The following is a 110,343-nucleotide window of genomic DNA, read 5'->3' on the forward strand; positions in this document are numbered from 1 at the left end:
ACCTCTACATCGGGGCCGTCGCCGTGTACGTGCTGGCGATGTTCCTGCACGCGTTCGAGTTCGTCGGCTCCCGCACCCCCCTGCGGGCCAAGGCCCTGGTGGCGACGAGCGGTGACGCGGTCGAGACCGCCCCGGAGGAGCCGCCCGCCCGTACCGTCCGCACCCGGTCGGACAAGTGCGGCCGCATGGGCGTCGCCGTCACGATCGTCGGGCTGCTGCTGCACGTGGGCGCGATCGTGCTGCGCGGCATCGCCACCGAGCGCTGGCCGCTGGGCAACATGTACGAGTTCACCTCGGCCATCTGCCTGGCCGCGGTCGTCTGCTGGCTCGTCGTGCTGCGCCGGTCGCCCCTGCTGCGGCCCGTCGGCGCCTTCGTGCTCGCGCCGATGCTGATCCTGATGTTCCTCGGCGGGACCGTCCTCTACGCCAACGCCGCGCCCGTCGTCCCTGCCCTGCAGTCGTACTGGCTCGCCATCCACGTGACCACCGTCACGATCGCGTCCGGCCTGCTCATGGTGGCCGGTGTGGCCAGCATCCTGTACCTGCTGGTCAAGGCCGGGAAGACCGGGAGGGTGTCGGTCAACCTGCCCAGCGCCGACGATCTCGACCGGCTCGCCTACCGGGTGACCGTCGTCGCCTTCCCCATCTACACCTTCGCCGTCATCGCCGGTGCCATCTGGGCCGAGTCGGCCTGGGGCCGGTTCTGGGGCTGGGACCCCAAGGAGACCGTCGCCTTCGTGGCCTGGGTCGTCTACGCCGCGTACCTGCACGCCCGTGCCACGTCGGGCTGGCGCTCCACCGGCGCCCCCTGGATCAACGTCGTCGGCTTCGCGACCATCGTCTTCAACCTCTTCTTCATCAACATGGTCGTGGCCGGGCTTCACTCGTATGCCGGGCTGAGCTGAGCACGTCCCTCGACGTCACCTCGACCAGGGCGGCACGCGCGACTACCGTCGGTGCACGTGAGCAAGGCTGCGTCGGACTTCCCGGACGGTTCCGTGGGCCGCTACGTCCAGGAGCGCTGGGGAAAGCTCTCCGGCGCGGCCGATGCGGCGCACCACGATGCCGACGGCGAGGCGCCGGCCGAGGACCAGCCGGTCGAGGAACCCCGCCCGGGTGAGGCGCGGCGCGCTGCCGACGAGCCGGGCCCGCCCGACGCCCGCGTCCCCGTCGACGCCCGGCGCCCGGCCGACGCCGTGCGCCCGGCGGACGGTCGGGGTCCGGTCGACGGTCGGGGCCCGGGGGACGGCCTGCGTCCGTCCGGGGCGGTGCGCGCGTCGGAGCCGCAGCGTTCGTCCGAGGCCCCGGTCCCGGTCACGGCGCCACGGCCGGCCGACGCGCCGCGTTCGGCCGGTGGGCGTGCGGTCGACGGCCCTGCCGCGACGGAGGCGCCGCGGCCCGACCCCACCCCGCAGGGAACCTGGGGCAGCGCGATCCCCGACCACCCCGACGACGACCTCGAGTCCGAGATCGACCCGGTGACGCCAGGGCAGGGCCTGCCCGCGGTCCGGCCCGGCGGCGGGTCGGCCGACACGGCGGAGCAGGACCCTCCGGCCGCACGGTGGGGCGGGACCAGGGCCTCGGCCGCCGACCGGTCGCGCACCGACCGGGCAGCCGACCGCTGGGGCGCCGACCGGACCGCACCACGTGCCGACGACGCCGCACCCACGGCCGGCGCGGGAACCGCGTCACACGTCCGGGCCGCGCCGACGCACGCCGGGACCGACCGGGACGCCGCTGCGGCCAGGGTCGCGGCTGCCCGCCGCGCCGCCGAGGCCGCACGGCTCGCCGCGACCCGCCGTCCGCCGGCCTCCGCGCTGCCCGAGGGCGACACCCGCACCTCCCGCACGTTCGGCGGCACGACACCCGACCGGAGTTCGACGACGACCCCCCGGCCGACCGGCAGCGGACCCGCCGAACCGGCCCGGTCGCCCGACGAGGAGCGGGTCGCCGATGCGGCGCGCACGGCCGCGGACGACGCAACCGCCCGGGACGGTGGGGGCGCGAGCCGCGATCCCGTGCGCCGCGGGGACGATCCGGCGGTCGACGCCGCCGTGGCCCGGGCCGTCGGTCGCCGGGTGACCGACGACGCGGGCCGCCCCTCCGGAGCAGGCGGCCCGGCGGCGGACGGTCAGCGCCCCGAGTCGCCCGGTGGGCGCCGCGCCGGCGCGGGCGCCACCGGTCCCGGGGCCGTCGGTCCCGCCGCTGCGGGAGCCGGGCCGGTCGAGGACGAACGGTCCGTGGACGCGGCCGCCGAAGCCCCGCCCGGGCCGCCGACCGCCGCGCAGGCCACCGTCGAGCAGGCCGCAGCCGCCCAGGCCACAGCCGCGCAGCGCGCCGCTGCGGCGTGGTCGACCCGGTCCGCCCCGCAGCCCGCCGACCAGCCGGACGCCGACACGTCCGGCGCCGACAGGACCGGTTCGGGGCCGGGCGGACCGGCCGAGCCGACCCGCGAGGGTGCGCAGCCGGCCGCCGCAGGGACGTCGGCTGCACCGTCAGGGGCCGCACCGGTGCGCCGCCCCGCCGACACCCCCGCACCAGGTGTCCCGCGCACCGAGCCACGCCGCGACGACACCCCGGCCCGCGGCGGCCGCCGTGCGGCGGGGGAGGACATGCCCGGCGGCGCCGCCCGCCGGCACCCACTCACCCCGCCCCGCGGCGCCGCAACCACCGGCGCCGTGACGAACGCCCCGGACGCCGCCGGGGCCGCGACGAACGCCCCGGACGCCGCCGGTGCCGCGACGAACGCCGCGGACGCAGCTGCCGCGCACGCCCCGGACACCGCCGGAGCTGTCGCGCCCCCGGACACCGCCGGGAGGGCGTCGGCGGCCACCCCGCCGAACGGGGTACGTCCCGCCGAGCCCGCCGACGGGCCGGCCGGGCGCCGGCCGGGCCCGCAGACCCCGCCACGACCGGATCCGCGGACCGGCGGGTCGCGCGTCGAGCAGTCCTGGCCGCCCCCGCCGCCACCTCCGTCGTGGCCGCGACCGCCGCGGGAGGACAACCCCCGTCGTCCGGTCGGCTGGACCGAGCCCGGCGCCGTCGCGGCCCAGGAGGCGCAGCGTGCCCGCACCGGTCAGCAGGTGGACCTGGGGGGTGGCGACCTGTCGTCGGCGCGGTTGTTGCGCCCGAGCAAGCGGCCGCCGCAGTCGGGGTGGCGGCGTGCCGTCTATGTGTTGTCCGGGAAGTTGATCAACCCGGGGGAGAGCCCGCTCGACGTCCGCCGCCGTGAGCTCACGGCACGGGTGAACCAGCCGTTGCTGGGCTGCTACAAGATCGCGATGCTCAGCCTCAAGGGTGGCGTGGGCAAGACGACGGTCACGGCGACGTTGGGCGCGACGTTCGCGTCGCTGCGCGGCGACCGTGTCGTGGCGGTCGACGCGAACCCGGACCGTGGCACGTTGAGCCAGAAGATTCCGCTGGAGACGACGGCGACGGTGCGCCACCTGCTGCGGGACGCGCAGCGGGTGCGGCGCTACACCGATGTGCGGGCGTACACGTCACAGGGGACGTCGCGGCTGGAGGTGCTGGCCAGCGAGCAGGACCCGGCGGTGTCGGAGGCGTTCAGCGAGGACGACTACCGCCGCACGGTGAACCTGCTGGAGCACTTCTACAACATCGTCCTCACCGACTGCGGCACCGGGCTGATGCACTCGGCGATGTACGGGGTGCTGGGGATGGCCGACCAGCTGATCATCGTGTCGTCGGGTTCGATCGACGGGGCGCGCAGTGCGTCGGCGACGATGGACTGGCTGGACGCGCACGGGCACACCGATCTGGTGGCCAACGCCGTTGCGGTGATCAACTGTGTGCACCGTTCGTCGGGCGGCGTGGACCTCGACCGGGTGGCGGAGCACTTCGCGCTGCGCTGCCGGGCCGTGGTGCGCATTCCGTTCGACGGGCACCTGGAGGAGGGCGCGGAGATCGACCTCGACCGGCTGCAGCCGCAGACGCGGTTGGCGCTGCTGGAGCTGGCGGCGTCGGTCGCGGACGGGTTCCCGTCGTAGGTCGCGCCAGGGCGCGCGGACGGGGTCCCGGTCGTGGAACGGGGACGACGGGCGTCAGGGCTGCTGGTCGCCCCGGGGCGGGTCCTCGCGACGCTTGACGGTCTCGTCGAGCTGGCGGAGGAAGTCGGGGTCGTCGTCGGGGCCGGTGGCTCGGCGCTGCGGCGGACGGACGGGCGCGGACCGGGCCGGGCCGGGTACCCCGGTGCGGTCCGATGTTCGTTCGGTGTTCATCGCTCGCCACATCAGCAGCGCAATCACCGCGGCGCCGACGAACGCGACGAGAAAGACCAGCACCACCACCACCTCCTCCCACGAGACTAGCGGAGGACACGCGAGGACCTCGTGAGAATCGTGTGAGGTGACCGGGCGACCGGCCGTGCGAAGCGACGCGCTGTCGGGCGTCGCCTCGCACGGCCGGTCGGACAGTGGCTCAGTGCGGGATGGTCGCCTCACTGGTGAGGTCGGCCAGCATGCCGCGGACCTCGGACTCGCGGAAGCGGCGGTGGCCGCCGGGGGTGCGGATCGAGCCGATCCGACCGGCGGACGCCCAACGCGTCACGGTCTTCGGGTCGACACGGAACAGGGTCGCTACCTCGCCGGGCGTCAGCAGGCGCTCGCTCTGGTTCTGGGCCGGGGTGGACATTCGTACCTCCCACATTCGTCGATTACCGGGCCATCGTGACACCTGGGATACCGGGTACTCGAACGGTTCTCGGGAGGTAAAGGGCTCTTAAAGGACTATTCGGACGTCGGTGCCCGACCTCGTCAAGGAGCCGATCGATCAACGTACGGGGACGTCCGGGAGTTCCCGGGCCAGGGAGCGCCACGTTTGCGCAGGTCAGTGCTGGGTCGAACGGGCTGCCGGCGCGCGTCGTAGGCTCGCGGCATGTCCACCCCCGCGCCCACGCCGCCGGAGGCCGGCGCCCCGGGCGACGGTCCCGGCCTCGCGAGCACCATCGCTCTTTACGCTGTGGCGAGAATCGCTGTCGTCGCCGTCGTCGCGGCCCTGCTGAGCCTCGCCGGTGTCCCGATCCTGCTGTCGTTGCTCATCGGTCTCGTGGTGGCGCTGCCGCTGTCGATGGTGCTCTTCCGGGGGCTGCGCCTGCGGCTCGACGCGGCGGTCGAGGCCGCACGTGTCCGGCGCGCCGACGTCCGCGCCCACCTGCGTGGCGACGGGGAGCCCGCGGCGGGGACCTCAGACGATGCGCCCCAGGGCGAGACCGACGGCCGTCGCGACTGACCAGACGAGCAGTACCACGCCCGTCTCCTGCAGGACCTTGACGAGCTTGCGGCCGTCGGCGCCCTGCAGCACCCGGCGCACCGGCGGCACGGCCAGCGGCGCGGCGAGCAGGCCCAGGAACATCGGCCAGCTGCGGGTTCCGGCGCCGACCGAGAGCACGAGCGGGACGAGGATCAGCCCGGCGTAGAGCTTGCGCGTATCGGCGTCGCCGAGCGCGACGGCGAGGGTGCGCTTGCCGGTGCGGGCGTCGGTGGGGATGTCGCGCAGGTTGTTGGCGACGAGCACCGCGCACGTGAGCAGGCCGACGCCGACCGTCGCGACGATCGCCAGCGGGCTGGGCGTCCCGCTCTGCGTGAGCACGGTGCCGAGGACGGCGACCGGGCCGAAGAACAGGAACACGGCGATCTCACCGAGTCCTGCGTAGCCGTAGGGCCGCTTCCCGCCGGTGTAGAACCAGGCGCCGAGGATGCAGACCGCGCCGACGGCCAGCAGCCACCACTGCCCGCTGATCGCGACGAGCGCCAGCCCGGCGACCGCGGCGACGCCGAACCCGACGAACGCGGCCCGCTTCACCTGGGCGGGTGCCGCGGCCTTCGACCCGACGAGCCGTAGCGGGCCGACGCGGTCGTCGTCGGTGCCGCGGATGCCGTCGGAGTAGTCGTTGGCGTAGTTCACCGCGATGACGAGGCTCACCGACACCACGAGGGCGAGCATCGCCCGCCACGGTGTGACGACGCCCGAGCCGAGCGCGGCACCGGTTCCGACAAGGACGGGGGAGATCGCTGTGGGGAGGGTCCGCGGACGGGCTCCCTCGATCCATTGCGCCGCTGTGGCCACGTCGTCGAATCTATCCGGCGGGGGTGCAGGTGCTCGCAGCCGTGGCCCCCGGGACCGCGCCGACGGGCAGGTACTGGCCCAGGCCGATCTGCAGCCAGGCCCCGGTGATGCACATGATCGGCACGGCGGCACCGTGGGCGGCCCCGCCCACGACGGCGGCGTCGTCGCTGGGACCGGAGCGGACCGGTACGGCTCCGGCGTCGCCTGCGGCGCTGGTGTCGACGTTCGACAGCTTCGTCGAGCCGGTCCACAGGTAGTCGACGGTCACGGTCGCGTTGTCCTTGAGCCCCAGGTCGTCCCAGAAGACGCCGTCGGCGAGGTCGATGCCGGCCGGGTTGAGGGCCTTGCGGCCGAACTGGTCGTTGCCACCGTTGTAGCCGTCGCGGTAGGCGGCCTGCGCCTGGGGGACGCCCTGCGGCAGGTCGGCCCAGTTCTGGCGGATGTTGCCCGGGTTCCAGTAGTCGTCGCGGGTGTTCCAGGGCCCGACGTCCCAGACGGGGGCGAAGGAGCAGCGGCCGTTGGAGGCACAGACCTTCACCGAGTAGTCGTTGGTGTTGCGGGGGGAGAGGGCGCGCCGCGAGGGCAGGGCGACGAACTTGTCGCGCTCGACGATGACGTGGCCGTTGGCGGTCGTGCCGCCGACGAGGCCCTCACGGGTGGCGAAGACGCTGTAGCGCAGGGGCGCGGTCTCGGTGGTGGCGTCCTCCTCGCCCTCCGGCACCGCTGTGGGGCGGGCGTCCTGGCGCAGGCCGTCGACGACCGGTTCGGCGCCGGGCGCGCCGGTGAGGACGAGCCGGCTCTGCACGACCGACGTCGTCTCCGGGAGCTGTGCGGTGCTCCGGGTCGGCGAGCTCGCGGTGCTGGGGACCCACTCGGTCCAGCCGCCGTTGGCGCTGCGACCGCGGACGTCGACGGTGACGTCGCTGCCGGGTGGCACGTCGGCGTCGAGGGTGGAGTCGACCTGGTCGGTGGGCCGGGACAGGGTGCGGGGCCCGAGCGTCAGGTAGCCGGTGGATGCGGCGTCGGCGCCGCCCTCGGCCCCGCGCGGGGCCCGGGCGTCACGGGGGGCCTCGGGGGCGGCGTCGGTGTCGAGGGTCACGGCGCCGGAGTCGGTGTCGACGCCGGCGGCGTCACCGGTCGTCAGGTCCGCGGTCCAGGAGGCGCCGCCGGTTCCCGGCTCGGCCGCGACCGCCGGGGTCACGGTTCCGGCGACGAGTGCCGCCGTCACGGTGGCCAGCAGTGCAGCCCGCAGTCCCGTTCGCATTCGACGTCCCCCCGACCCCGCTGACGCGTGTCAGCCGTGTGACTGGTGTGACGGCCGGTGTGCATGTGCCGTCTGACGCGAAGCAGACCGGATGAACGGAACCAGGTCAACCGACGGAGAGTGACGACCACCGAAGGTGTGGCCGCGATCATCACCGGATCGGGGAGGGCTACTCGGCGGCCGTGGTCGCGCTGAGGAGTCGTCGGACCTCGTCCCGGTCGGGTTTACCGATGCCGCGCAAAGGGATCTCGTCGACGGTGAGCCAGCGGTGGGGGACCGCGGCCCGGCCGAGCTCGGCCCGGACGGCGGCTGTCGCCCGGTCGCGCCGGAAGGCCTCGTCGGCCACGACCACCGCCGCCACGACCGCGCCCCACTCGGCGTCGGGCACCCCGACCACACACACGCCGGTGACGCCGGGCTGGGCGGACAGCACCCGCTCGACCGCGGCCGGCGCGACCTTCTCCCCACCGGTGACCACGACGTCGTCGGCCCGGCCCAGGACGGTCAGCCTGGCGGCGTCGAGCCGGCCGAGGTCGCCGGTGCGGAACCGGCCACCGGTGAAGGCGGCAGCGGTCGCGGCGGGGTCGCCGAGGTAGCCGGCGGCGACCGTGGGGCCGCCGAGCAGGATGCGTCCGTCGTCGTCGATGTCGACGGTGACGCCGTCGAGCGGGACGCCGTCGTAGACGCAGCCGCCCGCGGTCTCGCTCATGCCGTAGGTGGTGACGACGTGGACGCCCGCGTCGAGGGCCCGCTCGCGCAGCGCCGGATCGAGCGCGGCGCCGCCGACGAGCACCGCCGCACACCCGCGCAGGGCCTGCAGGGCAGCGTTGCCGTGCTGCAGGATCCGCAGCAGCTGCGTCGGGACGAGGCTCGTGTACCAGCGGGCGTCGCGGGGCAAGCGGGCGGTCGTGCGGGCGAACCCGGCGGGGCGGAAGCCGTCGCGGACGTCCTGGACCTCCGGCGGTGCCCCCGCGAGCAGCGCCCGCACGATCACCTGCACACCGGCGACGTGCTCGGCGGGCAGCGGCAGGACCCAGCGGCCCGGTCCGCCCAGCCGGGCCTCGGTGGCGCGGGCCGACGCCGTGAGCGCGGCGGCGGTGAGCACGACGTGCTTGGGCTCGCCCGTGGACCCCGACGTCGACACCACGACGGCCGCACCGGCGGGCAGCTCGCCGGTGGGCCCGGGGGTGGGTGGGGCGTCGGCGGCGACGGGGCGCACCGCGGGGCCGGTCCCGTCGAGCGCCGCGGCGAGCGCGTCGGCGAGGGCGGCGACGGACGCGGGGGAGCCGTCGACGGGAACGGTGCGCATGGGTCTCTCCGATCGGGCGTGCCGTGCCTCGCCAGGGTGTCACGCGCACCGCGGGCGTGTGATCGGCGCGGTCCGGGAACGCTCGTCACACGCTCGGCCGCGGCCCCCGAACGCGAGCGTGTCGTCAGCGTGGTCCGGGCGCTCTCACGTCACGTCCGCGGGCGGGGGGCAGACTTCGTGCCGATGCGCCTGCCCCGACTGCCCGACCTCCCCGTGCGCGACCACCTCGACGACGTCGTCGCCACCCTCGCCGCGCACGGCACCGCCGTGCTCGTCGCCCCTCCGGGAACCGGCAAGACGACGCTCGTCCCCCTCGCGCTCGCGGCGGCGACCGGCGGCCGGGTCGTGGTCGCCGAACCCCGCCGCCTCGCCACCCGCGCGGCGGCCGCCCGGATGGCGTCGCTGCTGGGCGAGCAGGTCGGCGCCACGGTGGGCTACTCGGTGCGCGGGGACCGCCGGGTGTCGGCGCAGACCCGGATCGAGGTCGTGACGTCGGGGCTGCTGCTGCGCCGCCTCGCCGGCGCCCCCGAGCTCGCGGGCGTCACGACCGTCGTGCTCGACGAGTGCCACGAACGGCACCTCGACGCCGACCTGCTGCTGGCCCTGCTGCTCGACGCCCGCGCCGGGCTGCGACCCGACCTGCGGCTGCTCGCGACGTCGGCCACCGTGGCCGCGACACGGCTGGCCGAGGTGCTGGGTGGCGCGCCGGTGCGGTCGGTGCAGGCGCGCACCTTCCCGGTCGAGGTCTCCCACGTCCCACCGGTGCGCGGGGAGCGGATCGAGGCGTGCGTCGCGCGCGCCGTCCGCGGGCTGCCCGCCGACGGCGACGTGCTCGCGTTCCTGCCCGGCGTCGCGGAGATCCGGCGGACCGCCGCGGCACTCGACGGGATCGACGCCGACGTCCTGGCCCTGCACGGACGGCTCCCCGCCGCGGAGCAGGACCGCGCGCTCACCCCGGGCCCGCGCCGGCGCGTCGTACTGGCGACGGCCGTCGCCGAGTCCAGCCTCACCGTTCCGGGGGTGCGCGCGGTCGTCGACGCCGGGCTGGCCCGGGTGCCGCGCGTCGACCACCGCCGCGGCCTCGCAGGACTGGTCACCGTGCGGGTGTCGGCGGCCGTCGCCGAGCAGCGGTCGGGCCGTGCCGGACGCGAGGCGCCGGGCCGGGCCGTGCGCTGCTGGCCCGCTGCGGAGCTGCTGAACCGCTTCCCCGAGCCGGAGATCCGTACCGCCGACCTCACCCGCCTCGCCCTCGACCTCGCGGACTGGGGCACCCCCGACGGCTCGGGCCTGACCTGGTGGGACCCGCCCCCCGAGGGCCCGCTCGCCGCCGGTCGCGCCGTCCTGCGGGCGCTCGGGGCCGTCGACGGCTCCGGTTCCGTCACCGCCCGCGGCCGCGCCATGGCCGGGCTCGGGCTGCACCCGCGCCTGGCCCGCGCCCTGCTCGACGGCGCCCCCGCCGCCGGCACCCGGCTCGCGGCCGAGACCGTCGCCCTCCTCGACGACGACACCCTCGCGACCGGGACGGACGTCGACGACGCCCTGCGCGCCCTGCGGTCGGGCCGTGGGCGGGCGGAGGTGCGTCGCCTCGAACGACTCGTCCCCGCCGTGCCCGGAACCGGTGCGGGCGCGGCGGAGGTCGTCGCCCTCGCCCACCCGGAACGGCTCGCCCGGCGACGCGTCGCGGGAGGTGGTGTCTTCCTCATGGCGGGAGGCACCGCGGTCGAGGCGCCGGGCGGGCTCGCCGACCACGAGTGGCTCGCCGTCGCCGTCGCCGACCGCACCCCCGGCGCGCAGCACGGGCGGGTCCGGCTCGCCGCCGTCGCCGACCGCGCGCTCGCCGAACGGGTCGGCGCGCCGCTGCTCGCCGACGACGACGAGATCGCCTGGGCCGACGGCGACGTCCGCGCCCGCCGCGTCCGCCGGCTCGGCGCGATCGTCCTCGACGAACGCCCCCTGCACGACCCCGACCCGGCCGCCGTCCGCGCCGCGCTCCTCGACGGGCTGCGCGCCGAGGGGCTCGCGCTGCTGCGCTGGACCGCGCACGCCCGGGCGCTGCGCGACCGCGTCGCCACCCTGCACCGCGTACTGGGCGAGCCGTGGCCCGACGTCTCCGACGCCGCGCTGCTCGACGACCCCGACCGCTGGTGGACCGGCCCGCTCGACCGGGCCCGCCGCCGCGCCGACCTCGGCAGGGTCGACGCCGCCCAGATCGTGCGCGGGCTGCTCGACCCCTCGGTCTCCTACCGCCTCGACGAGCTCGCACCCGAACGTCTCGAGGTGCCCACCGGCTCGAAGATCACCCTCGACTGGTCCGGCGACCAGCCCGTCCTCGCCGTCAAGCTCCAGGAGGTGCTCGGCTGGACCGCGAGCCCCACCGTCGCGGGCGGGCGCCTGCCGGTCCTGCTGCACCTGCTGTCCCCGGCCGGTCGTCCCGCCGCGGTGACCGCCGACCTGGCGTCGTTCTGGGCCAACGGCTACAGCGGTGTCCGCGCGGAACTGCGCGGCCGCTACCCCAAGCACGACTGGCCCGCGGACCCTCTCACCGCCACCCCGTCGCGCGGCACCCGCCGGCGGCAGTGAGGCCGCGCGCGAGCACGCACAGGAACGCGTCGTATCGTCCGTGGTGATCAGGCGGTCGGGGGCGCCGTCGGAACGCATGCACCCAGGGAGTTCGCACGTGCACGGTCACACCACGACGGTCCACCGCGGCGGCCTCCGGTGACGGAGACGACCGACGAGGCCGGCGCGCCCCCGCGCCCCCGCCGCCGCCCCCCACCCGGCACCGTCCGGCTCGTCCTGGTCGCCGTCGGGCTGCTCGCGGTCTGCGTCCTCGCCGCCACCGTGCCCGTCCCCATGGTCACGCTCGGCCCCGGGCCCACGTTCAACACCCTCGACACCCAGGACGGCCGACCGGTCGTCGACGTCACCGGCCTGCCCACCTACCCGACGTCGGGTCACCTCAACATGACCACGGTGTCGGTCACCGACGGCCTCACGACGTTCCAGGTCCTGCGCGCCTGGCTCGACCCCCAGCTGCAGGTCGTGCCCCGTAGCGCGATCTTCCCGCCCGGGCAGTCCCAGCAGCAGGTCGACGCCAAGAACGACGCCGACTTCGCCGACTCCGAGAGCTCCGCCGTCTCGGCGGCGCTGACCTACCTCGACGTGCCCGCGCAGGTCGTCGTCGGCCCCGACATCCAGGGCCTGCCCGTCAACCCCGTCCTGCGCCCCGGCGACCGCATCGTCTCGGTACAGGGCAGGCAGATCGGCCGGATCAGCGACATCCGCGCCGCCCTCGACGGCGCCGCCCCCGGCAGCCGGATCCCGGTGGAGACGACCCGTGGCGACGGCCCGGTGCAGTCCGTCACCGTCACCCTCATCGACCTCGGTAACGGGCAGGGCGGGCTCGGGATCGCCCCCGTCGCCCGCCCGGCCGCCGACGAGAAGATCACCATCTCGCTCAGCGGCGTCGGCGGACCGTCGGCGGGACTGATGTTCTCCCTGGCGGTCGTCGACCGGCTCACCCCGGGGGAGCTGACCGGCGGCGCGTTCGTCGCCGGGACGGGCGCGATCCAGGCGACCGGGCAGGTCATGGGCATCGCGGGCATCTCGCACAAGCTCTATGCGGCCAAGGAGGCCGGCGCCACCGTCTTCCTCGTCCCGGCGGCCAACTGCGTGGAGGCCCGCGGCTCGGCCCCGGAGGGCATCACGCTGGTCGAGGTCGAGACGCTCGCCGACGCCGTCGCCGACCTCGACACGATCCGCACCGGCGGCACGGCCCCGACCTGCTGAGGCTGGGGCCGTGCCCGCGGGTCAGTAGTGCCAGGGGTAGGGCGACCAGTCGGGCTCGCGCTTCTCCAGGAACGAGTCCCGGCCCTCGACCGCCTCGTCGGTCATGTACGCCATCCGCGTCGCCTCACCGGCGAACAGCTGCTGGCCGACGAGCCCGTCGTCGGCGAGGTTGAACGCGTACTTGAGCATCCGCTGCGCCTGCGGGGACTTGCCGTTGACCAGCGTCGCCCACTCCAGGGCGACCTTCTCCAGGTCGGCGTGCGGCACGACACGGTTCACCGCGCCCATCTCGTGCATCTGCTGCGCGGTGTAGGGCTGGCCGAGGAAGAAGATCTCGCGGGCGAACTTCTGGCCCACCTGGCGGGCCAGGTACGCCGAGCCGTAGCCGCCGTCGAAGGAGCCCACGTCGGCGTCGGTCTGCTTGAAGCGGGCGTGCTCCTCGCTGGCCAGCGTCAGATCGGCGACGGCGTGCAGGGAGTGGCCGCCGCCCGCCGCCCAGCCGTTCACCACAGCGATGACGACCTTGGGCATGAACCGGATCAGCCGCTGGCACTCGAGGATGTGCAACCGGCCCGCGCGGCCCCGGTCGACGGTCTCGGCCGTCTCCCCGGAGGCGTACTGGTAGCCGCTGCGGCCACGGATGCGCTGGTCGCCACCGGAGCAGAACGCCCGGCCGCCGTCGCGCGGGGACGGGCCGTTGCCGGTGAGCAGCACGCAGCCGACGTCGGAGGTCTGCCGCGCGTGGTCGAGCGCGGTGTACAGCTCGTCGACCGTGTGCGGGCGGAACGCGTTGCGCACCTCCGGCCGGTCGAACGCGATCCGCACCGCCCCGGTGGACACGGCGCGGTGGTAGGTGATGTCGGTGAAGTCGAATCCCGGGACGGCCGTCCAGGCCTCGGGATCGAACAGCTCGGAGACGGCGTCGCTCACGGCTCCCGACCCTACGGCGGGCCGCCGCCGGTGCTCATCGCCGGGGCGCGGCGTCGCCGTCACGGCGCGCCGCCTGCATCCGCTCGGTGGCCAGCGCCCGCGCCGTGTCCTCGGGGATCGGCCGGCCGGCCGACAACGAGTCGACGAGCTCCGCGGCGATGTCGCGCAGCTTGCGGTTGACGGCCTGCGAAATGCCGATGAGCAGCCGGAACGCGACGTCCTCGGTGCACCGGTGGTTCTGCATGAGCATGCCTTTGGCCTGCTCGATCACCGGCCGGCTCCGCAGCGCGGACTCGAGCTGGTCGATGCGGGCGCGCAGGTCCTCGTCGGTCGGCGCACCGTTGCGCGGTGCGGGGCCGAGGTCGACGACGGTGCCGGCGACCGCGGTCGAGGAGCCGTCGACGGGCTCGGGTTCGGGTTCGACGACGACGAGCAGTGTCCGGGCCGTCGCGTCGGCACCCGTGCGGAACACGGCGGCGGCCGGGGTGCCGGTGGTGGCGACGTCGAGCAGCGGCATGCTGCCGTCGTCACGGGCGGTGAGGAGTGCGACCGGGTCGACGTCGCGCGCGGGGCCGGTGGGGGCCACGGGCCACGAGCAGGCGCCGGTGGAGAGGTCGAGCCGGAACCGGCCGACGTGGTCGGCGACTCGGGATCGGCTCAGTGCCTCGATCGGACGTGACAGATCGAGGTCGTCGGGCATGGGCACCTGTCCAGCGGGCTCGGTCTGATGGTTCGGACCGCGGGCCTCGCTGCTGGACCTGCGCCGGAAGACGTTATCAAGCGCCGTCGGCGGGCCGGTCGACTGCTCCCGGTGGCCGTCCGAAATGTCGGGAAGTTCGTAGTAGTCCTGCTACGGTCGGAAGCATGACAGCGACGTCGACGGGACCCGCGATCCGGGTACGTGACCTGCGCATGAGCTACGGCAAGCACGAGGTGCTGCGCGGTGTCGACCTCGAGATCCGGCGCGGCGAGGTCGTGGCCCTCCTCGGGCCCAACGGGGCCGGCAAGACCACCACGATCGAGATCCTCGAAGGCTTCCGCACCCGGTCCGCCGGCGAGGTCGAGGTCCTCGGCGCCGACCCCGAACGCGGCGACGAGCACTGGCGCGCCGAGCTCGGCGTCGTCCTGCAGTCGTGGCGCGACCACGCCACCTGGCGGGTCCGCGAGCTCCTCGCCCACCTCGGCGCCTACTACGCGCCCTACTCGACCGCGACCCACCCGCGGCCCCACCCCGTCGACGACCTCATCGCGACGGTCGGGCTCACCGCCAGCGCGAACACCCGCGTCGGCGCCCTGTCCGGTGGGCAGCGACGCCGGCTCGACGTGGCCATCGGCATCGTCGGCCGGCCCAGCCTGCTGTTCCTCGACGAACCCACCGCCGGGTTCGACCCCCACGCCCGCCGCGAGTTCCACGAGCTCGTGCACCGCCTCGTCGACGACGACGCCACGACCGTCCTGCTCACCACCCACGACCTCGCCGAGGCCGAGATCCTGGCCGACCGCATCCTCATCCTCGCCGGCGGCCGCATCGTCGCCGACGGCACCGCCGAGGCACTTGCCCGCCAGGTCGCCGGCCGCGCCGAGGTGCGCTGGCGCGTCGGCGAGGAGAAGTTCGTGCACCCCACCGACGACGCCACCGACTTCGTCCGCGACCTGCTCACCGGCCCCGACGGCGCAGCCGTCGTCGACCTGGAGGTCCGGCGCACCTCGCTGGAGGACACCTACATGGAGATGATCAGGCGTCACGAGGACGACTCCGCCACCCGCGAGCACGCGGTGGCGTCGTGAACGTCCAGCCCGCGCGGCTCGGGCTCGCCCGCGGGTGGGTCACCTGGCGCAGCGTCAACACCACCCGCGAAGGCCTCGCCAACACCATCATCTGGAACGCGCTGCCCCTGGTGTTCCTGCTGATCTTCCGCAACGCCACCATCCCCGGCACCGACATCTCCCTCGGTGTCTCCCTGCTGCCCGGCATGCTGGCGATGCTCGTCATCTTCTCCGTCATGGGCACCGCCTACTACCTCGCCGCCGAGCGCGAGGACGGGACCCTGCTGCGCGCCAAGGCCATCCCGCGCGGCACCGCCGCCTACGTCGTCGGGCTGCTCACCGTCGCCGTGCTCGACGTCGCCGCCGCCGTCGCCATCGTCCTCGTCCCCGGCCTGTTCATCGTGCCCGGCGTCCCTCTCGGCGACGCCACGATGTGGCTCGGCCTCCTCGGCTACATCCTGTTGGGGCTCATGGCCTGCGTGCCCCTCGGCGTCCTCGTCGGGTCCGTAGTGCGCAGCCCTCGCGTCATCGGCGGGCTCGGCTTCTTCGGCATCACCGGCCTCGCCTCGATCTCCGGCCTCTTCTACCCGATCACCGTGCTCTGGGACTGGGTCCAATGGCTCGTCCAGATCTTCCCGCTGTACTGGCTCGGCCTCGGCATGCGCTCGGTGTTCCTGCCCGCGGAGGCCGCCGCGCTCGAGTTCGGCGGCACCTGGAACACCCCCCTCACCATCGGCGTGCTCGCCGCCTGGGCCGTCATCGGGTTCGTCCTCGGGCCCGTCCTGTTGCGGCGCATGGCCCGGCGGGAGTCCGGGGCCGCGGTCGCCGAACGTCGTCAGCAGGCGTTGCAACGGGTGTGACCGGCACCGGCGACGACACCGTCCACAACCGGATCGCGATGCTGCGCGCCGAACGCGGCGTCTCCCGCCGGCAGCTGTCCGAGGCGCTGGGCGTGCACTACCAGACCGTCGGCTACCTCGAACGCGGCGAGTACAGCCCCAGCCTGCACCTGGCGCTGCGCATCGCCGAGTACTTCGGGGTGGCGGTCGAGATCGTCTTCTCGACCCGCCCGTTCCCCCGGTTGGGAACTCCCGGGTAGGTGCAGGCCGTTGACGTCTCAACGGAGCGGGGGGACCTCGGTGACCGAGCAGACCGCGGGCGGACGGCCCGGCGGCGACGGCGTCGCCCGCGCACTCGCCGCCGTCGGCGGGCTCGGCGTCGCCGCCGCGATCCTGCTCGTCGGCGCCCTCCACGTCGTCGCCGCCGGCCAGGTCGACCCCGTCCGCCGCACCATCAGCGAGTACGCCCTCGGCGCCGACGCCTGGATGTTCGACGTGGGCGTCGTCGCCCTCGCCGTCGGCTCCGTCGCCGTCATCCTCGCCCTCGCCCGCGCCGGGGTCCTGCGGCCGCTCTCCGGCGCCACCGTGCTGCTCGCGGTCTGGGCCATCGGGATGCTGACGGTCGTCGTCTTCGAGAAGACCAACTGGTCCGTCGGCCCCAGCCTCGGCGGCTACATCCACCGCTACGCCAGCCTCGTCGCCTTCCTCGCACTGCCCCTCGGCGCGCTGCTGATCGCGCGGGCGCACCGCGCAACGCCGGGCTTCCGCTCGAACCGTGTCTGGACGAGAGTCCTCGCCCTCGCGAGCCTGGGCTGGTTCCTCCCGATCCTGTGGGGCTTCGCGATGCGCCCCGTCACCGGCCGATCCTGGTGGAGCGCCGTGCCCCTCGGCCTGGTCGAACGCGGCCTCGCGCTGACCGAGGTTCTCCTCGTCGCGGCGCTGGCGCTGTGGGCGGCGAAAGCCGCCGGCACCCGCCCCGGCGTGTTCGCCCCCGGCCTCCCCGCCCCCGGTCTGCGGCTCACGGGATGATCGTCGGGGTCCTGGCACGGACGGTCCCAGGACACGAGCGTCAGGACTGTCGCCCATGTACCGCTCGTGGTGATCACCCCGGCTGATCGTCGTTTCCGGCGGACGAGCGTCCCCTGCACCTGGAGCGCCCCGCCGCCGGGACCGGCACCGTCCCGGCCGTCGACCAGGTCGGGCTGCACCCGCTGCCGAGCCAGGAGGCGTTGCGCGCCTACCACTTCGAGCACGGGATCGCCGGCACGGGATCCCCACCGAGGCGCGGGCCGAGGGCGACCCGAGGCGGGACGTGTCCGGGGCCGACCCTGACCGGTTCGGCTGAATCGACGTGACCTGCCGCGCGCGGGAGGTGCGAGTAGCGGAGCACGTGCCTACTGTGGGGTGAATGTTGGCAATCACCGAGACAGCGGCAGAGGCCATCAAGTCCCTGACGGCCGACGCGGAACTCCCCGACGGCGGTGGTCTGCGCATCGCGTCCACCGACGAGGACCAGGGTCTGGAGCTGTCGCTCGCGGCTCAGCCGGTCGATAGCGACACGGTCCTCACGGGTGACGGCGTGACGGTGTTCCTGGAGCCGGCGGCCGCGCAGGTGCTCGACGACAAGGTCCTGGACGTGCAGCCCGTCGAGACCCCGCAGGGGGAGGAGCTGCGCTTCGCGATCGGCCCGCAGGCCGAGCCGTCACCGGAGTCCTGACCGACCGTTCACGGACGGCGCCGACCCCGGTCGGCGCCGTTCCTATTTCTCGGACACGCGGCCGGCGTCGACGTGCCAGCGCCGGGTGGCGCGGACGGTGTCGAGCATGCGGCGGTCGTGGGTCACGAGCAGCACGGTGCCGGGGAAGTTCTCGACGGCCTGTTCGAGCTGCTCGATGGCGGGCAGGTCGAGGTGGTTGGTGGGTTCGTCGAGCACCAGCAGGTTGACCTCGCGGGCCTGCAGCAGCGCGAGCGCGGCGCGGGTGCGTTCCCCCGGCGAGAGCGACGAGGCCGGGCGCGGCACGTGTTCGCGGGTCAGACCGAACTTGGCGAGCAGGGTGCGGACGTCGGAGTCGGCCCAGTCGGGCACGGCCTCACCGAAGGCCCGGGCCAGCGACGCGTCGCCGAGGAACAGCCCGCGGGCCTGGTCGACCTCCCCGACGCGCACACCACTGCCCAGACCGGCCGTGCCGGAGTCGACCGGCAGCCGGCCCAGCAGCGCGGCGAGCAGCGTCGACTTGCCCGATCCGTTGGCCCCGGTGACGACGACCCGGTCGGCCCAGTCGACCTGCAGCGTCACCGGCCCGAGGGTGAACGACCCCCGCTGTACGACGGCCGAGTCCGCGTAGGCGGCGACCGTCCCGGAACGGGGGGCGGCGGCGATCGTCATCCGCAGCTCCCACTCCTTGCGGGGCTCCTCGACGACGTCGAGCCGCTCGATCGCCTTCTGCGTCTGGCGGGCCTTCGCGGCCTGCTTCTCACTCGTCTCGGCGCGCTTGTTGCGGCCGATCTTGTCGTTGTCGGTGGATTTGCGACGGGCGTTGCGCACGCCCTGGGCCATCCAGTTGCGCTGCATCTGGGCGCGGTCCTTGAGCCCGCCGAGGGTGTCGGCGTACTCCTCGTAGGCCTCGCGGGCGTGCCGACGCTGCACCTCCCGCTCGGCGAGGTAGCTGTCGTAGCCGCCGTCGTAGACACCGACCTGCTGCTGCGCGAGGTCCAGCTCGACGACGCGGGTCACGGTGCGCGCCAGGAACTCCCGGTCGTGGGAGACGATCACGGCCGGCGACCGGAGCCCGGTGACGAAGCGTTCGAGCCGTTCGAGGCCGTCGAGGTCGAGGTCGTTGGTGGGCTCGTCGAGCAGCAGCACGTCGTAGCGCGACAGCAGCAGCGCGGCGAGGCCCGCCCGGGCGGCCTGCCCGCCGGACAGCGCCGTCATCGGGGTGTCGAGGTCGACGCCCAGGCCCACCTCCGCGCACACGGCGCCGGCGCGTTCGTCGAGGTCCGCGCCGCCGAGGGCGAGCCAGCGGTCGAGGGCGGTGCCGTAGAGGTCGTCGGCGCCCGCGGTGCCGTCGGACAGTGCCGCCGCGGCGGCGTCCATCAGCTCCTGGGCGGCGGTGACGCCGGTGCGCCGGGACAGGAACGCGGCGACCGTCTCCCCGGGACGACGGTCGGGTTCCTGGGGCAGGTGGCCGACCGTCGCGTCGGGCGGGCTGAGCGCGACCGTGCCCTCCTCGGGCCGGTCCTCACCCGCCAGCAGGCGCAGCAACGTCGACTTGCCGGCGCCGTTGGCGCCGACCAGCCCGACGACGTCGCCCGGGGCGACGACGAGATCCAGCCCGGAGAACAGGACGCGGGCGCCGTGGCCGGCGGCGAGATCGGTGGCCTGCAGAGTGGCGCTCATGTCGTGACGGAAACTACGTCACCGGGCAACCGCTTTCGTCAGGGCCTGGTCGAGGATCTCCAGCCCCAGGTCGACCTCGTCGTCGGAGACGGTGAGCGGCGGCGCGATCCGGAACACCCCACCCATCCCCGGCAGCTGCACGACGTTCATGTGCAGCCCCAGCGCCAGGCACTCGGTGGTGACGTTGCGGCCCAGCTCGTCGGCGGGCTCCTTCGTCGACCGGTCGGTGACGAGCTCGATGCCCTGCAGCAGGCCGCGGCCGCGGACGTCGCCGATGCACTCGTGCCGGCCCGCCAGCTCGGTCAGACCGGCGCGCAGCCGCGTTCCCGACGAAGAGGCCCGCGCGACCAGGCCCTCGCGGCGGACGACGTCGAGCACCGTCAGCCCCACGGCGGCCGGCAGGGGGTCGGAGACGTGCGTCGTGAAGAAGAGGAAGCCGCGGTCGTGGCAGCGTTCCTCGATCTCGGCCGACGTCACCACCGCGGCCAGCGGCAGGCCCGCCCCGAGGGTCTTCGACAGCGTGAGGATGTCGGGGACGACGCCGTCGCGTTCGAACGCGTACATGGTGCCGGTACGGGCGATGCCGGTCTGCGCCTCGTCGAGGACGAGCAGCATCCCGCGCTCGTCGCACTTGCGCCGCAACGCCTCCAGGTACCCGGGCGGCAGCTCGATCACCCCGCCCGACGACAGGATCGGCTCCACCAGGCACGCCGCGAGGGCCCCCGCCGACTGCCGGTCGACCAGGTCCCAGGCCACGTCGAGCTCGGTGCGCCAGTCGTCGCCGAACACGCTGCGGTAGGTGTAGGGCGCGGGGATCGCGATGTTGCCGGGGATCGGCGGGCCGTAGCCGCGCCGCCCCGCGCTGTAGGTGGCCGACGCGGCGCCGCCCGTCATCCCGTGCCACGACTGGGCGAAGCTCACCACCTCCCAACCGCCCGTGTAGAGCTTCGCCATCTTGAGGGCGGCCTCGTTGGACTCGGCGCCCGTGGTGAGCAGCAACGACCGCTCCAGCGGGGCTGGCAGGCTCGCGGCCAGCTCCCGCGCCAGGTCCACCACCGGCCGCGACAGCATGCCGCTGAACAGGTGGTCCAGGGTCGCGACGGAGTCCTGGACCGTCGCCACCACGGCGGGGTGCGAATGTCCGAGGACGGCCGACATCTGCCCGGAGGTGAAGTCGAGGATCGCCCGGCCCGCGGAGTCGTACACGAACGACCCCGCCGCCCGCTCGATCACCACCGGCGAGAACGCCCCGCCGTAACGCACCAGGTGCCGATCGGCGTCGTCCCAGAACCCGTCCGTGCCCATGCGCCCCTCCGGCCCGACCGCAGCTGCGAGCGGCGACGGCCGCCATGACGACCATCACCACCCACGACACTAGGCGGCGCCACGTTCGCGGGTTCGTAGGATTGCGGCGATGAACCCCTCGACGGCCCAGGCCCGGGCGATCGTCGACGAGCTGATCAGGTGCGGCGTCGTCGACGCCGTGCTGTGCCCGGGTTCGCGCAACGCCCCGCTCGCGTTCGCCCTGCACCTGGCCGACGCCCAGGGGCGCCTGCGGCTGCACGTCCGCATCGACGAACGCACCGCCGGCTTCCTGGCCCTCGGCCTCGCGCAGCGGTCCGGGCGCCCCGTCCCCGTGTGCACGACGTCGGGCACCGCCGTGGCCAACCTGCACCCCGCGGTCCTGGAGGCCTCCTACGCGGGGGTGCCGCTCGTGGCGCTCACCGCCGACCGTCCCCCGGAGCTGGTCGGCACCGGCGCCAGCCAGACCGTCGTCCAGGACGGCATCTTCGGCGACGCCGTGCGGCACCGCGCCGTGCTCGCCGTCGCCCGTGGCCACGCCGGGGAACAGGGCCGGTGGCGGTCCGCGGTGGACCGGGCCGTTGCCGCCGCGTTGTCGGCCCGCGGCCCGGTGCACCTCAACGTGCCCTTCGCCGAACCCCTCGTGCCCGACGAGGACCCGGCGTGGCCGGAGCCGCTCGACGGTCGCGCCGACGGCCGCCCGTGGACCGCCGCCGGCATCCGCGCCCCCACCACGGCCGACCCGCTGCCGCTCGACCCCACCGCGCCCACGCTCGTCGTCGCCGGGCCCGGCGCGCCCGCCGGGCTCCCGCTCGACGGGCTGCCCGTCGTCGCCGAACCGTCCTCGGGCTACTGGGACGCGGGGCTGCGTGCGGGGCCCTGGCTCGTCGGCAACGCGGGCCTGCGGCCCGCGCAGGTCGTCGTCGCCGGCCGCCCGACGCTGCACCGGCAGGTCCAGCGGCTGCTCGCCGACCCGGACGTCGCCGTCTACGCCGTCGACGACGGCACGCCGTGGACCGACGTCGCCGCCACCGTGCGCGGCACCGGCTCGCTGCCCGCCCTGCGTGCCGACACCGCATGGCTGCACCGCTGGCGCACCGCCGACCGCATCGCCGGCACAGCCCTCGACGCCGCCCTCGACGACCAGGACGCCCCCACCGGCCTCCGCCTCGCCCGCGCGCTGGCCGCCGCCGTGCCCGACCGGGCGGCTCTCGTCCTGGGCTCCTCCAACCCGGTGCGCGACATGGCGTTGGCCGCCGCCCCACGTGCCGGGCTGACCGTCGTCTCCAACCGGGGGGTCGCCGGGATCGACGGCACGGTCTCCACCGCCACCGGTGTCGCGCTCGCCCACGACGGCCCGGCCTACGCGCTGCTCGGCGACCTGACGTTGCTCCACGACACCACCGGGCTCGTCCTCGGCCCCGACGAACCCGCCCCCGACCTGACGTTCGTCGTGCTCAACGACCGTGGCGGCGGCATCTTCAGCCTGCTCGAACAGGGCGCCCCCACGTACGCCGCGTCGTTCGAGCGGGTCTTCGGGACGCCGCACACCGTCGACGTCGCCGCGCTCTGCGCCGCGATGGGCATCGCCCACACCGCCGTCGACGATCCGGCCAAGCTCCCCGACGTCCTGGGTGAGCCGGGGGGCCGGACGCTGGTGGAGGTGCGCGCCGAACGCGGCGGGCTGCGCGACGGCCACGCCCGTCTGCGCGCCCACGTCGACGCCGCCCTCGCCGGGCTCTGACCCCACTCGCGCGCAACCTCACGGTCACGTTCGGGGCCGCGGGCAGCAGTGCGGTTGCGCGCGGACTGCCGGCCGCAACCTCACGGTCGTGGTCGGGGCTGCGACGTGCGCTGAGGTTGCGGGCGGAGGGTCAGCCGGTGGTCGGTGCCGGTTCGGTCGACGACGACACGGTCGTCGTGGGCTCTGCCGAGGTCGTCGTCGGCGGAGCGGAGGTCGTCGCCGGCGGGGGCGGCACGACGACGGTGGCGGTCGTCGTCGGGACCGGCGGCGTCGTCGTCACGGGAGGTGTGGTGCAGGCCGCGGCCCGCTCGCCGACAGCCGCGTCGCACGTCGCGCCCGAGGCGCCACCGTCGAACAGGTCCACCCCGTCGGCACCGACGAGATCGTCGCGGCCAGGGCCGCCGTACAGGCGGTCCGCGCCGGCATCGCCGCGGAGCCGGTCGTCACCGGGCCCGCCGACGAGCACGTCCGCGCCCGTACCACCCGACACGATGTCGTTGCCCGCGCCGCCGACGATGCAGTCGGCCCGGTCGGACCCGACGATCGTGTCCTCGCCCGAGGTCCCCAGCACCAGGAACGGCCCGGTGCCCCGGCCGCGCTCGACACCGGCGTCCCACCGGCGCGTCCGCGTGTCGACCGTGACGACCTCCGCGAACGACGACGCCGTCATCCCGGCTGCCGCACACTCCGCGGGGATCGCGACGGTCGTGCCGGCGGCACGAGCCGCCGCGGCCGGGTCCGCCGAGGTGGCGACCGCCTGCGCCGCCGCCGGATCGGCGGCCTCCGCGACGGCGAGCGCCGGTGCGGAGTCCGCGGGCGGCGCGACGGTGGAGAGGGCGAGGGTTCCGTCCGCGCGGTCGGTGAAGCCGCCGTCGGCGTGGATGGTCAGCACGTCGGTCTGCGACGACGCCGGCAACGACGAGTCCGAGCTCATTGTCAGGACGACCGGGACGGTCGTCGTGCTGCCGGGCTGCGCGCCCGTCGCCAGCGGCAGGGCCTCGCCGGAGTAGAGGGAGCAGAAGCTCGTCGGGGCCCGGCCACCGACCGCGATCGTCGCCGAGGCGCCGGGCCGGGCCGACCAGCCGGCGTCCGAGCGGGCGCACAGCGCGGAGCCGGCGCCCGGGGTGACGGTGACGGACAGGTCCGCGGGCACCGTGCCGACGTAGTCGACGGTCAGCTGCACCGTCTGCGGGGAGCCGGGGACGAGGTCGCGGAAGGAGAGGTCGGGTCCGGCGCCGCCGTCCCCGAGCTTCACGGTCGCCGCGCCCATCGTCGTGGGGCCGCTGGCGATCGTATCGGTGTACGCCGCGGCCGTGGCCCTGCCGACGACCGTCGTACCGACGACCGTGCAGACGAGCGCGATCGTGGCCGCACCGAACACCCCCGGCCTGGCGGCGATTGGCCTCACTGAATCCCCCCGGGGTCGAGAATTCGCGCTTCGGGCGCGAACAGGCCGCCGCTGAATTTGACGGCGTGACCTTTCGTGCTGCAGTTCGTGGCGCGCGGGCAAGCCGTTACATGTAACGCCGAAGTGGTGGCAGGCAAATTGCCTGCCACCTCTTGGGTCAAACGAGTCGAATCATGCCTGGGTGAGCGTGAGGGTCGACGTCAGCGACGCGGTGTCGCTCTGGACGCGACTGTCGGTGGACTGCGGCAGCGTGATCTCCACGTCGTAGGTCGTCGCGGTGCCGCTCGGGTTGAGCGGTCCGACGTTCACCGAGCCGTTGCCCGCCCCGGGGTTGGGGACCGACGCGCCGTTGACCTTCAGCTCCAATGCGCCGACGAGGTCGCCGTTCGAGCCCGAGGTGCAGGCGGGGAGGTTGTTGAGCGGGTTTGTCTCCGCAGCGGTGCAGCCGTTCTCGGAGCCGGTCAGGCTGTAGGTCGCCGTCAGGTTGCCGTTGATGCTGCCCGTGTTCTGAACGGTCACAGTGGCGTGCACAGTGTCACCGGGCTTGATCTTCGAGAGGTCGACGGTCGGCGTCTGCACCGAGCCGCCGACGGACAGGCTCAGGGTGCCCGCCGCCAGGGTCCCGCCCGGGCCGGCCTTCGTGTCGCTGAACGCGGCGTAGGTGCCCGAGCCGATGGCGATGGCCGCGCAGGCGATGGCGGCGACGCCGATGCCCGCGGCGACCTTCTTGTTGCGGCTCTTCTTGGGGGCGTCGGCGACGGCCATGAATTTCTCCTTGGGGGAGCTCGTGCGCCGAATCGGTTCGGCGTGCTGTGTGTGAATGATGGCGAAGGGGAAAGGCGGCCGCATACCTCATGCGCGGTATTGGGCTGACACCCTCTTCGCTATGCCTGGGTGAGGGTGAACGTCGATGCGACGGTCACCCGGTCGCCCTGGACGTCGTTGTTGTCGGCGCGCTCGGGCAGCGTGAATCGGAAGTTGCACGTGACGCGTTCCCCGGCGGACATCGGGATTCCCGTGATCGGGAACAGGCCGGCGAGTGCGACCCCGCTCGCGACGTACGGCCCGTGCGCGGGGTCGTCACCGGTGCAGTTGTAGGCCACGGTCAGCTGGTCCTGGAGCTGCCCGCCGTGGGTGTCGAGCGTGCCGGTGATCGTCAGGGTGCCGTCGATGCTGCCCTTGTTCTCGACGATCAGGACCTTCGGCGGCAGCGTCTGGCCCGGGACGATGTTCGTCGCGTCGAGCAGGGTCGCCGTGTTGGACGGGTTGGTCCGGACGTCCAGCGTGAGCGTCCCGGACGACAGTGTGCCGCTCGGGCCGGTCCTGCTGTCGGTGAAGGCGGCGTAGGTGCCGCCACCGATGGCGACCGCGGCGGCTGCGGCGACGGCGACACCGATCACGGCGGTGCGTCCGCGCCTGCGGGTGCGTCGGCTGCTGGGGGTCGGGGTCGTCGAGGTGGTCACGTGGGTGCTGCTCCGTTCCGCGGGCCGGGTCCCGGTCGGTTGTGCGCCGGGACGCGGCGTCGGGCGGCAGCGTGACTCGGGGCGTGGGTGCGGCGCATACCCCAGGCGCGGTATCCGGGCGGCCCGACGGCGTCGCATACCTCAACCGGGGTACGACGGGTCCGCACGGTCGCCGGACAATCGGTGTCGTCTGCTCCGAGGGGGAACGATGTCGCTGGAGCCGGAGACAGTGCGGATTCCGCGGGTTCGACCTGCGCCTCCGCGTGTGGGTGCGCCCGGTCCGCGGGCGGACGTCCCGCCGCTGCCGCGTAGCTCCGCGCCGCCGCCCCGACCCGCGCCGTCGCGGGGCGACCAGCGGCCGCCGTATCCGGGGCCGGCCGATCCAGCGGTCCGCGGGCCGGTGTCCGACGGTGCCGAGGCGCACCGCGCCGATCCTGCGTCGACCGGAGCTGCGACCGTCGCCGCGCCGCGTCGGCCTCACATCTCGCGGAGGGTCATGCGCTGGGCCGGACTGGTGGTGGTCGTCGTTCTCGTCGGTGCGGCGGCTGCTGTCGCGCTGGTGCCCGCCGTGACGGGCTCGACGGCGCTGACCGTGCTGTCGGGAAGCATGGAGCCTGAGCTACCGGTCGGGTCGACCGTCGTCGTGCACCCCGAGCCGGCGGACTCGATCGTGGTCGGGGACGTCATCACGTTCACGGACCGGGAGGAGGGCAGCGCGCAGACCCGGGTCGTCACCCACCGGGTGATCGAGGTGTTGCCCGGACCCGCGTTCAGGACGAAGGGCGACGCGAACAACAGCGCCGACCCGCATGCTGTCGCGGCGGCCGACGTGCACGGTGTCATGTGGTACGACGTGCCGTTCGTCGGGCTGGTCAAGGATCGCCTGTTCAGCCGGATCGGCCTGTTCTTCGCAGTCGGAATCGCCCTCCTGGTCGTCGCCGCGAACCTCCTGCTGCCCCGGGACGCGGCCCGACAGGACTGAGGGTCTGTTCGGGCACGAAGAGTCAACGACACGCCGATGCAGCGTCACGCACCGTCGACGACGCATGTCGGACGTAACAGGCCCGCGACTGCACCCGAAGTCGTCGATGGCGCTCCCCAGCACCCGGCCGGCCCGCATCGGGCCACGGCCGTTCCATGAACTTCCAGAGGCCACTTTGCCTGTCAGGTTCCTTCACCGCCCCGTCCTCGTGCGCGGTGTCCTGGCCGATCTCGTCGTCCAGCTGCTGCTCGCAGGGGCGGCGTGCCTGCTCGTGTTCGCCCTCGACCAGGGGCACGTCGTCGTCGAGCGGGCGATGGCCGTCCTCGCGCTGACCGCGGGGGTGTCCGCGTCGGTCCTGCTGATGGTCGGTGCGTGGTTGAGCGGTGAGCGTCGCGCCCGCCGGACCGCGCTGGCGATCGGTGTCCTCACCGTCGCGACGGTCGTCCCGGCCCTGGAGATCGACGCACGTCGCGGTCTGTGGAGCTCGGTGGTCACCGTCTCGGTGGCGGCGTTCGCCGTCCTGCTGCTCACCGCGTCGCAGCGTGACGACGTCCCGTGGTGGCAGGGGCGGCTCGTCTCCGTGGGGGCGCCCGTTCTCGTGGCGACGGTCCTGGTGGCGGCGACGGTGGTCGAGCTCAGCGGCACGGCGGCCCGTCCTCCGGTCGCCCTGGCCGCGACGGCCGACCTGCTCGCGTGGGCGTTGGCGGGGGGTGCGGGTGTCGCGGCGTTCGTCGCGGGTGGGCTGACCGGACATGCCTTGCCGCGCAGGGTGGGTCTGGCGGTGGCCACGCTGACGTGTGCCAACGGGATCCGGCTGATGGCGGAGTTCGGCTCCGACCCGGCCGCGCGGCTGGTCGAGGCGCTGGAGCTCGCGGCGCTGCTGACGCTGCTGGTGGCCGCGGGCTCGTACCTCGTCCGGTCGGTGCTGCACCTCTGGAACGAGCAGGAAGAGGCGCGCTCGCGGCTGGCCGAGGCGGAGGCCGCGGCGGCGTCGGCGGCGGAGCTGCGCCACGAGGTCGCGAACGCCGTAGCGGGGCTGAGCGGCGCCGCCCACGTGCTGCGTTCGGATGACGCGTCGATCGGTCCGGACGACGGCCGGCGGCTCCTGGTCGCGGCGGGAGCCGAGCTGGACCGGTTGCAGCGCATGCTGCAGCGCACCGGCGACGTGCCGCACGAGAGTCCGACCACGGACGTGGTGTCGGTGCTGCGCGACCTGGCCGACGTGCACCGCGCCGGCGGCCTGGACGTCGAGGTGGTGGCCTCGGACGTCGCCCCGGCGGGGATCCACGACGGGGAGCTGCGCCAGGTCGTCACCAACCTTCTCGTGAACTGCCGGGTGCACGCGCCGGGCGCGCGGGTCGTCCTGCGCGTCTCGGCGGCGGGCCCGTTCGTGCGGATCGACGTCGCCGACGACGGACCCGGCGCGGCCGACGATCCGGCCGAGCTCCTGGCCCGCGGGGTTCGTGGGGCGGACTCGCCCGGCTCCGGACTCGGGCTGTCGATCTGTCGCGACCTGGTGCGTCGGTGCGGCGGCACGATCACGGTCGCGGGTGGACAGGGTTTCACGGTGTCGGTCGACCTGCCCCTCGCAGCGGTTCCCGTCCTGGCAGCGGGCGACGTCGCATGAGCACCGCGGGAGGGCAGCGGGTGGTCGTCGTCGACGACCACGCCCTCGTCGCCACGTCGCTCGCCGTCGCGCTGCGCTCGCGGGGCCTGCAGGTGGACGTCGCCGATCTCACTGCCCTCGACGACCTGCTCGGCGGGACCGCCCCTCCGGGCGGGCTGGTGCTGCTCGACCTGGACCTCGGCGACGGCCTCGACGGGGCGGAGCTGGTTCCGCGCCTGCGCCGGGCGGGCTGGCGCGTGCTCGTCGTGAGCGGTTCGCAGGACCGGGTACGGCTCGCCCGGGCGGTCGCGGCGGGTGCCGCCGGCGTCGTCGCCAAGACCGAGCAGTTCGACGTCCTCGTGGACACGGTCGTGCGCGTCGCCGCGGGCCGGGACCTCGTCGACGGTGCCGAACGTGAGCGGCTGAGGGAGATCGCCGACGCGGCGAGACGGTCGTCGGAGGCCGAGGCGCAGCGGTGGGGGCGGCTGACTCCGCGGGAACGTCAGATCGCGGAGCGCATCGCGGTCGGCCGGCGGCCCGCCGTGATCGCGGAGGAGTTCGTCGTGTCGGTGCAGACGGTCCGGACGCAGGTGCGGTCGATCCTCGGCAAGCTCGAGGTCGGGTCGCAGCTGGAGGTCGCAGCGCTCGTCAGCCGGCTGAAGTCGGCCGGGGCCTGACCCGGCGCGCAACCTCACGGTCGTCCCGACGGCGCATCGACAGCAATGAGGTTGCGCGCGGATTGCCGGGCGGAACCGTGCCGGGTCAGCCGGTGACGCTGCCCTCCAAGGCCTCGCGGACGGCGACCAGCTTGGCGGCGGCCTCGCGGACCTCGGTGTCGGGGTCGGACTCGGCGACGATCCCGCAGCCCGCGAAGAGCCGGGCGGTGTTGCCGTCGAGCTGGGCGCAGCGCAGGGCGATGCCCAGCTCCCCGTCTCCGTCGGCGTCGACCCAGCCGACGGGGCCTGCGTAGCGGCCGCGGTCCATCCGTTCCAGCTCGGCGATGACCCTCAGCGCCGCGGTGCGGGGGGTGCCGCCGACTGCGGCGGTGGGGTGCACGTCGGCGGCGAGCGTCAGCAGGGAGGCGTTGTCGCGCAGCGTGCCGCGCACGTCGGAGGAGAGGTGGGAGACGTTGTGCAGGGCGAGGATCGTGGGCTCGGTGGGGACGTCGAGGCTCGCGCAGTGGGGGCGCAGGGTCGCGGCGAGGGAGTCGACGGCGAACGCGTGCTCGCGCTGGTCCTTGGCCGAGGCCAACAGCTCCGCGCCGATGTCGGTGCCGCCGTTGCCCGGCCAGATCGTGCCGGCGAGGACCCGGGAGGAGACGACGTCGCCCTCGCGGCGCAGCAGCAGCTCGGGGGTGGCGCCGACGAGGCCGTCGACGCAGTAGGCCCAGCAGGTGGGGTAGTGGTGGGCGAGCCCGGCGAGGAGGAACCGGGGGTCGAGGCGTTCGTCCGCGACGGCGAGCAGGTCGTGGGCGAGTGCCGCCTTGTCGAGCTCGCCCGCCTGCATGCGGGTGACGGCTTCGGCGACGGCCCGCCGGTAGCGGCCGACGGTCATGTCGCCGTCGTCGTAGTGCAGGGCTCCGCCGGCGCGCACGGGCATGGCGCGGCGCATGGCGTTGGGGACACCGTCGCCGGCGAACTCGGTGATCCAGGTGTGGCCGTCGCGGCGGCCGACGACGACCCGGGGCACGACCAGCACGGATCCGGGGGAGCGGTCGGCAAAGGTGAAGCTGGCGAAGGCGACGGCGCCGGTGCCGGGCAGGCGCAGGTCGTCGCGGACGTCGAGACGTGCGGTGAAGGAACGCCACCAGGCGTCGGCCTCGGCGAAGCGGCCGGCCCCGGTGCCGGTGAAGCGGGCGACCTCGCCCCATCCGACGAGACCTTCGCCGTCGCGCACCCAGGAGAGGGGGCGGTCGTCGGGCAGCAGGTCGAGGAGGCGGCCCGCGTCGTCCACCGCGCGGGTCCGCACTCGCAGCGGCGACGGGGACGGTGCGACGGTCACATCGACCGAGGGTAGGCCGCTCGGGGCGGTGGTGCGCGCGCGCCCCGGAAGGTGCGGGGGACGCCACACGGGGGGATCGACCTAGACTCGGGTCTCGTGTCGGGCAGCGGCAGCGAGCTGATCGAAGCGGTCGGATCGACGCTTCGTGCCGCCCGGACGTGGCTGCGGGGGCACAAGCCGGAGTGCGTCGCGGGGTTCGCGGTGCTGGTCACGGCCCTGGTGGTGCTGGCGTTCGTGGGCGCGTTCCTCGACGACCGGGCGATTGCGGCGAACCGGGCGTTCACGGCGGCGACGGTGCTCGACGGTTCGAACTTCAGCCGCACCCTGGTGCGGTTCACGCTGCCCGACGGTCAGGCGGTCGTCCCGGAGCGGGGCGTCATGTATCCGCGGGGCCTGGAGCCGGGGTCGACGATCATCGTCGAGTACTCCACGGAGAAGCCGTCGCTGGTGCGGGTCGCGGGCCGCAGCGCGCTGAACCGGCTGCCGGTGGTGATCGGTGTGATGGCCGGGGTGTGGGTGGTGTTCGGGTCGTGGGCGTGGTGGCTGCGTCGCCGCCGCACGGAACGCGCCGCCGCCGCCGGGGCGGCTGCGGATCAGCCGGTCGGCGCGGCCCGCGCCTGAACGGGTGCCCGCGCGGCGAGCGCGACGCCGACGACGGTGACGGCCATGCCGGCGACGGCGACCCAGCCGGGCCGCTCGCCGAACATGAGGAACGCCATGACGGCGGTGATGGCGGGGACGAGGTAGAAGTACGTCGTCACCTGGGAGGCCGCGCCGCGGCGCAGCATCAGGAACAGCAGTGAGATGCCGCCGCCGGTGAGGACCACGACCGACCAGGCGAGCGCGCCGACGACGGCGGGTGTCCAGTCGATGCGCAGGTCCTCGACGGCCAGCGCCAGGGGCGCGGTGACCACGATCGAGGCGACGAACTGCACGACCTGGCCGGTGCGCAGGTCGAACTCGGGGCAGAAGCGCTTCTGGTAGAGGGTGCCGAAGGTGATCGCGAGCAGCGCCCCGCCGGAGAGGGCGAGGGTGGGCGCGGTGATGCCGGAGGTCGTCAGCTTCCCGGCGACGACGAGGGTCACCCCGAGGAAGCCGAGGACGAGCCCGGCGGCGCGCCGCGGCCCCATGCGTTCGCCCGCGGCCCAGCCGACGAGCGCGGTGAGGACGGGTTGCAGGTTGACCACGAGCGCGGTGACCGACGACGGCATGCCCTGCGCGACGGCCACCCACACGCCGCCGAGGTACCCGGCCTGGATGCCGATGCCCGCGACGGCGAGGTGCCCGGCCTGGCGCCACGACGGCCAGGCGGCGCGGGCGACGAGCGCGAGCACCAGCATGAGGACGACGACGCCGGTGTAGCGGACGACGAGGAAGGTCAGCGGCTCGGCGTGGGGTGCGGCGAGCCGGGCGACGACGAACCCGGACGACCAGATCAGGACGAACAGGAACGGGGTCGCCCGGACGGCGAGGTTCGTGGCGGCGAGGTTCGTGGCGGCGATGCGCCAGACGCTACGTCAGCCGGATCGGCGGTCGGTCGCCCGTCAGCCGAGCCACCAGCCCAGGACGACGGAGGCGACACCCGGTGCGGCGACGACCATCCCGTCGGTGGGCATGGGGTCCGGCCGGCCGTGGCGGTCGAGGACGACGGCGCCCGCGCCGAGGGCCAGCGCGAGCGCACCGGCGACGTCCCACTCCCGGTATCCGTCGAGGACCGCGGCGACGGCCCGGCCCGTCGCGACCTGGGTGATGGCGAGCGCGGAGGAGCCGAGGACGCGGACGCCGGCGTGCCCGGCGCGGGCGGCGCGCAGCAGCGGTTCGGTGGCGGGTTCGGCGCAGACGAGGCCGCCGGCGGGGTCGCGGTGGTCGGCGACGCGCACGACGGTCCCGTTGGCGCGCACGCCGCGGCCGCGGGCGGCGGCGTAGAGGTGGGCGCGGCTGGGGTCGGCGACGACGCCGACGACCGGGCCGTCGGCGTCGACCAGCGCGAGGCTGTAGGCGCACCACGGGAAGCCGGCGACGTAGTTGGCGGTGCCGTCGACGGGGTCGACGACCCAGCGCAGCGGCGCGGTGTCGGCTCCGGCGTCGGCGCCGTACTCCTCGCCGACGACGGGCACGCCGGGGAACTCGGCGGCGAGGACGCGGCGGGTGTGGCGTTCGAGGGTGCGGTCGGTGTCGGTGACCCAGTCGAAGGGGTTGGCCTTGCCCACGGCCCCCGCCGACCGGCCCGCGGTCGCCGCGATCACCTCGGCGGCGTCGTTGGCGAGCCGGCCCGCGACGTCCAGTGCCCGGGACAGCAGTGCGGGGTCGGCCGGGGCGGGGGGCGGCATGCGCGGCGCGTGGGCGTCGGCGCGGGGGAGGACCGTCATACCTGCGGAGAATCGGTGCTCAGGGTGTCCCACGTGCGACAGGTGGATGACGTGACGTGAAGCACCCGGCCAAGCGTCTCCGCCGGCCCGGCGACGGGGCGCCGCTCACGGGCTCCGGCTGTTCGGCCCGTGTTCCGCGACGCGATGCGCGGGCGTCGGCCTGTGGGGAGGGGGACCGTCCAGAGTCGGGGGGTGCGCGTCGCGATCGTGTCCGAGTGTTTCCTGCCGGTCGTCAACGGTGTCACGAACTCGGTGCTGAGGGTGCTGGAGCACCTGGCCGAGAACGGGCACGAGGCCCTCGTCGTCGCCCCCGGGACCGGGGAGCCCACCCGCCACGGCGACGTGGAGGTGGTGCGGGTGCCTGCGGTGGAGCTGCCCGTCGTGAACTCGATGCCCGTGGGGGTGCCGAGCAGGCGCATCCTCACGGCGCTGCGCCGGTTCGCCCCGGACGTGGTGCACCTGGCGGCGCCGTTCGTGGTGGGTGCGCGCGGGCTGGCGGCGGCGCGACGTCTCGACATCCCGACGGTCGCGGTCTACCAGACCGACGTCGCCGGGTTCGCGTCGTCGTACGGGCTGGGGCTGACCGCGCGGGCGGCGTGGCGGTGGACGTGCCGGCTGCACTCGCAGGCCGACCGGACGCTGGCCCCGTCGAGCTGGGCGACGGAGGCGTTGCGCGAGCGCGGGGTGCCGCGGGTGCACCGGTGGGCGCGCGGCGTCGACACCAGCCGCTTCACCCCGTCGAAGCGGTCGCGGCGGTGGCGCGACGAGCTGGCACCGGGCGGGGAGATCCTCGTCGGGTACGTGGGCAGGCTCGCACCGGAGAAGCAGGTGGAGCGGCTCGCGACGCTGGCGGGGATGCCCGGGGTGCGGGTCGTGGTGGTGGGCTCGGGGCCGAGTGAGGAGCGGCTGCGGTCGACGTTGCCGGGTGCGGCGATGCTCGGGTTCCGGGGTGGCGACGAGCTCGCCGAGATCTACGCGTCGCTGGACGTGTTCGTGCACACCGGCCCGTCGGAGACGTTCTGCCAGGCGGTGCAGGAGGCGCTGGCGTCGGGGCTGCCGGTGGTGGCGCCCGATGCGGGCGGCCCGCGCGACCTGGTGCTGCCCGGCCGGACGGGGATGCTGGTGCCGCCGCGGCCCGACGGGACGGACGCGGGCGACCCGGCCGCCGACGAGGCCGATGCGGTGCTGCGGGCGGCCGTCGAGACGCTGCGGGACCCGGGGCTGCGCGCGGCGTACGGGTCGGCGGCGCGCCGGTCGGTGCTGCGGCGCACGTGGACGACGGTGTGCGACGAGCTGCTGGCGCACTACTGCGACGTCGTCGGGGCGGCGGCCGAGCGGCGGGCGGCCTGACGTGCGGATCGCCCAGCTGGCCAACTTCTACGGTCCCCGCTCGGGTGGGCTGCGCACGGCGCTGCACCACCTGGGGGCGGGCTACGTCGCGCGCGGTCACGAGGTGGTGCTGGTGGTGCCGGGTCCGGCGGCGGCCGACGAGCTGCTCCCGACGGGGGTGCGGCGCGTGACGGTCGCGGCGCCGAAGCTGCCGGGGACGGGCGGCTACCGGGCGGTCGACCCGTGGCGGGTGCGCCGGTTGCTCGACGAGCTGGCCCCGGACGCGATCGAGGTGTCGGACCGGCTGACGTTGCGCGGGCTGGGGGAGTGGGCGGCGCGGCGCGGGGTGCCCGGCGTCGTCGTCTCCCACGAGCGTCTGGACCGGCTCCTCACCCAGTTCCTGCTGCCGGAGCGGGCGGCGGTCGTGGTGGCGGACGCGGCGAACGCGCGGATGGCGGCGGCCTACGACACGGTGGTGTGCACGACGGGGTTCGCGCGGGCGGAGTTCGACCGCATCGGCGCCCGCAACGTCGCGCAGGTCCCGCTGGGTGTGGACCTGGCGACGTTCACCCCGCACCGGCACGACCGGGGCCTGCGCCGGCACCTGGGCGGCGACGCGGAGGCGTTGATCGTCCACTGCGGACGGCTGTCGCCGGAGAAGCACCCGGAGCGCAGCGTCGACACGGTGGCGGCGCTGCGTCGCGACGGGGTGGACGCCCGGCTGGTGGTCGCGGGGGACGGGCCGCGGCGGGCGGCGATGGCGCGGCGGGCGACGGGCCTGCCGGTGACCTTCCTGGGTTTCGTGCCGGACCGGTCGCGGCTGGCGACGCTGCTGGCCTCGGCGGACGTGTCGATCGCGCCGGGCCCGCACGAGACGTTCGGGTTGTCGGCGCTGGAGGCGCTGGCCAGCGGCACGCGGGTGGTGGTGTCGGCGTCGTCGGCGCTGCCGGAGATCGTCGCCGGCCCGGCGGGGGCGGCGGCGGCCGACGACGCGGGTGCGTTCGCCGCCGCCGTCGCGGGCCTGCTGGCGGCGGACGCCGAGGCCGGGCGGTGCGCGGCGCGCGAGCGGGCGGAGGGGTACGGCTGGCCCGCGTCGGTGACGGCGATGCTCGCGACCCTCGGCGCGGGTCCCGGTGTCGCCGCGTAGCGTTCCCGGTGTGGCACGCGCGGACCTGGACAAGCGACCCGACGACGTCGCGGCGATGTTCGACGGTGTGGCCAAGCGGTACGACCTGACCAACACCGTGCTCACGGGCGGGCAGGACCGCCGGTGGCGCGACCTGACCCGTGCCGCGCTCGACCCGCGTCCGGGGGAGAGGGTCCTCGACCTCGCCGCCGGCACCGCGGTGTCGACCGTGTCGCTGGCCCGCTCCGGTGCCTGGTGCGTCGCGGCCGACTTCTCGCTGGGGATGCTGCGCGCGGGCGCGGGGCGCGACGTGCCAAAGGTGGCGGCCGACGGGATGGCACTCCCGTTCGGCGACGGCGTGTTCGACGCGGTGACGATCTCGTTCGGGCTGCGCAACATCGTCGACACCGCGGCGGCGCTGCGGGAGATGGCCCGGGTGACGCGGCCGGGTGGCCGGCTCGTGGTGTGCGAGTTCGGGACGCCCACGTGGGCGCCGTTCCGGGTGGCCTATCACGACGTGGTGCTGCGGGCGGTGCTGCCGGCTGTGGCGCGGCGGGTGTCGTCGAACCCGGAGGCCTACACCTATCTCGCGGAGTCGATCCGCGACTGGCCGGCGCAGCCCGACCTGGCCCGGATCATCGCCCGGTCGGGGTGGACGGGCGTCGCGTGGCGTGATCTCGCTCTCGGTGCGGTCGCGCTGCACCGGGCGACCCGCGTCTGAGGTGGCCCCCCGTGCGGGGGACCCCTCGCGGCGGGCCCGAGGGCCGGTCGGACGCGGTGCGACGCTGGTCGAGGCCGTTGCGGGGGGCCGCGACACCGTTTCGTTATGACCGCTTCTCCCCCCTCAGCGGGGGAGGCCGGTCGGGTGGACGCCGGGCAGTCTTGCGGGACTTTCGTCGGTCGTCCGAGCACCCAGCCACCCGAAGGCAGTGGTGCCGCGTCCAGGGCTGGACGCGGAGCATAGACTCTCGCACGGACTTCGTGAATCCGTTCACAAGGAGCCAGATGGTCGCCCTCGACCCCACCACCCGCGCTGCGGCGCGGCGAGGAGCGCCCGGCGCCGGCGTCGTCGCCCGCCCGGGTGCGGATGGCGCGCGCGCCGGGGCGGGACGGACAGGTGTCGGCCGTCGCGTCGCGACGACACCGTCCGGGCGCGGCGGGGGCGACACCGCCCGCGACCACGAGGAACAGGCGGTCGGGACCGTGAACTAAGGCTGTCCTGACTTCCGGGGGCTGATCCGCCGCGCCATAAGATCCGGGCGGCGGTATCGATCCCGAAGACGCTGATCTCCACCACGCAAGAAGTCACCGCATCACCAACGGCGAGGGTGTCACGATGCTCGATCCCTATCTCCCGATCGTGTTGCTGGCCGCGTTGGCCGGTCTGTTCGCGGTCGGGTCCGTCGCCGCCGCGCCGCTCATCGGCCCCCGGCGCTACAACCGCGCCAAGCTCGACGGGTACGAGTGCGGGATCGAGCCGTCGCCGCAGCCCGTCGTGGGCGCCGGCCGCATGCCCGTCGCCTACTACCTGACGGCGATGCTGTTCATCCTCTTCGACATCGAGATGGTCTTCCTCTACCCGTTCGCCGTGAGCGCGGACATGCTCGGCCTGTTCGGGCTGGTGGAGATCGTGCTGTTCATCGTCACGGTCGGCTTCGCCTACGTGTACGTGTGGCGACGCGGCGGCCTGGACTGGAACTGAGGCGAAACACATGGGACTCGAGGAGAAGCTGCCCAGCGGCGTACTGCTGACCAGCGTCGAGAAACTGGTCAACTGGACGCGCAAGTCGTCGTTGTGGCCCGCCACCTTCGGGCTGGCGTGCTGTGCGATCGAGATGATGACGACGGGTGCGCCCCGCTACGACCTGGCGCGCTTCGGCATGGAGGTCTTCCGGGCCTCCCCCCGCCAGGCCGACCTGATGATCGTCGCGGGCCGCGTCAGCAACAAGATGGCGCCGGTGCTGCGCCAGATCTACGACCAGATGCCCGAGCCCCGCTGGGTGCTGGCCATGGGCGTGTGCGCCTCGTCGGGCGGCATGTTCAACAACTACGCGATCGTGCAGGGCGTCGACCACGTCGTGCCCGTCGACATGTACCTGCCGGGCTGCCCTCCGCGGCCGGAGATGCTGATCGACGCGATCCTCAAGATCCACGCCAAGATCATGGACGAGCCCCTCGGCCCGAAGCGGGCCGCAGAGCTGGCCGCCAGCGGGTACAAGACCCCGATGATCCCGTCGTCGATCAAGTACGCGACGAAGAAGAAGTGAGCCGGCGATGACCGAACGCACGGGTCCCGGCGGAACCGCCGGCACCTCCAAGGACGACAGGGCCGGTGCGGAACCGACCGGCGGCGAGCAGTCGTCGGCGCAGCGCAGCGGCCCCGACGACGAGACGCACACCGCCGACGGCGGGGCCGCACCGGAGCACGGCGAGGGTGAGCTGGCGGGCCTGGGCGACCAGGCCGTCGAGGGCGGCACCCGCCCGGCGCCCGCGGGCCGTGCGCGCGAAGGCATGTTCGGTGTCCGCGGCAGCGGCGACACGTCGGGCTTCAGCGGTCTGCGGCTGCCCGCGTACGTCCCGGTACCGGCGGAGCGGCCCTACGGCGGCTGGTTCGACGACCTCGTCGACGACCTCGTCGCGGCCCTCGACGAGCGCGGCACCCGCGGTGCGATCCAGCAGGTCACGATCGACCGCGGCGAGATCACGCTCTACATCGCGGCCGACGAGATCCTGAACGTCTGCCGGACGCTGCGCGACGACGCGTCGCTGCGCTTCGAGCTGTGCTCGGCGGTGTCGGCGGTCGACTACGGCGTCGATGTGCCGCAGCGGATGCACGTCGTCTACCACCTGCTGTCGATGACCTACCGCAAGCGCATCCGGCTCGAGGTCGCCCTCGACTGGGACGGCGGCGAGACCAACCCGCACCTGCCCAGCGTCGTCGAGGTCTACCCGACGGCCGACTGGCACGAGCGCGAGACCTGGGACATGTTCGGGATCGTCTTCGACGGCCATCCCGCGCTGACCCGGATCCTCATGCCGGACGACTGGGACGGCCACCCCCAGCGCAAGGACTACCCCCTCGGCGGAATCCCGGTGGAGTACAAGGGTGCGGAGATCCCGCCGCCCGATGAGCGGAGGGCCTACTCGTGACGACCCCCGAGACCGACCTCTACGCCCCGGAGCGCGAGACCACCGAGGGCACCGTCTACACGGTCACCGGCGGCGACTGGGACGCGGTCGCCGACTCCGAGCACGACGACCGCATCGTGATCAACATGGGTCCGCAGCACCCGTCGACGCACGGTGTGCTCCGGCTGGTGCTCGAGCTCGAGGGCGAGACGGTCACGCAGGCCCGTTCGGTGATCGGCTACCTGCACACCGGTATCGAGAAGAACTGCGAGTACCGGACGTGGACGCAGGGCGTCACGTTCGTGACCCGCGCCGACTACCTGGCCCCGCTGTTCAACGAGGCCGCCTACGTGATGGGCGTCGAGAAGCTGCTCGGCGTCGAGGTCCCGGAGCGCGCGCAGGTCATCCGCGTGATGCTCATGGAGATCAACCGGATCGGCTCGCACCTGGTGTGCCTGGCCACCGGCGGCATGGAGCTGGGCGCGCTGACCGGCATGACGGCCGGTTTCCGTGAGCGCGAGGAGGTCCTCCACCTGCTGGAGTACCTGACCGGGCTGCGCATGAACCACGCGTTCTTCCGCCCCGGCGGGCTGGCGCAGGACCTGCCGGTCGACTGGCGGGAGAAGATCGACGAGTTCCTCAAGGTCTTCGACGAGCGCCTCGGCGACTACGACAAGCTCCTCACCGGCCAGCCCATCTGGAAGCAGCGCCTCGAGGGTGTCGGCTACCTGCCCATCGACGGCTGCCTCGCGCTCGGCGCGACCGGCCCGATCCTGCGGTCGGCCGGCCTGGCGTGGGACCAGCGCAAGGTGGAGCCCTACTGGGGCTACGAGACCTACGACTTCGACGTCCCCGTCGAGACGGGTGCCGACTGCTACTCCCGCTACCTGGTGCGGGTCGCGGAGATCCACGAGTCGCTCAAGATCATCAAGCAGGCGGCCGACCGGCTCGCGCCCGGCCCGGTGATGGTCGAGGACCGCAAGATCGCCTGGCCCGCGCAGCTGTCCATCGGGTCCGACGGCATGGGCAACACGCTCGAGCACGTCCGCAAGATCATGGGTCAGTCGATGGAGTCGCTGATCCACCACTTCAAGCTGGTCACCGAGGGCTTCCACGTCCCGGCCGGGCAGGTCTACTCCTGCGTCGAGTCGCCGCGCGGCGAGCTCGGCGTGCACCTGGTGTCCGACGGCGGCACCCGGCCGGTGCGCGTGCACATGCGCGAGCCCAGCTTCGTGAACCTGCAGACCATGCCCGCCATGAGCGAGGGCGGCATGGTCGCCGACGTCATCGCAGCCGTCGCGTCGATCGACCCGGTGATGGGGGGTGTGGACCGATGAGCGAGCTCGCGAGCGAATCAGTGTCACCGCGCGTGGAGTCGTCGTCGACCGAGCGAAGCGAGGTCGTGCGATGACGTTGCCCGAGGGGAACCCGGAGATGAACGCCCGTGAGGTGACCGGGCCCGACGAGGTGGTCTGGAGCCCGGAGGCCGTCGAGGGACCGATCGCGTCCCCCGCGTTCGGCGAGGTGACGCGGCAGCAGGCGAAGGAGATCATCGCCCGCTACCCGCAGTCGCGGTCGGCGCTGCTGCCGATGCTGCACCTGGTGCAGTCGGTGGAGAACCACGTGAGCCAGGCCGGCATCCGGTTCTGCGCGGAGATGCTGGAGATCACGACGGCCGAGGTCTCCGCCGTCGCGACCTTCTACACGATGTACAAGCGCAACCCGTGCGGTGAGCACCTGGTCAGCGTCTGTACCAACACCCTGTGTGCTGCGATGGGTGGCGACGCCATCTACGCCCGGCTGCAGGAGCGCCTGGGCAGCGAGGGCCGCCCGCTGGGCCACGAGGAGACCGCGGGCGAGCCCGGATCGCCCGGCTCGATCACCCTGGAGCACGCGGAGTGCCTGGCGGCGTGCGACCTCGCGCCGGTCATCCAGGTCAACTACGAGTACTTCGACAACCAGTCCGTCGAGTCGGCCGAGGAGCTGGTCGACGCGCTGCGGCGCGGCGAGAAGCCGCACCCGACGCGGGGCGCCCCGCTGACCGACCTGCGCACCGTCGAGCTCGAGCTGGCCGGGTTCCATCCCGACCTGGCCGCGGCCGCTGAGGGCCCGTCGATCGCGTCCGAGACCGTCCGGGGCGCCGTCCTGGCCGCCGAGCGCGGCTGGGCGGCCCCCGCCCGGCCCGCCGAGCACCCCGCGCTGCCGCCGCTTCCGGAGGCGAAGTGATGACCGAGCCCACAGAGCCGCGTACCGACCCGCTGACCCCGGTGCTCACGCGCCGCTGGCAGCTCGACCGGTCGTGGTCGATCGACACCTACGAGCGCACCGACGGCTACACGGCGCTGCGGACCGCACTGGCCGCCCAGCCCGACCAGCTGATCACGCTGGTGAAGGACTCCGGTCTGCGTGGCCGCGGCGGTGCCGGGTTCCCGACGGGCATGAAGTGGTCGTTCATCCCGCAGGGCTCCACCGGCCCCGGTGCCAAGCCGAAGTACCTGGTGATCAACGCCGACGAGGGCGAGCCCGGTACCTGCAAGGACATCCCGACGATGATGGCCGACCCGCACTCGTTGATCGAGGGTTGCATCATCACCAGCTACGCGATCCGCGCGAACTTCTGCGCGATCTACGTGCGCGGTGAGGCGCTGCACTGCATCCGCCGGCTGCGCCAGGCCGTCGCGGAGGCCTACGCCAAGGGCTACCTGGGCACCGACATCCTGGGCAGCGGGTTCGCCCTCGACATCGTCGTCCACGCCGGCGCGGGCGCCTACATCTGCGGCGAGGAGACGGCGCTGCTCGACTCGCTGGAGGGCCGTCGTGGCCAGCCGCGGCTCAAGCCGCCGTTCCCGGCGACGTCGGGGCTTTACGCCTCGCCGACCGTCGTCAACAACGTGGAGACGATCGCGTCGGTCCCCGACATCGTCTCGGGCGGCAGCGGCTGGTTCCGGTCGATGGGCACCGAGCGCAGCCCCGGCCCGAAGATCTACTCGCTGTCCGGGCACGTGGAGCGCCCCGGCCAGTACGAGGCCCCGCTGGGTGTGACGCTGCGGGAGCTGCTGGAGATGGCCGGCGGCATGAAGGACGGCATCCCGCTGAAGTTCTGGACCCCGGGCGGGTCGTCGACGCCGCTGTTCACCGCGGAGCACCTGGACGTGCCCCTGGACTTCGAGGGCGCGGCCGCGGCCGGGTCCATGCTCGGCACCACGGCCGTGCAGATCTTCAACGAGACCGTCTCGGTCCCGTGGGCGGTCATGAAGTGGACCGAGTTCTACAAGCACGAGAGCTGCGGCAAGTGCACGCCGTGCCGGGAAGGGACCTACTGGCTCGTCCAGATCCTCGAACGCATGGTGCACGGCCAGGGCACCGTCGAGGACGTCGAGACGATGCTCGACATCTGCGACAACATCCTCGGCCGCTCCTTCTGCGCACTCGGCGACGGTGCGACCAGCCCGATCACCAGCGCGATCAAGTACTTCCGCCAGGAGTTCCTCGACCTGATCGCCGAACAGCCGGCGGTCGCGCGACCGGATCAGCTGGCCCAGATGACTGGAGCGAGCGCGTGACCCTCTCTCCCGAGAAGGCCCCCGACGGCACGACGAGCAGGCCCGTCCCCGAGGGCCACGTACGGCTGACGATCGACGGTGTCGAGGTCGACGCCCCGCAGGGCGAGCTGCTCATCCGCACGTGCGAGCGGCTCGGCATCATCGTCCCCCGGTTCTGCGACCACCCCCTGCTCGACCCGGCGGGCGCCTGCCGCCAGTGCCTGGTCGAGGTGGAGATGGGCGGCCGGCCGATGCCCAAGCCGCAGGCCAGCTGCACCATGACGGTGGCCGACGGGATGGTCGTCAAGACCCAGCACACGTCGCCGGTGGCCGACAAGGCCCAGCAGGGCGTCATGGAGCTGCTGCTGATCAACCACCCGCTCGACTGCCCGATCTGCGACAAGGGTGGCGAGTGCCCCCTGCAGAACCAGGCGATGACGTCGGGGCGCAGCGACTCCCGGTTCGTCGACGTCAAGCGGACGTTCCCCAAGCCGCTGCCCATCTCGACGCAGGTGCTGCTCGACCGGGAGCGCTGCGTCCTGTGCCAGCGCTGCACCCGCTTCTCCGAGCAGATCGCGGGCGACCCGTTCATCGAGCTCCTCGAGCGCGGCGCGCAGCAGCAGGTCGGTGTCGCGCAGGACAAGCCGTTCCAGTCCTACTTCTCCGGCAACACCATCCAGATCTGCCCGGTCGGCGCGCTCACCAGCGCCGCCTACCGGTTCCGCTCCCGCCCGTTCGACCTGGTGTCGACGCCCGGGGTCACCGAGCACGACTCGTCGGGCGCGGCGATCCGCATCGACGCCCGCCGCGGCACCGTGCTGCGCCGCCTCGCCGGCAACGACCCGGACGTCAACGAGGAGTGGATCGACGACAAGACCCGCTTCGCGTTCCGCTACCTCACCTCGGCCGGGCGCATCACCAGGCCGATGGTCCGGGTCGACGGGGTGCTGACCGAGGCCTCCTGGACCGACGCGCTGCGCGTCGCGGCCGAGGGACTGCTCGCGGCACGGGCGCAGGGCGGCATCGGGGTGCTCCCCGGCGGCAGGCTGACCGTCGAGGACGCCTACGCCTACGCGAAGTTCGCCCGCGTCGCCGCGCACACCAACGACGTCGACTTCCGTGCCCGCCCGCACAGCGCCGAGGAGCTGGAGTTCCTCGCCTCGGGCGTCGTCGGGACCACACCGGACACGGGCGTGACGTTCGGTGCGGTCGAGGCCGCGCCGTCCGTCCTCACGGTCGGGCTGGACCCCGAGGAGGAGGCGGGCATCGTCTTCCTCCGGATGCGCAAGGCCGTCCTCAAGAAGGGTCAGCGCGTCTTCCAGCTCGGTCAGTGGAGCACCCCCGGTGTTCACAAGACCAACGCGACGCTCATCCCGTCGGTTCCCGGCGGGGAGGCCGCGGTCCTCAACGAGCTCGCGACCGCAGGTGGCGAGCTCGTCGACGCCCTGAGCGCCCCGGGCGCGGTGATCCTGGTCGGCGACCGGGCCGCGGAGGTCTCCGGCCTCTACTCGGCCGTCGCGGCGCTGGCCACCCGCACCGGCGCGAAGATCGGCTGGGTCCCGCGCCGTGCGGGCGACCGCGGTGCGCTGGATGCCGGCGCGGTCCCGTCGCTGCTGCCCGGTGGCCGCCGCGTCGCCGACGCCGCCGCGCGCGCCGAGGTCGAGCAGGCCTGGGGCCTGGCCGCGGGTGCGCTGCCGGACACCCCGGGCCGCGACGCCGACGAGATCCTCGCCGCGGCCGCCGACGGCGTGCTGTCGGCCCTGGTCGTCGGCGGTGTCGATCCGCACGACATGTCCGACCCCGCCGGGGCCCTCGAGGCGCTGTCGAAAGTCGGGTTCGTGGTCAGCCTGGAGATGCACGCCTCGGCGGTCACCGAGCGGGCCGACGTCGTGCTCCCGGTGGCCCCCGACGCGCAGCGCTCCGGCTCCTACGTCAACTGGGAGGGCCGCCGCCGCGAGTTCGGCGTCGTCCTGGACGCGTCCGGGGTCCTGCCCGACTGCCGCGTGCTCGACACGCTGGCGGTCGAGATGGACGTCGACCTGTTCACCCAGACCCCGGCCGCCTCGGCGGGCGACCTGGCCCGGCTCGGGTCGGTCGCGGTGTCGGGCACGGCGCCCACGATCGGCGCGGCCGACGCGGTGGCGCCCGGTTACGGGCAGGCGGTGCTCGCGACGTGGCGGCAGCTGGTCGGCAGCGGCTCGCTGTCGGTCGACGAGCCGCACCTGGTGGGCACGGCCCGCACCGCGGTGCTGCGGGTCAACGCGGCGACGGCGGAGCGGCTCGGCCTGACCGAGGGGGTGGACGCGACGGTGCGCACGGCACGCGGCGCGGTGACGGCCCCGGTGGCGCTCGCCGACCTGCCCGACGGCGTGGTGTGGCTGCCGGCCAACCCGGTGGGCGCCGACGGTGTCCGCACGGCGCTGGGTGCGGGCCACGGCGACCTGGTCGGCGTCACCGGCGCCGGCAACCTTGACGGAGGTGCGGCGTGAACCAGACCCAGCAGCTGCTGGCCGACGACCCGATCTGGATCATCCTCATCAAGGTCGTCGGGCTCTTCGCGCTCGGTGTCGTCCTGACGCTCCTCATGATCAACGCCGAGCGCAAGGTCGTCGGCCGGATGCAGCAGCGTCCCGGCCCGAACCGGGTGGGTCCCGGAGGCTGGCTGCAGTCCCTCGCGGACGGGCTGAAGCTGGCCTTCAAGGAAGACATCATGCCGACGCTCGCCGACAAGCGGGTGTACTTCATCGCGCCGGTGATCTCCTGCATCCCGGCCTTCGTCGCCTTCTCGGTCATCCCGTTCGGCGGCGAGGTGTCGATGTTCGGCGAGCGCACCGTGCTGCAGCTGGTCGACCTCCCGGTCGGCGTCCTGCTGGTGCTGGCCTGCTCGTCGATCGGCGTCTACGGCATCGTGCTCGGCGGCTGGGCCTCCGGCTCGCCGTACTCGCTGCTCGGCGCGCTGCGCTCGGCCGCGCAGGTCATCTCGTACGAGATCGCGCTCGGCCTGTCGATCGTCGCCGTCATCCTCTACACCGGCTCGATGTCCACCGCCGACGTCGTCGCCTCGCAGGGCACCGGCTGGTACGTGTGGCTGCTGCTGCCGAGCTTCGTGGTGTTCGTCATCGCGATGGTCGGCGAGACCAACCGCGCACCGTTCGACCTCCCCGAGGCCGAGTCGGAGCTGGTCGGTGGCTTCCACACCGAGTACACGTCGCTGAAGTTCGCGCTGTTCTTCCTCGCCGAGTACGTGAACATGGTGACCGTCTCGGCGATGGCCACGGCCCTGTTCCTGGGCGGGGGCCAGATCCCGTGGCTGGGCCACCTGTGGTCCGGCTTCGACAACGGCTGGTTCCAGTTCCTCGCCTTCATCCTGAAGACGATGATCTTCCTGTTCCTCTTCATCTGGCTGCGCGGGACGCTTCCCCGCTTCCGCTACGACCAGTTCATGCGGCTGGGCTGGAAGGTCCTCGTCCCGATCAGCATGCTCTGGATCCTGCTGATCTTCGCGGTTCGCGCCTGGCGCAACAGCGAGTCCGGTGACATCACGACGCTGCTGGTGGCCGGCGGCATCGTGCTCGCCGTCATCCTCATCGTCGCGTTCCTGGTCCCCGACCGGCGACGCACCGAGCCCCTGCCGATCGAGCTGGGCTCCGACTACCCAGTCCCGCCGCTCGACCTCACGGTGCCGACGCCACCACGCGCCCGCACCCGCAGGGTCGCCGGCTCGTCCGGCAAGGAGCCGGCCGCGGTCGGCTCCGGCGACTCCGGGAAGGAGAGCGAGTAGATGTCCGAGTTCGTCAACTTCTTCAAGGGCTTCGGCGTCACCTTCTCGACGATGTTCAAGAAGGTCGTCACCGAGGAGTACCCGGAGGACTTCCCGCCGGCCGCGCCGCGCTACCACGGCCGCCACCAGCTCAACCGGCACCCGGACGGGCTGGAGAAGTGCGTCGGCTGCGAGCTGTGCGCGTGGGCCTGTCCCGCCGACGCGATCTTCGTCGAGGGCGGTGACAACACCGAGGAGGCGCGGTACTCCCCGGGTGAGCGCTACGGCCACGACTACCAGATCAACTACCTGCGCTGCATCGGCTGCGGGTTGTGCATCGAGGCGTGCCCCACCCGGTCGCTCACGATGACCAACTTCTACGAGATGGCCGACGACAACCGGCAGGACCTGATCTACACCAAGGAGCAGCTGCTCGCGCCGCTGCTGCCGGGTATGGAGCAGCCGCCGCACCCCATGCGCCTGGGTGAGAACGAGCAGGACTACTACGTCCAGGGCCCGACCCTCGCCCGCGCTTCCGCCGCCGGCGAGCAGGGCACCGGCGACGCCGTCGGGGAGCAGGTCCGATGATCACGACCCTCGCGCAGGCCGCGGCCGACACCGGCGGGCCGATGACGCTCGGCGAGTCGATCGCCTTCTGGATCCTGGGTCCCATCGCCCTCGGCGGGGCGCTCGGCATGGTCCTGGCCCGCAACGCCGTGCACTCGGCGCTGTTCCTGGTCATGACGATGCTCAACCTGGGCATCCTCTACATGGTCCAGCAGGCGCCGTTCCTCGGCCTCGTGCAGATCATCGTCTACACCGGCGCCGTGATGATGCTGTTCCTGTTCGTGCTGATGCTCGTCGGCAGGGACAGCTCCGACTCGGTGGTCGAGGTCCTGCGCGGACAACGGCTCGCGGCCCTCGTACTGGGCCTGGGCCTCGCGGTGCTGCTCGTCGCGGCCATCTCCCGCTCCCTGGTCGAGGTCACCCCGGTGGGCCTCGGCGCGGGCGGCGCCGGTTCCACGCAGAACCTCCACGGAATCGGCCGGCTGATCTTCACCGACTACCTGCTGGCGTTCGAGCTCACCTCGGCGCTGCTGATCACGGCGGCCCTGGGCGCGATGGTCCTGGCGCACGCGCAGTCGAAGTCGCACGACAAGCCCGGCCAGCGCGTCACCGTGCTGGCCCGCCTCACCGGGCGCCACGCCCGCATCTCCCCGCTGCCCGGCCCGGGCGTGTTCGCGACGGCCAACTCCGTCGCGGTGCCCGCCCTGCTCCCCGACGGCTCGATCGCGCCGGAGTCGCTCTCGGACATCATCGAGTCGACCCCGGTCACGGAGATCGAGCAGCCGCCGGCCGACCCGCGTTCCCTCACCGGCGGGTCCTCCCAGGACGGTGACCGATGACCCCGACGTACTACCTGCTGCTCTCGGCGCTGCTGTTCGCCATCGGCGCCGTCGGCGTCCTGGTGCGCCGCAACGCGATCGTCGTGTTCATGTGCATCGAGCTGATGCTCAACTCGGTGAACCTGACGCTGGTGACGTTCTCGCGCATCAACGGTGCCCTCAACGGCCAGATCATGGCGTTCTTCGTCATGGTCGTCGCCGCGGCGGAGGTCGTCGTCGGGCTCGCCATCATCATGTCGATCTTCCGCACGCGCCGGTCCGCCTCGGTGGACGACGCCAACCTGCTCAAGTACTAGGAGCTCCCCGTGCCTACCCAGCTCCCCGAAGCGGGGCAAGTGGCGGCTGCGAGCGGTGTCGCATCGCTCGCGTGGCTGCTCGTGGTACTGCCGGCCCTCGGCGCGCTGTTCCTGTTCGTCTCCGGACGGCGCAGCGACCGCTGGGGCCACTGGCTGGGCGTCGCGACGGTCGTCGCCTCGTTCGTCATCGGCCTGCTGATCTTCCTCGACACGATCGGGCTCGACCCGGCGCAGCGCACGCGCGAGGTGTCGGTCTACGACTGGATCTCCGTCGGTGGGCTGCACATCGACTTCGGTCTGCGGCTCGACCCGCTGTCGCTGACGTTCGTGCTGCTGATCACCGGCGTCGGCTCGCTGATCCACATCTACTCGACCGGCTACATGAGCCACGACCCCGGGCGGCGGCGCTTCTTCGCGCAGCTCAACCTGTTCGTCGCGGCCATGCTGGTGCTGGTCCTGGGCAACAACTTCGTGATGCTCTACCTCGGCTGGGAGGGCGTCGGGCTGGCGTCGTACCTGCTGATCGGCTTCTACCAGGACCGACCGTCCGCGGCGACCGCCGCGAAGAAGGCGTTCCTGATGAACCGCGTCGGCGACGTCGGGCTCGCCCTGGCGATCTTCCTGCTGTGGCTCGAGCTGGGCACGACGCAGTACACCGAGGTGTTCGCCCGCATCGGCGAGGTGCCGCCGGGCACGACGCTCGCGATCACGATCCTGCTGTTGCTGGGCGCCTGCGGCAAGTCCGGCCAGTTCCCGCTGCAGGCCTGGCTCCCGGACGCGATGGAGGGCCCGACACCGGTCTCGGCCCTCATCCACGCGGCGACGATGGTCACCGCGGGCGTGTACCTCATCGCCCGCGCCAACCCCATCTACAACCTCTCGGCCGACGGCAGGCTCGTGGTCGCCCTCATCGGCACGATCACACTGCTGATCGGTGCGATCATCGGCTGCGCGTACGACGACATCAAGAAGGTGCTCGCGTACTCCACGGTCAGCCAGATCGGCTACATGATCCTGGCCGTCGGGCTGGGGCCCGTCGGCTACGCGCTGGGCATCGCGCACCTGCTGGCGCACGGCTTCTTCAAGGCCGGGCTGTTCCTCGGCGCCGGTTCGGTCATGCACGCCATGAACGACGACGTCGACATGCGCCACTACGGCGGGCTCGCCCGGCACATGCCGATCACGTTCGTGACGTTCGGCCTGGGCTACCTGGCCCTGATCGGCTTCCCGTTCCTGTCCGGGTACTTCACCAAGGACGCGATCATCGAGGCGGCCTTCGCCCAGCCGGGCTGGCAGGGCTGGGTGTTCGGGCTCGTCGCCGCGATCGCCGCCGGTCTCACCGCGTTCTACATGACGCGGCTGATGATCATGACGTTCTTCGGCGAGAAGCGCTGGAAGACCATCAAGGCCCCCGACGGCCACGACTACCACCCGCACGAGTCCGGCGTGGCCATGACGGCCCCGATGATCGTGCTGGCCTTCGGTTCGGTCTTCGCCGGCTTCCTGCTCACGCAGGGCCACCGGCTCGCCGAGTGGCTCTCGCCGACGCTCGGTGAGCTGGAGGAGCTCGAGGGCGGGGCGCTGCCGCACTCCGTCGTCCCGTGGCTCGTCCTGGGCCTCTCGGCCCTCGGCGTCGTGCTGGCGTACCTGTTCGTCGGTCGCCGGCCCACCCCGGTCGAGCGTCCCGAGCCGGTGTCGATCCCCGTCCGGGCGGCCCGCAAGGACCTCTACGCCAACGCCATCAACGAGGCGCTCATCGCGCGCCCCGGCGTCTGGCTCACGAGGGCGCTCGTCTTCATCGACAACAAGGGCGTCGACGGGCTGGTCAACGGCACGGCCGCAACGCTCGGCGGCTCGTCCGGCCGGCTGCGCAGGCTGCAGACCGGGTTCGTCAGGTCCTACGCGCTGAGCATGCTCGGCGGGTCGGTCCTCGTCATCGCCGCGCTGCTGGCGGTGAGGTTCGTATGACCGGAGGAACGTCCGTGCTTCTGCTGGTCCTGCTGCTCGTCCCGCTGGTCGGCGCGGCGCTGGTCGCCCCGATCAAGGAGCAGACCACCGCCAAGTGGGTGGCCGTCGCGGTGTCGGTCGTCGAGCTCGCGCTCGTCGTCATCACCTGGCTCGCCTACTCGGTCCCGGCCGCCCAGAACGGCGCCCGGTTCCAGCTCGAGTTCGCCGTCGACTGGATCCCGGCCTTCGGCACCCGCTTCGCGCTGGGCATCGACGGGTTCGCGCTGGTCATGCTCGCCATCACCGCGGTCCTCGTGCCGATCGTCATGGCGTTCTCGTGGGCGGAGAAGCTGCCCGAGGGACGCACCCAGTCCGGGTTCTACGCGCTGATCCTCGCCACCGAGGGCCTGCTCGTCGGTGTCTTCGCCGCCACCGACGTCTTCCTGTTCTACGTCTTCTTCGAGGCGATGCTCATCCCGATGTACTTCCTGATCGGGCGCTTCGGCGGCCCGCGCAGGCAGTACGCCGCGGTGAAGTTCTTCCTGTACTCGCTGCTCGGCGGCCTGATCATGCTCGCCTCGGTGATCGGCCTGTTCGTGGTCAGCGGCCGCGAGCTGGGCCAGGGCACGTTCACCTGGGTCGAGCTGCAGAAGATGGCGGCGTCGCTGCCCGAGAGCACCCAGATCTGGTTGTTCCTCGGCTTCTTCGTCGCGTTCGCGATCAAGGCGCCGCTGGTGCCGTTCCACACCTGGCTGCCCGACGCCGGTGCCGAGGCCCCCGTCGGGGCCGGTGTGCTGCTCGTCGGCATCCTCGACAAGGTCGGCACCTTCGGCTTCCTGCGCTACTGCCTGCCGCTGTTCCCGCTGGCCTCGCAGAAGCTCGCGCCGCTCGTGCTCACCCTCGCGATCATCGGCATCCTCTACGGCGGCCTGCTGGCCGTCGGGCAGACCGACATGAAGCGCTTCGTGGCCTACACCTCGATCGCGCACTTCGGTTTCATCGCGCTGGGCATCTTCGCCTTCTCCACGCAGGCGTTCAGCGGCTCGGTGCTCTACATGGTCAACCACGGCGTCTCGACGGGCATGCTGTTCCTCGTCGTCGGGCTCGTCATCGCCCGCGGCGGGTCGCGGCTCGTCGGCGACTACGGCGGCGTCCACAAGGTGGCCCCGCTGCTGGCGGGAGCGTTCCTCGTCGCCGGCCTGTCGTCGCTGGCGCTGCCGGGTACCAACTCGTTCGTCAGCGAGTTCCTCGTGCTGCTGGGCTCGTTCCCGCGCCAGCCGGTGTTCTCGATCCTGGCGACCGTTGGCATCATCCTCGCCGCGCTCTACGTACTCTGGATGTACCAGCGCACCATGCAGGGCCCGCTGCGCGGTTCGGCCGTGCTCGCCGCCCTCGGCGGCGGGCGTGGCGACGGACCGGGCACCATGATCGACCCGGCCGTGGCCGCCGAGCGCGGCGCGACCGGATTCCCCGACCTGTCCAAGCGGGAGATCGGCGTCCTGACGCCGCTGATCGTGCTGATCCTGGTGCTCGGGTTCTTCCCCGGCCCGGTGCTCGACGTGATCAACCCGACGGCAGCCGCCACGATGACCGAGGTCGGACTCACCGACCCGGTGGGAGGGGTGTCCCGGTGACCCCGGTTCTTCTCGCGCAGGCGCCCGCCGACGCGATCACCGCGCCGCAGATCGCCTACGGCGCCATCGCGCCCGTGCTGATCGTGCTGGGCGGCGCATGCATCGCGGTGCTCGTGGAGGCGTTCCTCCCGCGGCACCAGCGCTGGCCCGTCCAGGTCGCGCTCAGCCTCGTCGTGCTCGCGGCCGCCGGCGTCACCCTCGGCGTCTACGCCGGCGGCAGCCCCGCCGGCGTCACGACCCTGGGCGACGCGCTGTCCGTAGACAACCCGACGCTGTTCCTGTGGGGCACGCTGCTGCTCCTGGGCCTGGGCAGCATCCTGCTGATCGCCGACCGCTCCGTCGAGCCGGGCGGGGCGTTCATCCCGTCGTCGGCCTCGCGTGCGGCCGCGGCCGGGGGTGGCGGCAGCACCGGCACCGGTTCCGGTGACGGCGCAGACGTCGACCGCGACTACGGCGAGCCCGGCTCCGCGCCGACGATGCAGACCGAGGTCTTCCCGTTCGCACTGTTCGCGCTCGGCGGCATGATGGTCTTCGTCTCGGCGAACGACCTGCTGACGATGTTCATCGCCCTCGAGGTGCTGTCCCTGCCCCTGTACCTGATGTGCGGGCTCGCCCGCAGGCGCCGCCTCCTCTCGCAGGAGGCGGCCGTCAAGTACTTCCTGCTCGGCGCGTTCGCCTCGGCGTTCTTCCTCTACGGTCTCGCGCTGCTCTACGGCTACGCGGGCTCGGTGAAGCTGTCGGCCATCGCCGACGCCGCGGCCGGCTCGGACCGCTCCGACGCGCTGCTGTTCGGCGGGCTCGCGCTGCTGGTCGTGGGGCTGCTGTTCAAGGGCTCCGTGGGCCCGTTCCACACGTGGACGCCCGACGTCTACCAGGGTGCGCCCACACCGGTCACGGCGTTCATGGCGGCCTGCACCAAGGTCGCCGCGTTCGGGGCCATCTCGCGGGTGCTCTTCGTGGCGTTCGACACCACCCGCTGGGAGTGGCGCGGTGTGCTGTGGGCCGTCGCGATCGTCTCGATGGTCATCGGCGCCGTGCTCGGTCTGACCCAGACCGACATCAAGCGCATGATCGCCTACTCGTCGATCGCGCACGCCGGGTTCCTGCTCCTGGGCTCGATGTCGATCACCGAGCAGGGCGTGTCCGGCACGCTCTTCTACCTGCTGGCCTACGGCTTCACCACGCTCGCGGTGTTCGGCGTCATCTCCCTGGTCCGCGACTCCGACGGGGAGGCCTCGCACCTGTCCCAATGGGCGGGTCTCGCAAAGAGATCCCCGCTGCTCGCGGGGGTCATGACGTTCCTGCTCCTGGCGTTGGCGGGCATCCCGCTCACGAGCGGGTTCACGGCCAAGTTCGCCGTCTTCGCGGCGGCGCTGGACGACGGCATGGCCCCGCTGGTGATCATCGCCCTCGTGGCCAGCGCGGTGGCGGCGTTCTTCTACCTGCGGGTGATCGTGCTCATGTATTTCAACGAGCCGGCACCCGACGGACCCACCGTCACCGTCCCCGGCGCCTTCACCACAGCCGCCATCACCCTGGGTGTCCTGGTCACGCTCCTGCTCGGCATCGTGCCGTCGCTGGCGCTGGGTATGGCCTCCGGCGGCCCCTTCTCCGGGTGAGTTCGTAGGCTGGAGGGGTGGAGACGCACATCGTCGCGGGAGTCGAGGTCGGCGACCCGGTACTGGCCGCCGTCACGACCGACGGCCTCAAGCGGGTCGAGGACCTTCTGCACCGCGAGGTGCAGGCCGAGTACCACTTCGTCGCGGAGACGTCGCTGCACCTGATCGACGCAGGTGGCAAGCGGTTCCGACCGCTGTTCACGCTGCTCTCGGCGCAGGTGGGGCCACGCTCCGACAGCGACGAGGTGGTCACGGCCGCGGCCGTCGTCGAGCTCGTGCACCTGGCGACGCTCTACCACGACGACGTCATGGACTCCGCGACGATGCGTCGCGGGGCCGAGAGCGCCAACTCGCGGTGGGACAACACCGTGGCCATCCTCACCGGCGACTTCCTGTTCGCGCACGCGTCGCGGCTCGTGGCCGACCTCGGGCCCGACGCGGTGCGCATCATCGCGGAGACGTTCGCCGAGCTGGTCACGGGTCAGATGCGGGAGACCCGCGGTCCCGGCCCCGGGGACGACCCGGTGGAGCACTACCTGCGGGTGGTGGCGGAGAAGACGGGCTCGCTCATCGCGACCTCCGGCCGCTACGGCGGCATGTTCTCGGGCTGCACGCCCGAGCAGACGGAGTCGCTGCGCCGCTTCGGCGCCACCATCGGCACCGCGTTCCAGATCTCCGACGACGTCATCGACATCGCGTCGCCGTCGGACGACTCGGGCAAGACCCCGGGCACCGACCTGCGCGAGGGCGTCCAGACCCTGCCGATGCTCTACGCGCTGCAGGAGCCGGGGGCCGACCGGCTCCGGGACCTGCTGTCGCGTCCGATCAGCGACGACGCCGAGGTGGAGGAGGCGCTCGACCTCCTGCGCACCGGCCCCGGCCTCGACCGCTCCCGGGCGACGCTGGCCCACTACGCCGAGGAGTCCCGCGCGCAGCTGGCGATCCTGCCCGACTGCGCCGCCACCCAGGCCCTGTCGACGCTCACCGCGTACGTCGTCGAGCGCACCGGCTGAGCGGCTCGCCGCGACCGTGTCGCGCGAGCGCGGCCGGCACGCCGGCGACATGGCCGGGGCCGCTGCCGGCGGCTTGCGTCGGCGCCGAGGCAGCGGCCGCGCGTCGGGGCCGGTCCCGGACGTGTCAGGGGAGCGCACGGGGGGCTCTGCCGACACGTTCGTGCCAGGTCGGTCCGGCGGACGTGTCGTGCGGGCGCATCCGACGCGCCGAGGACACGCTCGGTGGCACGGGCGCGCGGGCTACGGGCTACTGCGCGCTGATCTCGACGCGTCGGCTCGACGCGGCGGTCGGCAGCGGATCGGCGTTGCCCCGCCCCTCCACGACGATCCGCGACGGGTCCACCCCGGCCGCGCGCAGCGCATCGCCGACGGCCCGCGCGCGTTCCTCGGACAGCGCCTGGGCCACCGACGGTGGGCCGGGGGTGTCGGCGGCGTGCCCGGTGAGCCGCACCCGGGCCCCGGGGTGGGCGGCGAGCCACCGTCCGACCTGCGTCACGGTCCCGGCGGGCGCGCCCTGCAGTGTGGCGCTGTCGGCGGCGAACGTGACGGGTGCGGCGGCGGCGAGGACCGTGGCCAGGTCGGAGCCGGCCGACGGGGTCGTCGGCGACCCGGCCGTCGCCGTCACCGCCCGGACGCCGGACACCTGCTCGGCGACCTCGCGCACCCGGGACAGGGCGTCGGCGGGGACCCCGGTGAGGTCGACATCGCGACCGGACACGGTGACACCGACCCCGCCGAGACCGGCCGCGGCGAGCGCTGCCGAGGTGCGGGTGGCGATGTCGTCGGCGATCCGGGGCGCCGGCCACAGCAGCGCGAGCCCCGCGAGCAGGGCCGGGACCACGACGGCCGCGGGCAGCCACACCGACAGCAGCCGTGAGGGGCGCGACGCGTGTGAGGCCACCGGCGCATCCCACCACCTCCGTGTCACAGCGGGATCACGCTCCGCAACTCCGGGCGGCGCGGGGCCGCTGCCCGGCCGGATCACCGTCACCGCCCAGGACCCGGCGCGGTGGCACCGGCGACCGGCTGTGCGGCAGCGGGCACGACCCGCGGGCCCCCACGGCGTATCGATCGGGCGTCGTGGTGGACGGGTACGCCCGGCGGGGGTGATCGAGAGCCCCGCGGTCGCTACGGTGTCGCTCTGAGCAGGAGGTGACCCGATGGCGTGGCTGTTCGGACAGGTCTGGTTGCTGTGCCTGGTCGCGTTCCTGCTGGGAGCGGCGGTGACATGGGTGGCGTTCGTCGTTCCGACCCGCCGGGCCTCGCGCAGGCGACCGCTGGTCGACCATCAGTGGAACCCCACCCCGCCCGCCGGGATGCAGCCACAGCAGCCGACGCGCCACGTCCGCTCGCCCGGGTCCCCGCCGCCGACACCACCACCCGGTGTGCCGCTCGGCTCCCTCAACTCCGCGCTGGCCGCTCTCGACGCCTGGAACGGCCCGGCCGGGGTGCGCCCGGGCACGGCGGAGGACGCGACGAGTGCTCTGGAACGCCTGGGGGTCGGCACGCCGCCGCCCGCCGAACCGGAGCAGCCGCGCCGCGAGCCCCCCGAGAAGCCGGCCGTGCCCACACAGCACGGCTCCCCGGAGGACTGACCCGGCTCAGCCCGCGACGGTCCAGGTGTCGCGGCCGTTGAGCAACGACTGCAGGTCGGGCGTGCCGCCCGCCTTCGCCTGGTCGACCTGCGCCCGCGCGGCGTCGTCGTAGGTCGCCCGCGTGGTGTCGCGGAAGATCCCGGTGACGGTGTGGGTGAGGTCCTGGTCGGACAGCCGCGACAGCGCGAACGCCAGCTCGTGGCTGCCCGCGTCGTGCACGACGATCTGCGCCGGGTCGACCGACGCCGCGTCGACGACCTTGAGCGCCAGCCCGTCGGCCACGACGGCGTGGCTGCCCAGGCCGTCCGCCGCCGCGGGACCGAAACGGATCGGCTCGCCGTGGGTGAGCGGGACGATCCGGTTCTCCTTGCCGTCCTTGCGCAGCACGTCGAAACTGCCGTCGTTGAAGATCGGGCAGTCCTGCAGGATCTCCACCAGTGCGGTGCCGCGGTGCGCGGCGGCCGCACCGAGGACGGCGGTGAGGTTCTTGCGGTCGCTGTCGATGGCCCGCCCGACGAACGTGGCCTCGGCGCCCAGCGCCATCGACACCGGGTTGAACGGGTGGTCGATGGAGCCCATCGGCGTCGACTTGGTGACCTTGCCCTGCTCCGACGTCGGCGAGTACTGGCCCTTGGTGAGCCCGTAGATCCGGTTGTTGAACAGCAGGATCTTCAGGTTCACGTTGCGCCGCAACGCGTGGATCAGGTGGTTGCCGCCGATGGAGAGCGCGTCGCCGTCGCCGGTGACGACCCACACCGACAGGTCGGGCCGGGTGATGGCCAGGCCCGTCGCGATGGTCGGGGCGCGGCCGTGGATCGAGTGCATCCCGTAGGTGTTGAGGTAGTACGGGAAGCGCGACGAGCAGCCGATACCCGACACGAACACGGTGTTCTCGCGCTTGATGCCCAGCGTCGGCAGGAAGGACCGGACGGCGGCGAGCACGGCGTAGTCGCCGCAGCCCGGGCACCACCGGACCTCCTGGTCGGAGGTGAAGTCCTTGGCGGACTGGGCCTGCTCGGCGAGCGGCACGCCGTCGAGGCCGCCGACACCGGGCAGCCCCAGGTCGACGAGCGCGCCGAGGGCGGGCGAGGTCTGCTCGGTCATGCGTCCACTCCCTGCGGCGCGGAGCCGCGCTCACTGGACGACGGATGGCTGCCGTCGAGGTAGCCGAGGAAGACGTTCTGGAGCTCCTCGGCCTTGAACGGCAGTCCCGACACCTTGGTGTAGGACTGCGCGTCGACGAGGTAGCGCGCGCGCAGCAGCATGACGAGCTGGCCGAGGTTCATCTCGGGCACGAGCACCGTCCGGTACGAGCGCAGCAGCTCGCCGAGGTTGGCCGGGAACGGGTTGAGGTTGCGCAGGTGCAGCGTCGCGACCCGGTGACCCATGCCCCGCACACGACGCGCGGCGGCGACGATCGGCCCGTACGTCGAACCCCAGCCGACGACGAGGACGTCCGCGTCGCCGGACGGGTCGTCGACCTCCGCGTCGGGAACCCGGATGCCGCCGATCTTCTCGGCGCGCAGCCGGACCATCCGGTCGTGGTTGTCGGGCTCGTAGGAGATCGAGCCACGGCCGTCGGCCTTCTCCAGGCCACCGATGCGGTGCTCGAGCCCCGGCGTGCCGGGCACGGCCCACGGGCGGGCCAGGGTGTCGGCGTCGCGCAGGTAGGGCCAGAACTCGTCGGACCCGTCAGGGGCGTTGGGCTCGGTCGCGAAGTTCGGCTCGACCGACTCCAGCGCCGACGCGTCGGGTACCTTCCACGGCTCGGAGCCGTTGGCCAGCGCACCGTCGGAGAGCAGGATGACCGGCGTCCGGTAGGTGATGGCGATCCGCGCGGCCTCGACCGCGGCCTCGAAACAGTCGCCCGGGCTGCGCGGGGCGATGATCGGCAGCGGCGCCTCGCCGTTGCGGCCGAACATGGCCTGCAACAGGTCGGCCTGCTCGGTCTTGGTGGGCAGCCCGGTCGACGGGCCGCCGCGCTGCACGTCGACGATCAGCAGCGGCAGCTCCAGCGTCACCGCGAGACCGATCGTCTCGGACTTGAGCGCGATCCCGGGGCCCGACGTCGTCGTCACCCCGAGCGAGCCGCCGAACGACGCGCCCAGTGCCGCGCCGATGCCGGAGATCTCGTCCTCGGCCTGGAACGTCGTCACGCCGAACGCCTTGTGCTTGGACAGCTCGTGGAGGATGTCCGAGGCCGGCGTGATCGGGTAGGAGCCGAGGAACACCGGCAGGCCGGTGACCTGCCCGGCGGCGACGATCCCGTACGCGAGCGCGGTGTTGCCGGTGATCTGGCGGTACGTGCCGGGCTGCAGCTTCGCGGGCGCCACCTCGTAGGTGACCGCGAACGACTCGGTGGTCTCGCCGTAGGCGTGCCCGGCGCGGAACGCGAGGATGTTGGCCTCGGCCAGGTCGGGGCGCTTGGCGAACTTCTCCCGCAGGAACCGTTCGGTGCCCTCGCTGGGCCGGTGGTACATCCACGACAGCAGCCCGAGGGCGAACATGTTCTTCGCGCGCTCGGCGTCCTTCTTCGACAGCCCGGTCTCCTCGAGCGCGCCCCGGGTGAGCGTCGCCATGGCGACGGGATGCACCTGGTAGGGGTCGAGCGAGCCGTCCTCGAGCGGATCGGCCTCGTAGCCGATCTTCGTCAGGTTCCGCTTGCTGAACTCGTCGGTGTTGACGATCAGGATCCCGCCGGGAGGCAGGTCGCCGATGTTCGCCTTCAGCGCGGCCGGGTTCATCGCGACGAGCACGTCCGGCCGGTCGCCCGGGGTGACGATGTCGTAGTTCGCGAAGTGCAGCTGGAACGACGAGACACCCGGCAGGGTCCCGGCAGGTGCCCGGATCTCGGCGGGGAAGTTCGGCAGCGTCGACAGGTCGTTGCCGAACGCCGCGGTCTCGGAGGTGAACCTGTCGCCGGTGAGCTGCATCCCGTCGCCCGAGTCGCCGGCGAACCGGATGACCACCCGGTCGCGCGTCAGGGGCGCGGGACCGGCGCCGGGATGCGAGGGATCGTCGACGTCGATGTCGCCAGTCGTCATGTCGAGGTCAGTCCTGGGGGTTCGGGTAAACCGGATTCCGTCACCGGAGATTAGCTCGATTCTCCCCCCGATGTCCCCCCATGGAGGGGAGGTCACAGCAGAAGCGCCGTGCTACCTCTTGCTGATCTTCGACTGCAGATCTTCGAGGCGTTTGCGGAAATCGTCCGAATTAACGGTGACGGCCTGCGCGCGGACCTCGACCTCGGTGGCCTGCGCGTGCGTCAGGTCCTTCGTGACCCGCATCGTCGCCTTCGTCGACGCGATCAGCGCCCGGTCGGCCGACGCCGCACGCCCGGCCAGTTCGAGCGCACCCGCGCGCAGCGCCTCGTCGGAGTCGTAGCGACGCCACACCAGCCCGACACGCTCCGCCTCCGCGGCGTCGAGCACGTCGCAGAACAGGGTCATCGCGGCCGCGCCCTGCGCGCCGATCGCCCGCTGCACCATCCACGTGTAGCCACCGCCCGGGTGCAGGCCGAGCTGGGCGAACCGGGTGTCGAAGCGCGCCCTCGGCCCGGCGAGGCGCACGTCGCACGCCAGCGCGAGGTTCAGCCCCGCGCCGACGGCCGCCCCGTTGACCGCGGCCAGCGTCGGCAGCGGGCACTCCGCCACGGCCAGGAAGCCCGAGTAGACCTCGCGCAACACCGCGTGGTCGGCCTCGGCGAGCTCGGCCAGGTCCCCGCCCGCGCAGAACGCCGGCGCCTCACCGGTGACGACGATCGCACCGACGCCCTCGTCGGCCGCCGCGGCCCGCACCGCATCGCCGAGCTTGCGGGAGAGGTCCAGGTTGAGGGCGTTGCGCCGCTGCGGATTGGACAGGGTCACCACCGCGACGCGGTCGATGATCTCGGTACGCACCTCGGCATGGGCTTCGTCGCTCATGCCACCATCCTGCCCCCCGGGTTACCGTCGGCCGTGCCCGAAGCGACCACCGCCACTCCCACCACGCGCCCCGTCGCGCATCCCGACGCCCCCGTCCCCGGCCAGCACCTCGGTGAGCACCACGAGTTCTGCTTCGCGTGCGGCCACCAGGTCGACGGTCTGCGCCTGGACATCGTCGCCGCCGAGGACCTGAGCCTCACCTGCGCCTTCGAGGTCACCGAGGCCCACCAGGGCGCCCCGGGACTCGCGCACGGCGGCATCGTCGCGGCCGCGTTCGACGAGATCCTGGGTGCGCTGCAGAGCTTCTTCCAGGAGCCGGCCGTCACCGCCTCGCTGACGACGCAGTACCGCAAGCCCATCCCCGTCGGCGCCACGCTGCACATGCGCTCCCGCGTCGACGCCCGCGACGGCCGCAAGCTGTGGTTCTCCTGCGAGGGCCGCCTCGACAGCCCCGACGGCCCGCTCGCCGCCGAGGGCGAGGGACTCTTCATCGTCGTGCCGCGCACCCACTTCGAGGCGGGCCGCCCCCACGAGGTCACCGCCGCCCGCTCCGAGCCCGGGCTGCGTGAGGTGGGTCCCTGATCGTCGCGGAACGTCGCGCCCGTCCCGACCGTTCATCCTCCGGGGGCCACGGCGCCACCGGAAGGACGGAACTCCCGTGCACAGGCACATGAACGGGCTGAAGACCGCGCTGCTGCTCGGCGCGATGAGCGCGATCGTCGTGCTCGTCGGATCGCTGTTCGGGCGCACCGGTCTCGTCGTGGCCGTGCTCGTCGCCCTCGGGATGAACGCCTACGCCTACTTCAACTCGGCCACGCTCTCGTTGCGCGCCATGCACGCCCGGCCCGTCACCGAGCCCGAGGCGCCCGCGATGTACCGGATCGTGCGCGAACTGAGCCGGGCCGCCCGCCAGCCCATGCCGCAGCTCTACATCAGCCCCACCCGCGCCCCCAACGCCTTCGCGACGGGCCGCAGCCCCCGCCACGCCGCCGTCTGCGCCACGACCGGCCTGCTCGACCTGCTCGACGAGCGCGAGCTGCGGGCGGTGCTCGGCCACGAGCTGTCCCACGTCCACAACCGCGACATCCTCATCTCCTGCGTCGCCGGGGCGCTCGCGTCGATGGTGAGCTTCCTGGCCAACATGGCGATGTTCGCCGGCCTCTTCGGCGGTGGCGACGAGGACCGCCCGGGGTTCCTGACGACGATCCTGCTGGCCCTGCTCGGCCCGGTCGCCGCCGCCGTCGTGCAGACGGCGGTGAGCCGCAGCCGCGAGTACCAGGCCGACGCATCGGGTGCCGAGCTGACCGGCGACCCGCTCGCACTGGCGTCGGCGCTGCGCAAGCTGCAGCGCGGCACCCGGCTCGCCCCGTTGCCGCCCGACCCGCAGCTGGTCTCGCAGTCGCACCTGATGATCGCCAGCCCCTTCCGCCCCGGCGAGCACATGGCCCGGATGTTCGCGACGCACCCGCCGATCGAGGAGCGCATCAAGCGCCTCGAGCAGATGGCCCGCAGGGGCTGACCGCGCAACCACACTGCTGCCGTCGGGCGGGTCCGGCGACCGTGGGGTTGCGGCCGGTCCGCCGCGCGCAACCTCACAGCTGTCGACGGGCCGGATCACGACCGTACGGTTGCCGCGGGTGGTCAGGCCGTCTTCAGCGGGACCGTCGACTCCAGCCAGGACTGCCACGCGCCCGTGAGCGCCTCGACGTCGGGGACCGGGTCGCCGTAGAAGTAGTGGTAGGCGCTGACCCCGCAGCCCGACTCGCCCTCCGCCCCGATCCGGTGCAGCCCCCGCGCCGAGCGCACACCGAGGAACTCGCCGGTCACGACGTCGACGACCCCCGTGATCGGCGCCGTTCCGTCGGGGCGCAGGGTGACCGTGTCGCCGACGGCCGGCGCGACGTCGAGGCCAAGGGCCTTGTGCAGCACGGGCCACAGCGTCGATGCGCCACCCTCGGCCCATGCCATCGTGACCACGTTGGCGACGGGCAGGCCGGCGAAGTGTGCGAAGTACTGCTGCAGGTTGAACAGGAACAGCCCCCAGCCGGCGTCGTAGCTGCCGTACTCGTCGTCCCACTCGGCTCCGTCGAGGAAGCCGCTCTGCACGAACCGCAGCACCGTGGCGCCACCGTCGCGTGCCTCGACGAGGAACTCGAACGCGTAGTCGGGGCGGCCCTGTTCGGGCGGGGTCGCGGCGCCGTAGACGAAGCGGCGTCCCGGCTCCCAGGCCGTGACCTGCCCGGTGTCGGTGAACCCGCCGCCGAAGTCGGCCGACGTCGCGCCGCCCTCGCGTTCCTCGACGCGGTGCGGGACGAACCAGGTGGCGATGCCGGGGCCTGTCGCGATGGCCTCCCACACCTGCTCCGGGGTGGCGTCGAGCTCGATCTCCTTGCGCAGCTCACGGTCGACCATCGCGGGGCTCCTCGGCGTGCGGGATCGGGTGGACGGCGAGCACGACGCGATGCGTGCGGCCGCCGGGGGCGGTGTCGTCGTGGTAGCGGGCGACGAGCGCGGTGACGGCGTCGGCCAGCCCCGTGGCGAATGCGGCGCGGTCGGCGGCGGAGGCGAAACGGACCTCGCCCTCGACGGCGAAGGTCGCGACGCGTCTGCCCTCGGCCGCGGCCCCCGACAGCAGCGCGCCGACCTCCCGCACGACCCGCGCCGCCACGGCGACGAGCCAGCGGGCGGAGAGCCGGTCGGGCCGGCGGGACGGGTCGGGTGCCAGCGCGGGCAGTGTGGCGGGGGCGATGACGAAGCCTGCCGCGGTGGCCCGCATGACGCGTTCGGTCATGTTGCCCCGGCGGCGCTCCTCGACGAGCTCGACGAGCCCGTGCTCCTCCAGCGCGCGCAGGTGGTAGTTCACCTTCTGCCTGGTCAGGCCCACTTCGGCGGCCAGCGTGGTCGCCGAACCGGGCTCGGTCAGCTCCGCGAGCAGCCGGGCCCGGACGGGATCGAGGGCGACCTCCGCGGCGGCGGGGTCGGCGATGACGGCGACGTCGTGCACGTGCTCACGCTGTCACCGACAAAAAAATTTGTCAACAAGCCCGGACCCCCGCGAGTGGGGATGGTCGCGGTCGCGACCACCGCCACTCACCGGGGTCAGCCCTTCACGTAGGCCAGCTTCTCGGCGACCAGGCCGTCCCGGACCGTGAAGACGTCGACCCCGCGGACGTGCCCGCCGTCCCACCCGTACCGCCAGCGGGCGACCACCCGGTCGCCCGCGGCGAACACCTCCTCCGTCGTGAAGGTGCCCGGAGCGGAGAACAGCTTCTCCCACGCCGCCCGGACGGTGTCCTGGCCGACGTTGCGGGTGCCGTCGGGAGGGGCGGTGTCCTCGAAGACGCAGTCGTCGGTCATGGCGGCCATGACGGCGTCGACGTCGCGGTGCTCGAAAGCGGCGTTGAACCGGGCGACCGCATCCAGCGCAGCACTCATGGTGTCCTCCCGAACATCGCGAGCAGCCGGTCCTGGGCGCTCGCGTCGGCGGCGACGGGCGTCTCCGGCCCGATCACACCGATCTCGATGTAGAGCTTCTGCGTCGGCGCGAACCAGGCCAGCAGCGCGTCGACGGCCTCCGGGTCGAGCTTCTCGTCCTCGCCCGTGGCACGAGCCAGGTCCCAGGCGTGCACGAGGTGGTCGGCCGCCAGCTGCGTGACGTACTCGCGGGCGGGCCGGTCGCCGAACGACAGGTGCACCGCCTGCTCGGGGTCGACGGCCTCCACGGCGGCCAGCGCGGCGGCGGCCGCCTCGTCGAACGTCGTGATCGGGTCGGCGCCCAGCAGGTCGCCGTCGAAGCGGTCGCCGACGTCGGCGATCGTCGCCCCGCCCAGCAGCTCCGGGGTCCAGCGCTCCTCGTTGACGAGGTGGTTGACCAGGGCACGCACGTCCCAGTCGGGGCAGGGCGTCGCCGCGCCCCAGCGGCCCCCGACGAGGTGGACCCGCGCCCCGAAGCCGGCGCTCGCCCGTCGGTAGATCTCGGCTGCCTGCATGTCAGTCACCTCGCGCGTAGTCGGATGCTCCCCACCAGTCGACCACCACGACGGGGTCGTCGCCCACCACCCACGCGTCGTGGCCGGACGGGAGCGCGGTGACCTGACCGGGCCCGGCGTCGAACTCGGTGCCGTCGGCCGTGCGGACCCGCAGTGTCCCGCTGACGTGGTACTGGAAGTGCGGCGCCTCGCACAGGTCGGTGCCGGCGACCGGCTGCACGTCGACCGACCAGCGCCAACCGGGCTGCAGGGTCAGCCTGCCGATGTCGGCACCTGCGACCCGCACCAGGTCGAGCCTGCCGTGGGGGAACTCGCGGGACTCGGTCGGGGTGGCGAAGTCCTGCTGCTCGTGGTCCATGTCGTCCTCCTCGGTCGCCGTGCCGGTCCCGGCCCCTCCGGTCCCTCCGGTCGACGGCACTCTCGCGCGGCGACCTTGCAACCGGATGGCGGCTGATGGCGGACCCGTGGCACGAGGACCATGTCGCCGATGACCGGCGTCCGGTTGCAGCTGCTCGGGCGCTTCCAGGTGCGTCGCGACGGCGAGGAGGTGCCGCCCGCGGCGTTCGGCGGGCGGAAGGTCCGCACCCTGCTGCGGGTCCTCGCGGTGCACGGCGGCGACCTCGTCCCGCACGACGTCCTCGCCGACGCCGTGTGGCCGCAACGCCTGCCCGCCGACCCGGCCGGCAACCTCGGCGTCCTGGTCAACCGGGCACGCCGGGCACTCGGCGACCCCGCCGTCGTCGTCACGGGCAGCGGTGGCTACGCGCTCGGCGGCTGCGCCGTCGACGTCACCGAGTTCCTCACCCACCTCGGTGCGGCCCGCTACGCCGCCGCGCTCGCACTGTGGGGTGAGCCGTTGCCGGAGGACGCCTACGCGGACTGGGCGACCGGGCCGCGGGACCGGCTGCGGCGCGCCCACGTCGAGGCCTGCGAGGGCGCGGCGCGGTCCGCGCTCGCCCGCGGCGCCCCGGCCGAGGCGACCCGCACCGCCGCGGAGGCGGTCGCGGCCGATCCGTTGCGCGAGTCGTCGACGGTCCTGCTGGCCGAGGCGCTCGCCGCGTGTGGTGACCGGGCCGGCGCGGTGTCGCGGCTCGACGAGCTGTGCCGCGCCCTCGCCACCGAGCTCGGCGTCGCGCCGTCCGACGAGGTCGTCGTGCTGCGGGAACGGTTGGCGCGCAGAGGAGTCGGGGTTCCGGCGCCGGGCGGGCCGCCACGGTCGGCGCCGGTGCGGGCCTCCGTGGCGGGTCTGGCCTTCGTCGGTCGCGACGACGAGCTGGATCGGTTGCGCGCGGCCGTCGACGCCGGGCGCGTCGTCGGCCTGGCCGGCGCGGCGGGTACGGGGAAGTCCCGGCTCCTCGCGGAGCTCGGGCGGGCACTGGACGTGCCCGTCGTCGCGGCGCAGGCCTACCTCGCCGAACGCGACGAGGCGTGGGGACTGGCGCGTTCGGTGCTGCGCGAGGCGCTGTTGCTCGACGCCGGGATCGCCGACGCGCTGCCCGCCCGCACCCGTGGGGCGCTCGCCGAGCTGCTGCCCGAGCTGTCCTGCGACGACGTGCCCGCCGCCCTCGACGGCGAGAGCCGCCGCGCCCTCGTGCTGGCAGGCGGCCTGCGGATCCTGGAGGCCGCCGGCGCGCCGCTGATCGTCGACGACCTGCAGTGGGCCGACCCGAGCAGCCTCGCCCTCCTCGGGTCGGTCCTCGCGCGGGTACCGACCCTGCCCGCCGTGCTCGCGTTCCGGCCCGCCGAGACGGGCGCCGACGTCCTCGACCGGCTGCGCCAGGCCCGCGGGCTGCCGACCCTGGCCCTGCGACCCCTCGCCGCGGCCGCCCTCGGCGGCCTCGTCGACGATCCCGAGCTGCTCGACGCGCTCGCCGCAGGCACCGACCGCACACCGTTCGCGGTGGGTGAGGTGCTGCGCGGGCTCGCCGCCGCCGGAGCCGTCGTGCATGCTCAGGGACGCTGGCGGCCGGCCGCTCCGGACGCCGCCGACCGCGCCCGCGAACTCGGCCGGGCCGGGCAGCGCCGGGGCATCGCGCGCCGGGCCGCACGACACCGCGGGGTCGCCGCCGACCTGCTCGCCCTCGTCGCGATCGCGCGGCGCGAGGTGCCCGCGCGGGTCGTCGCGTCGGCCGCCGGGACCGACGCCCGCGACGTCCTCGACACCCTCGCCGCCCTCGCCGCCGACGGCCTGCTCCGGCTGGGCGAGGCCGGCTGGACCACCGCCCACGACCTCGTCGCCGAGACGGTCGCCGACGGCCTCGACCGCGCCGACCGCGGCCGGTTGCACGCGCTGCTGGCCCGCGCCCTCGCCGACGACGGCGCCGACCCCGCGGAGGTAGCCCGGCACCACCGCGACGCCGGCGACTCCCGCGCAGCCGCCGAGGCCTACGGTCGCGCGGCCACCGCCGCGCTCGACGCCCACGCCACCCGCGAGGCCGCCGCCCTCGCCGACGCCGGCCTGGCCCTGCAGCCCGCGGCCGACGTCGCCGCGGTCCTGCTCGAGGCCCGGGGGGCCGCGCGCGTCGTCCACGGTGACATCGACGGCGCCGCGGCCGACCTGCGCGCCGCCCTCACCGGGCCCGGCCCCGACCGCTCGCGCCGACGGGCCCGGCTCGCGATGCTGTCGTCCGGGGCGCGGGACCCGCAGGCCGCCGCCGACCTCGCCGAGCTGGCCCTCGTCGAGGCGGGCGACGACGCCGGGGCCCGCGCGCTCGCCCTGGAGACCGCCGCCGTCCTCGACGTCAACCTGGGCCACACCGCGCGGGCCGCCGACCGCGCCGAGGAGGCGCTCGCGGTGTACCGGCGGCTCGGCGACGCGCAGGGCGTCGCCCGGATCCTGGACGGCCGGGCCATGGCGGTGTTCCTCGACGGCCGGATCGCCGAGGCAGTCGCCCTGTTCGGCCGGGTCGCCGACCTGTTCGCCGGATCCGGCGACCTGCTGCGCGTCGTCACCCCGCGCTCGACCCGCGGACACGGCCTCGTGTTCCTCGGCCGTCCCGCCGACGGCCTCGACGAGACCGACGCCGCGCTGCGGCTGGCCCGCGACCTGGACTCCCCGGAAGGGGTCGCCTACGCCTGCTGGCACCGCTCCGAGGCGCTGTCGGCCCTGGGCCGGACCGACGAGGCCGAGGCCGCCGCGCACGAGGCGCTCACCGTCGCGCGCTCGCTCGGGCACCGCGGCTGGACCGCCACCGCCCACCGTGCCCTCGGCATCGCCCTGCAGACCCGCGGTGACCTCGACGGCGCCGCCGCCGAGTTCACCGAGTCCGCGCTGGTGGCGGGGGACTCGTTGACGCTGTTCGCGTCGTGGGCGGCGGCCCGCCTCGCCCAGGTCGCGCTCGCCCAGGGGCGCGACGCCACCGCGCACATCGCGCGGGCCAGGTCGATCGGGCCGCCGCTGGGACACCGCGAGATCCCGTGACGCCCTCCGGGCGGAAATCGTCGGTGGTCTGCGCCATGCTGACCACGTGGGCCCCGGGACGTCGACGACCAGCGAGTACGGCATCGTCGGCGTGCGCGACGTCGACTTCTCGCTCGACCGGTTCGCCCCCGCCCCCGACCTCGCCCACCTCGTCGAACGGCATTGGCTCGTCTTTTGGGAGCTGCCTCCCGGGCGCACCGCCTCGGTCACGCTGCTCGGGCACCCCTGCGTCAACCTGGTGCTCGACGGCGGCACGCTCGGCGTCGCCGGGATCGGGACGAGCCGCTTCACCTACGTCTACGAAGGCGTCGGCGCCGTGTTCGGCACCAAGTTCCGGCCCGGCGCGTTCCACCCGTTCCTCGGTTCCGCCGTCGCCGGGCTCACCGACTCCGGGATGCTCGCCGAACAGCTGTGGGGTCCGCCCGCGGCGGCGCTCGCCGCGTCCATGACCGGGCCCGTGACCGAGCTGATCGCGCAGGTCGAGGGGTTCCTGCGGGCCCGGCTGCCCACACCCGACCCGCAGGTCGACCTCGTCGGGCGCATCGTCGCCGACCTCCTGCACGACCGCACCATCACCCGTGTCGACGACGTCGTGTCCCGCTTCGACATCCCACCGCGACGGCTGCAACGGCTGTTCTCCCGCTACGTCGGCGTCAGCCCGAAATGGGTCCTGCGCCGCTACCGGCTGCACGAGGCCGCGGCCCGGCTCGCCGAGGAGCACGACCGTCCGTGGGCGGAGGTCGCCGCCGAGCTCGGATACTTCGACCAGTCACACTTCATCCGCGACTTCACCGCGGCCCTCGGGACGACGCCGGCGGCGTACGCGAGGGCATGCCGTCGCCACGAGGCGGCCCTGTCCACCTAGACCGCGTTCCAGGTGGTGGGGCCGCTCGGGGCAGCCGATGCGGCCGGACGGCCCACGACCTGCGGCTTCGGGTTGACGCACGCCCTCGCCGCCCGGACGCTGCGACCATGTGCCGTCCGCTCCCACGGTCACGGCGCCGCCACCCGGCGCGGGTGGCGGCGCGCGGCCGGGACGCCTGGTGACCCTCGTCGGCTGGCTCGTCGTCGCCGTCGCGTGCATCGTCGCAGGGACCGTGCTGCTGGTGCTCGACCGCAGGCGCAGGTCCGCCGCGCCACCGCCACCGCCCCCGCCCCCGGAGGACGGGCCGCCCCCCGAGCCGGGCTCGCTGTTCCGGCCGAACACCCCGCCCTGAGATCAGCGCAGCGACCCTGCCGCCACCACCGGTGCAGTTCTGGCCGGGCCGGCGGTCCGCGCCGACGCGCACGAGTCGTCGACCCCCGGGTGCCGGACGTCGCCGCCGGTGCGCAACGTCCCCAGCGACGCCGGGCAGTCCCGCTCGTCGGGCCGTGCCACCGCCACCTGCGTCGACGGCTGACGTCCCGGACCCGGCACGTGCTGCGCGGAGTGGGCGTGCGGGTGGCGGATGTGGGTGACCATGTGGCCGAACGCCATCGCCTCGTTCGCGACGTACATCGTGATGCACGTCGCGACCACGAGGAACGCCGCGCGAGCCGCGATCCAGCGGGTCGTCGTGCGGGTCATGTCGTCCTCCTCGCGCCGTACTCCGTACGGCCTCAAGGTTCGCGCCCACGACGGACGAAATCGCTGGTGAAGCCCCCCGAGTAGCAAGGCGGGGAGCCCGACTCCCGGGGTGGTGCCAGCCCCACCCCCGGGCGGCGGGCACGGCTCGGCCGGTGGCACGTCGGCACGGCCGCCCACCCGTGATGGTGCGCGTCACCCACCCCGCCCGGTGCGCGCCTCTCGCTCTGGCGCAGTGCGGGCCTCTCGCCCCGGCGTGGTGCGGGCCTCTCGCCCCGGCGCGGTGCGCGCCTCTCGCTCTGGCGCAGTGCGGGCCTCTCGCCCCGGCGTGGTGCGGGCCTCTCGCCCCGGCGCGGTGCACGCCTCTCAGCCCGGTGCGGTGAGCGCCGACGCGACCCGGCCCGCCGCCTCGGCGAGCAACGACTCGTCGACCTCCGCGTAGCGCTTCCCCCGCGACGACATCAACGCGACGACGACCGGCGCCCGCCCCGGCGGCCACACCACCGCGACGTCGTTGGCCGTGCCGTAGCCACCCGTGCCGGTCTTGTCGGCGACCCGCCACCCCGCGGGCACCCCCGCCCGGATCCGCACGTCGCCGGTCGTGTTGCGCACCAGCAAGTCCTGCAACAGATCGCGGCGCTCGCCGGCGAGGACGTCGCCCAGGACGATCCGCTGCAGGTCCTGCCCCAACGCCCGGGGCGACGACGTGTCGCGCACGTCCCCCGGGGTCCCCTGCGCCAGCCCCGGCTCGATGCGATCGACGCGCGTGACCCCGTCGCCGATGCCCCGGACGAACGCCGTCAACCCCGCCGGGCCGCCGACCTCCCGCATCAACAGGTTGCCCGCCGTCCCGTCGCTGAACCGGACCGCGGCATCACACAGCTCCCGCACCGTCATGCCCGTCGCGACATGATCACGGGTGATGCGCGCGCTCGTCATCAGCTCGGCGGGGGAGTAGCCGACGACGGCGTCCAGCCGCTCCGGCGCCACGTCCCGCAGCACCGCCGCCGCCGCGAGGACCTTGAACGTCGAGCAGAACGCGAACCGCTCGTCCGCCCGGTGCGCCACCTCCACGCCACTGCCCGTGTCCCGGGCCCACACCCCCAGCCGCGCCCCGAAGCCGGCCTCGAGGTCATCGAACGAGACCACCGGCGCCGCAGCGGGCGACGTCGTCGCCGACGTCGACCGCGTCGGCGCCGGGGCGGTACATGCGGCCGCGGCGAGCAGCGGCAGCGCCCCGAGCAGGGCCCGACGTCTCATACGGTGATCACTGTCCGCCCGGGTCGTGCCACGCCGCGAGAGGCCGGCCGCCGCGTGGCGGCCGGCCCCTCCGCGGGTCAGCTGTGGTCGGTGACGTGCCGCGGGTCAGCGGTAGTTGGTGAACTGCAGCGCGATGCCGAAGTCCTTGCCCTTCAGCAGCGCGATGACGGCCTGCAGGTCGTCCTTCTTCTTGCCGGAGACACGCAGCTGGTCGCCCTGGATCTGCGCCTGCACGCCCTTGAACTTCTCGTCGCGGATGGCCTTGCTGATCTCCTTGGCCTTGTCCGACTCGATCCCCTGCAGGATCTTGCCGCTGACCTTGTAGACCTTCCCCGAGATCGCCGGCTCCCCGACCTCGAACGCCTTCAGCGAGATGTTGCGCTTGATCAACTTCTCCTTGAAGACCTCGACCGCGGCGTTCGCCCGCTCCTCCGTCTCGGACTCGATCGTGATCGCCTCCTCCCCGGACCAGGAGATCCCGGTGCCGGTTCCGCGGAAGTCGAACCGCTGCGACAGCTCCTTGGCGGCCTGGTTGAGGGCGTTGTCGACCTCTTGCCGGTCGACCTTGCTCACCACGTCGAACGACGGGTCGGCCATGGGCACCTCCTCATGACGGGCCCCCTGTGCGGACCCGATCTCGTGCTGTCGTATTCTTCTGCCCGCGCCCAGCGCACCCCGGCAGGTTGCCCGAGTGGCCAAAGGGAGCGGACTGTAAATCCGTCGGCTTAGCCTACGAAGGTTCGAATCCTTCACCTGCCACACCCCGGTCTACGGCCCTCTGACCAGCTAGAACAGGTCAGGGGGCCGTAGGTTTGTCCGGGCCCGCGTGATCAGCCGCCGATCGTCGTCCATGCCCGCGTCCATGGATTTCTGCCTACCATAGCGGCGTGACCAGGGCAGGTGGCACGTCGGCGGACCGCAGGCGGGGCAGCGTGCGCGTCCGCGGCGGGTCACTCCAGGTCCGCGTGTTCGCCGGTGTCGACCCGGTGACGGCGCGCGACCGGTACCTGTCGGAGACGGTCCGCGGGACCGACCGCGCCGCGCGCCGGGAAGCGGACAAGGTCCTCGCCCGGCTGCAGGCGCAGGTCGACGGCCAGCGCTCCGCGCAGAGCACGGTGTCTCTGGAGTACGCCATCAACGAGTGGCTGAGCACCGTCGAGATCGAGGACAGCACCCGCGACACCTACGTCGGCTACGTCGAGCGCACGATCCGCCCCGCGCTCGGCCAGGTGCCGATCTCGCGCATCTCCACCCGGATGCTGGAGACGCTCTACGCCGAGCTCCGGCGGTGCCGGGCCCGGTGCGGGGGGCGCTCGTTCGTCGTCCACCAGGTCGAGGGGCAGCACGACTGCGACCCGTCCGGCTGCCACCCGCACGTCTGCCGGCCGATGGCGGCCTCGACGGTCCGTCAGGTCCACGCCGTCATCAGCGGTGCGTTGAGCGCCGCGGTGCGCTGGGACTGGATCACGACCAACCCGGCCCGCGGTGCGCAGCGGCCCCGGCAGCTGCCGCCCCAGCCGGATCCGCCGTCGCCGTCGGACGCGGCACGGCTCGTCGACGGGGCATTCGCCGTCGACGACGACTGGGGCACGCTCGTGTGGCTGGTGATGACCACCGGGATGCGACGGGGCGAGGTCTGCGCGCTGCGCTGGTCGCGCATCGACCTGGACACCGGCGTGGTCGACGTCCGCCGCAGCTACCGGCTGCGCCACGGCGTCGGGACGGAGAAGGACACGAAGACCCACCAGATGCGCCGCATCGCGCTGGACACCGAGACCGTCGTCCTGCTTACCGAGCACAAGGACCGCTGCGCGCAGCGGCTGCGCGAGCTCGGGGCTGAGCTGGCCGATGACATGTACGTGTTCTCCAACTCCCGCCGCTTCGAGCCGACCACGCCGTGCTCGCCGCACTCGGTGTCGAGCCGGTACCGCAACCTCGCCCGCCGGCTCGGCATCGACACCCACATCCACGCGTTGCGGCACTACTCGGCGACGGAGTTGCTGACCGCCGGCGTGGACCTGCGCACCGTCGCCGGCCGGCTCGGTCACGGTGGCGGCGGAGCCACGACGCTGCGGGTGTACGCGGCGTGGGTGGCGGCGACCGATCGCCAGGCGGCGGAGATCCTGGGCTCCCGGATGCCCAAGCGCCCCGGCCGCAGCTGATCAGCGCTGGTGGTCTGCTCGGTGGTGGCGGGCCGACTGCGTGCGGCGGGCGAGGTCGATGCAGCCACCGGACCTCGCCGCCTCCTCTGCCATCTCGATGACCGCGCCTGCTGGGATGACGTAGCGGCTCCGGATCCGGACCGCCGGGAACGCGTCCGCGCGGATCGACCGGTAGACGGTCGCAGCATCCACTCGCAGGATCTCGGCGACCTCGGCCACGGTGTAGAAGATGGGTCCGTTCGTCGTCATGGCGGGCTCCCTCGGGTGCGTCTCCGAACGTCGCCGAGCTGCCGACATCCGTCCGACGAGCGTGCCGAGCACCGGCGGCGGATGCGTGGTCGCGGGCAACGGCTCCATCGACCCCACGGAGGGATCCCGACCCGGTCGGTGGTCGCAGCGTTGCGGATCCGTGGTCGTGGCGTTGCTGGGAACGCCGGAGCATCAGGCCCGAACGGAGGGCGAGAGCCGCGGAGCGGGCGACCCGTGTCGTGGCCTGATGGCGGTCGTACCGCGGTCGAGGCCCGGGCGGGCTCGCTGTGCCTGGACCTTCCGGACGGCGCCTGGGCGCGACGCGGACCATCGGTCGACCACGTCCGCAGCTGCGTCCGCCGCGTCGGCTTGGTGGGTGCGGCCACCTTCCCGCTGCCACGCTGCGATCTCCCGGACCAGTACGGCCACCGCCACGGCCAGCACGATGACCGCGCCCAGGTCGTCGTCGGTCGCGACCCGCCGTTGCCGGATCAGCTGCCGCGCCATGCGGCGCAGACCGACACTCGACGGACCCGCCCGCCCGACGCTGCGACCCGGTGCCCTGGCGGCCCGGTCGAACAGGTCCGCCGCCTCCCCGAGGTCTCGTCCCGCACCCGGCCATCCGCGGAGCGCGGTCAGCAGGTCGCCGGTCGCGTGTCCGATGCCGTCGACGTCCTCGACGCCTGCGCCACGACGGGCCGCAGCCACCGCGCGGCGGGCCCGTGCGACCTGCCCGGCCGTGGCCGAACGACCGGTAGCGGATCCTCCGGCGCTGTCGGCCCAGCGCTGCAGCAGCTTGGGCAGGGACAGGTCCGCGGCGAGCTTGCTGCCGCTGTAGAACACGGGTTGACCCGCCGAGCTGAGGTCGTCGGGTCGCGCCACCTTGAACCCGATCGGATCGCCGGACGGGGCCCGCCGCAGCTCGGCCAGATACCCGGCGGCGCACAACGCCTGGATGAATGCCTCGGCGCCGCTGCTCGCGATCGCGGCCTCGCGCACCGCACGCACCAGCCCCACCCGCGCCGGCTCCCGGCCCTGCCGTGTCGCCTTCTCGATCTCCCCACGCGACGGCGACCGCGCCGCGGTCCCATCGGCCGCCGCCGTCTCGGTCAGCGCGAGGCGTCGCTCGACCGCCCGCGCGGTCTCGCGCAGTCGCGGGTAGTCCCGGTACGGCCAGAACCGCCTGCCCGTGTCCTGCCGGACCAGCACGACGGCGATATGGATGTGGTCATCGGCGTGCCGCACGGCGAACCACCGCGGCCCGCCCGGGTCGTCCCGGCCCGCGATACCCGCACCGTCGAGCAGTTCGCGGGCGATCCCCACCCACTCGCCGTCGCTGAGCACCCGATCGTTGGCCGCGAGCCGGACCGAGCAGTGCCAGACGTACCCGCGCTTGCCGCTGTCGTCGCGGCGGTCGGGCAGCCCGGCGGCGACCGCTGGCGCGCGCAGGGCCGCGGCGAGCGGCCCGAGGTCCAGATCCCATGGACCCGTACCGGTCCGCGCCGGCTGCCATGCGGCGTCGAGGCCGTCCCAGCTCGCGATGACCCGCTGGTGTCGATGCTCCTCGGCGCGGCCGGGGCCCATCAGGTAGGCGATCAGCCCGCCCGGACGCCAGCCGTGCACCACTTTGGTGATCACCGCCGGGGTGGCTTCCGGGCGGCGTCACCGATCAGCGTGTCGAGACCGAGCAGCGCGACCATGACGCGCTCGCGGACGGCCGGGACGTCGTCGGCACCGAGGATATCGGCGACCTCGACCCGCACCCGGACCAGTTGCGCGACGACCTCGCGCCGGGACGTCGCCAGGTCCCAGCCCGCGCCGCCGTCGGCCGCGCGGACGGCGAGCTCCCGCATCCATGCCCCGACCGCGAGCCCCTCCCGCGCCGCACCGGCCTTGACCGCCGCGAGGTCGGCGTCGGACAGTCGCACCAACACCTGCCGCCGCCGCGGCGCAGCCGCGTGCGGCTGACCGCGACGCGGGACCGATGCTGGGTTGGCTTCCATCGCGGCGAGCCTCGTCGACGGCCGCTGCCGCAGCGTGGTCGATCGGGTTGTCGATGCGTGGTCGGTCCGTGGTCACTGGCTGACCACGGACCGACCCGCACGATCGAACCAAGCTAAAGGAGGTCGTCGACTACTTCGGTGGCAAGGCGGGTCGGAGGGGAGCCGTACCTCAGCCCCTGAGCCACTTGCTCCAGGCCGGGGATCAGGAAGAGCACACTGCCGACGAGGGCGGTGACGGCCGGGTTGCAGCGTGCTGCGCGGCAGTCAGAACAGGGCACGGACGGCCGTCATCGTCATGACCGCGACGACGAGCAGCACGAGCGCCACGGCACCGGCGGCCGCGCCGACCCCGATGGCGACGCAGCCCACGGCGAGCCCGACGCCCCATCGGCGCCGCCGTGCCCGGCCGAGCCCCAGTTCGATGTGGGTGAGCGCGCGCCGCTCCCGGGCGTCGAGGGGCCGGTCCCCCGAGTCGTCCAGCGAAGCCATCGCGGTGGTCGTGGGGCTCAGCGGGAGCGGGGGTCGTCGTCGGGTTGGTTCTCCCGGCCGGCGCGTTGGGCGAGCCGTTCGGACGGGGCACCTCCCCAGGCTGCGGCTCGCCCGCTGTGTGCCTCGGACCGGGTCTGCTCGACCAGGTGCGGGTAGTGCAGCTCGAACGCCGGGCGCTCCGAACGGATCCGGGGCAGCTCGGTGAAGTTGTGCCGCGGCGGCGGGCAGCTCGTGGCCCACTCCAGGGAGTTGCCGAAGCCCCACGGGTCGTCGACGGTGACGACCCGGCCGTAGCGGTAGGACTTGAAGACGTTCCAGATGAACGGCAGCGTCGACGCCCCGAGCACGAACGCGCCCACCGACGAGCCGAAGAACCAGAACAGGTGCTGGTAGAGGATCGCCCCGCCGTTGGCCGGGTCGAACACGTGCCCCCCGAGATGGCGGTCGGCCAGCAGCGCGGTGAGCACCGGGAAGGCGATGAGGATCAGCAGGCTGGTGACGAAGATGTTCCACACGAAGATCGGCATCCGGAACATCGTCATCCCGGGCGCCCGCATGCACACCACCGTGGTGATCATGTTGACCGCGCCCAGGATGGTGCCCAGCCCGGACACGATCAGCCCGACGATCCACAGGTCCTGCCCAGCGCCGGGCGAGTGCACCGGCCCGGACAGCGGCGCGTAGGCGAACCATCCCGAGTCCGCCGCCCCGCCCGGGGTGAGGAACCCCGAGAGCACGATCAGCCCGCCGAACAGGAACAGCCAGTAGGAGAACGCGTTGAGCCGCGGGAACGCGACGTCGGGGGCACCGATCTGCAGCGGCAGGATGTAGTTGGCGAACCCGAACAGGATCGGGGTGGCGTAGAGCAGCAGCATGATCGTGCCGTGCATGGTGAACAGCTGGTTGTACTGCTCGGTGGACAGGAACTGCATCCCCGGCGCGGCCAGCTCCCCGCGTATCAGCAACGCCATCGCCCCACCGGCCAGGAAGAACCCGAACGCGGTCACCAGGTACAGGATCGCGATGTCCTTCGGATCGCTCGTCCTGATCATCTTCAGGAACGTCGATCCTTTCCCGGTCCGGCGCGCCGGGTACTCCCGGGTGGTGACGGCTCGGGCTGGACCTGTGTCATGTCGACTCCTCGGAGGTGGTCGGGGGCGCGTACCGGCCCTCTGCGCAGGCCCGGCCCAGCACGGTGTCGAACATGGCGGCGGTGAGCAGGTTCGTGTTCGTGTTCTGTGGGCTCGGGTGGTAGCTGGCCAGCAGGACGGGGCCGTCCGGCGTGGCGACTCGGGCGCCGTGGGTGAACCGGGGCCTCGGGTCGACGTCGGCGGCGCGCAGTGCGGCGTCCCAGGCGAACGCGCCGAGGGCGAGGACGGCCCGCAGGTGCGGCAGCGCGTGCCACTCGTCGCGCAGGTGCTGCAGGCAGGCGTCGCGCTCGGCGGCCAGCGGGCGGTGGCCCGGTGGCGGGCAGCGGACCGCCGAGGCCATCCACGCCCCGCTCAGCCGCAGGCCGTCGCCGGCGTGCTCGGATCGCGGCTGGTCGGCGAGGCCGGCCCGGTGCAGGGCGGCGACGAGGAAGTCCGCCGACCGGTTGGCGGTGAACGGGCGGCCGGTCGGGTTGCCGGGCGCCGCGGTGGCCAGGCCCAGCAGGAACACCGTGGCGGCCGGGTCGCCGAAGCCGGGGACCGGCAGGCCGCGGTCGCCGTCCTCGCGCCAGGCGACCAGGCGGGGGCAGCGCCGGCAGGCGCGGATCCGGGCGGCCACGCGGGCCCGTTCGGCCTGGGTCGGGTCGGGAACAGGCATCGCGCAGAGCCTGGAGCGGCGCCGAGCCGGGCGCCACCCCACGCCGGCCTCGGAAGTCCCAAGTCCGGGCTTGTACCCGGCCGGGTGGGTTCAGGCCCGAAACAGGAGTTCGGCCGCGCCGACGGCTGCGCCGACCCCGATCACCAGCACCCCGACCGTCCACATCGCACCGCGTTCGACCGGGACGCGGTGCGCCGCAGCCCGGATGCGTCGTGCCCTGAGGAGCCCGAGGGCGGCGGTGGCGAGGGCGGCGACGGTGGCGATCACCGCGGCGAGGACGGCGGGGCCGCCGGTGGCGCTGTGCCGCAGCAACAGCAGGCTGCCGTTGACCAGCAGCGCGAGCGCGGTGCGTTCCCAGGCCAGCCCGGTGCGCTCGGCCTGGCGCCCGGGCCGGTCCGAACGGCCTCCGCGCACCCCGGCGGCCGTGCGGTGCGGCCGCGTCATGCGGGTAGGGCGAGCAGTACCGCCACGGTGGCGCCGAGCAGCACCAGCGCGGCGCCGATCAGCACCGGCATCCGGGTCGGCGGGAGGTCCTCGTCGCGGCTCATCGCCTGCTGGACCCGGTGCCAGCGCCACACGGCCGCGGCGGCCACGGCCACTCCCAGCGCGGTCAGGGCCATCCCGACGGCCTCGCGGCCACCGGCCGGACCAAACCGTGGCAGCAGGGTCACCACGGCGATCCCTCCGGCGTCCAGCGCGAGCGCGGTGCGCAACCACGCCAGGAAGGTGCGCTCGTTGGCGAGGGCGAACCGGTAGTCCGGGTCGGACCCGCCCTTCGGGCCGTCCGGGAGATGTTCCGTGTCGTCGGCCCGCAGCGGCCGATGATCGCGGTTGTGCCCGCGCCGGGCCTCCATGGCCCGGCTACGGCATTCCTTTATCCGGCGACGGGGTGCGTCCACGCCGGGACGGGCGTAGCCTCCCAGCACAGGCGATGGGGCTCGCCGTCAACCGCCGTCCAGGCTGATAGCTCCTACCCGGACCACCGTGGGTAGGAGGCCGTCCTCGTGAATGCGACGTCAAGCCGTTCCGGTGGTGGGCGGTGACCCTGGATCGACGACAGCGCCGGGCGCTGCGCGACATCGAGCGGGCGCTGTCGGTCGACGACCCGGTGCTGGCTGCCGCGCTGAGCGAGGGGCCGGGTCGGCTGCTGGTCGTCGGCCGGTGGGTGACGCGGTCACTGGCCTGGGGTGGCGCGCTGATGCTGCTGGCCGGTGTGGTGCTGCCCGACGGCGGATTCGTCGCCGGTGGGATGGTCGCGCTGCTGCTGTGCTGGATCCCGGCCCGGTACGCCGCCGATCCCGGCGGGGCGCAGCCGCGATGACCGGCAGGGACGCGCGGCGGGCCGTCGACCCGGACGTCGACCTGCACGTTCCGGCCCAGCGGGCCGAGCTCGCCGCGCCGGCCCGGTGGCGGGTACTGGCGGCGATCGCGGTCGGCGGGGTGATCGGCGCGCAGGCGCGCTACGTGCTGGGGATGGTCCTGCCGCACCGCGCCGGCGGCTTCCCGTGGGCGACGCTGCTGACCAACGTCTCGGGGTGCCTGCTGATCGGGGTGCTGATGGTGCTGGTCACCGAGCGGTACCGGGCTCACCCGCTGGCCCGGCCGCTGCTCGGGGTCGGGGTGCTCGGCGGCTACACCACGTTCTCCACCTACACCGTCGAGGCCCTCGGCGCCGTCGTGGCCGGGCGGCCGTGGATCGCGCTGGGCTACGTCGTGGTCACCCCGCTGCTGGCAGTCGCGGCGGCGACGCTCGGGGTGGTCGTGACCCGCAGGTGGGCGGGGGTGCGGCGGTGACGGCGCTGGTCGGGGTGCTCGCGGTGGCGGTGGGGGCCGCGGTCGGCGCGCCGCTACGCTACCTGGTGGACCGGGCGGTGCAGGGCCGGCACGGCTCGTCGTTCCCGTGGGGCACGTTCGTCGTCAACGTCGCCGGGTCGTTCGTGCTCGGCCTGGTGACGGGCCTGGCGCCCGGCCCGGCGCTCGTCGCCGCGGTCGGTGTCGGCTTCTGCGGGGCGCTGACGACCTACAGCACGTTCGCCTACGAGAGCGCCGGGCTGCTGGAGCGCCGCCGGGTGCGGGTCGCGGCCGCGTACGTGGTGGGGAGCGTCGTGGCCGGCCTGGCCGCGGCGTCGCTGGGCTACCTGATCGGGATGAGGGTGACATGAGCGACCGGGTGCAGTTGCAGGCCGCCGCCGGCCCGGCGGCGGGACATCTGGTGGTCGGCCACGACCGTTCCGCGTCGGCCGGGCGGGCCCTGGAGGTGGCGGTGGACCTCGCCCGGCGGCTCGGCGGGGCGGCGGTGCACGTGGTACACGGTGTCGATCTCGACGACTACCCGATCGATCCGGACAGCGCGGACTGGGACCAGCAGGCCGCCCGCGCGCTGGAGGAACAGCGGCGGGCGGTGCGCGACGTCGCCGGTGGCGCCCTCGGTGGGTGGAGCTACCACGCCGGCCGCGGCGACCCGGCCGACCTGCTCGTCGCTCTCGCCCAGGAGGTCGACGCGCTGATGATCGTGGTCGGGACCCAGGGGGAGGGGGTGTCCGCGGTGTTCGAGCGGGTGCTCGACCGGTCGGTGTCGCACGCGGTGATCCACCGCCAGCACCGGCCGGTCCTCGTGGTCCCCCCGTCCTGACCGCCGTCAACCGCCGGGGTCCGGCCTGGCCGCGGAGTGCGCCGTGGCCACCGCGAGCACGTCGCGCGACTCCGGTCCGAGCGTGCGCCCGGTGGCCCACACCGCACGCAGCGTGCGGTCCAGAGCGGCCCCGATGACCGGTACCGCCACCAGCTGACCGTGTCGCAGCTCCTCGGCCACCGCGAGCGAGCTCAGCACCGCGGGTCCGACCCCGGCCGCGACCGCGGCCTTGATCGCGGTGGTGGACGACAGCTCGACCGAGGGCGCCGCCACGTCCGGCAGCCCGTGCAGCAGCAGCTCGGTCGTCTCGCGCGTGCCCGACCCCGGCTCGCGTTGCACCAGCGGTGTGCCGGCCAGCTCGGCGACCTCCACCGGCCGGCCACACCGCGTCCAGGGGTGCTCGCGCGCCACGACCAGGACGAGACGGTCGTGCCCCACGGGGCAGCTCTCCAGGCCGGCCGGTGTCGACGGGCCCTCCACGAAACCCACACCGACCCCGCCGGTGAGCACCTGCTCGGCCACCTGCGCGGAGTTCACCACCCGCACCGAGACGACCGCGTCCGGCCGCCGGGCCCGCAGCCCGGTCAGCCACGAGGGCACCAGGTACTCCGCCACGGTCAGGCTGGCCGCGACCTGCAGCTGCCGGGTGTGGCCGCTGCGCAGCGACTCGACCCCGCCGTCGAGGGCCACGGCCGCGTCCACCACGTCCCGGGCCCACCCCACCACCGCCGCACCGTCCGCGGTGAGCGCCGAGCCCAGGGCGGAGCGGTCGATCAGCGACAGCCCGAGCAGACCCTCGAGGTGCCTGATCCGCGACCCGGCCGCGGGCTGGGAGATCCCGTGCGCCTGCGCGGCCCGTCCCAGGCTGCCCAGCCGGGCCACGCTGAGCAGCAGGTCCAGGGCCCCGATGTCGGGCACCCGAGGTGGCAGCGGCATCCGCGGAGCCTATCGGCGGTCGGGGCATGGTGTCCGGCCGGTTGCCGCGGGCGAGCAACAGCCGGGCCGCAGCGGGCGTCGGCGGACTGTCGGGCAGACACCGCGCAGCCCGCCGCACCCTGAACGTGGCCGGGGCCGACTCTCGCTGCGGCCGTCGTCCGCCGTCCTGGTCGCCGGTGGGATCGGTCTGTCGTTCCTTCTGGGTCCGGACGAGGTCGGGTTCGCTCCCGGCGTCGTGGTGCTGAATCTTCCTTTCGCACTGCTCTGCTGGGAGGCTCGCACGACCTCCCTGCGGGAGATCCGGTCGCTGTTGCCGGTCGGTACTGCTCGCCGCGGAGGTGGTGCACGGCTCGGGGTGATCGCGGTGGTGGTCTACGGCCTGGCGCACAGCAGGCTGAGCCCGCGGGGGATCCGGGCACGGACCCGGTTGCCGTCGCGCGCCTCCTGGCAGCTGACCACGTTCCTGCTCAACGGTGCGCTGTTCGTGCTGGTGGGTCTGCAGGTGCGACCCGCGTTCGGCGCGACCGAACCGCGCGAGCTCGTCCGGGCGGTCGCGCTGATCGGCGCCGTGGCGGTGACGGTGGCCGTGGACCGGCTGGTCTGGTTCGCGGTCGCCGTGGATCGCGGAGGTGGGGGCAGCGGGGCGCACCGACCACCTCACCCAGGACGAGGGCGACCGGCTACAGCGGCCACCCGTCCGACGAGACGGCACCGGCCGTCTCCGCCGACCTCGCCGGGCGCCGTGCATCTCGTACCGCGATCAGCCTGGCGACTACCCGATCGACCCCGACGCCGCGGACCGGAGGCGCAGGCCCGACGCGTCCTGGATCCCCGGCGTGCTCGGGTCGAGGCCGTGCCGGCCGGGTCCGGCGGCGGATGGAGCCACCACGCCACGCCGGCCGCCCGGCCTGCGCCGATCAGTGATCCTCGATACCGTCCCGGGCGTTGCTCCAGGCCCCGGCGACAGCCCGTGGCGTCGGATGCGGAGGCTGGTGGGTATGGGTGAGCAGTGGAGCGGGGTGGGCTCCGCCCTGGTCCGTGATTTCGTCGACGACTTCCCGGTGATCCATCTGATCATCGGCGGGGTCGGGAACGCGACGTTCCTGGTGGGGAGCGCGTTCTTCCTGGTCCCGAGCCTGGAGACGGCCGCGTTGTGGCTGTTCGTGGTGGGGTCGTTCGGAATGCTCGTGGGCAGCCTCGGGGAGGCGTTCGTGCGGTACCGGCGCAGACGCCGTCCCGACTGAGCTCATCGATCACGAGAGGGGTACGACAGTGCAGCCCCGAGATGTGTACGACCGCAGCGCCGAGTTGGAGGTGCTCGACGTCGGGGAGGACGACGAGTGGTCCGCGGGCCGAGTCGAGGGCGCCCGACACATCCCGCTGGACAGCTGGGGGACCGCCTCGATGAGCTCGACACGGCCGCCCCGTCGTCACGGTGTGCCGCACCGGCGGGCGTGCGGCCAAGGCGACCGAGCACCTGACCGAAGCGGGTCTGTCGGCGCAGGTGATGGTCGACGGCATGCAGGGATGGGACCCGCGACGGGCTGCCGGTCCGGGGCGCCGACGGCACCCCCGGCCGCGTGGCCTGAGTTCACCATCACGACAACGAGAGGTTCGACGATGCGCCGAACGACCTTGACCCTCGCCGCGGCCGCGGCGCTCGCGTTGGCCGGCTGCGGATCCGGTGGAGGCGGCACCGGGGACGCCCCGGCGGCGGCACCGGCGGCGGGCGGTGCGGAGGCGCCGCAGGTGCCCGGCCTGGTGGTGTACGAGAGCGCCTACGACGTCGCCGAGACCAGCGAGCGGGTGCAGTCCGGGCTGGCCGAGGCCGGGATGGTGACCGCGGTGGTCGACCACGCCGCGAACGCCGAGTCGGTCGGAGAGGAGCTGCGCCCGACCACGCTGGTGATCGGCGGCGCACCGATGGCGGGCACCCCGGTCATGAGCGAGGCTCAGACCGCCGGGGTCGACCTGCCGCAGAAGTACCTGAGCTGGGAGGCCGAGGACGGCACCGTCTACCTGGGCTACAACTCCGCGGAGTACATCGGTGCCCGCGCGGGCATCGCGGCCGGCTCGGAGGCTCTGGAGGGCTTGCGGATGGGTTCCGCGATGATCTCCGCGACGGCCGGCGGCAACGACGAGCCGGTGACGACCGGTGAGGGTGAGGTGTCCGGCGACGGTTACCTCGTCGAGCAGGTCAGCGACGTCGGCGTGGCCGAGGCGATCACCCGCTACGAGGAGGCGTTCGCCGCGAAGGACCTGATGCCGGTGGCGACGGTGGACCACGCGGCGGGTGCGGCGTCGATCGGGGAGCAGTTGCGCCCGACGTCGGTGACGTTCGTCGGTAACCCGCAGGTCGGCACCATGTTGTTGCAGGCGAACCAGACGATGGGCATCGACCTGCCGGTGCGCTATCTGGCCTGGGAGGACGAGGCGGGTGTGGTGCACGTCGGGCATCCCGACATCCGGGTACTGGCGCAGCGGCACGGGTTGAGCGGGGTGGACGGCGTGCTGGACATGGTCGAGACGGCTACGACGACCTTCACCGGCACCGCCGCGGGCGGCTGACCGCGGACCGTACGTCTCGTGACGGCCGGCGCTTGTCCGAGGGTCATCGGCGGCGGGTGGCGATGCGGAGCAGGTCGCGGGCGGGTCCGGTGGGGGTGGAGCCATCGGCCCAGACCGCGGACAGGTCCCGGGTGAGGACGAGGCCGTGCACCCGCACTCGGATGAGCCGGCCGGTGGCGAGGTCGTCATGGACGGCGAGGTCGGAGAGCACGGCGGGCCCGGCGCCGGCGAGCACCGCGCTGCGGATCGCGGAGGTGGACGACAGTTCCACGGCGGGATCTGCGGGGGACACCGCGCGTTCGTAGGCCCGTCGGGTGCCGGAGCCGGCCTCGCGGGCGACCAGCGGGGTGGCGGCGAGCGCGGCGACGTCGGGGGCCCGGCGGGTCCACGGATGGCCGGGCGGCACGACGACGACCAGCTCGTCTCGGGCGACGACCTGGTGGGCGAGCCCGGGCGGCAGGTCGGGTCCCTCGACGAAGCCGAGCTCGGTGGTGCCGTCGAGGATCTCGGCGATCACCTGGTCGCTGTTGTGCACGGCGAGGTGCACGGCGGTGCGGGGACGCGCGGCGGCGGTCTGCTCGGCGGCCAGCGCGACGAGCCAGCCGGGGAGCAGGTACTCGGCGACGGTGAAGCTGGCCGCGATCGCGAGGTGCCCGTCGCGGCGTTCGCGCAGCGAGTCGATGCCGGCGTCGAGCTCGGCGGCGGCGTTCAGCACGGGTGTGGACCAGCCGACGAGGAGCCGCCCGGCGTCGGTCAGGCGGCTGCCCCGGGGGGTGCGCTGCACCAGCGGGACGCCGATAAGCCGTTCGATCGTGCGGATGCGGGCCGAGACCGCCTGCTGGGTCAGGCCGAGCTCGCGTCCGGCCGCCCCGAAGCTGCCCGTGCCGGCCACGGTGACCAGCAGCTCCAGCGAGCTCAGGTCGGGGACGTGCGGGGACAGGGCCACGTCCGCAGGGTAGGCCGAGCCACAAAGCCGCTTTGGGGATACCCCGCGACGGGGTGGCTACCGGACGGCCGGACACCCGCCGATGATCGGGACCATGACCACGACCACGACCGCCCCCGGACGTCCGGCAGCCACGCCGCACCTGCTGCACCGGATCGGCCTGTTCGCCGACCTGGAGCACCCGCGCCACGTCATCGCGCACCTCGGACCGAACTGGTACGCCTCGATCATGGGCACCGGCATCGTCGCCAACGCGGCGGTGACGCTCCCGCTGCAGTTCGCCGGTCTGCGCGCGGCGGCCACGGTCGTCTGGGGCGTCGCGGCGATCATGCTGGTGGCCTTGACGGTGGCGTGGGCGGCGCACTGGACCCGGCACCGGGACCACGCCCGCGGGCACGCGGCGAACCCGGTGATGGCGCAGTTCTACGGCGCCCCGCCGATGGCGCTGCTCACCGTCGGTGCGGGCACGCTGCTGCTGGGCCGCGACCTGCTGGGGGAGAGCCTGGCCGTGCACATCGACTGGGTGCTGTGGACCGTCGGCACCGTCGCCGGGCTGGCCAGCGCGGTGATCATCCCGTTTCTCATGATCACCCGCCACGAGCTGCGCTCGGACTCGGTCTTCGCCGGCTGGCTGATGCCGGTGGTGCCGCCGATGGTCTCGGCCGCCACCGGGGCGCTGCTGGTGCCCTACGCCGCGCCGGGACAGGCCCGGCTATCGCTGCTGCTGGCCTGCTACGCCATGTTCGGGCTGAGCCTGCTCGCGTCGGTGATGATCACCACGCTGATCCTGTACCGGCTGGCGGTGCACGGGACCGGGCCCGCGGCGACGGTGCCGACGATGTGGATCGTGCTGGGCTGGCTCGGCCAGTCGATCACCGCGGTCAACCTGCTCGGCGGGGTGGCACACCTGGCCCTGCCCGCCCCGTTGTCCACCGCGCTGGAGGTGTTCGGCGTGGTCTACGGGGTGCCGGTGTTCGGGTTCACGCTGCTCTGGATCGCGCTGGCCGGCGCGGTCACCGTGCACACCGCCCGGGCGGGCCTGCCGTTCTCGCTGACCTGGTGGTCGTTCACCTTCCCCGTGGGCACCGTCGTCACCGGCACGAGCGCGCTGGCGCTGCACACCGGGGACTCCGTGCTGGCCGTGCTGGCGGTGGTGTTCTACGCCGGGCTGGTCGGCGCGTGGATCACGGTCGCGGCCCGAACCGCCCGGGGGAGTGCCCGGGGCCACCTGTTCCTGCCGCCCGCCCCGGCCCCCGCCTGATCGAGACCCCGGCCGGCGCAGGCCCGGTCAGCCGGTCACGTCGATCGTCTGCGTGCCGCCGCCCCAGCCGTTGGCCTGGTCGCGGCCCTCGACGACCACGCTGCTCACCCCCGCGGGCAGGGTGACGCCGGACAGGCTGCGGGTGAAGGGCTGCTCGGTGGCGTGGTCGTGGGTCAGCTCGGTGACGCCGTAGACGGTGCCGTCCTCGCCGCGGACCCGGAACGCGTCGGCGTAGCGCTCGGGAGAGTCGTAGGGCGAGCTGACGGTCACCGCGAAGGAGAACGTGGGCGCGGAACCGGTGACCGCGACGTCGACGATGTCGGGGAAGCGCTGCTCCGTCACCGCGCCGGAGTCGTCGGCAGGGGTATCGGCCGCCGGGGTGCCGGACGTTGACGGGGTCGGTGCGGTGGTCGCGGGGGCGGTCGAGCAGCCGGCGGCGAGGGCGGCGAGGAGGGCGAGGAGGGCGAGAACCGGGATGCGTCGCATGATCCGACCCTTTCATGATCGTCTGAGTGGGGTGTGCGGTCCGGCGTCACCGTCATCGTTCGGACACATCCGGGGCCGGGGCGGCCAGGACGACGAGGTTGTCGGCGTAGCTGCCGCGTTCGCGGTCGAAAGCGCCGGTGCAGGTGATCAGGGCCAGCCGGGGCGGGCCGTCCCGGGTGAACAGCTCGGCGGGCAGGTTCTGCTTGCCGAACTCCAGCACGTCGGTGACGACGAACTCGCGCGCGGTGCCGTCGGCGGCGCGGACGGTGACCGGGTCGCCCACGTCGGTGTCGCGCAGGGCGGCGAACGCGCCGAGCCCGGCCCGGGCGGAGTCGACGTGTCCGGCGACGACCGCGGTGCCGGTGGGGTCCCCGGGGCGGGCGCCGCCGACCCACCAGCCCAGTCGCTGCGGGTCCTCGGGTACGGCGAGCTCGCCGTCGGGTGCCGCCGCGGACGGCTGGACGCCCGCCCGCACCTGCTGTTCGGGGAGTTCGAGCGCCGCGGGTACCACCCCGCCCGCGGCGGTGGCCGTGGCGGGGACGGGGGCTGCGGCCGGGAGGGTGGTGGCCGGGAGGGTGGTGGCTGCGGGGCCGGCGCAACCGGTGGTGAGGGCGGCGACCAGCAGCCCCGCGGCCAGGCGCCGGCCCCGGAGGACCGGGGCCGGCGCCGGACGCGCGATCACGGGGGGCTTCCGGTCACGGGACGCGCCGGACCACGGAGCACACCTGATCACGCGGCGAACCGGGTGTCACGAGGTGCGACGGCGCCGCGCGACGAGCACGGAACCGGCCACCGCGGCCAGGCCGACGCCGCCGAGCAGTGCGAGCGCTCCGGCGTCGGGTCCGGCGGCCTGGCCACCGGTACCGGTGTTCACCACCGACGGGGCGGCCGCCCCGTCCAGCGAGAGCTGGCCGCGGGCCACCCCGGCGGGCGGGGCGTAGGACGCGGAGTGCACGTTGGCGTAGAAGCCGCTGGGGTCGGCGCGCATCGCGTCGGCCACCTCAGCGGGCACCATCGCGGTGGCCTCGGTACCCGCGCTGATCGCCGCGATGTCGAGGGGCACCACGACGTCGCCGTTGGCGCCGGCCGCGCCCTGGTGGATGTGGCCCATGGTGAGCGGCTCATCGGCCCCGGTGACCGACAGCGTGTAGGTGAGGGTGTCGTCGGCGGCGAGGGTGAACGTGCCGGCCAGCGTGGCACCGTCCTGCCCGGTGCCCGAGGGCACCTCCTCCGCGCCGCTGCCCGACGTGGTCAGGGTGACCGGGTCGGTCTCCTGGGCGAGTGCGATGCCGCCGGACACGCCGGTCAGCAGGGCCGCGGCGGCGGCGGCGGTCAGGATCCTGGTCAACTTCATGTGCTCTCCTCGTGTTGGTGCTCAGGCGTCGACGGCGGCGAGATCCTCGCCGCCGGCCGTCGACAGCCCCACGCGGCGGATGCCGCCCGGGGCCAGTTCGGTGGCGGCGGGCACGGAGGCCCGCCCGTCGTCGGTCGGCCCGAACGAGCCGACCGGGGTGCGGGTGCCGGTGGCGTCCTCGACCCAGACCCGGAACGGGCCGCCGGCCGGGAGCCCGGTGGCCTCGATCTGCAGCCGGGTGCCCCACGGCACCGGTGTCTCGACCACGCTCAGCGCGACCGTCGTGGCCGGGACCGCCGGGGCCGCCCGGGTGACGAGCACCGCGGCGCCGCCGGCCAGAGCGAGGACGACGGCGGCGGCGGCCAGCGCCGCCGTGACGGTGCGCCGCCTGCGCCGGGCGCGGACCGCGGCGACCACCCGGGCGCCCAGCGCCCCGGAGGGCTGCGGACCCGAGGTGTGGGCGCCGGGCGTCCGCAGCGCGGCCGGGTCGGCGCGCGCCATCGCGGCCGCGACGGCCGTCAGCTCCCGGAGCTCGGTGGCGCAGTCCGGGCAGCCGTCGAGGTGGGCGAGCAGCCCCGGTGACGGCGCGGCGGTGCCGCGCGCCACGTCGACCAGCTCGGGACGCCGGTCCCGGCACCGTGCGCTCATCCGGTCCATCCCATCTCCTCCAGCGCGAGCCGCGCCGCGCGCAGGGCGTAGTAGACGCGGCTGCGCAATGTCGACTCCGGGATGCCCAGCTCCGCGGCGACGTCGGTGTAGTCGCGGCCGAGCAGGTGCACCTGCAGCAGCGCCTCCCGGTGCTCGGCGCTGAGCCGGCGGGCCGCCTCGTCGGCCAGCCAGCCGGCCAGCACGGCGTCGAACGGGTCGGCGGGCTCGGCCACGAACAGCGGGGTGAGGACCTCCCGGGCCTGCGGGGACGGCCGGCGGCCCCGCGCGGCGGCGGCGTCCACGCACACGTTGCGCGCGATCGCGAACAGCCACGTGCGCAGCGATCCGCGGGCCGGGTCGAAGTGCGCCGACGACCGCCAGGCCCGTACGAACGTCTCCTGCACCGCGTCCTCGGCGGCCGAGCGGTCCAGCAGCAGCCGGTGCGCCAGCCGGAACAGCTCGGCACCGTGCGCGGCGTAGGCCGCACCCACCGCCCGCTCGTCCCCCAGCGCTGTCCGCGACACCGCCTCACCTCCTACGCAGGGGACTACCGGGCGGCCGCCCCGCTGTTGACGAGCCGGTCACTGTTCACCCGATCAGAGCAACGAGCATGACGACACGTCCTCGCTGCGGGGCCCGTCCCGCCGAACGGGATGCGGCAGGCTCGACGACGGGTTGGCGGTCACGCTCGACCACCTTGTGAGGTGCCCGGGGATCCCGCCGGACTGGCCGAAGGTCACCGGCCCGGGGCGGACGTGGGCCGCGACGGGCGTCGAGCAACTGTCGAGCTGGACTGCGCCGGCCGACCCCCGGCCTCCACCCGCGCGGGGATGCTGCGCGGTATCGCCTGGCCCCGTCGCCGGCTCGGCCGGGGGCGGCGTTGCGTTCACCGGCTTCGGAATGGTCCACTGGTGGCATGACCGCCGGAGCGTCGTGGAAGGCGCACACGTTCTGTGTGTGCCTGCTCGCGATGGATCAGCTCTCCATCGACGACCGGCTCTGTTGTCAGGACTCCCACATCCGCTGAGCGGCCTGCGGCCCTCGGATGTGGCGTGTTGTCCTGTCGCCCCCTGAGCCGAGGATCCGATGAACTCCACGTCCACGACATTCCGCGCGACCCGGCCCGCGACCAGGCGTCCCCGCACGGTCGCGGACACGGCCGAGTCGGCCTTCGCTCGGCCTGGGCGGTTGCGTCAGTTGATCGCGCGGGTTAGCGCGGCGGTCGTCGCCGCACACACGGCCTCCGTACCGTTTTGATCCCGACTCAGCCTTTGTATCCCTGGCGGGCCGCGCGTTCCGCGCTGAAACCGGTTCTTCCGGTCCGGTGGCGCGGGGGCCACGATGGGTGTGGTTGCCCGCTGACGCCGGACCGGGGACAGTGCTGATCGCCCGGTCCATCGCGTTGTTCGTCATCGCCGCACTGTTCGAGATCGGCGGCGCCTGGCTGATCTGGCAGGGAGTCCGCGAGCATCGGGGATGGGTGTGGATCGGTGCCGGGGTCATCGCCCTGGGCCTCTACGGATTCGTTGCCACCCTTCAGCCCGATGCCCAGTTCGGCCGGATCCTGGCCGCCTACGGCGGGGTGTTCGTCGCCGGCTCGCTGGTGTGGGGGATGGTCGCCGACGGCTACCGGCCCGACCTCTACGACGTGACCGGCGCGCTCGTCTGCCTGGCGGGGGTCGCCGTCATCATGTACGCCCCCCGTACCGGCGCCGTCTGATCACACCGCGGTTCCGTGACGGACTCATCCCAGCTGGACGAGCGCACCCGGCGTCGCTGAGGTCGTAGCCGCCGAGCGCTCGTTCGCAGCCTGAGCCGGGAGCGGTTATCGCGGCGACGAGGTGTCTGTGCGCAGCGGACGCTGCCCAACCGCCTTGGATCTGTGTCCAACTGGGACTATGGGCCGAGTTGTAGACAGTACGTTCAGGCTGAACCCACGGCTGAAGAAGCAGCGAGATAGTGGCGATGTATATCGCCAGACCCGTGGCTGCTGGAACGGGGGCGTTCCGAGGTGCTGATGGCGTCGCGCAGTCGGGGTGTGATCGATGCGTGGTTGCTGAGGCAGCGTTCGGGTGGGCTTGTGGCTTCCGATAATGTAGCCAATAATCAGAACCGTTGGTGGGAGGTCGCCATGTCCACGGTCGCGCACGAGACGACTCAAGCCCTCGATCTGATCGAGCGCATCGAGACGCTGGAGAGCGTGGCGAAGTCTCTCCCCGACCAGGACGAACGACGGTCGGCGTTGCTCGACCTCGTCGAGAAGGATCTGGCCGGGGCGCCTGCGCTCAGGCCGCGCATCGCCGCCGAGTTGCTGGGGCTGTCGGAGAAGACGGTCCGTGCATGGGTTGAGGAAGGAGTCCTCGCCCGGGCCGCCGGATCTTCCTCCCGGCTCCTGCTCGACGCCAGAAGGGTCCACGAGGTTCTGCACCTGCTGGCGGACCTGCGCGTCGCCGGCCGGACCACCGGGCTGCTCGACGAAGTCCATCGCCGACTCGTCGACGCCACCTGGCTCGAGCGCGACGACCTGGCCGAGTCGCTGCAACAGATGCGCCACGGCGAGGGAACCACACGGGTGGCGAAGCCTTCGGCATAGTCCCCCGGTGCCCTACCTCGTCAGGTCGACGCGAGTGTCCGATCGGCAGATCAACAGTCTTCGCGGGCCCCGGCGCAAGGCCTACAACGAGTTCGAGCATGCGCTCGCCCTGCAGGGATGCGCCGCGCTCGGCTACCGGCTCACCGGTGACGAGCCGCTTCCGAACTTGTGCGTGAAGCACCTGCGCGGCAACGATCGGGTCGTCGTCGCGTTCTCCGGCGACGAAGCATGGGTGCTGCTGGTCGGCCCGCACACCGACGGGGACGCCGCCGTGGATGTTGTACGAACTCGCCGGCGTCCCCCGCCCGGCCCAGCCCCGGACGAAGCCGCCCTGCTGCGACGACGACCGGCAACCACCCGAGTTCGACGAGGCTGCGATCAGCGACCTCGTCCGGCGAGTTCGCCCGCTACGCCGGTAGCCGCGCGAGCCTGCACGTTGTTGATCATCTGTCCATGGACTTGTCCATGAACTCGCGTCCCACCCTGCACCTGCGGCGGTCGACCGTGCCTCTCCTGCCCGCATAGTCCCAGGTCGTCTACTCCAGCCGGGTGAAATCGGCGACTGTAAATCCGTCGGCTTAGCCTACGAAGGTTCGAATCCTTCACCTGCCACACCCCGTGAGAACGGCTCCTCACCAGCGGAAACGCTGGCGGGGAGCCGTTCTTGTGTGTCCGGTGGTGGACGGCTCCGGCCGGTGACGCTGTGTCGAGCCACTGGTCGATCTGGTGACGGTGGTGCGGCGGGGCTGTGCCGACGCGCGGCTCAGGTCGAACTGGGCCGGTTGGCCGGCTGGAACAGCTCGATCAGGTTGCCGGCGGGGTCGGCGAGCAGAATCTGCCGGCCGCCGGGACCGCTGACGAGGTCGCTGCGGAAGCGCACGCCGGCGTCTCGGAGCGGGGCGACGGCGGCGTCGAGGTCGTCGACGACGAGGTGGATGCGGTTGCGGCCGGCGGTCGCGGACTCGGCAGGGGTGGCGCGGGCGCCGGAGCTGGCGGGGCCGGACAACAGCAGTCGCAGCCGGCCGCGGGTCACGTCGGCGAACGCCGGCGCGGCGCTGGTGTTCACCTCGAAGCCGAGGTGAGTGGTGTAGAAGTCGATCGCCTCCTGCACGTCCTGGACGATGTAGCGGACGCTCACGTAGTCGTCGGTCACGGCGGATCCTCCTGGCGGTGGGTGGTGGCGAGGACGGGCAGCAGGTGCCTCACGCGGGTGTCGACATCGGCTGCGACGTGGCGGAAGGCGGGGTAGGTGGCGCTGTCGGTGCCATCGGCCGTCGCCGGGTCGGGGATGCTCCAATGCATCCGCCGGGGGTTGGCGGGCAACTCCGGGCACGCCTCCCGAGCGCGGTCGCACAGGGTGATGACGTGGTCGAACGGTCGATCGGCGAGCGTGTCGACGTGGCGGGGCTGCAGGCCGGTCGCGTCGATGCCGAACGACTCGTGCAGCACGCGGACAGTGTTGGCATGCAGCGCCGGCTTGGGTCGGGTCCCGGCACTCGCCACTGTCACGGCGCCGCCGGTGCGGTGGCGCAGGAGTGCCTCGGCGATGGGTGAGCGAGCGCCGTTGCCGGTGCACACGAACAACACGGCGACCGATCCAGGCGGCCGATCCACCGGTGGTACATCGGGTCGGCCGGGGTATCGACACAGTGCGGGGTGCAGCGCGGCGCCGCTGTCGGCCAGTTCCTGCGCACAGCGGTCCAGGTCGAGGTGGTAGTAGCTGTCGCGGCCGTCGAAGCTGCTGCGGGTCGCGCTGACCAGTCCCGCGTTTCGCAGCAGTCGTAGGTGGTAGGAGACCAGGTTCTGCGGCTGGTCGATCCGGGCGCCCAGTTCGCGGACCCGGTGATCGCCTTCGGCGAGTGCTGCGAGGAGCTTCCACCGCAGCGGGTGGGCGGCCAGCTGGAGGAACGCTGGTGGCGTCGTCGTGGCGAGCCGCTCCTGTGACATGCCGGCAAGTTACCATCAATCTGGCTTGATGTATCAGTTCTGTTTGATGCATTGGCGCGCTCCGCTCGGTGTCCCGACCAGGTGAGCCGGCCCCTGGTGCGGCGACCCGGGTCGATCGCCTGGTTGCGGCGGTGCGGATCGGCGGCCGGGTCGGGTCAGGCGCCGACCCAGTCGAGCCACGTCGGCAGGACGAGCGCGGCCAGGCGGTCGTAACCCGCCGGGCCGGGGTGGGCACCGTCGCCGGCAGCGACCTCGGCGGTCCAGACGACGTCGTCGCCGAGGTCCGCGACGACCTCGACGAAGGGTGCACCGGCCGCGGCGCAGACGTCCCGGAACCGGGAGTTCAGCTCGACGACACGATGGTTCACCGCGGCGTCGGCGATGGGCGGCGGCCCGACGACGAGCGTCGGGAGGCCGGCATCGTGGAGGAGGCGCGCCAGGTTCGCGACGCTCTCGTCCGGCTCCACCCGCAGCCCGCCGTCCTCGACGATGCTGTCGTTGACCCCGAAGGAGACGACGAGGCGTTCGTCGCTTCCGGGCGCTCGCCGCGCCGCGACCTCACGTTCCCAGCGCCGCAGGACGTCCCGGCTGGTGTCGCGGCGGACGCCGAGGTTGTAGGCGGTCGTCGGGATCGCGTGTCGACCGGCGGCGGAGACGAGGCGGCCGAACCAGCCGCGGCAGTCGGGGTCGCCGACCCCGGCGACGAACGAGTCCCCGAGGGCGACGACGCGGAGGTCCCGGGCGGTGGTCACGGGCCGAGCGTCGCACGGTCTTCCCGCTGCGTCGTGCGGCCGTTGCCCGACGGGTCGGCGGACCTGCGCCGGGCGGCCCGACGGGCCGGCCTGACCGGACCGGCGTGCGGCGGAGGTCGCCGGCCGGATCGGGCGTCAGGGTTGCAGGGACGCCTCGATCTCGGTCAGGACGGCGTCGGACGCCGGGTCGAGACCGTGGCTGCGGATCTCGGCCGCGACCTGCGCGGCGCGCGCGGCGTCACCGGTCCGGGCGAGGAGCTCGACGAGGTAGAGCAGCACCGGGAGCCGGTCGGGCCAGGGGGCGTCGGGGTGGCGGGCCAGCCCTGTGTCGAGCACGGCGATCGCGCGTGTCTCGTCGCCGCGGGCGTCCCCCTGGCGGGCGGCGTTCTCCAGGACGCGTTGCAGCACACCGCCTTCCGGCGGGTCGGTGTCGTCATCGCTGCCGGAGGTGACCCGGACCCAGTTCCCGCCGGGGTCGACGACGGTGAACCCGCCCGAGATGCCCTGCTTGCGACGGGGCCGCGTGATGCGGGGGATGCCGCGGGTCGGCAGCGCGCCGAACAGGCCGCGCAGGCCCGCGGCGAAGTCGTCGAACAACGCGGCGGTGTCGGGGACGACGAGGAGCACGTTGCCCAGCGACCCGGCCGGGTCGTGGGCGTCGAGACCGAAGAAGTGCAGGTCGAGGCCGCCGCGGCGGAAGGCGACGTAGGGGTTGGGGCGGGCTTGGCGGTAGGTGATCTCGAAGCCGAGGGCCTCGTAGAAGGGGACGACGTCGTCGAGGGTTCGGCAGGGGAGGATCGGGACGATCTTCTCGGTGTCCACGCGAAAAACCTAAGGGCGATACGCCCGATTCGACACGGACCTTTTTGCGCGCCGAGTCCGACGTCGGACCGGTTCGACGATGTGCGGAACCGGGTCCCACGTCGAGCTCGGCGCAGGGAGGGGAGGGGTCAGCGCACGGCGCGGCGGACGATCTCGGCGATGCGGGCCTCGGTGGCGTCGTCGATGCCGGTGAGCACCCAGGCGGCCTGCATGAGCTGGTGCGGCGAGCCGTCCTCGACCTCGTGGTGGGCCTTCTCGGTGAGGCCGAGGGAGAAGGTGTCGTCGTCGAGCCGGAAGAAGATCAGGACGGGCGGCTTGCCGCCGATCGCGTAGCCGGGGGCGCCGTAGTACATCTTCGGCGCGAGCTCCGGGACGGTGTCGAGGATCACGCGGTGGATGCGCTCACCGATCTCGCGGTAGGGGTCCTTCCATTCGGCGATCTTGGCGAGCGCGGTCGCGGTGGTGTCGGCGGCGGGCTTCTTCGAGGGCATCGGAGTGTCCTCCTCGGCATCGGGGTTGATTGTCCGGATTGTCCAGGGTCGTTCGGCCCTGCACGGTGCGGGTAGGTGTCCGGGGTCGCGACCGTCAGGCGGATTGCGTCGTTCGAGACGTGCGTCACAGTCGAGGCATGACCGACTACGTGCTCGTCCACGGCGGATTCGTCGGCGGCGACTACTGGGCCGAGACCGCCTCCCTGCTGCGTGCGGACGGCCATCGGGTGACGGTCGTCGAGCAGCTTCCGACGAGCGGGCCGGACGCGGCGACGCAGGGCACGGCGGAGGCGGACGTCGGTGTCGTGGGGGAGGCGGTGGGGTCGCTCGACGGACCGGTCGTCCTGGTCGGGCACTCGTCGGCGGGAGTGGTGATCACCGAGTTCGCCGCCGATCCGCGGGTCGGGCACACGGTCTACGTGGCCGGGTACTGGCCGCAGCGCGGGCAGTCGATGCTGGACCTGCTGCCGGGCGGGCCACCGCCGTGGCTGGAGATGCGTGACGACGGGACGGCGCAGTTCGTCGACGACCTCGACGTGCGGTGGCGGACGCTGTGCGCCGACGTCGAGTTCGATCGGGTGGAGAAGGCGCTGCGCGCGATGCGCCCGGTGGCCCTCGCGGCTTCGGCGACGCCGAGTGCAGCGCCCGACCGGCTGCATCCGGCGACGTACGTCGTGTGCGAGCACGACCAGCTGCTCCCGCCGCAGGCGCAGGAGATGTGGGCGCAGCGGGCCGACCACGTCGTGCGGCTGCCGTCGTCGCACCAGCCGATGGTGTCGATGCCGGACCGGCTGGCGGAGGCGCTGGGGGCCATCAGGCTCTGAGGGACGACCTTCACCTCGGGTAACGGATCGGGCGCGTCCCGCGACCCCATTCGCGGCGGCCCGTGGTGAAGGAGAACCTGCAGGTGGAGGACGTCGGTAGCGCGCTGGACAGCCTGCTGGCCATAGCGGTGGTGGCGGCGTTGGCGCCGCTGTTGCTGGGGCTGGTGCCGAAGTTGCGCATCCCGCAGGTGGTGCTGCTGCTGGCGGGCGGCATCGTGATCGGGCCGCAGGTCCTGGCGTTGGCGTCCCCGGTGCCGGTGGAGCCGCTCGCGGACCTCGGGCTGGGCTTCGTGTTCCTGCTGGCCGGATACGAGATCGACCAACGGCTCTACCGTCGGGACACCGGGCGCCGGGCGGTGCTGGCGTGGCTGGTGTCGCTGGTGGTGGCGCTCGGGATCACCGCCGTCCTGTCGGCGACGGGGTTCGTGCACGCGTTCGTGGCGGTCGCGCTGGCGTTGACGACGACGGCGCTGGGCACGCTCGTCCCGATCCTTCGGGAGAACGGGATGCTGCGCGGGCGCCTGGGGGGACACCTGCTGGCGACGGGTGCGATGGGCGAGCTGCTGCCGATCCTCGCGATCGCGGTGTTCCTGGGTATCTCGAGCCGGTTCGTGGCGCTGCTGTCGCTGGCGGCGGTGGTGGTGCTGGCGGTCCTGCTGAGCGTCGCGGCGCGGACGTTCCGGCCGGGCAGCCGGCTGTCGGGGGTGTTGCGCGAGCATCAGCACGAGACGAGCCAGATCACGCTGCGGTTCACGGTGTTGCTGCTGGTGCTGCTGCTGGCGGTGACGGAGCGGTTCCACCTGGACGCGGTCCTGGGCGCGTTCGTCGCCGGAATGGTGTTGCGGCGCTGGGCGGGCCGGAGCGCGCCGGCGTTGGAGGAGAAGCTGGACGTCGCCGGGCACGGGTTCCTGATCCCGATCTTCTTCGTGTACTCGGGGATGACGATCGACCTGCACGCGATCGCGGCGGCGCCGTTGCGGCTGCTTGCGTTCTTCGGGCTGATGCTGCTCGTGCGGGGTATGCCGGCGTTGCTGATCTATGTCGGTGTGCTGTCGGCGCGCGAGCGGGTGCAGACGATGCTGGTGTCGGCGACGGCGTTGCCGCTGGTCGTGGCGCTGACACAGATCGGGGTGCGCAACGGGACGATGCTGCCGGAGAATGCTGCGGCGCTCGTCGGCGCCGGTGTGCTGACGGTGCTGCTGTTCCCGACGCTGGCGGTGATCCTGCACCGCCCGGAGAAGGTCGGCGCCGCCACCGACGTCGAGGACCTGCCGCGGCATCCTGCCGTCTGACGCGACTGCTCCGGATCGGTTCTCGATGTCGGTGATGCCCATCGACGCGACCGTGACCTGACCAGCCGGGGTGTCGCACCCGGCGGGGTCAGAGATCGAGTGTCGGGAGGACGTCACACGTGTAGCGGTAGGCCGGCTCGACGAGCGAGGGGCCGTTGCGGAAGTCGAGCAGCCCGCCCGCGCCCAGCGGCGGCCGCAACACGACGGTGCTCGTGTTCTCGGCCAGCCGGGCCCTGTCGCCCCGCGAGCTCGCCAGCATCAGCCCGCGGACGAGGACGTCGGGCAACGCCGGTGCGTGCAGCGGGGTCCGGCGCCGCACCCGCGAGCCGAGCACCCGCCAGCCCGACAGCGTCTCCCCGAACACCGCCGCGGGCCCCGCCGCCTCCTCGGGTGCCAGGTCGACGGCCACGATCCGCCCGCCGCGCAGCATCGCGGACATGACGTCGACGGGCACGTTGTTGAGCACCCCGCCGTCGACGAGCAGGTCACCCTCGTGCGGCACCGGCGGGTAGACGCCGGGCAGCGAGATCGACGCGCGGATGGCGCGCCAGGTCGGCCCTCGGTCGTGCACGACCTCGCGAGCGTGGCCGAGCGAGGCGGAGATGCAGAAGAACGGCAGCCAGAGGTCCTCGATGTCCCAGCCGAAGACGGGTACGTCGCGCAGCAGCCGGGTGACCTTGCGCGCCGACGAGTAGGACACCAGCGGCAGCGTCGCGGGCACCATCGAGCCCTGCCTGACCATGGCGTCGACCGACGTCTCCAGCCGTCCGGCGTGGTCGAGGCCACCCGCGCGCAGCCCGGCCATGATCGCGCCGATGCTGGTGCCCGCGACGGCGTCGACGTCGACCCCCGCGTCGTCGAGGGCGCGCATGACGCCGAGGTGGGCGAACCCGCGCATCCCGCCGCCGCCCAGCACCAGCCCGCGCGCGGTCCCGGCGACGTGGCGGGCGAGCCGGGCGAGATCGGCGGTGCGCCCCTCGCGCAGGTGGTGGTGCAGGTCGACGTCGCGCCCGGCGAGCCAGCGTGCGGTGCCGACGGGCTTCTCCGTGCCCGCCGGATGCAGCAGCACGAGGTCGGCGGAGCGGCGGGGATCGGCGGGACCGGGCAGCGGATCCGCACCGGAGCGGGCCACGAGCAGGACACGGTCGGCCTGCCGCACGCACCGCCGGGTCCAGGCCGTGTCGCCGGCGTCGGCGACGTAGACGACGAACCGGTGCTGCTGTTCGGCCCGCTGCAGTCGCGCGAGGACGGCACCGTTGCGGGGATCGGCGGAGCCGACGTCGGCGGCCTCGTCGCCGACCGTGTCGCGGGACACGACCGCAACGCTCCCGTGCGTGCCGAGCGCCTCGACCAGCGCCGGGACGAACGCGGCCGGCACCGGGGCACGGCCGGCAGGCAGGACCGCGACGGTGTTCGCCGCCCGGGGCGCGGTGTCCGCGGGGACGGGGCGCGTCGAGAGCCGCACCAGCTGACGGCACAACCCCAGCAGCGCCGCGGGGTGGCGGCCCGCGAACGTCTCGAAGGCGGTGGCGGACAACGTGAGCAGCATCGAGTCGCGGACCGCCTCGACGCGCACGCCCTCGCGGGGGCCGCCGAGCAGTGCCGCGGCGTCGACGACCTGCCCCGGTCCGCGGTCGGACCTCACCCCGTCGGCACCGACCACCTCGACGCGGCCGTGCCCCACCAGCAGCAAGGTCTCGCCCACCGCGACCGGCTCCCCGGCGCCGACGTGCACCGGCTCCAGGTGCGGCAGCAGCCCGCGCAGCGCGTCGCGGTCGAGCCCGCCGAACACCTCTGTCGACGCCAGGAAGTCGAGGGCCGCACCGGCGTCGGGGCCGTCGGGGTCGCTGAAGCTCTCGACGAGGAACAGCATCGTGCGCCGCCTGCGCCCGCGGCCGCGTCCGGCGACGATGGCGTCCCGGTCGAAGAAGTCCTCGGACATCGCTACGCCATCAGGTCGGCGGCCAGCGCGCGGTACCGGTCGGTCACGGGATGGTCGGGGAACTCGACCGCGAACAGGCCCGCGCTCGACAGCGCCATCAGCTCGTCGGAGTGCGGCACGACCGTCGCGACCCGGCACTCGTAGGCCTTCTCGACGCGCTCGCGGACCTCGTCCTCGTCGAACACCGCGGGCGACTTGTTGACGACGAGCACCATCGTCGGCACCGCGAGCTTGCGCGCCACCGTGACCGTGACCTGGGTGCCCTCGTAGTCCTGGTGGTCGGGGCGCAGCACGATCGCGAGGGCGTCGGACATCGCGATGGCCAGCAACGTCTCCTCGTTGAGGCCCGGGTGGGTGTCGAGGATCAGCACGTCGAGGTCGAGAGCGTCGACGAGCGCGCGGAACCCGTCGCCGAGCCGGGCGACGTCGTAGCCGTCGTGCATGACGCGCGCGATGTCCTGCGGCGCGACGCTCGACGGGACCAGCCAGATGCGGCCCCCGCCCGTCAGCGCCGGCGGGGTGACCTCGTAGGCCGCCTCCGGCATCGTGGCCTGCCCCCACAGGTAGCTGTTGAGGCAGTGCCCGACCCGGTCCTGGTCGAGCCCGAACAGCACGTGGATGCCCGGGGAGAGGATGTCGGTGTCGACGACGCCCACCCGCCGGCCCTGCGCCGCGAGCAGCGCGGCCACGTTGGCCGAGGTGTTGGACTTCCCCGTGCCGCCCCGGAAGGAGTGGATGGAGACGATGCGGCTCACGGACTCTCCGTCCCGGTGCCGCCGCCGCGCAGGCTCGCGGCCTTGCGCTGCAGGTCGGCGAAGTAGTCGGTCTCGGTGATCTCGGCGACGCGTCGCGCCGCACGGGCCTGGTCGATCTCGATACGCAGGGCGCCCACCTGCTGTTCGAGGCGCTGCTCGCGGGCGCGGACCTCGCGCGCCATCGTCTGGAAGGTGCGGGCCAGCCCGCCGAGGGCGTCGTCGCGGGCGGCGACGCGATCGAGCGTCGACGGTGTGAACGTGCCCGCCTCCACCTCGCCCGCGGCCCGCAGGACGAGCCCGACCTGCTCCAGGTAGTCCTGCTCGACGTCGCGCAGCCATTTGCGGGACAGGCCCGCCCCGATCCGGGCCCGCAGCAGCACGGGGTCGAACGGCTTCGGCAGGAAGTCCTCCGCGCCCAGCTCGATACAGCGCACCGCCTCCGCGGTCTCGTCGGCACCCGAGACGACGATGACGGGGACGTGGCGCAGCCGCGCGTCGGCCCGCATCCGGGCGAGCACCTCGTGCCCGTCGAGGCGGGGCATCAGCAGGTCGAGCAGCACGAGGTCGATGCCGGGCGCGGCGAGCCGCTCCAGCGCCTCGACGCCGTCGGTGGCGGTCTCGACGTCGATCCCTTCGCGCTCCAGGCCGCGTCGCAGCAGCAGCCGGTTGGTGGGGTCGTCGTCGACGACGAGGACCGTCCCCGCGCGCTGCTCGCTCACGTGCTCACCTTGTCGTGGGGGCCGGCGGCGGCGCGCAGCTCGGCCAGGAGGGGCGCCAGCGCGTCGGCGATGCCGGTCACGGCGGCGGGGTCGAGGTCGCCGGCCGCGGCCCGTTCCTCGACCTCGGCGCACCTGCCCGACAGGTCGGTGGCGCCGAACAGCGCCGCGTTGGACTTGAGGGTGTGCGCGGCGCGGCGTACCCGCGGCGCGTCGGCGGCGGTCAGGCCCTCGCGCAGGTCCGCCTCGAGCACCGCGGCGTTGGCGGCGAACTCGCCGACCAGTTCGGCGGCGACGTCCGCGCCGTAGGTCGCGACCAGCTCGCCGAGGTCGGCCTGCGTCGCGGCGACGTTCGCGGCTGCGCTCCCGGCGGCGGTGGGCGCTGCCGGCCGGCGGTCGAGTGCCGCCGCCAGGTCGGCGATCCGGACCGGCTTGGTCAGGTAGTCGTCCATTCCCGCTGCCAGGCACTCCTCGCGGGCACCGGCCATCGCGTTGGCGGTCAGCGCGATCAGCCACGGCCGCGCCCCCGGCGGGCGGGCAGCGGTGAGCCGGCGGGCGGTCTCCAGGCCGTCGAGCTCGGGCATCTGCACGTCGAGCAGGACGACGTCGTAGTCGCGCTCCGCCACCGCGGCCAGCACCTCCAGACCGGTGGTGGCGGTGTCGGCGCGATGGCCGAGACGTTCGAGGAGCAACAGACCGACCCGCCGCCCGACGGGGTTGTCGTCGGCGAGCAGCAGCCGCAGCTCGGTGGGGGCCGCCGACGGCGGGGCCGGTGCGGGGGCCGTCCGGTCGGCACCGGGGCCGAGCAGCCGCACCAGGGTGTCGGCCAGCGGTGCGCGGCGCACGGGTTTGGTGAGCCACGCGTCGATCGGGGCGGCCGGGTCGCGGTCGGCGCCCAGCGAGGACAGGCACACCGTCGGTACCCGGTGGATCCCGGCGAGCGCGGTGGCGAATGCGGCGCCGTCGAGACCCGGCATGAGCAGGTCGGTCACGACGACGTCGAACCGCGCTCCCTCCCGGACCCAGCCCAACGCCTCCTCCGCGGTGGCGGCGGCGCGCGCCGTCATGCCCCAGGACGCGCAGTGCGCCATCAGGATCCGGCGGTTGGTGGCGTTGTCGTCGACGACCAGTACCGACCGTCCCCGCAGCGACTCCACCGCCCCGTCGGGCGCGCGCCCCGGCAGCGACGCGGGCTCCCCGCGCACCGTCACCGTGAACGTCGACCCCGGCCCCGGCTCGCCGGCCAGGACGACCGTGCCGCCCATCAGCTCCGCCAGCCGCCTGCTGATCGCCAGGCCGAGGCCGGTGCCGCCGTGGCGGCGGGTGGCCGATCCGTCGACCTGGCTGAACGAGCGGAACAGCAGCGCGGCCTGGTCGGCGGCGATGCCGATCCCGGTGTCGCTGACGTCGATCCGCAGCTCCCAGCGGTCCGTGTCGCGGCGTGCGGACAGCGTCACGACGACCTCACCGGCCTCGGTGAACTTCACCGCGTTGCCGACGAGGTTCACCAGGATCTGGCGCAGCCGCCCCGGATCGCCGAGGACGGCCCCGGGGGCGTCGCCGTCGACCGCGGCGACGAGCTCGAGACCCTTCGCCGCCGCCCGCGGCGCCAGCAGCCCGAGCGTGTCCTCGATGCACTCCCGCGGATCGAACGGCTCCCGGACCAGTTCCAGCTTTCCGGCCTCGATCTTCGAGAAGTCCAGGACGTCGTTGATGACGGTGAGCAGCCCGTCGGCGCTCTGCGCGATCACACCGGTGTAGTCGCGCTGCTCGTCGGACAGCGGTGTGGCCGACAGCAGCTCGGTCATCCCGATGACGGCGTTCATCGGGGTGCGGATCTCGTGGCTCATGTTGGCCAGGAACGCGCTCTTGGCCTCGTTGGCCTCGTCGGCGGCCGCGCGGGCGGCCTGCGCCTGCTCGAACAACCGGGCCGAGGTGATCGCACCGGCCAGCTGGCCGGCCACGGTCTCGGCCAGCGCCAGCTCGGCGGCGGAGAACCGGCGGTCACGCCGCCCGGTGTCGAGGAGCACGACGCCGATCACCTCGTCGCGGGCCAGCAGGGGCGCCGCGACGAGCCCACCGCTGAACCGGCCGCGGCCGACCAGGCGCCGCAGCAGCCCGTCCGGCGACCCCGAGGGCACCCAGACGGCGCGGCGCTGCGTCAACGCCCGGCCGACCGGCCCGTCGTCGTCACGCCCCACCTCGGCCCCGGCCGTGAACCCGCCACCGTGCGCCGCCTGCACCCGTAGTGCGCCGTCGGTCTCGTCGACCAGGGCGACCGCCACCGACGGGACCCGGAACAGGTCGGCGGTGTCGTCGGCCGCCCGGTCGAGCACCGTCCGCAGCGTCGGCGCCGAGGCCACAGTCCGGGTGACCCGCCCCAGCACGGCGAGCTGGCGACGGTCCTGGGTGAGGCTCTGCGCGATCGCCCCCGCGACCGACGCGATGATCAGCCCGATGCCCATCCGGTAGGTGATCGACACGACCAGGAACGGGTGCCCGTAGACGATGGAGCCGACCACCTCCCGGATCGTGTAGACGACGGTGAGCCCGCCGATCGTCCACATCGCCCCGCGCAGCTGGAAGCGGATCGCCGCCTCCATGGGCAGCACGTAGAGCACCGCCCAGATCGCCGTCTCGGTGTCGAACGTGTACACCGCGACCAGCCCGACGAACACGACCGCGTTGAGCAGCAACGCCAGCACGCTGATCCGCCGCGCCCGCCGCAGCGTCGTCATCGACGGGATCGCCCGCCAGAGCGCGACGTTGCCCGCCCCGAGCAGGACCGTCAGCGCGAGCGCCGCCTCCAGCAGCCCGGGCGGGTAGGGCAGGTAGTAGGTGAGGACCTGGACCAGTGCGAACGCCACACCGCCCCACCGGATCCGGACCATGATCCGCTCGGCCCGGACCAGCCGGGCGAGCTCCGCGGTCTCCGCGGTCTCGAACTCCGCGGTGCCGATCGACGCCACCACGTCCGATCGTCGCCGCGCCGTCATGACGGTGATGAAAGCAGCCGGTGGGGCTCCGCGTCATCCGGATGTCGTCGAACGGCTTCCGGCATTCGGGCGGAGGTCGACGCGCATCCGGCGGAAGGAGGGCGGCCGCGTGCCCGCCGGGGTGCGTCCCGATGCGTCACGGCGTCGGCGCGTCGTCGGCGGCGGGCCGGTCGGGCACGTCGCGGACCAGGCGCGGGACGAGCCGGACGTAGGCCACCATCGCGAGCACCTCGACGAGCGTCTGGGTGACGACGACCGCCGCCACACCGCCGGGGAGGGCCAGGGCGAGGGGCAGCACGACGAGCGAGTTGCGCGTCGCACCGCTGAACACCACGGCCCGCCGTTCGGGGACGTCGAGCCGCAGCAGCCGGGCGACGCCGAGGCCGAGGAACGGCATCACCAGCAGGAACACGACGTAGGCGGGCACGGCGAGCAGCACCGCCGGGTCCCCGCCCAGGGCCGGGACCTGCGAGGCGACGACGACGAGCAACGTCGCCACCATCAACGGCACCATCGACGCCCCGGCCACGGCGGCGGCGACACGACCCGGCCGTGACCGTGCCGCCCACGCCTGCACGACCCACGCCAGGACCAGGGGGACCACGATGAGCACGAGGAACGCCTCGGCCAGCGGCCCGGAGGCGTCGCCGCGGATGTCCGGGCCGCCCAGCAGCGGCAGGTACACCGGCAGCAGCAGCATCTGGACGATCAGCAGCAGCGGGGTCGCGGCGAGCAACCGGTCGGCGGCGGCTCCGGCGAGGCGGCTGAACGCGACGACGTAGTCGACGCACGGCGCCAGCAGCACGAGCAGTACCCCGGCCCGCACCGTGTCGTCGGCGGGCAGGGCCGCCGCCAGCGCCGCGACCAGGAGCGGGACGGCGACGAAGTTCACCAGCACCACCGCGGCCAGGAACCGGCCCGCCCGCAGGGACCTGACCAGCTCGCGGGCCGGGACCTGCAGGAACGTCACGAACAGCAGCGCGCCCAGCACCGGGTTGACCGCCGTCGACAAGCCCGGTCCGGCGGCCGGCGCGAGCAGCCCCACCACCGCGCCCACCACGATCGCGCCCACGTACAGCGGGACCTGTCGACGCTCCAGCGCCGCCGCCGCCCCCGTCAGGCGGGGCAGGGGAGGGGGGACCCCGGGGTCGCGCACGACACCAGGCTCTCGCAGCGGGCGTCGAGGACGGCGTGCAGGTCGGCACGCGCCGCCAGGTGCCCGACGGCCTCCGCATCGCCCGCCGGCAGGCGGACCAGCAGCCGGGTGGGTCGGTCGCGGTGTGGGGGCGCGAGCGACCGGGCGAACACCACGTCGAACTCCGCCTCCCGCAACGGCCGCTCCCCGGCCGGCAACGTGCACGAATCCGGTGCCCAGCCCATCGGGTGACCTCCCTGTCGGACGGCTCGTCACCACGGTAGGCCCGTACCCGGGTACGGGATGCAACCCCGGAGCCCGGGACGCGGGCCGTGACGGATGTCGTGGCGACGACGCGACCGTCGGCACGGACCCTGGCGCCGGGCCGCCGCGACGATCGTGGTGACGACGAGGAGGCGACGGTGGACACGTCGGGCCAGGGGGACTGGAGCGGACCGTTGTACGCGGCGATGCTGCTCGCGACGCTCGTCGCGACCCAGCCTGCGCTCGGCAACCCCCTGCTGTGGCTGCGCAGGCCGCGGGCCGCCGCCGTCGGGCTGTGGCTCGCCGTCGCGGTCCCGTCGCTGGTCGAGCTCGCGTGGCACCCGGTCTACGACGCCCTGTCCCGCCGGCCCGACCTGATCCGGGACGGTCAGCTGTGGCGGTTGCTGACGTCGGTGACCGTCCAGGACGGCGGCCTCTCCGGGACGGTGTCCAACCTCGTGTGGTTCGCCGTGCTCGCGCCGCTCGCCGTGCACCTCTGGGGCCCGAAGCGGGCTCTCGCCCTGTTCGTCGCGGGGGTGGTGGCGTTCAACGCGCTGACGACGTGGGTCTTCCCCTCGCCGGGCGGCGGCAACTCCGCGGCCATGTTCTTCCTGATGGCGACGACCACCGCCCTGCTCGTCGTGCGCCGCCCGCACCCGCTGCCGATCGTGATGGCCGCGCTGGTCGCCGCGATCGGGGTGGTCCTGATCGTCCGCGACGACGCCCACGGGCTGGTGATGCTGGGCGGGCTCGTCGTCGGTGGGGCCGTCGCCGCGCTGTGGCCGCCGCGGCAGGTCCCCGATGCCCGCTCCGTGACCCGGATCGCCCCCGCCCGGACCTGACCCGTGCTCCGGGCGGTGTCACCAGCCGCCCTGCGCGAAGATGCCGACGACGTTGCCCGCCGGGTCGCGCAGCCGCGCGTGGAGCTCCGGCGGCTCACCCCACGGCGGCTCGTCGACGGCGCCGCCCGCGGCGACCGCGGCATCGAGGGTCGCGGCGACGTCGCGGACCAGGACGTTCACCAGGATCCCCGGCGGTCCGGCGGTCCGGCGGGCGGCTGCCCGGCCACCCAGTGCCCGGAGACCTCGCCGCAGCCGTCGTCGAAGGCGGTCCGGCCGTCGTCCTTGCGGGCCACGCGCCAGCCGAGCACCTCGGCGTAGAACCGGGCGGCGCGCTCGATGTCGGGGACCGTGATCAGCAGGTACGCGAGCTTGCCCGCGGCGAGTGTGGGTGGCACGGTCGGGCCCCTCTCATCGGATATGGTCACACCATAGTGAACTCATCGGAACCGACCAGGCGCTATCGCTCGACGGTCCGGCGCGAGCGGGCGCGACACACCCGCGCGGCCGTGCTCGACGCCGCCCGCGAAGAGTTCCTCACCACGGGCTACGCCGCGACGAGCATGCGGGCCGTCGCCGCGCGGGCCGGCGTGTCGGTACCGACCGTCGAGCAGCTCTTCGGCACCAAACGCGCACTCCTCGCAGCCGTCGTCGACGCCACGACCGCGGGCGACGACGAGCCCGTCGCGATGCTCGACCGCCCCGCCGCCCGGGCCGCCGCCCGGCGAGACGACGTGACCGCGTTCCTCACCGCCGTCGCCGACCTGGTCGCGACGGTCGCCACCCGCGTCAGCGGGGTGCACGCCGTCGTCGACGCGGCCGCGGCGGGCGACCCCGCGATCGCCGAGCTGGCCCGCGAGATCGACCGGCGCCGCCGCACGATCGCCGCCTGGGTCGTCGACGGGACGGCCGCCCGGGCGCCCCTGCGCCTCGACCGGGACGAGGCCGTCCGGACCGCGGCGGTCCTGCTCGACCCCGTCGTGCACCGGCGGCTGGCCTACCCCGACGAACGGTTCGCCGCCTGGCTCGCCGACGCTTTGACCCGGCTGCTCGTCGACACCCCGGACTAGGCGCACCCCGGACCAGCGTCGAGCACGCCCCGCACCGCGGTACCGCCGATCTCCTCGTCGACCTCGACCGCGGCAGCGAACCCGTTGCGCACGAACCACTCCCGCAACGCCGGAGCCTGCCCGACACTCGTCTCCACCAGCAGGACACCGCCCGGGGCCAGCCACCCCCGCGCGCCGGCGACGACCCGGCGTGCGACGTCGAGGCCGTCGCCACCGCCGTCCAGGGCGACCAACGGCTCGTGGAGCCGGGCCTCGGGCGGCATCGCCGCGACGGCGCCGGTCGGGACGTAGGGCGCGTTCGCGACGACGACGTCCACCCGCCCCCGCAGCCGCGCCGGCAGCGCGGCGAAGAGGTCACCGAGGTGCACGCGTCCCGGTGGCAGGTTGCGCCGCGCGCAGGCCACGGCGGCAGCGTCGACATCGGCCGCGTGCACCTCCCCGGCCTTCGACTCGGCGCGGACCGCCATCGCGACGGCCCCGGCGCCACAACACATGTCGACGACGACCGCGCCCTCCCGGGCGGCCGCGACCGCCAGCCCGGCCAGGAAACCCGTCCGCCGGCGCGGCACGAACACCCCCGGTTCGACGACGACCCGCAGTCCGCGGAACTCCGCCCACCCGACGATCTGCTCCAGCGGGTCACCCGCGACCCGGCGCGCGAGCATCCTCGCCAGGGCGTCGGCCGACGCAGCCTCGGCGTGCAGCAGCGCCGCCTCGTCCTCGGCGAACACGCACCCCGCGGCGCGCAGCGTCTCGACGGTGCGGTCGAACGACGCGGGACCGGCCACGGGGTGAGTCTCGCGCCTGCCCCCGGCCCTGGCTGCCCGGCCCCCGGTACCCGGCCCGCGTCCGGGCGTGTCGTCAGCGCAGCGGCAGCGCGCCGGCGACACGCTCGCGGTCGGGAGCCGGCACCGCGCGTGTCATGAGCGCACGGCCATCGCTCTGATCACACGCCGGACGGGCACCGGACCGGCGCCCGACCGGCGCCCGGCCGGGAGCGGGACAATTCCGCCCGTGAGCACGTTGACCGGAGCCATCGCGCTGCCCGACGGCACCCTCGTGCGCGGCCGGGGCCGCAGCCGGCCGCTCCCGGCCGGCCCGGACCCGGAGTTCGGCCTCTACCTCGGCTCCCCGGGGCGCCGGTGGTTCTCCCGCGCACCCGTCGAGCCGCCCGCCTGGCCCTCGGAATGGCTCGACTGGCCGGACTTCCGCACCCCGCGCGACGAGGCCCACGCCGCGGCGCGGATCGTCGCCACCTACGAACGGGCGCGCGACGGGGAACGGGTCGAGGTCGCGTGCCACGGCGGCACGGGACGCACCGGAACCGTCATGGCGTGCATGGCGATCCTCGCCGGGCACCCCGCCGACGACGCGCTCGCCTGGGTGCGCGCCCACTACCGGCCGCGTGCGGTCGAGACGCCCGGTCAGAAGCGTTGGATCCGCACGTTCCCGACGCTGATCGCCTGACGGGGCTCAGAGCGGCTGCTCGTCGTCCTCGCTGAGCCCGGCGGCGGCCAGGGCGGCGTCGAGGCCGTCGTCGTGGCGGACGATCCGGCTGATCCGGCCGTCACGCCCGGTGAACTCGGTGGCGACGCTGCGGGTGTTGTCGTCGTCGATCCAGCGCGCGTCCTGCAACGCGACGCCGACGTCGCCGCGGGAGAACCAGCGCACCGTCGTCAGCGTGATGCCCGACCCCGACACCCACCGGCGCAGGACGTCGACGCCTTGTGCGACGCCGCGCGGGCCTCCGACCTCGATGTCGTCGGTGGCCAGCGCGGCGGCCGCGTCGACGTCGACCGCGTTGACCGCGGTCTCGAAGGCGCGCACGAGATCGGGGGTCATACCCCCGATCCTGCCGCGCCCGCGACGGTCTGGCAGCCCCCTATTCGGCTCCGGTGACCGCGACGAGCCCGGCGGCCCGGATTCCGGCCAGGGCGGCGGCCTCGTCGTTGAGCGAGGCGTCGCCGGTGACGCCGACGGCGCCGAGCAGGTTCCCGTCGCCGTCACGGACGAAGACGCCGCCGGGGACGGACAGGATGCGCCCGCCCGCGAGGGCGGCGACGGAGGTGAAGAACTCGGGGGAGTCGGCGGCGCGGGCGGCGATGGCGCGGTTGGTCATGCCGAGCGCGAGCACGCCGTAGGCCTTGGCGACGGCGAGGTCGGGGCGCAGGTTGCCGGAGTTGTCCTGGCGCGCGAGCGCGACGATGGCGCCGCCCGGGTCGAGGACCGCCACGGTGAGCGGGTTGAAGCCCTGCTCGGTGCCGTGGGCGAGAGCGGCGGTGACGACGGTCTGGGCCTGCGCGAGAGTGATGCTCACGCAGGGAGCCTGCCATGCCGCGGTCGGTCCGGCAGCGTGCTGCGCAGGGTCACGTCCCGTACTCGCGCACCACGTCCGCGATACGGACCCGGTAGGCGACGTACCAGTCGACGCGGCCGCGACGCTGCGCCTCGACGTGCTCGGCGACCTGTTTCCACGCTCGTGCCGACTCCTCGTCCTGCCAGTACGAGACGGTGATGCCGACTCCCTCGCGTGCCGACTCGACACCCAAGTAGCCGGGCTGGCGGGCGGCGAGCGCGTCCATGTCGGCGGCGGCCGCCGCGTACCCGTCGTCGTCCCCGGCGGTGCGCAGCGACGTGAAGATCACCGCGACGTAGGGCGGGGTGGGGGTGGCGGCGATCCCGTCAGGTGTCACCGGTACACGATGGCGTGCCCCCGCTACGCCGCCGGCTCCGGGTGCAGTGCGCGACGCTGCCGGACCGCCAGGCGCGCCTCCTCGGCGGCCAGGTCGGCGTTGACCATCGCGCCGGCCTTCGCCCCCGCGGCGGCCGAGGCTCCGACCTGGGCGAACGGGTCGGTCAGGTTGCCTGCTGCCCAGACGCCGGGAGCGGCGGTGACGCCCATGGCGTCGGCGGCGACGGCGGTACCCATGTCGTTGGGCAGGTCGTGGGTCTCCAGGCCGAGGTCGGCGAGCAGGTCGGGGCGGGCGACGGGCCGCGACCCGACGACGACGGCCTCCGCCGCGACGACCTCACCGGACTCGAGCACCAGCCCGGTGATCGCGTCGTCCTCGACGACGACGCGCGTGACCTCGCCGGTCACGACGCGGACGTCGATCGCGGCGAGCTCCTCGGCCTGCTCGTCGGACAGCGCGCGCTGCCGGTGCAGCAGCAGGGTGACGTCGGCGGAGAGCTGGTGGAACAGCAGGGCCTGGTGTACCGCCATCGGCCCGGTGGCGAGGACGGCGATCTTCTTGTCGCGCACCTCCCAGCCGTGGCAGTACGGGCAGTGCAGGACGTCGCGGCCCCAGCGGGCGGCGAGTCCGTCGACGGCGGGCAGCTGGTCGACGACGCCGGTGGCGAGCACGATCCGGCGGGCGTGGACGGTGCCGCCGTCGTCGAGGGTGAGGGTGAAGCCGTCGTCGTCGCGGGCGGCGGTCCGCGCTCGCCCCGGGCGGACGACGCCGCCGTACGCCGAGACCTCGGCCCGCCCGCGTCGCAGCAGCTCGCCGGGTGGGGTGCCGTCGTGACCGAGCAGGCCGTGCACGCCCGCGGCGGGGGCGTTGCGCGGCTCGCCCGCGTCGAGGACCAGCACCGAGCGCCGGGACCGGCCGAGCATCAGGGCCGCCGACAGCCCCGCGGCGCCGCCGCCGACCACCACCACGTCGAAGTTCTCCGTCTGCGTCATGCCGACCACGGTGCACCGCGACCGTGCCGTTGCGCCAACGTCGTTGCCGGAGTAGCAAGGATTCATGACGACCGATCCGACGGCGCTCCTCGCGAGGGTCGGGCCACGGCTCGCGGAGCTGCGTCGCGAACGCGACCTCACCCTCGCCGCGCTGTCGCGCACCACCGGCATCTCGACGAGCACCCTGTCGCGCCTGGAGTCCGGGCAGCGCAAGGCGACGCTGGAGCTGCTGCTGCCCATCGCCCGTGCCCACGGTGTCGGCCTCGACGATCTCGTCGGTGCCGAACCCGCGGTCCCCGATCCGCGGGTGCGGGGCCTCGAACCCGTCAGGATGGGTCGGGCCGCGGCCTACCCGCTCACCCGCGGCCCGGTGCAGCCGCGGCCCTACCGGCTCGTCTACCCGCCCGGTCTCGAGTGCGGCGAGCTGCGCACCCACGAGGGTTTCGAGTGGGTCTACGTCATCAGCGGACAGCTCACGCTCCTGTTGGGTGACAAGGAGATCGTGCTCGGCACGGGCGAGGCCGCGGAGTTCGACTGCCACGTCCCCCACGGTTTCGCCACCGGCGACCAGCCCGTCGAGGCGCTCAGCCTCTTCGGCAAACAGGGGGAGCGCGCCCACCTGCGGGCGAGCGGGCGCAGGTCCTAGATCTGGCGGCGCCGACCCCGCCGGCGGCGTACCGGATCGGGCCAGGTCACCGTCAGCTCCTCGCCCTCGGCGAGCTGCGCCCACCGGGACTGCATGTCGCGCAACGCCTCCGCGGCCTCCAGCACCCGGGCGGGATCGACCTCGGCGCGCTGCTCGGGCCGCAGGTGCGTGCGCGCCGCAGCCCGGACCTGCTCGGTCGAGGTCAGCTGCCGCCGCGCGACGTGCTCGACCAGGTCGGCCAGCAGCTCGGCCGCCTGCAGTCCGCCGTGGCGCTCCCGCAGCAGCACCGTCGACTTCTCCCCGCCGTGCGGCGGTCGTCGGCCGTCGAGATGGGTCATGCTGCGGAACACCGCTCCCGCTGCGACCGACCCCCAGAACCCGCGCTGCTCACCGACCGCGCGCTCCACGACGAGATGCACCAGGTCGTGCGGCAGCCCGGGCCCGGCGACGCCGCCGTCGACACTCCAGCGCACCCCGTCGGCGCGACGCACGACACTGTGGGTGCGCTGCCCCCGCGGCAGCTTGGTGAATGCGACGTCCACCCGATCATCGTCACAGTGCCGTCGACCGGTTTTCACGGGCGGCGGCGGGCGCCGGGGCCGGGGCGGGCGACGGTGCCGCGGTGAGGGTCGACGTCGTGGCCGGCGGTGCAGCGCAGCGCCACCTGGACGGGCGCGCCGCAGTCCCGGTGCTCGACGACGACCGGCGGCCCGTCGTCGCCGGCGAGGTGGGTGTCGCCCCAGGCCATGAGCGCGAGGACGACCGGCAGCAGGTCGCGACCCGCGGCGGACAGCCGGTACTCGTGACGTTCGCGCCGGCCGGGCTCGCGGTAGGGCTCGCGGTCGACCAGCCCGGCGTCGACGAGGGCCGCCAGCCGCCGGCTGAGGACGGTGCGGGCGACGCCGAGGTGGGCGGCGAGGTCGTCGAAGCGGCGCAGGCCGTTGAACAGGTCGCGCAGCAGCACGAGGGTCCAGGCGTCGCCGACGATCGCGGCCGTCCGCGCGACGGAGCAGCCGGCGGTGTCGAGGTCGGCCCACGGGGTCGTTCCGTCCATCGTCACAGCCTAGCTGAGTTGCTCATCGATACTCAGAGAATCTAGAGTCGCGCCATGTCCGCCCAGCCCGAGGCCCCCGTCCGGTCCCGCACCTACGAGTGGGGCGACCCGAGCGTCAGCGCTGCCGCGGCCCGCGTCGACGACGGGCTCACGTTCCTGCGCCGCATCGCCGC

The 110,343-nt window shown here is 73.8% G+C and carries 118 protein-coding genes, 1 tRNA gene, 1 pseudogene and 1 riboswitch (2 of these 121 running past the window's edge); of the genes and pseudogenes, 58 read left to right on the plus strand and 62 right to left on the minus strand.

What is annotated here, in order from left to right:
* Both ccsB and AB7F12_RS05410 read left to right on the plus strand, forming a co-directional pair.
* A protein-coding gene (gene ccsB, locus AB7F12_RS05405) for a c-type cytochrome biogenesis protein CcsB (protein WP_428497796.1) crosses the window boundary here: on the plus strand, positions 1-905 show its 3' portion. The gene continues 37 nt to the left of window position 1, outside the view; only the last 905 of its 942 coding nucleotides appear in the window; its start codon lies off the left edge, out of view; the stop codon is at positions 903-905.
* Between the two features lie 1,773 nt (positions 906-2,678).
* Positions 2,679-4,007, plus strand: coding sequence for a MinD/ParA family ATP-binding protein (locus AB7F12_RS05410; protein ID WP_428497806.1), 1,329 nt, complete (start codon positions 2,679-2,681; stop codon positions 4,005-4,007).
* Between the two features lie 54 nt (positions 4,008-4,061).
* Here the strand turns inward: AB7F12_RS05410 and AB7F12_RS05415 are convergent, their stop codons facing one another.
* Both AB7F12_RS05415 and AB7F12_RS05420 read right to left on the minus strand, forming a co-directional pair.
* Positions 4,062-4,304 (minus strand): hypothetical protein, encoded by a 243-nt coding sequence (locus AB7F12_RS05415; RefSeq protein WP_428497795.1) that lies wholly within the window; start codon positions 4,302-4,304, stop codon positions 4,062-4,064.
* A gap of 133 nt (positions 4,305-4,437) precedes the next feature.
* Positions 4,438-4,650 carry a BldC family transcriptional regulator gene (locus AB7F12_RS05420; RefSeq protein WP_147103001.1) on the minus strand — a complete coding sequence of 71 codons (213 nt, stop codon included), beginning with the start codon at positions 4,648-4,650 and terminating at the stop codon, positions 4,438-4,440.
* Positions 4,651-4,893: 243 nt separating this feature from the next.
* Here AB7F12_RS05420 and AB7F12_RS05425 point away from each other — a divergent pair, with 243 nt between their 5' ends.
* Positions 4,894-5,247, plus strand: coding sequence for a DUF4229 domain-containing protein (locus tag AB7F12_RS05425; protein WP_428497794.1), 354 nt, complete (start codon positions 4,894-4,896; stop codon positions 5,245-5,247).
* Here AB7F12_RS05425 and AB7F12_RS05430 read toward each other — a convergent pair.
* From AB7F12_RS05430 to menE, 3 genes are all read right to left on the minus strand, one after another.
* Positions 5,203-6,084, minus strand: a complete 882-nt coding sequence (locus AB7F12_RS05430) for a 1,4-dihydroxy-2-naphthoate polyprenyltransferase (protein WP_428497793.1) — start codon at positions 6,082-6,084, stop codon at positions 5,203-5,205. The genes AB7F12_RS05425 and AB7F12_RS05430 overlap by 45 nt on opposite strands.
* 10 nt (positions 6,085-6,094) lie before the next feature.
* Positions 6,095-7,348 carry a hypothetical protein gene (locus tag AB7F12_RS05435; RefSeq protein ID WP_428497792.1) on the minus strand — a complete coding sequence of 418 codons (1,254 nt, stop codon included), beginning with the start codon at positions 7,346-7,348 and terminating at the stop codon, positions 6,095-6,097.
* A 169-nt stretch (positions 7,349-7,517) separates the two neighbouring features.
* Positions 7,518-8,657: an o-succinylbenzoate--CoA ligase gene (gene menE / locus AB7F12_RS05440; RefSeq protein ID WP_428497791.1), complete on the minus strand. Its 1,140-nt coding sequence runs from the start codon at positions 8,655-8,657 to the stop codon at positions 7,518-7,520.
* 183 nt (positions 8,658-8,840) lie between these two features.
* On the opposite strand from menE, the gene hrpB reads away from it, so the two are divergent.
* Both hrpB and AB7F12_RS05450 read left to right on the plus strand, forming a co-directional pair.
* On the plus strand, positions 8,841-11,237 hold the full coding sequence (gene hrpB, locus AB7F12_RS05445; RefSeq protein WP_428497790.1) for an ATP-dependent helicase HrpB: 2,397 nt from the start codon (positions 8,841-8,843) through the stop codon (positions 11,235-11,237).
* A 138-nt stretch (positions 11,238-11,375) separates the two neighbouring features.
* On the plus strand, positions 11,376-12,446 hold the full coding sequence (locus AB7F12_RS05450; protein ID WP_428497789.1) for a YlbL family protein: 1,071 nt from the start codon (positions 11,376-11,378) through the stop codon (positions 12,444-12,446).
* A gap of 21 nt (positions 12,447-12,467) precedes the next feature.
* Here the strand turns inward: AB7F12_RS05450 and AB7F12_RS05455 are convergent, their stop codons facing one another.
* Both AB7F12_RS05455 and AB7F12_RS05460 read right to left on the minus strand, forming a co-directional pair.
* A complete protein-coding gene (locus AB7F12_RS05455; protein ID WP_428497788.1) occupies positions 12,468-13,376 on the minus strand; it encodes a 1,4-dihydroxy-2-naphthoyl-CoA synthase in 909 nt (302 codons plus the stop codon).
* Between the two features lie 34 nt (positions 13,377-13,410).
* Positions 13,411-14,076 carry an ANTAR domain-containing response regulator gene (locus AB7F12_RS05460; RefSeq protein WP_428497787.1) on the minus strand — a complete coding sequence of 222 codons (666 nt, stop codon included), beginning with the start codon at positions 14,074-14,076 and terminating at the stop codon, positions 13,411-13,413.
* A 164-nt stretch (positions 14,077-14,240) separates the two neighbouring features.
* On the opposite strand from AB7F12_RS05460, the gene AB7F12_RS05465 reads away from it, so the two are divergent.
* The 5 genes from AB7F12_RS05465 (at position 14,241) to AB7F12_RS05485 (ending at position 17,699) form a co-directional block, all read left to right on the plus strand.
* Entirely contained in the window at positions 14,241-15,164 is a 924-nt protein-coding gene (locus tag AB7F12_RS05465; protein WP_428497786.1) for an ABC transporter ATP-binding protein, read from the plus strand.
* Complete coding sequence (locus AB7F12_RS05470; RefSeq protein WP_428497785.1) at positions 15,161-16,003, plus strand: ABC transporter permease; 843 nt, start codon at positions 15,161-15,163, stop codon at positions 16,001-16,003. Before AB7F12_RS05465 ends, AB7F12_RS05470 begins: the two co-directional genes overlap by 4 nt.
* Positions 16,004-16,041: 38 nt before the next feature.
* Positions 16,042-16,242: a helix-turn-helix transcriptional regulator gene (locus AB7F12_RS05475; RefSeq protein WP_428497805.1), complete on the plus strand. Its 201-nt coding sequence runs from the start codon at positions 16,042-16,044 to the stop codon at positions 16,240-16,242.
* Between the two features lie 40 nt (positions 16,243-16,282).
* Entirely contained in the window at positions 16,283-17,011 is a 729-nt protein-coding gene (locus tag AB7F12_RS05480) for a DUF998 domain-containing protein (RefSeq protein ID WP_428497784.1), read from the plus strand.
* A gap of 379 nt (positions 17,012-17,390) precedes the next feature.
* A complete protein-coding gene (locus tag AB7F12_RS05485; protein WP_428497783.1) occupies positions 17,391-17,699 on the plus strand; it encodes an adhesin in 309 nt (102 codons plus the stop codon).
* Between the two features lie 42 nt (positions 17,700-17,741).
* Here AB7F12_RS05485 and AB7F12_RS05490 read toward each other — a convergent pair whose 3' ends face one another.
* Positions 17,742-19,379 (minus strand): ABC-F family ATP-binding cassette domain-containing protein, encoded by a 1,638-nt coding sequence (locus tag AB7F12_RS05490; RefSeq protein WP_428497782.1) that lies wholly within the window; start codon positions 19,377-19,379, stop codon positions 17,742-17,744.
* Between the two features lie 18 nt (positions 19,380-19,397).
* Positions 19,398-20,684: an aspartate aminotransferase family protein gene (locus AB7F12_RS05495; protein ID WP_428497781.1), complete on the minus strand. Its 1,287-nt coding sequence runs from the start codon at positions 20,682-20,684 to the stop codon at positions 19,398-19,400.
* A gap of 109 nt (positions 20,685-20,793) precedes the next feature.
* On the opposite strand from AB7F12_RS05495, the gene menD reads away from it, so the two are divergent.
* Entirely contained in the window at positions 20,794-22,425 is a 1,632-nt protein-coding gene (menD, locus tag AB7F12_RS05500) for a 2-succinyl-5-enolpyruvyl-6-hydroxy-3-cyclohexene-1-carboxylic-acid synthase (protein WP_428497780.1), read from the plus strand.
* Between the two features lie 130 nt (positions 22,426-22,555).
* Here menD and AB7F12_RS05505 read toward each other — a convergent pair whose 3' ends face one another.
* From AB7F12_RS05505 to AB7F12_RS05515, 3 genes are all read right to left on the minus strand, one after another.
* Positions 22,556-23,833: a calcium-binding protein gene (locus AB7F12_RS05505; RefSeq protein ID WP_428517875.1), complete on the minus strand. Its 1,278-nt coding sequence runs from the start codon at positions 23,831-23,833 to the stop codon at positions 22,556-22,558.
* Between the two features lie 171 nt (positions 23,834-24,004).
* Positions 24,005-24,598 carry a TasA family protein gene (locus AB7F12_RS05510; protein WP_428497778.1) on the minus strand — a complete coding sequence of 198 codons (594 nt, stop codon included), beginning with the start codon at positions 24,596-24,598 and terminating at the stop codon, positions 24,005-24,007.
* 119 nt (positions 24,599-24,717) lie between these two features.
* Positions 24,718-25,296 (minus strand): TasA family protein, encoded by a 579-nt coding sequence (locus tag AB7F12_RS05515; protein ID WP_428497777.1) that lies wholly within the window; start codon positions 25,294-25,296, stop codon positions 24,718-24,720.
* 496 nt (positions 25,297-25,792) lie between these two features.
* On the opposite strand from AB7F12_RS05515, the gene AB7F12_RS05520 reads away from it, so the two are divergent.
* The 3 genes from AB7F12_RS05520 (at position 25,793) to AB7F12_RS05530 (ending at position 28,561) form a co-directional block, all read left to right on the plus strand.
* Positions 25,793-26,278 carry a signal peptidase I gene (locus AB7F12_RS05520; RefSeq protein WP_428497776.1) on the plus strand — a complete coding sequence of 162 codons (486 nt, stop codon included), beginning with the start codon at positions 25,793-25,795 and terminating at the stop codon, positions 26,276-26,278.
* 208 nt (positions 26,279-26,486) lie between these two features.
* Complete coding sequence (locus AB7F12_RS05525) at positions 26,487-27,905, plus strand: sensor histidine kinase (protein WP_428497775.1); 1,419 nt, start codon at positions 26,487-26,489, stop codon at positions 27,903-27,905.
* Complete coding sequence (locus tag AB7F12_RS05530) at positions 27,902-28,561, plus strand: response regulator transcription factor (RefSeq protein WP_428497774.1); 660 nt, start codon at positions 27,902-27,904, stop codon at positions 28,559-28,561. The genes AB7F12_RS05525 and AB7F12_RS05530 overlap by 4 nt, the downstream gene beginning before the upstream one ends.
* Before the next feature lie 85 nt (positions 28,562-28,646).
* Here the strand turns inward: AB7F12_RS05530 and AB7F12_RS05535 are convergent, their stop codons facing one another.
* Complete coding sequence (locus AB7F12_RS05535) at positions 28,647-29,885, minus strand: isochorismate synthase (protein WP_428497773.1); 1,239 nt, start codon at positions 29,883-29,885, stop codon at positions 28,647-28,649.
* Positions 29,886-29,981: 96 nt separating this feature from the next.
* On the opposite strand from AB7F12_RS05535, the gene AB7F12_RS05540 reads away from it, so the two are divergent.
* Positions 29,982-30,506 (plus strand): DUF3592 domain-containing protein, encoded by a 525-nt coding sequence (locus AB7F12_RS05540; protein ID WP_428497772.1) that lies wholly within the window; start codon positions 29,982-29,984, stop codon positions 30,504-30,506.
* Here the strand turns inward: AB7F12_RS05540 and AB7F12_RS05545 are convergent.
* On the minus strand, positions 30,479-31,387 hold the full coding sequence (locus tag AB7F12_RS05545; protein WP_428516370.1) for a DMT family transporter: 909 nt from the start codon (positions 31,385-31,387) through the stop codon (positions 30,479-30,481). The two genes, AB7F12_RS05540 and AB7F12_RS05545, sit on opposite strands and share 28 nt — an antisense overlap.
* 42 nt (positions 31,388-31,429) lie before the next feature.
* Entirely contained in the window at positions 31,430-32,254 is an 825-nt protein-coding gene (locus AB7F12_RS05550; protein WP_428497771.1) for an inositol monophosphatase family protein, read from the minus strand.
* A 192-nt stretch (positions 32,255-32,446) separates the two neighbouring features.
* On the opposite strand from AB7F12_RS05550, the gene AB7F12_RS05555 reads away from it, so the two are divergent.
* The 18 genes from AB7F12_RS05555 (at position 32,447) to AB7F12_RS05640 (ending at position 53,055) form a co-directional block, all read left to right on the plus strand.
* Entirely contained in the window at positions 32,447-33,604 is a 1,158-nt protein-coding gene (locus tag AB7F12_RS05555; RefSeq protein ID WP_428497770.1) for a glycosyltransferase family 4 protein, read from the plus strand.
* Position 33,605: 1 nt separating this feature from the next.
* Positions 33,606-34,730, plus strand: coding sequence for a glycosyltransferase (locus tag AB7F12_RS05560; RefSeq protein WP_428497769.1), 1,125 nt, complete (start codon positions 33,606-33,608; stop codon positions 34,728-34,730).
* A gap of 10 nt (positions 34,731-34,740) precedes the next feature.
* Positions 34,741-35,430 (plus strand): demethylmenaquinone methyltransferase, encoded by a 690-nt coding sequence (locus tag AB7F12_RS05565; protein WP_428497768.1) that lies wholly within the window; start codon positions 34,741-34,743, stop codon positions 35,428-35,430.
* A 615-nt stretch (positions 35,431-36,045) separates the two neighbouring features.
* A complete protein-coding gene (locus tag AB7F12_RS05570) occupies positions 36,046-36,411 on the plus strand; it encodes an NADH-quinone oxidoreductase subunit A (RefSeq protein ID WP_428497767.1) in 366 nt (121 codons plus the stop codon).
* Between the two features lie 10 nt (positions 36,412-36,421).
* The gene (locus tag AB7F12_RS05575; protein WP_428497766.1) at positions 36,422-36,976 is read left to right on the plus strand and encodes a NuoB/complex I 20 kDa subunit family protein; all 555 of its coding nucleotides are present in this window, start codon (positions 36,422-36,424) and stop codon (positions 36,974-36,976) included.
* A gap of 7 nt (positions 36,977-36,983) precedes the next feature.
* A complete protein-coding gene (locus AB7F12_RS05580; protein WP_428497765.1) occupies positions 36,984-37,859 on the plus strand; it encodes an NADH-quinone oxidoreductase subunit C in 876 nt (291 codons plus the stop codon).
* On the plus strand, positions 37,856-39,175 hold the full coding sequence (locus AB7F12_RS05585) for an NADH-quinone oxidoreductase subunit D (protein ID WP_428497764.1): 1,320 nt from the start codon (positions 37,856-37,858) through the stop codon (positions 39,173-39,175). Before AB7F12_RS05580 ends, AB7F12_RS05585 begins: the two co-directional genes overlap by 4 nt.
* Before the next feature lie 70 nt (positions 39,176-39,245).
* Entirely contained in the window at positions 39,246-40,064 is an 819-nt protein-coding gene (gene nuoE / locus AB7F12_RS05590) for an NADH-quinone oxidoreductase subunit NuoE (protein WP_428497763.1), read from the plus strand.
* Positions 40,064-41,401 carry an NADH-quinone oxidoreductase subunit NuoF gene (gene nuoF, locus AB7F12_RS05595; protein WP_428497762.1) on the plus strand — a complete coding sequence of 446 codons (1,338 nt, stop codon included), beginning with the start codon at positions 40,064-40,066 and terminating at the stop codon, positions 41,399-41,401. The genes nuoE and nuoF overlap by 1 nt, the downstream gene beginning before the upstream one ends.
* On the plus strand, positions 41,398-43,869 hold the full coding sequence (locus AB7F12_RS05600) for an NADH-quinone oxidoreductase subunit G (protein ID WP_428497761.1): 2,472 nt from the start codon (positions 41,398-41,400) through the stop codon (positions 43,867-43,869). The genes nuoF and AB7F12_RS05600 overlap by 4 nt, the downstream gene beginning before the upstream one ends.
* A complete protein-coding gene (gene nuoH / locus AB7F12_RS05605; RefSeq protein ID WP_428497760.1) occupies positions 43,866-45,161 on the plus strand; it encodes an NADH-quinone oxidoreductase subunit NuoH in 1,296 nt (431 codons plus the stop codon). The genes AB7F12_RS05600 and nuoH overlap by 4 nt, the downstream gene beginning before the upstream one ends.
* A complete protein-coding gene (nuoI, locus tag AB7F12_RS05610) occupies positions 45,162-45,728 on the plus strand; it encodes an NADH-quinone oxidoreductase subunit NuoI (protein WP_428497759.1) in 567 nt (188 codons plus the stop codon).
* Entirely contained in the window at positions 45,725-46,546 is an 822-nt protein-coding gene (locus AB7F12_RS05615; protein WP_428497758.1) for an NADH-quinone oxidoreductase subunit J, read from the plus strand. Before nuoI ends, AB7F12_RS05615 begins: the two co-directional genes overlap by 4 nt.
* A complete protein-coding gene (nuoK, locus tag AB7F12_RS05620) occupies positions 46,543-46,842 on the plus strand; it encodes an NADH-quinone oxidoreductase subunit NuoK (protein WP_098958668.1) in 300 nt (99 codons plus the stop codon). The genes AB7F12_RS05615 and nuoK overlap by 4 nt, the downstream gene beginning before the upstream one ends.
* A 9-nt stretch (positions 46,843-46,851) precedes the next feature.
* Entirely contained in the window at positions 46,852-48,810 is a 1,959-nt protein-coding gene (nuoL, locus tag AB7F12_RS05625; RefSeq protein ID WP_428497757.1) for an NADH-quinone oxidoreductase subunit L, read from the plus strand.
* Entirely contained in the window at positions 48,807-50,423 is a 1,617-nt protein-coding gene (locus AB7F12_RS05630) for an NADH-quinone oxidoreductase subunit M (protein ID WP_428497756.1), read from the plus strand. Before nuoL ends, AB7F12_RS05630 begins: the two co-directional genes overlap by 4 nt.
* A 74-nt stretch (positions 50,424-50,497) precedes the next feature.
* Positions 50,498-52,042: an NADH-quinone oxidoreductase subunit NuoN gene (gene nuoN, locus AB7F12_RS05635; RefSeq protein ID WP_428516372.1), complete on the plus strand. Its 1,545-nt coding sequence runs from the start codon at positions 50,498-50,500 to the stop codon at positions 52,040-52,042.
* A gap of 17 nt (positions 52,043-52,059) precedes the next feature.
* The gene (locus AB7F12_RS05640) at positions 52,060-53,055 is read left to right on the plus strand and encodes a polyprenyl synthetase family protein (protein ID WP_428497754.1); all 996 of its coding nucleotides are present in this window, start codon (positions 52,060-52,062) and stop codon (positions 53,053-53,055) included.
* A 247-nt stretch (positions 53,056-53,302) separates the two neighbouring features.
* Here the strand turns inward: AB7F12_RS05640 and AB7F12_RS05645 are convergent, their stop codons facing one another.
* Positions 53,303-53,956, minus strand: coding sequence for an OmpA family protein (locus AB7F12_RS05645; protein WP_428497753.1), 654 nt, complete (start codon positions 53,954-53,956; stop codon positions 53,303-53,305).
* 259 nt (positions 53,957-54,215) lie between these two features.
* Here AB7F12_RS05645 and AB7F12_RS05650 point away from each other — a divergent pair, with 259 nt between their 5' ends.
* Positions 54,216-54,650: a hypothetical protein gene (locus AB7F12_RS05650; RefSeq protein WP_428497752.1), complete on the plus strand. Its 435-nt coding sequence runs from the start codon at positions 54,216-54,218 to the stop codon at positions 54,648-54,650.
* Positions 54,651-54,656: 6 nt separating this feature from the next.
* Here AB7F12_RS05650 and AB7F12_RS05655 read toward each other — a convergent pair whose 3' ends face one another.
* From AB7F12_RS05655 to AB7F12_RS05665, 3 genes are all read right to left on the minus strand, one after another.
* A complete protein-coding gene (locus AB7F12_RS05655; RefSeq protein ID WP_428497751.1) occupies positions 54,657-55,754 on the minus strand; it encodes a 2-oxoacid:ferredoxin oxidoreductase subunit beta in 1,098 nt (365 codons plus the stop codon).
* The gene (locus AB7F12_RS05660) at positions 55,751-57,694 is read right to left on the minus strand and encodes a 2-oxoacid:acceptor oxidoreductase subunit alpha (RefSeq protein WP_428497750.1); all 1,944 of its coding nucleotides are present in this window, start codon (positions 57,692-57,694) and stop codon (positions 55,751-55,753) included. The genes AB7F12_RS05655 and AB7F12_RS05660 overlap by 4 nt, the downstream gene beginning before the upstream one ends.
* Positions 57,695-57,805: 111 nt before the next feature.
* Complete coding sequence (locus AB7F12_RS05665; protein ID WP_428497749.1) at positions 57,806-58,573, minus strand: enoyl-CoA hydratase; 768 nt, start codon at positions 58,571-58,573, stop codon at positions 57,806-57,808.
* Positions 58,574-58,606: 33 nt separating this feature from the next.
* Between AB7F12_RS05665 and AB7F12_RS05670 the strand changes: the two genes are divergently transcribed.
* Positions 58,607-59,155, plus strand: a complete 549-nt coding sequence (locus tag AB7F12_RS05670) for a PaaI family thioesterase (RefSeq protein WP_428497748.1) — start codon at positions 58,607-58,609, stop codon at positions 59,153-59,155.
* A gap of 76 nt (positions 59,156-59,231) precedes the next feature.
* Positions 59,232-60,092, plus strand: coding sequence for a zinc metalloprotease HtpX (gene htpX / locus AB7F12_RS05675; RefSeq protein ID WP_428497747.1), 861 nt, complete (start codon positions 59,232-59,234; stop codon positions 60,090-60,092).
* A gap of 122 nt (positions 60,093-60,214) precedes the next feature.
* Here htpX and AB7F12_RS05680 read toward each other — a convergent pair whose 3' ends face one another.
* From AB7F12_RS05680 to AB7F12_RS05700, 5 genes are all read right to left on the minus strand, one after another.
* Positions 60,215-60,985, minus strand: a complete 771-nt coding sequence (locus AB7F12_RS05680) for an SRPBCC family protein (RefSeq protein ID WP_428497746.1) — start codon at positions 60,983-60,985, stop codon at positions 60,215-60,217.
* Positions 60,972-61,577, minus strand: a complete 606-nt coding sequence (locus AB7F12_RS05685; protein WP_428497745.1) for an ArsR/SmtB family transcription factor — start codon at positions 61,575-61,577, stop codon at positions 60,972-60,974. The genes AB7F12_RS05680 and AB7F12_RS05685 overlap by 14 nt, the downstream gene beginning before the upstream one ends.
* A gap of 95 nt (positions 61,578-61,672) precedes the next feature.
* On the minus strand, positions 61,673-62,008 hold the full coding sequence (locus tag AB7F12_RS05690; protein ID WP_428497744.1) for a nuclear transport factor 2 family protein: 336 nt from the start codon (positions 62,006-62,008) through the stop codon (positions 61,673-61,675).
* Positions 62,005-62,562, minus strand: a complete 558-nt coding sequence (locus AB7F12_RS05695) for a TIGR03086 family metal-binding protein (protein WP_428497743.1) — start codon at positions 62,560-62,562, stop codon at positions 62,005-62,007. Before AB7F12_RS05695 ends, AB7F12_RS05690 begins: the two co-directional genes overlap by 4 nt.
* Before the next feature lies 1 nt (position 62,563).
* Entirely contained in the window at positions 62,564-62,920 is a 357-nt protein-coding gene (locus AB7F12_RS05700) for a cupin domain-containing protein (RefSeq protein ID WP_428497742.1), read from the minus strand.
* A gap of 129 nt (positions 62,921-63,049) precedes the next feature.
* On the opposite strand from AB7F12_RS05700, the gene AB7F12_RS05705 reads away from it, so the two are divergent.
* The 3 genes from AB7F12_RS05705 (at position 63,050) to AB7F12_RS05715 (ending at position 67,200) form a co-directional block, all read left to right on the plus strand.
* Positions 63,050-65,983 (plus strand): BTAD domain-containing putative transcriptional regulator, encoded by a 2,934-nt coding sequence (locus AB7F12_RS05705; protein WP_428497741.1) that lies wholly within the window; start codon positions 63,050-63,052, stop codon positions 65,981-65,983.
* Positions 65,984-66,029: 46 nt separating this feature from the next.
* The gene (locus tag AB7F12_RS05710; RefSeq protein WP_428516345.1) at positions 66,030-66,848 is read left to right on the plus strand and encodes a helix-turn-helix domain-containing protein; all 819 of its coding nucleotides are present in this window, start codon (positions 66,030-66,032) and stop codon (positions 66,846-66,848) included.
* Positions 66,849-67,026: 178 nt separating this feature from the next.
* Entirely contained in the window at positions 67,027-67,200 is a 174-nt protein-coding gene (locus AB7F12_RS05715; RefSeq protein ID WP_428517877.1) for a hypothetical protein, read from the plus strand.
* A gap of 2 nt (positions 67,201-67,202) precedes the next feature.
* On the opposite strand, the gene AB7F12_RS05720 is transcribed toward AB7F12_RS05715, so the two are convergent.
* The 3 genes from AB7F12_RS05720 to AB7F12_RS05730 form a co-directional block, all read right to left on the minus strand.
* Positions 67,203-67,550: a hypothetical protein gene (locus AB7F12_RS05720; protein ID WP_428502604.1), complete on the minus strand. Its 348-nt coding sequence runs from the start codon at positions 67,548-67,550 to the stop codon at positions 67,203-67,205.
* Positions 67,551-67,913: 363 nt separating this feature from the next.
* A complete protein-coding gene (bla, locus tag AB7F12_RS05725; protein ID WP_428502606.1) occupies positions 67,914-68,807 on the minus strand; it encodes a class A beta-lactamase in 894 nt (297 codons plus the stop codon).
* A gap of 105 nt (positions 68,808-68,912) precedes the next feature.
* Positions 68,913-69,404, minus strand: coding sequence for a YajQ family cyclic di-GMP-binding protein (locus AB7F12_RS05730; protein WP_428502607.1), 492 nt, complete (start codon positions 69,402-69,404; stop codon positions 68,913-68,915).
* A gap of 80 nt (positions 69,405-69,484) precedes the next feature.
* On the opposite strand from AB7F12_RS05730, the gene AB7F12_RS05735 reads away from it, so the two are divergent.
* Both AB7F12_RS05735 and AB7F12_RS05740 read left to right on the plus strand, forming a co-directional pair.
* Positions 69,485-69,566, plus strand: a tRNA-Tyr gene (locus tag AB7F12_RS05735).
* 128 nt (positions 69,567-69,694) lie between these two features.
* Positions 69,695-70,969, plus strand: coding sequence for a tyrosine-type recombinase/integrase (locus AB7F12_RS05740; RefSeq protein WP_218602097.1), 1,275 nt, complete (start codon positions 69,695-69,697; stop codon positions 70,967-70,969).
* Here AB7F12_RS05740 and AB7F12_RS05745 read toward each other — a convergent pair whose 3' ends face one another.
* The 8 genes and pseudogenes from AB7F12_RS05745 to AB7F12_RS05780 form a co-directional block, all read right to left on the minus strand.
* Positions 70,970-71,218 (minus strand): helix-turn-helix domain-containing protein, encoded by a 249-nt coding sequence (locus AB7F12_RS05745; RefSeq protein WP_218602098.1) that lies wholly within the window; start codon positions 71,216-71,218, stop codon positions 70,970-70,972.
* Between the two features lie 192 nt (positions 71,219-71,410).
* A complete protein-coding gene (locus tag AB7F12_RS05750) occupies positions 71,411-72,856 on the minus strand; it encodes a relaxase/mobilization nuclease domain-containing protein (protein WP_218602099.1) in 1,446 nt (481 codons plus the stop codon).
* A complete protein-coding gene (locus tag AB7F12_RS05755; RefSeq protein ID WP_218602100.1) occupies positions 72,853-73,146 on the minus strand; it encodes a hypothetical protein in 294 nt (97 codons plus the stop codon). Before AB7F12_RS05755 ends, AB7F12_RS05750 begins: the two co-directional genes overlap by 4 nt.
* A 339-nt stretch (positions 73,147-73,485) precedes the next feature.
* Complete coding sequence (locus tag AB7F12_RS05760) at positions 73,486-73,710, minus strand: hypothetical protein (protein WP_218602101.1); 225 nt, start codon at positions 73,708-73,710, stop codon at positions 73,486-73,488.
* 17 nt (positions 73,711-73,727) lie between these two features.
* Positions 73,728-74,842: pseudogene (locus tag AB7F12_RS05765) on the minus strand (cytochrome c oxidase subunit I).
* Positions 74,839-75,516 (minus strand): uracil-DNA glycosylase family protein, encoded by a 678-nt coding sequence (locus tag AB7F12_RS05770; protein WP_218602102.1) that lies wholly within the window; start codon positions 75,514-75,516, stop codon positions 74,839-74,841. Before AB7F12_RS05770 ends, AB7F12_RS05765 begins: the two are co-directional and overlap by 4 nt.
* 90 nt (positions 75,517-75,606) lie before the next feature.
* Positions 75,607-75,960: a DUF202 domain-containing protein gene (locus AB7F12_RS05775; protein WP_218602103.1), complete on the minus strand. Its 354-nt coding sequence runs from the start codon at positions 75,958-75,960 to the stop codon at positions 75,607-75,609.
* Positions 75,957-76,370 carry a YidH family protein gene (locus AB7F12_RS05780; RefSeq protein ID WP_218602104.1) on the minus strand — a complete coding sequence of 138 codons (414 nt, stop codon included), beginning with the start codon at positions 76,368-76,370 and terminating at the stop codon, positions 75,957-75,959. Before AB7F12_RS05780 ends, AB7F12_RS05775 begins: the two co-directional genes overlap by 4 nt.
* Positions 76,371-76,434: 64 nt before the next feature.
* Positions 76,435-76,496: riboswitch (Fluoride riboswitch) on the plus strand.
* 59 nt (positions 76,497-76,555) lie between these two features.
* On the opposite strand from AB7F12_RS05780, the gene AB7F12_RS05785 reads away from it, so the two are divergent.
* The 4 genes from AB7F12_RS05785 to AB7F12_RS05800 are packed head-to-tail and all read left to right on the plus strand — an operon-like array spanning position 76,556 to position 78,148.
* Positions 76,556-76,837, plus strand: coding sequence for a DUF3040 domain-containing protein (locus tag AB7F12_RS05785; RefSeq protein WP_218602105.1), 282 nt, complete (start codon positions 76,556-76,558; stop codon positions 76,835-76,837).
* The gene (gene crcB / locus AB7F12_RS05790; RefSeq protein WP_218616437.1) at positions 76,834-77,310 is read left to right on the plus strand and encodes a fluoride efflux transporter CrcB; all 477 of its coding nucleotides are present in this window, start codon (positions 76,834-76,836) and stop codon (positions 77,308-77,310) included. The genes AB7F12_RS05785 and crcB (AB7F12_RS05790) overlap by 4 nt, the downstream gene beginning before the upstream one ends.
* Complete coding sequence (crcB, locus tag AB7F12_RS05795; protein ID WP_308187708.1) at positions 77,307-77,678, plus strand: fluoride efflux transporter CrcB; 372 nt, start codon at positions 77,307-77,309, stop codon at positions 77,676-77,678. The genes crcB (AB7F12_RS05790) and crcB (AB7F12_RS05795) overlap by 4 nt, the downstream gene beginning before the upstream one ends.
* Positions 77,675-78,148: a universal stress protein gene (locus tag AB7F12_RS05800; RefSeq protein ID WP_218605806.1), complete on the plus strand. Its 474-nt coding sequence runs from the start codon at positions 77,675-77,677 to the stop codon at positions 78,146-78,148. Before crcB (AB7F12_RS05795) ends, AB7F12_RS05800 begins: the two co-directional genes overlap by 4 nt.
* A gap of 6 nt (positions 78,149-78,154) precedes the next feature.
* Here the strand turns inward: AB7F12_RS05800 and AB7F12_RS05805 are convergent, their stop codons facing one another.
* Complete coding sequence (locus AB7F12_RS05805) at positions 78,155-79,084, minus strand: LysR family transcriptional regulator (protein WP_218605807.1); 930 nt, start codon at positions 79,082-79,084, stop codon at positions 78,155-78,157.
* A gap of 998 nt (positions 79,085-80,082) precedes the next feature.
* Between AB7F12_RS05805 and AB7F12_RS05810 the strand changes: the two genes are divergently transcribed.
* Both AB7F12_RS05810 and AB7F12_RS05815 read left to right on the plus strand, forming a co-directional pair.
* Entirely contained in the window at positions 80,083-80,328 is a 246-nt protein-coding gene (locus AB7F12_RS05810; protein WP_218605808.1) for a YrhK family protein, read from the plus strand.
* A 376-nt stretch (positions 80,329-80,704) separates the two neighbouring features.
* Entirely contained in the window at positions 80,705-81,652 is a 948-nt protein-coding gene (locus AB7F12_RS05815) for a DUF302 domain-containing protein (RefSeq protein WP_218616438.1), read from the plus strand.
* A 43-nt stretch (positions 81,653-81,695) separates the two neighbouring features.
* Here the strand turns inward: AB7F12_RS05815 and AB7F12_RS05820 are convergent, their stop codons facing one another.
* Entirely contained in the window at positions 81,696-82,598 is a 903-nt protein-coding gene (locus AB7F12_RS05820; protein WP_308187709.1) for a LysR family transcriptional regulator, read from the minus strand.
* A gap of 94 nt (positions 82,599-82,692) precedes the next feature.
* Between AB7F12_RS05820 and AB7F12_RS05825 the strand changes: the two genes are divergently transcribed.
* Positions 82,693-83,859, plus strand: a complete 1,167-nt coding sequence (locus tag AB7F12_RS05825; RefSeq protein ID WP_218616439.1) for a TDT family transporter — start codon at positions 82,693-82,695, stop codon at positions 83,857-83,859.
* 27 nt (positions 83,860-83,886) lie between these two features.
* Here the strand turns inward: AB7F12_RS05825 and AB7F12_RS05830 are convergent, their stop codons facing one another.
* From AB7F12_RS05830 to AB7F12_RS05850, 5 genes are all read right to left on the minus strand, one after another.
* Positions 83,887-84,345, minus strand: coding sequence for a hypothetical protein (locus tag AB7F12_RS05830; protein WP_218616440.1), 459 nt, complete (start codon positions 84,343-84,345; stop codon positions 83,887-83,889).
* Between the two features lie 52 nt (positions 84,346-84,397).
* A complete protein-coding gene (locus AB7F12_RS05835) occupies positions 84,398-85,027 on the minus strand; it encodes a class F sortase (protein WP_218616441.1) in 630 nt (209 codons plus the stop codon).
* Between the two features lie 66 nt (positions 85,028-85,093).
* Positions 85,094-85,699 (minus strand): CHRD domain-containing protein, encoded by a 606-nt coding sequence (locus AB7F12_RS05840; protein WP_218605810.1) that lies wholly within the window; start codon positions 85,697-85,699, stop codon positions 85,094-85,096.
* A 21-nt stretch (positions 85,700-85,720) separates the two neighbouring features.
* Complete coding sequence (locus AB7F12_RS05845; protein ID WP_218605811.1) at positions 85,721-86,347, minus strand: hypothetical protein; 627 nt, start codon at positions 86,345-86,347, stop codon at positions 85,721-85,723.
* Positions 86,344-86,871, minus strand: coding sequence for a sigma-70 family RNA polymerase sigma factor (locus AB7F12_RS05850; RefSeq protein ID WP_218605812.1), 528 nt, complete (start codon positions 86,869-86,871; stop codon positions 86,344-86,346). Before AB7F12_RS05850 ends, AB7F12_RS05845 begins: the two co-directional genes overlap by 4 nt.
* An 854-nt stretch (positions 86,872-87,725) precedes the next feature.
* Between AB7F12_RS05850 and AB7F12_RS05855 the strand changes: the two genes are divergently transcribed.
* From AB7F12_RS05855 to AB7F12_RS05865, 3 genes are all read left to right on the plus strand, one after another.
* The gene (locus AB7F12_RS05855) at positions 87,726-88,067 is read left to right on the plus strand and encodes a YnfA family protein (protein ID WP_218605815.1); all 342 of its coding nucleotides are present in this window, start codon (positions 87,726-87,728) and stop codon (positions 88,065-88,067) included.
* Positions 88,068-88,478: 411 nt separating this feature from the next.
* On the plus strand, positions 88,479-88,940 hold the full coding sequence (locus tag AB7F12_RS05860) for a hypothetical protein (RefSeq protein WP_218605813.1): 462 nt from the start codon (positions 88,479-88,481) through the stop codon (positions 88,938-88,940).
* Positions 88,941-88,947: 7 nt separating this feature from the next.
* On the plus strand, positions 88,948-89,409 hold the full coding sequence (locus AB7F12_RS05865; RefSeq protein ID WP_218616442.1) for a hypothetical protein: 462 nt from the start codon (positions 88,948-88,950) through the stop codon (positions 89,407-89,409).
* 294 nt (positions 89,410-89,703) lie between these two features.
* Here the strand turns inward: AB7F12_RS05865 and AB7F12_RS05870 are convergent, their stop codons facing one another.
* The 5 genes from AB7F12_RS05870 to AB7F12_RS05890 all read right to left on the minus strand — a co-directional run bounded on the left by AB7F12_RS05870 (position 89,704) and on the right by AB7F12_RS05890 (position 92,952).
* Entirely contained in the window at positions 89,704-90,093 is a 390-nt protein-coding gene (locus AB7F12_RS05870; protein ID WP_428500480.1) for a VOC family protein, read from the minus strand.
* Positions 90,090-90,887, minus strand: coding sequence for an ArsR family transcriptional regulator (locus tag AB7F12_RS05875; RefSeq protein ID WP_428500479.1), 798 nt, complete (start codon positions 90,885-90,887; stop codon positions 90,090-90,092). Before AB7F12_RS05875 ends, AB7F12_RS05870 begins: the two co-directional genes overlap by 4 nt.
* Positions 90,888-91,042: 155 nt before the next feature.
* Entirely contained in the window at positions 91,043-91,639 is a 597-nt protein-coding gene (locus tag AB7F12_RS05880) for a GDSL-type esterase/lipase family protein (RefSeq protein WP_428500478.1), read from the minus strand.
* A gap of 135 nt (positions 91,640-91,774) precedes the next feature.
* Positions 91,775-92,461 carry a hypothetical protein gene (locus AB7F12_RS05885; protein WP_428500477.1) on the minus strand — a complete coding sequence of 229 codons (687 nt, stop codon included), beginning with the start codon at positions 92,459-92,461 and terminating at the stop codon, positions 91,775-91,777.
* Between the two features lie 128 nt (positions 92,462-92,589).
* Complete coding sequence (locus AB7F12_RS05890; RefSeq protein ID WP_428500476.1) at positions 92,590-92,952, minus strand: DUF1801 domain-containing protein; 363 nt, start codon at positions 92,950-92,952, stop codon at positions 92,590-92,592.
* 137 nt (positions 92,953-93,089) lie between these two features.
* Here AB7F12_RS05890 and AB7F12_RS05895 point away from each other — a divergent pair, with 137 nt between their 5' ends.
* Entirely contained in the window at positions 93,090-93,776 is a 687-nt protein-coding gene (locus AB7F12_RS05895; RefSeq protein ID WP_428500475.1) for an alpha/beta fold hydrolase, read from the plus strand.
* Between the two features lie 83 nt (positions 93,777-93,859).
* Positions 93,860-95,068 (plus strand): cation:proton antiporter, encoded by a 1,209-nt coding sequence (locus AB7F12_RS05900; RefSeq protein ID WP_428500474.1) that lies wholly within the window; start codon positions 93,860-93,862, stop codon positions 95,066-95,068.
* A gap of 88 nt (positions 95,069-95,156) precedes the next feature.
* Here the strand turns inward: AB7F12_RS05900 and AB7F12_RS05905 are convergent, their stop codons facing one another.
* The 6 genes from AB7F12_RS05905 to AB7F12_RS05930 all read right to left on the minus strand — a co-directional run bounded on the left by AB7F12_RS05905 (position 95,157) and on the right by AB7F12_RS05930 (position 102,857).
* Entirely contained in the window at positions 95,157-97,010 is a 1,854-nt protein-coding gene (locus AB7F12_RS05905) for a patatin-like phospholipase family protein (RefSeq protein WP_428500473.1), read from the minus strand.
* Positions 97,011-97,012: 2 nt separating this feature from the next.
* Positions 97,013-97,765 (minus strand): MinD/ParA family ATP-binding protein, encoded by a 753-nt coding sequence (locus AB7F12_RS05910; protein WP_428500472.1) that lies wholly within the window; start codon positions 97,763-97,765, stop codon positions 97,013-97,015.
* Positions 97,762-98,484 carry a response regulator gene (locus AB7F12_RS05915; protein WP_428500471.1) on the minus strand — a complete coding sequence of 241 codons (723 nt, stop codon included), beginning with the start codon at positions 98,482-98,484 and terminating at the stop codon, positions 97,762-97,764. The genes AB7F12_RS05910 and AB7F12_RS05915 overlap by 4 nt, the downstream gene beginning before the upstream one ends.
* Positions 98,481-101,477 (minus strand): response regulator, encoded by a 2,997-nt coding sequence (locus AB7F12_RS05920; RefSeq protein WP_428500470.1) that lies wholly within the window; start codon positions 101,475-101,477, stop codon positions 98,481-98,483. The genes AB7F12_RS05915 and AB7F12_RS05920 overlap by 4 nt, the downstream gene beginning before the upstream one ends.
* A gap of 136 nt (positions 101,478-101,613) precedes the next feature.
* A complete protein-coding gene (locus AB7F12_RS05925; RefSeq protein WP_428516350.1) occupies positions 101,614-102,633 on the minus strand; it encodes a bile acid:sodium symporter in 1,020 nt (339 codons plus the stop codon).
* The gene (locus tag AB7F12_RS05930) at positions 102,594-102,857 is read right to left on the minus strand and encodes a hypothetical protein (RefSeq protein ID WP_428502884.1); all 264 of its coding nucleotides are present in this window, start codon (positions 102,855-102,857) and stop codon (positions 102,594-102,596) included. The genes AB7F12_RS05925 and AB7F12_RS05930 overlap by 40 nt, the downstream gene beginning before the upstream one ends.
* Before the next feature lie 177 nt (positions 102,858-103,034).
* On the opposite strand from AB7F12_RS05930, the gene AB7F12_RS05935 reads away from it, so the two are divergent.
* Positions 103,035-103,718, plus strand: a complete 684-nt coding sequence (locus AB7F12_RS05935; RefSeq protein WP_428502883.1) for a hypothetical protein — start codon at positions 103,035-103,037, stop codon at positions 103,716-103,718.
* An 18-nt stretch (positions 103,719-103,736) separates the two neighbouring features.
* Here AB7F12_RS05935 and AB7F12_RS05940 read toward each other — a convergent pair whose 3' ends face one another.
* Both AB7F12_RS05940 and AB7F12_RS05945 read right to left on the minus strand, forming a co-directional pair.
* Positions 103,737-103,898 (minus strand): hypothetical protein, encoded by a 162-nt coding sequence (locus tag AB7F12_RS05940; RefSeq protein ID WP_428502882.1) that lies wholly within the window; start codon positions 103,896-103,898, stop codon positions 103,737-103,739.
* Positions 103,895-104,113 (minus strand): VOC family protein, encoded by a 219-nt coding sequence (locus AB7F12_RS05945; RefSeq protein ID WP_428502881.1) that lies wholly within the window; start codon positions 104,111-104,113, stop codon positions 103,895-103,897. The genes AB7F12_RS05940 and AB7F12_RS05945 overlap by 4 nt, the downstream gene beginning before the upstream one ends.
* 36 nt (positions 104,114-104,149) lie before the next feature.
* On the opposite strand from AB7F12_RS05945, the gene AB7F12_RS05950 reads away from it, so the two are divergent.
* Positions 104,150-104,785 carry a helix-turn-helix domain-containing protein gene (locus tag AB7F12_RS05950; RefSeq protein WP_428516354.1) on the plus strand — a complete coding sequence of 212 codons (636 nt, stop codon included), beginning with the start codon at positions 104,150-104,152 and terminating at the stop codon, positions 104,783-104,785.
* On the opposite strand, the gene AB7F12_RS05955 is transcribed toward AB7F12_RS05950, so the two are convergent.
* Positions 104,782-105,573, minus strand: coding sequence for a putative protein N(5)-glutamine methyltransferase (locus AB7F12_RS05955; protein WP_428502412.1), 792 nt, complete (start codon positions 105,571-105,573; stop codon positions 104,782-104,784). The two genes, AB7F12_RS05950 and AB7F12_RS05955, sit on opposite strands and share 4 nt — an antisense overlap.
* A 226-nt stretch (positions 105,574-105,799) precedes the next feature.
* Between AB7F12_RS05955 and AB7F12_RS05960 the strand changes: the two genes are divergently transcribed.
* The gene (locus tag AB7F12_RS05960) at positions 105,800-106,252 is read left to right on the plus strand and encodes a protein-tyrosine phosphatase family protein (RefSeq protein ID WP_428502413.1); all 453 of its coding nucleotides are present in this window, start codon (positions 105,800-105,802) and stop codon (positions 106,250-106,252) included.
* 6 nt (positions 106,253-106,258) lie between these two features.
* On the opposite strand, the gene AB7F12_RS05965 is transcribed toward AB7F12_RS05960, so the two are convergent.
* From AB7F12_RS05965 to AB7F12_RS05980, 4 genes are read right to left on the minus strand one after another with little or no spacing between them, the layout of a single operon-like run.
* Positions 106,259-106,627 (minus strand): hypothetical protein, encoded by a 369-nt coding sequence (locus AB7F12_RS05965; protein ID WP_428502414.1) that lies wholly within the window; start codon positions 106,625-106,627, stop codon positions 106,259-106,261.
* A 40-nt stretch (positions 106,628-106,667) separates the two neighbouring features.
* Positions 106,668-107,102 carry a GlcG/HbpS family heme-binding protein gene (locus AB7F12_RS05970; protein ID WP_428502415.1) on the minus strand — a complete coding sequence of 145 codons (435 nt, stop codon included), beginning with the start codon at positions 107,100-107,102 and terminating at the stop codon, positions 106,668-106,670.
* 49 nt (positions 107,103-107,151) lie between these two features.
* On the minus strand, positions 107,152-107,478 hold the full coding sequence (locus tag AB7F12_RS05975) for an antibiotic biosynthesis monooxygenase family protein (RefSeq protein ID WP_428502416.1): 327 nt from the start codon (positions 107,476-107,478) through the stop codon (positions 107,152-107,154).
* A 23-nt stretch (positions 107,479-107,501) separates the two neighbouring features.
* Entirely contained in the window at positions 107,502-108,470 is a 969-nt protein-coding gene (locus AB7F12_RS05980; RefSeq protein WP_428502417.1) for an NAD(P)/FAD-dependent oxidoreductase, read from the minus strand.
* A gap of 64 nt (positions 108,471-108,534) precedes the next feature.
* On the opposite strand from AB7F12_RS05980, the gene AB7F12_RS05985 reads away from it, so the two are divergent.
* On the plus strand, positions 108,535-109,116 hold the full coding sequence (locus tag AB7F12_RS05985; RefSeq protein WP_428502418.1) for a helix-turn-helix domain-containing protein: 582 nt from the start codon (positions 108,535-108,537) through the stop codon (positions 109,114-109,116).
* On the opposite strand, the gene AB7F12_RS05990 is transcribed toward AB7F12_RS05985, so the two are convergent.
* Positions 109,113-109,658 carry a hypothetical protein gene (locus AB7F12_RS05990; protein ID WP_428502419.1) on the minus strand — a complete coding sequence of 182 codons (546 nt, stop codon included), beginning with the start codon at positions 109,656-109,658 and terminating at the stop codon, positions 109,113-109,115. The genes AB7F12_RS05985 and AB7F12_RS05990 overlap by 4 nt on opposite strands.
* A gap of 32 nt (positions 109,659-109,690) precedes the next feature.
* Positions 109,691-110,170, minus strand: a complete 480-nt coding sequence (locus AB7F12_RS05995; RefSeq protein ID WP_428502420.1) for a winged helix-turn-helix transcriptional regulator — start codon at positions 110,168-110,170, stop codon at positions 109,691-109,693.
* A 54-nt stretch (positions 110,171-110,224) separates the two neighbouring features.
* On the opposite strand from AB7F12_RS05995, the gene AB7F12_RS06000 reads away from it, so the two are divergent.
* Positions 110,225-110,343, plus strand: partial view of a PaaI family thioesterase gene (locus AB7F12_RS06000; RefSeq protein ID WP_428502421.1) — the 5' end (the start) only. Its footprint extends 397 nt past the window's final position; the window shows 119 of its 516 coding nt (coding positions 1-119); the start codon lies at positions 110,225-110,227; its stop codon lies beyond the right edge, outside the window.

Source organism: Pseudonocardia sp. (genome assembly GCF_050250275.1).
Lineage (GTDB): Bacteria > Actinomycetota > Actinomycetes > Mycobacteriales > Pseudonocardiaceae > Pseudonocardia.

Excerpts from the sequence above, each read along its gene's own strand:
- AB7F12_RS05700 (WP_428497742.1), bottom strand. The coding sequence starts at position 62,920 with ATGGACCACGAGCAGCAGGACTTCGCCACCCCGACCGAGTCCCGCGAG.
- nuoE (WP_428497763.1), top strand. The coding sequence starts at position 39,246 with ATGACGTTGCCCGAGGGGAACCCGGAGATGAACGCCCGTGAGGTGACC.
- AB7F12_RS05815 (WP_218616438.1), top strand. The coding sequence starts at position 80,705 with ATGCGCCGAACGACCTTGACCCTCGCCGCGGCCGCGGCGCTCGCGTTG.
- nuoI (WP_428497759.1), top strand. The coding sequence starts at position 45,162 with ATGTCCGAGTTCGTCAACTTCTTCAAGGGCTTCGGCGTCACCTTCTCG.
- AB7F12_RS05690 (WP_428497744.1), bottom strand. The coding sequence starts at position 62,008 with ATGAGTGCTGCGCTGGATGCGGTCGCCCGGTTCAACGCCGCTTTCGAG.
- AB7F12_RS05485 (WP_428497783.1), top strand. The coding sequence starts at position 17,391 with ATGTTGGCAATCACCGAGACAGCGGCAGAGGCCATCAAGTCCCTGACG.
- AB7F12_RS05490 (WP_428497782.1), bottom strand. The coding sequence starts at position 19,379 with ATGAGCGCCACTCTGCAGGCCACCGATCTCGCCGCCGGCCACGGCGCC.
- AB7F12_RS05745 (WP_218602098.1), bottom strand. The coding sequence starts at position 71,218 with ATGACGACGAACGGACCCATCTTCTACACCGTGGCCGAGGTCGCCGAG.
- AB7F12_RS05705 (WP_428497741.1), top strand. The coding sequence starts at position 63,050 with ATGACCGGCGTCCGGTTGCAGCTGCTCGGGCGCTTCCAGGTGCGTCGC.
- AB7F12_RS05730 (WP_428502607.1), bottom strand. The coding sequence starts at position 69,404 with ATGGCCGACCCGTCGTTCGACGTGGTGAGCAAGGTCGACCGGCAAGAG.
- AB7F12_RS05810 (WP_218605808.1), top strand. The coding sequence starts at position 80,083 with ATGGGTGAGCAGTGGAGCGGGGTGGGCTCCGCCCTGGTCCGTGATTTC.
- AB7F12_RS05655 (WP_428497751.1), bottom strand. The coding sequence starts at position 55,754 with ATGACCGAGCAGACCTCGCCCGCCCTCGGCGCGCTCGTCGACCTGGGG.
- AB7F12_RS05920 (WP_428500470.1), bottom strand. The coding sequence starts at position 101,477 with ATGACGGCGCGGCGACGATCGGACGTGGTGGCGTCGATCGGCACCGCG.
- AB7F12_RS05985 (WP_428502418.1), top strand. The coding sequence starts at position 108,535 with ATGACGACCGATCCGACGGCGCTCCTCGCGAGGGTCGGGCCACGGCTC.
- AB7F12_RS05660 (WP_428497750.1), bottom strand. The coding sequence starts at position 57,694 with ATGACGACTGGCGACATCGACGTCGACGATCCCTCGCATCCCGGCGCC.
- hrpB (WP_428497790.1), top strand. The coding sequence starts at position 8,841 with ATGCGCCTGCCCCGACTGCCCGACCTCCCCGTGCGCGACCACCTCGAC.
- AB7F12_RS05575 (WP_428497766.1), top strand. The coding sequence starts at position 36,422 with ATGGGACTCGAGGAGAAGCTGCCCAGCGGCGTACTGCTGACCAGCGTC.
- AB7F12_RS05905 (WP_428500473.1), bottom strand. The coding sequence starts at position 97,010 with ATGTCCGAGGACTTCTTCGACCGGGACGCCATCGTCGCCGGACGCGGC.
- AB7F12_RS05890 (WP_428500476.1), bottom strand. The coding sequence starts at position 92,952 with ATGCCCTCGAAGAAGCCCGCCGCCGACACCACCGCGACCGCGCTCGCC.
- AB7F12_RS05720 (WP_428502604.1), bottom strand. The coding sequence starts at position 67,550 with ATGACCCGCACGACGACCCGCTGGATCGCGGCTCGCGCGGCGTTCCTC.
- AB7F12_RS05510 (WP_428497778.1), bottom strand. The coding sequence starts at position 24,598 with ATGGCCGTCGCCGACGCCCCCAAGAAGAGCCGCAACAAGAAGGTCGCC.
- AB7F12_RS05475 (WP_428497805.1), top strand. The coding sequence starts at position 16,042 with ATGCTGCGCGCCGAACGCGGCGTCTCCCGCCGGCAGCTGTCCGAGGCG.
- AB7F12_RS05435 (WP_428497792.1), bottom strand. The coding sequence starts at position 7,348 with ATGCGAACGGGACTGCGGGCTGCACTGCTGGCCACCGTGACGGCGGCA.
- AB7F12_RS05570 (WP_428497767.1), top strand. The coding sequence starts at position 36,046 with ATGCTCGATCCCTATCTCCCGATCGTGTTGCTGGCCGCGTTGGCCGGT.
- AB7F12_RS05530 (WP_428497774.1), top strand. The coding sequence starts at position 27,902 with ATGAGCACCGCGGGAGGGCAGCGGGTGGTCGTCGTCGACGACCACGCC.
- AB7F12_RS05425 (WP_428497794.1), top strand. The coding sequence starts at position 4,894 with ATGTCCACCCCCGCGCCCACGCCGCCGGAGGCCGGCGCCCCGGGCGAC.
- AB7F12_RS05780 (WP_218602104.1), bottom strand. The coding sequence starts at position 76,370 with ATGGAGGCCCGGCGCGGGCACAACCGCGATCATCGGCCGCTGCGGGCC.
- AB7F12_RS05680 (WP_428497746.1), bottom strand. The coding sequence starts at position 60,985 with ATGGTCGACCGTGAGCTGCGCAAGGAGATCGAGCTCGACGCCACCCCG.
- AB7F12_RS05860 (WP_218605813.1), top strand. The coding sequence starts at position 88,479 with ATGTCCACGGTCGCGCACGAGACGACTCAAGCCCTCGATCTGATCGAG.
- AB7F12_RS05495 (WP_428497781.1), bottom strand. The coding sequence starts at position 20,684 with ATGGGCACGGACGGGTTCTGGGACGACGCCGATCGGCACCTGGTGCGT.
- AB7F12_RS05420 (WP_147103001.1), bottom strand. The coding sequence starts at position 4,650 with ATGTCCACCCCGGCCCAGAACCAGAGCGAGCGCCTGCTGACGCCCGGC.
- AB7F12_RS05760 (WP_218602101.1), bottom strand. The coding sequence starts at position 73,710 with ATGGCTTCGCTGGACGACTCGGGGGACCGGCCCCTCGACGCCCGGGAG.
- AB7F12_RS05630 (WP_428497756.1), top strand. The coding sequence starts at position 48,807 with ATGACCGGAGGAACGTCCGTGCTTCTGCTGGTCCTGCTGCTCGTCCCG.
- AB7F12_RS05840 (WP_218605810.1), bottom strand. The coding sequence starts at position 85,699 with ATGAAGTTGACCAGGATCCTGACCGCCGCCGCCGCCGCGGCCCTGCTG.
- AB7F12_RS05825 (WP_218616439.1), top strand. The coding sequence starts at position 82,693 with ATGACCACGACCACGACCGCCCCCGGACGTCCGGCAGCCACGCCGCAC.
- AB7F12_RS05965 (WP_428502414.1), bottom strand. The coding sequence starts at position 106,627 with ATGACCCCCGATCTCGTGCGCGCCTTCGAGACCGCGGTCAACGCGGTC.
- menE (WP_428497791.1), bottom strand. The coding sequence starts at position 8,657 with ATGCGCACCGTTCCCGTCGACGGCTCCCCCGCGTCCGTCGCCGCCCTC.
- AB7F12_RS05995 (WP_428502420.1), bottom strand. The coding sequence starts at position 110,170 with ATGGACGGAACGACCCCGTGGGCCGACCTCGACACCGCCGGCTGCTCC.
- nuoF (WP_428497762.1), top strand. The coding sequence starts at position 40,064 with ATGACCGAGCCCACAGAGCCGCGTACCGACCCGCTGACCCCGGTGCTC.
- AB7F12_RS05550 (WP_428497771.1), bottom strand. The coding sequence starts at position 32,254 with ATGACGGTCCTCCCCCGCGCCGACGCCCACGCGCCGCGCATGCCGCCC.
- AB7F12_RS05460 (WP_428497787.1), bottom strand. The coding sequence starts at position 14,076 with ATGCCCGACGACCTCGATCTGTCACGTCCGATCGAGGCACTGAGCCGA.
- AB7F12_RS05770 (WP_218602102.1), bottom strand. The coding sequence starts at position 75,516 with ATGCCTGTTCCCGACCCGACCCAGGCCGAACGGGCCCGCGTGGCCGCC.
- AB7F12_RS05695 (WP_428497743.1), bottom strand. The coding sequence starts at position 62,562 with ATGCAGGCAGCCGAGATCTACCGACGGGCGAGCGCCGGCTTCGGGGCG.
- AB7F12_RS05895 (WP_428500475.1), top strand. The coding sequence starts at position 93,090 with ATGACCGACTACGTGCTCGTCCACGGCGGATTCGTCGGCGGCGACTAC.
- AB7F12_RS05875 (WP_428500479.1), bottom strand. The coding sequence starts at position 90,887 with ATGTCACAGGAGCGGCTCGCCACGACGACGCCACCAGCGTTCCTCCAG.
- menD (WP_428497780.1), top strand. The coding sequence starts at position 20,794 with ATGAACCCCTCGACGGCCCAGGCCCGGGCGATCGTCGACGAGCTGATC.
- AB7F12_RS05615 (WP_428497758.1), top strand. The coding sequence starts at position 45,725 with ATGATCACGACCCTCGCGCAGGCCGCGGCCGACACCGGCGGGCCGATG.
- AB7F12_RS05465 (WP_428497786.1), top strand. The coding sequence starts at position 14,241 with ATGACAGCGACGTCGACGGGACCCGCGATCCGGGTACGTGACCTGCGC.
- AB7F12_RS05830 (WP_218616440.1), bottom strand. The coding sequence starts at position 84,345 with ATGCGACGCATCCCGGTTCTCGCCCTCCTCGCCCTCCTCGCCGCCCTC.
- AB7F12_RS05520 (WP_428497776.1), top strand. The coding sequence starts at position 25,793 with ATGCGCTGGGCCGGACTGGTGGTGGTCGTCGTTCTCGTCGGTGCGGCG.
- bla (WP_428502606.1), bottom strand. The coding sequence starts at position 68,807 with ATGAGACGTCGGGCCCTGCTCGGGGCGCTGCCGCTGCTCGCCGCGGCC.
- AB7F12_RS05980 (WP_428502417.1), bottom strand. The coding sequence starts at position 108,470 with ATGACGCAGACGGAGAACTTCGACGTGGTGGTGGTCGGCGGCGGCGCC.
- AB7F12_RS05800 (WP_218605806.1), top strand. The coding sequence starts at position 77,675 with ATGAGCGACCGGGTGCAGTTGCAGGCCGCCGCCGGCCCGGCGGCGGGA.
- crcB (WP_218616437.1), top strand. The coding sequence starts at position 76,834 with ATGACCGGCAGGGACGCGCGGCGGGCCGTCGACCCGGACGTCGACCTG.
- AB7F12_RS05805 (WP_218605807.1), bottom strand. The coding sequence starts at position 79,084 with ATGCCGCTGCCACCTCGGGTGCCCGACATCGGGGCCCTGGACCTGCTG.
- AB7F12_RS05775 (WP_218602103.1), bottom strand. The coding sequence starts at position 75,960 with ATGACGCGGCCGCACCGCACGGCCGCCGGGGTGCGCGGAGGCCGTTCG.
- AB7F12_RS05665 (WP_428497749.1), bottom strand. The coding sequence starts at position 58,573 with ATGAGCGACGAAGCCCATGCCGAGGTGCGTACCGAGATCATCGACCGC.
- AB7F12_RS05845 (WP_218605811.1), bottom strand. The coding sequence starts at position 86,347 with ATGAGCGCACGGTGCCGGGACCGGCGTCCCGAGCTGGTCGACGTGGCG.
- nuoK (WP_098958668.1), top strand. The coding sequence starts at position 46,543 with ATGACCCCGACGTACTACCTGCTGCTCTCGGCGCTGCTGTTCGCCATC.
- AB7F12_RS05580 (WP_428497765.1), top strand. The coding sequence starts at position 36,984 with ATGACCGAACGCACGGGTCCCGGCGGAACCGCCGGCACCTCCAAGGAC.
- AB7F12_RS05650 (WP_428497752.1), top strand. The coding sequence starts at position 54,216 with ATGGCGTGGCTGTTCGGACAGGTCTGGTTGCTGTGCCTGGTCGCGTTC.
- AB7F12_RS05930 (WP_428502884.1), bottom strand. The coding sequence starts at position 102,857 with ATGGGCTGGGCACCGGATTCGTGCACGTTGCCGGCCGGGGAGCGGCCG.